Origin of the sequence: Pandoraea sp. XJJ-1 (assembly GCF_026802345.1) — a bacterium.
Lineage (GTDB): Bacteria > Pseudomonadota > Gammaproteobacteria > Burkholderiales > Burkholderiaceae > Pandoraea > Pandoraea cepalis.
The window spans coordinates 1,087,936-1,202,084 of sequence record NZ_CP113827.1 but is presented as its reverse complement, the minus strand read 5'-3'; the positions used below and the strand labels follow the sequence as shown (position 1 = coordinate 1,202,084).

At 64.4% G+C, this 114,149-nt stretch carries 106 protein-coding genes, 1 tRNA gene and 1 pseudogene (1 of these 108 running past the window's edge); 50 read left to right on the top strand and 58 right to left on the bottom strand.

Annotated features, from left to right (window positions below; all coding sequences use genetic code 11):
* Positions 1–427, bottom strand: the 5' portion of a protein-coding gene (locus OYT13_RS05545; RefSeq protein ID WP_130025188.1) for a hypothetical protein. The gene continues 362 nt to the left of window position 1, outside the view; the window shows 427 of its 789 coding nt (coding positions 1–427); its start codon is at positions 425–427; its stop codon lies off the left edge, out of view.
* Positions 428–713: 286 nt separating this feature from the next.
* On the opposite strand from OYT13_RS05545, the gene OYT13_RS05540 reads away from it, so the two are divergent.
* Together OYT13_RS05540 and OYT13_RS05535 are read left to right on the top strand one after the other, a co-directional pair.
* On the top strand, positions 714–1,184 hold the full coding sequence (locus tag OYT13_RS05540; RefSeq protein WP_268567391.1) for an EVE domain-containing protein: 471 nt from the start codon (positions 714–716) through the stop codon (positions 1,182–1,184).
* A gap of 186 nt (positions 1,185–1,370) precedes the next feature.
* Positions 1,371–2,078 carry an SIMPL domain-containing protein gene (locus tag OYT13_RS05535; RefSeq protein ID WP_261939040.1) on the top strand — a complete coding sequence of 236 codons (708 nt, stop codon included), beginning with the start codon at positions 1,371–1,373 and terminating at the stop codon, positions 2,076–2,078.
* Positions 2,079–2,185: 107 nt separating this feature from the next.
* Here OYT13_RS05535 and OYT13_RS05530 read toward each other — a convergent pair whose 3' ends face one another.
* From OYT13_RS05530 to dctP, 6 genes are all read right to left on the bottom strand, one after another.
* Positions 2,186–3,718 carry a malonate--CoA ligase gene (locus OYT13_RS05530; RefSeq protein ID WP_017232108.1) on the bottom strand — a complete coding sequence of 511 codons (1,533 nt, stop codon included), beginning with the start codon at positions 3,716–3,718 and terminating at the stop codon, positions 2,186–2,188.
* 67 nt (positions 3,719–3,785) lie between these two features.
* Complete coding sequence (locus tag OYT13_RS05525) at positions 3,786–4,586, bottom strand: enoyl-CoA hydratase/isomerase family protein (protein WP_017232109.1); 801 nt, start codon at positions 4,584–4,586, stop codon at positions 3,786–3,788.
* 49 nt (positions 4,587–4,635) lie between these two features.
* Positions 4,636–6,213, bottom strand: a complete 1,578-nt coding sequence (locus tag OYT13_RS05520) for a malonyl-CoA decarboxylase (protein ID WP_261939041.1) — start codon at positions 6,211–6,213, stop codon at positions 4,636–4,638.
* 113 nt (positions 6,214–6,326) lie between these two features.
* On the bottom strand, positions 6,327–7,670 hold the full coding sequence (locus OYT13_RS05515; protein ID WP_017235569.1) for a TRAP transporter large permease: 1,344 nt from the start codon (positions 7,668–7,670) through the stop codon (positions 6,327–6,329).
* Entirely contained in the window at positions 7,667–8,257 is a 591-nt protein-coding gene (locus OYT13_RS05510) for a TRAP transporter small permease (protein WP_017235570.1), read from the bottom strand. The genes OYT13_RS05515 and OYT13_RS05510 overlap by 4 nt, the downstream gene beginning before the upstream one ends.
* The gene (gene dctP / locus OYT13_RS05505; RefSeq protein ID WP_017235571.1) at positions 8,254–9,300 is read right to left on the bottom strand and encodes a TRAP transporter substrate-binding protein DctP; all 1,047 of its coding nucleotides are present in this window, start codon (positions 9,298–9,300) and stop codon (positions 8,254–8,256) included. Before dctP ends, OYT13_RS05510 begins: the two co-directional genes overlap by 4 nt.
* 340 nt (positions 9,301–9,640) lie before the next feature.
* Between dctP and OYT13_RS05500 the strand changes: the two genes are divergently transcribed.
* Positions 9,641–10,312 carry a GntR family transcriptional regulator gene (locus OYT13_RS05500; RefSeq protein WP_017235572.1) on the top strand — a complete coding sequence of 224 codons (672 nt, stop codon included), beginning with the start codon at positions 9,641–9,643 and terminating at the stop codon, positions 10,310–10,312.
* 89 nt (positions 10,313–10,401) lie between these two features.
* On the opposite strand, the gene lgt is transcribed toward OYT13_RS05500, so the two are convergent.
* Entirely contained in the window at positions 10,402–11,292 is an 891-nt protein-coding gene (gene lgt, locus OYT13_RS05495) for a prolipoprotein diacylglyceryl transferase (protein ID WP_130025181.1), read from the bottom strand.
* 201 nt (positions 11,293–11,493) lie between these two features.
* Entirely contained in the window at positions 11,494–12,441 is a 948-nt protein-coding gene (locus OYT13_RS05490) for a LysR family transcriptional regulator (protein ID WP_261939043.1), read from the bottom strand.
* Positions 12,442–12,661: 220 nt separating this feature from the next.
* Here OYT13_RS05490 and ilvD (OYT13_RS05485) point away from each other — a divergent pair, with 220 nt between their 5' ends.
* The 7 genes from ilvD (OYT13_RS05485) to OYT13_RS05455 all read left to right on the top strand — a co-directional run bounded on the left by ilvD (OYT13_RS05485) (position 12,662) and on the right by OYT13_RS05455 (position 22,053).
* Entirely contained in the window at positions 12,662–14,530 is a 1,869-nt protein-coding gene (gene ilvD / locus OYT13_RS05485) for a dihydroxy-acid dehydratase (RefSeq protein ID WP_268567390.1), read from the top strand.
* A gap of 257 nt (positions 14,531–14,787) precedes the next feature.
* The gene (ilvD, locus tag OYT13_RS05480) at positions 14,788–16,461 is read left to right on the top strand and encodes a dihydroxy-acid dehydratase (protein ID WP_268567389.1); all 1,674 of its coding nucleotides are present in this window, start codon (positions 14,788–14,790) and stop codon (positions 16,459–16,461) included.
* A gap of 296 nt (positions 16,462–16,757) precedes the next feature.
* On the top strand, positions 16,758–16,994 hold the full coding sequence (locus OYT13_RS05475) for a YtcA family lipoprotein (protein ID WP_268567388.1): 237 nt from the start codon (positions 16,758–16,760) through the stop codon (positions 16,992–16,994).
* The gene (mdtN, locus tag OYT13_RS05470) at positions 16,991–18,040 is read left to right on the top strand and encodes a multidrug transporter subunit MdtN (protein ID WP_268567387.1); all 1,050 of its coding nucleotides are present in this window, start codon (positions 16,991–16,993) and stop codon (positions 18,038–18,040) included. The genes OYT13_RS05475 and mdtN overlap by 4 nt, the downstream gene beginning before the upstream one ends.
* Positions 18,021–20,039, top strand: a complete 2,019-nt coding sequence (locus tag OYT13_RS05465; protein WP_268567386.1) for an FUSC family protein — start codon at positions 18,021–18,023, stop codon at positions 20,037–20,039. The genes mdtN and OYT13_RS05465 overlap by 20 nt, the downstream gene beginning before the upstream one ends.
* Positions 20,026–21,567: a TolC family protein gene (locus OYT13_RS05460; RefSeq protein ID WP_442796456.1), complete on the top strand. Its 1,542-nt coding sequence runs from the start codon at positions 20,026–20,028 to the stop codon at positions 21,565–21,567. The genes OYT13_RS05465 and OYT13_RS05460 overlap by 14 nt, the downstream gene beginning before the upstream one ends.
* A gap of 117 nt (positions 21,568–21,684) precedes the next feature.
* Complete coding sequence (locus tag OYT13_RS05455; protein ID WP_268567385.1) at positions 21,685–22,053, top strand: c-type cytochrome; 369 nt, start codon at positions 21,685–21,687, stop codon at positions 22,051–22,053.
* 89 nt (positions 22,054–22,142) lie between these two features.
* On the opposite strand, the gene OYT13_RS05450 is transcribed toward OYT13_RS05455, so the two are convergent.
* From OYT13_RS05450 to OYT13_RS05440, 3 genes are read right to left on the bottom strand one after another with little or no spacing between them, the layout of a single operon-like run.
* Complete coding sequence (locus tag OYT13_RS05450) at positions 22,143–22,496, bottom strand: DUF2486 family protein (protein ID WP_017235578.1); 354 nt, start codon at positions 22,494–22,496, stop codon at positions 22,143–22,145.
* A complete protein-coding gene (locus OYT13_RS05445) occupies positions 22,493–22,915 on the bottom strand; it encodes a DNA polymerase III subunit chi (protein ID WP_017235579.1) in 423 nt (140 codons plus the stop codon). Before OYT13_RS05445 ends, OYT13_RS05450 begins: the two co-directional genes overlap by 4 nt.
* A complete protein-coding gene (locus tag OYT13_RS05440) occupies positions 22,912–24,423 on the bottom strand; it encodes a leucyl aminopeptidase (RefSeq protein ID WP_268567384.1) in 1,512 nt (503 codons plus the stop codon). Before OYT13_RS05440 ends, OYT13_RS05445 begins: the two co-directional genes overlap by 4 nt.
* 91 nt (positions 24,424–24,514) lie before the next feature.
* Here OYT13_RS05440 and lptF point away from each other — a divergent pair, with 91 nt between their 5' ends.
* From lptF to OYT13_RS05425, 3 genes are read left to right on the top strand one after another with little or no spacing between them, the layout of a single operon-like run.
* Positions 24,515–25,642, top strand: coding sequence for an LPS export ABC transporter permease LptF (gene lptF, locus OYT13_RS05435; RefSeq protein WP_017235581.1), 1,128 nt, complete (start codon positions 24,515–24,517; stop codon positions 25,640–25,642).
* Positions 25,642–26,781, top strand: coding sequence for an LPS export ABC transporter permease LptG (gene lptG, locus OYT13_RS05430; protein ID WP_268567383.1), 1,140 nt, complete (start codon positions 25,642–25,644; stop codon positions 26,779–26,781). Before lptF ends, lptG begins: the two co-directional genes overlap by 1 nt.
* Before the next feature lie 10 nt (positions 26,782–26,791).
* Positions 26,792–27,172, top strand: coding sequence for a sirohydrochlorin chelatase (locus OYT13_RS05425; RefSeq protein WP_268567382.1), 381 nt, complete (start codon positions 26,792–26,794; stop codon positions 27,170–27,172).
* Between the two features lie 131 nt (positions 27,173–27,303).
* Here OYT13_RS05425 and cobA read toward each other — a convergent pair whose 3' ends face one another.
* The 5 genes from cobA to OYT13_RS05400 form a co-directional block, all read right to left on the bottom strand.
* The gene (gene cobA / locus OYT13_RS05420) at positions 27,304–28,092 is read right to left on the bottom strand and encodes a uroporphyrinogen-III C-methyltransferase (protein WP_268567381.1); all 789 of its coding nucleotides are present in this window, start codon (positions 28,090–28,092) and stop codon (positions 27,304–27,306) included.
* An 84-nt stretch (positions 28,093–28,176) separates the two neighbouring features.
* Positions 28,177–29,478 carry a sulfate adenylyltransferase subunit 1 gene (locus tag OYT13_RS05415; protein ID WP_261939049.1) on the bottom strand — a complete coding sequence of 434 codons (1,302 nt, stop codon included), beginning with the start codon at positions 29,476–29,478 and terminating at the stop codon, positions 28,177–28,179.
* Positions 29,479–29,577: 99 nt separating this feature from the next.
* On the bottom strand, positions 29,578–30,525 hold the full coding sequence (gene cysD / locus OYT13_RS05410) for a sulfate adenylyltransferase subunit CysD (protein ID WP_017235586.1): 948 nt from the start codon (positions 30,523–30,525) through the stop codon (positions 29,578–29,580).
* Positions 30,526–30,654: 129 nt separating this feature from the next.
* A complete protein-coding gene (locus tag OYT13_RS05405; RefSeq protein ID WP_268567852.1) occupies positions 30,655–31,371 on the bottom strand; it encodes a phosphoadenylyl-sulfate reductase in 717 nt (238 codons plus the stop codon).
* 103 nt (positions 31,372–31,474) lie between these two features.
* The gene (locus tag OYT13_RS05400; protein ID WP_017235588.1) at positions 31,475–32,251 is read right to left on the bottom strand and encodes a sulfite exporter TauE/SafE family protein; all 777 of its coding nucleotides are present in this window, start codon (positions 32,249–32,251) and stop codon (positions 31,475–31,477) included.
* Positions 32,252–32,383: 132 nt separating this feature from the next.
* Here OYT13_RS05400 and OYT13_RS05395 point away from each other — a divergent pair, with 132 nt between their 5' ends.
* The 4 genes from OYT13_RS05395 (at position 32,384) to OYT13_RS05380 (ending at position 35,747) form a co-directional block, all read left to right on the top strand.
* Positions 32,384–33,325, top strand: coding sequence for a CysB family HTH-type transcriptional regulator (locus tag OYT13_RS05395; protein WP_017235589.1), 942 nt, complete (start codon positions 32,384–32,386; stop codon positions 33,323–33,325).
* A 155-nt stretch (positions 33,326–33,480) separates the two neighbouring features.
* Entirely contained in the window at positions 33,481–34,650 is a 1,170-nt protein-coding gene (locus OYT13_RS05390; protein WP_017235590.1) for an ABC transporter substrate-binding protein, read from the top strand.
* 7 nt (positions 34,651–34,657) lie between these two features.
* Positions 34,658–35,542, top strand: coding sequence for an NAD(P)-dependent oxidoreductase (locus tag OYT13_RS05385; protein ID WP_268567380.1), 885 nt, complete (start codon positions 34,658–34,660; stop codon positions 35,540–35,542).
* Between the two features lie 120 nt (positions 35,543–35,662).
* Positions 35,663–35,747 (top strand) — tRNA-Leu (locus tag OYT13_RS05380).
* 429 nt (positions 35,748–36,176) lie between these two features.
* Here the strand turns inward: OYT13_RS05380 and OYT13_RS05375 are convergent.
* The gene (locus OYT13_RS05375) at positions 36,177–36,485 is read right to left on the bottom strand and encodes a hypothetical protein (RefSeq protein ID WP_150563156.1); all 309 of its coding nucleotides are present in this window, start codon (positions 36,483–36,485) and stop codon (positions 36,177–36,179) included.
* A 414-nt stretch (positions 36,486–36,899) separates the two neighbouring features.
* Between OYT13_RS05375 and OYT13_RS05370 the strand changes: the two genes are divergently transcribed.
* Positions 36,900–37,409 (top strand): DUF2726 domain-containing protein, encoded by a 510-nt coding sequence (locus tag OYT13_RS05370; RefSeq protein ID WP_268567379.1) that lies wholly within the window; start codon positions 36,900–36,902, stop codon positions 37,407–37,409.
* A 292-nt stretch (positions 37,410–37,701) separates the two neighbouring features.
* On the opposite strand, the gene OYT13_RS05365 is transcribed toward OYT13_RS05370, so the two are convergent.
* Positions 37,702–38,664 (bottom strand): 2-hydroxyacid dehydrogenase, encoded by a 963-nt coding sequence (locus OYT13_RS05365; RefSeq protein WP_017235348.1) that lies wholly within the window; start codon positions 38,662–38,664, stop codon positions 37,702–37,704.
* A gap of 274 nt (positions 38,665–38,938) precedes the next feature.
* Between OYT13_RS05365 and OYT13_RS05360 the strand changes: the two genes are divergently transcribed.
* From OYT13_RS05360 to OYT13_RS05340, 5 genes are all read left to right on the top strand, one after another.
* Positions 38,939–39,697: an SDR family oxidoreductase gene (locus OYT13_RS05360; RefSeq protein ID WP_026132238.1), complete on the top strand. Its 759-nt coding sequence runs from the start codon at positions 38,939–38,941 to the stop codon at positions 39,695–39,697.
* Positions 39,698–39,754: 57 nt separating this feature from the next.
* On the top strand, positions 39,755–41,077 hold the full coding sequence (locus OYT13_RS05355; RefSeq protein WP_017235346.1) for an MFS transporter: 1,323 nt from the start codon (positions 39,755–39,757) through the stop codon (positions 41,075–41,077).
* Positions 41,078–41,103: 26 nt separating this feature from the next.
* Positions 41,104–41,496: a VOC family protein gene (locus tag OYT13_RS05350; protein WP_026132237.1), complete on the top strand. Its 393-nt coding sequence runs from the start codon at positions 41,104–41,106 to the stop codon at positions 41,494–41,496.
* A 99-nt stretch (positions 41,497–41,595) separates the two neighbouring features.
* On the top strand, positions 41,596–42,840 hold the full coding sequence (locus OYT13_RS05345; RefSeq protein WP_017235344.1) for a citrate synthase: 1,245 nt from the start codon (positions 41,596–41,598) through the stop codon (positions 42,838–42,840).
* Between the two features lie 188 nt (positions 42,841–43,028).
* Complete coding sequence (locus OYT13_RS05340; protein ID WP_268567378.1) at positions 43,029–45,203, top strand: TonB-dependent siderophore receptor; 2,175 nt, start codon at positions 43,029–43,031, stop codon at positions 45,201–45,203.
* Positions 45,204–45,234: 31 nt separating this feature from the next.
* Here OYT13_RS05340 and OYT13_RS05335 read toward each other — a convergent pair whose 3' ends face one another.
* From OYT13_RS05335 to OYT13_RS05315, 5 genes are all read right to left on the bottom strand, one after another.
* Positions 45,235–46,632, bottom strand: a complete 1,398-nt coding sequence (locus OYT13_RS05335; RefSeq protein ID WP_268567377.1) for a sodium:solute symporter family protein — start codon at positions 46,630–46,632, stop codon at positions 45,235–45,237.
* Positions 46,633–46,768: 136 nt separating this feature from the next.
* Complete coding sequence (locus OYT13_RS05330) at positions 46,769–47,938, bottom strand: mandelate racemase/muconate lactonizing enzyme family protein (RefSeq protein WP_268567376.1); 1,170 nt, start codon at positions 47,936–47,938, stop codon at positions 46,769–46,771.
* A 77-nt stretch (positions 47,939–48,015) separates the two neighbouring features.
* Positions 48,016–48,699 (bottom strand): SDR family NAD(P)-dependent oxidoreductase, encoded by a 684-nt coding sequence (locus OYT13_RS05325; RefSeq protein ID WP_268567375.1) that lies wholly within the window; start codon positions 48,697–48,699, stop codon positions 48,016–48,018.
* 58 nt (positions 48,700–48,757) lie between these two features.
* Complete coding sequence (locus tag OYT13_RS05320; RefSeq protein ID WP_268567374.1) at positions 48,758–49,699, bottom strand: dihydrodipicolinate synthase family protein; 942 nt, start codon at positions 49,697–49,699, stop codon at positions 48,758–48,760.
* A 21-nt stretch (positions 49,700–49,720) separates the two neighbouring features.
* Positions 49,721–50,563, bottom strand: a complete 843-nt coding sequence (locus tag OYT13_RS05315; protein ID WP_268567373.1) for an IclR family transcriptional regulator — start codon at positions 50,561–50,563, stop codon at positions 49,721–49,723.
* Between the two features lie 410 nt (positions 50,564–50,973).
* Between OYT13_RS05315 and OYT13_RS05310 the strand changes: the two genes are divergently transcribed.
* Positions 50,974–51,294: a hypothetical protein gene (locus tag OYT13_RS05310; protein WP_268567372.1), complete on the top strand. Its 321-nt coding sequence runs from the start codon at positions 50,974–50,976 to the stop codon at positions 51,292–51,294.
* 108 nt (positions 51,295–51,402) lie between these two features.
* On the top strand, positions 51,403–52,266 hold the full coding sequence (locus tag OYT13_RS05305; protein WP_268567371.1) for an NAD(P)H-binding protein: 864 nt from the start codon (positions 51,403–51,405) through the stop codon (positions 52,264–52,266).
* Between the two features lie 34 nt (positions 52,267–52,300).
* Here OYT13_RS05305 and OYT13_RS05300 read toward each other — a convergent pair whose 3' ends face one another.
* The 4 genes and pseudogenes from OYT13_RS05300 to OYT13_RS05290 all read right to left on the bottom strand — a co-directional run bounded on the left by OYT13_RS05300 (position 52,301) and on the right by OYT13_RS05290 (position 58,171).
* Positions 52,301–53,170, bottom strand: coding sequence for an alpha/beta hydrolase (locus OYT13_RS05300; protein WP_268567370.1), 870 nt, complete (start codon positions 53,168–53,170; stop codon positions 52,301–52,303).
* Between the two features lie 22 nt (positions 53,171–53,192).
* Complete coding sequence (locus OYT13_RS25225; protein ID WP_410007577.1) at positions 53,193–54,353, bottom strand: tetratricopeptide repeat protein; 1,161 nt, start codon at positions 54,351–54,353, stop codon at positions 53,193–53,195.
* 312 nt (positions 54,354–54,665) lie between these two features.
* Positions 54,666–55,295 (bottom strand): annotated as a pseudogene (locus OYT13_RS25220) (tetratricopeptide repeat protein); the annotation flags it as partial.
* Positions 55,296–55,435: 140 nt separating this feature from the next.
* Positions 55,436–58,171 (bottom strand): autotransporter domain-containing protein, encoded by a 2,736-nt coding sequence (locus OYT13_RS05290; RefSeq protein WP_268567369.1) that lies wholly within the window; start codon positions 58,169–58,171, stop codon positions 55,436–55,438.
* Positions 58,172–58,606: 435 nt separating this feature from the next.
* Between OYT13_RS05290 and OYT13_RS05285 the strand changes: the two genes are divergently transcribed.
* Positions 58,607–59,152 carry a glutathione peroxidase gene (locus OYT13_RS05285; protein WP_017235338.1) on the top strand — a complete coding sequence of 182 codons (546 nt, stop codon included), beginning with the start codon at positions 58,607–58,609 and terminating at the stop codon, positions 59,150–59,152.
* 228 nt (positions 59,153–59,380) lie between these two features.
* On the opposite strand, the gene OYT13_RS05280 is transcribed toward OYT13_RS05285, so the two are convergent.
* The 18 genes from OYT13_RS05280 to OYT13_RS05195 form a co-directional block, all read right to left on the bottom strand.
* Entirely contained in the window at positions 59,381–60,352 is a 972-nt protein-coding gene (locus OYT13_RS05280; protein WP_017235337.1) for a VOC family protein, read from the bottom strand.
* A 34-nt stretch (positions 60,353–60,386) separates the two neighbouring features.
* Entirely contained in the window at positions 60,387–61,352 is a 966-nt protein-coding gene (locus tag OYT13_RS05275; RefSeq protein WP_150563168.1) for a PDR/VanB family oxidoreductase, read from the bottom strand.
* 44 nt (positions 61,353–61,396) lie between these two features.
* Positions 61,397–61,843, bottom strand: a complete 447-nt coding sequence (locus tag OYT13_RS05270; RefSeq protein WP_150563169.1) for a RidA family protein — start codon at positions 61,841–61,843, stop codon at positions 61,397–61,399.
* Positions 61,844–61,860: 17 nt separating this feature from the next.
* Positions 61,861–62,892 carry an aromatic ring-hydroxylating oxygenase subunit alpha gene (locus OYT13_RS05265; protein ID WP_017235334.1) on the bottom strand — a complete coding sequence of 344 codons (1,032 nt, stop codon included), beginning with the start codon at positions 62,890–62,892 and terminating at the stop codon, positions 61,861–61,863.
* A gap of 65 nt (positions 62,893–62,957) precedes the next feature.
* Positions 62,958–63,176, bottom strand: a complete 219-nt coding sequence (locus tag OYT13_RS05260; RefSeq protein WP_017235333.1) for a recombinase-like helix-turn-helix domain-containing protein — start codon at positions 63,174–63,176, stop codon at positions 62,958–62,960.
* Positions 63,176–63,529 (bottom strand): hypothetical protein, encoded by a 354-nt coding sequence (locus OYT13_RS05255; RefSeq protein WP_268567368.1) that lies wholly within the window; start codon positions 63,527–63,529, stop codon positions 63,176–63,178. Before OYT13_RS05255 ends, OYT13_RS05260 begins: the two co-directional genes overlap by 1 nt.
* A gap of 13 nt (positions 63,530–63,542) precedes the next feature.
* A complete protein-coding gene (locus OYT13_RS05250) occupies positions 63,543–64,553 on the bottom strand; it encodes an ABC transporter substrate-binding protein (protein WP_017235331.1) in 1,011 nt (336 codons plus the stop codon).
* A gap of 74 nt (positions 64,554–64,627) precedes the next feature.
* The gene (locus tag OYT13_RS05245; protein WP_017235330.1) at positions 64,628–66,124 is read right to left on the bottom strand and encodes an aldehyde dehydrogenase; all 1,497 of its coding nucleotides are present in this window, start codon (positions 66,122–66,124) and stop codon (positions 64,628–64,630) included.
* Between the two features lie 13 nt (positions 66,125–66,137).
* Positions 66,138–66,956, bottom strand: a complete 819-nt coding sequence (locus OYT13_RS05240; protein ID WP_017235329.1) for an aspartate dehydrogenase — start codon at positions 66,954–66,956, stop codon at positions 66,138–66,140.
* Complete coding sequence (locus OYT13_RS05235) at positions 66,949–68,601, bottom strand: thiamine pyrophosphate-binding protein (RefSeq protein WP_017235328.1); 1,653 nt, start codon at positions 68,599–68,601, stop codon at positions 66,949–66,951. The genes OYT13_RS05240 and OYT13_RS05235 overlap by 8 nt, the downstream gene beginning before the upstream one ends.
* Entirely contained in the window at positions 68,594–69,400 is an 807-nt protein-coding gene (locus OYT13_RS05230; RefSeq protein ID WP_268567367.1) for an SDR family oxidoreductase, read from the bottom strand. Before OYT13_RS05230 ends, OYT13_RS05235 begins: the two co-directional genes overlap by 8 nt.
* The gene (locus OYT13_RS05225; protein WP_026132232.1) at positions 69,397–70,266 is read right to left on the bottom strand and encodes an IclR family transcriptional regulator; all 870 of its coding nucleotides are present in this window, start codon (positions 70,264–70,266) and stop codon (positions 69,397–69,399) included. The genes OYT13_RS05230 and OYT13_RS05225 overlap by 4 nt, the downstream gene beginning before the upstream one ends.
* Positions 70,267–70,345: 79 nt before the next feature.
* Positions 70,346–71,254, bottom strand: coding sequence for an alpha/beta fold hydrolase (locus OYT13_RS05220; protein WP_268567366.1), 909 nt, complete (start codon positions 71,252–71,254; stop codon positions 70,346–70,348).
* 101 nt (positions 71,255–71,355) lie between these two features.
* Entirely contained in the window at positions 71,356–71,913 is a 558-nt protein-coding gene (locus tag OYT13_RS05215) for a cupin domain-containing protein (RefSeq protein WP_017235324.1), read from the bottom strand.
* A gap of 40 nt (positions 71,914–71,953) precedes the next feature.
* On the bottom strand, positions 71,954–72,745 hold the full coding sequence (locus OYT13_RS05210; RefSeq protein WP_268567365.1) for an SDR family oxidoreductase: 792 nt from the start codon (positions 72,743–72,745) through the stop codon (positions 71,954–71,956).
* 18 nt (positions 72,746–72,763) lie between these two features.
* Positions 72,764–73,546 (bottom strand): ABC transporter permease, encoded by a 783-nt coding sequence (locus OYT13_RS05205; RefSeq protein WP_017235322.1) that lies wholly within the window; start codon positions 73,544–73,546, stop codon positions 72,764–72,766.
* A gap of 39 nt (positions 73,547–73,585) precedes the next feature.
* Positions 73,586–74,455: an ABC transporter ATP-binding protein gene (locus OYT13_RS05200; protein ID WP_017235321.1), complete on the bottom strand. Its 870-nt coding sequence runs from the start codon at positions 74,453–74,455 to the stop codon at positions 73,586–73,588.
* 313 nt (positions 74,456–74,768) lie between these two features.
* A complete protein-coding gene (locus OYT13_RS05195; RefSeq protein ID WP_174975102.1) occupies positions 74,769–75,845 on the bottom strand; it encodes a porin in 1,077 nt (358 codons plus the stop codon).
* Positions 75,846–76,337: 492 nt separating this feature from the next.
* On the opposite strand from OYT13_RS05195, the gene OYT13_RS05190 reads away from it, so the two are divergent.
* Positions 76,338–77,495: an FAD-dependent monooxygenase gene (locus OYT13_RS05190; RefSeq protein WP_017235319.1), complete on the top strand. Its 1,158-nt coding sequence runs from the start codon at positions 76,338–76,340 to the stop codon at positions 77,493–77,495.
* A gap of 82 nt (positions 77,496–77,577) precedes the next feature.
* Positions 77,578–78,423, top strand: coding sequence for an IclR family transcriptional regulator (locus tag OYT13_RS05185; protein ID WP_261939127.1), 846 nt, complete (start codon positions 77,578–77,580; stop codon positions 78,421–78,423).
* A 31-nt stretch (positions 78,424–78,454) separates the two neighbouring features.
* Here OYT13_RS05185 and OYT13_RS05180 read toward each other — a convergent pair whose 3' ends face one another.
* Positions 78,455–79,087, bottom strand: a complete 633-nt coding sequence (locus OYT13_RS05180; protein WP_261939784.1) for an ArsR/SmtB family transcription factor — start codon at positions 79,085–79,087, stop codon at positions 78,455–78,457.
* Between the two features lie 213 nt (positions 79,088–79,300).
* Here OYT13_RS05180 and OYT13_RS05175 point away from each other — a divergent pair, with 213 nt between their 5' ends.
* The 3 genes from OYT13_RS05175 to OYT13_RS05165 all read left to right on the top strand — a co-directional run bounded on the left by OYT13_RS05175 (position 79,301) and on the right by OYT13_RS05165 (position 83,486).
* Positions 79,301–80,530 (top strand): cytochrome P450, encoded by a 1,230-nt coding sequence (locus OYT13_RS05175; RefSeq protein ID WP_261939128.1) that lies wholly within the window; start codon positions 79,301–79,303, stop codon positions 80,528–80,530.
* A gap of 213 nt (positions 80,531–80,743) precedes the next feature.
* Entirely contained in the window at positions 80,744–82,132 is a 1,389-nt protein-coding gene (locus OYT13_RS05170) for an MFS transporter (protein WP_130025141.1), read from the top strand.
* 100 nt (positions 82,133–82,232) lie between these two features.
* Positions 82,233–83,486: an Hsp70 family protein gene (locus OYT13_RS05165; RefSeq protein WP_017235314.1), complete on the top strand. Its 1,254-nt coding sequence runs from the start codon at positions 82,233–82,235 to the stop codon at positions 83,484–83,486.
* Between the two features lie 17 nt (positions 83,487–83,503).
* On the opposite strand, the gene OYT13_RS05160 is transcribed toward OYT13_RS05165, so the two are convergent.
* The 4 genes from OYT13_RS05160 to zwf all read right to left on the bottom strand — a co-directional run bounded on the left by OYT13_RS05160 (position 83,504) and on the right by zwf (position 89,131).
* Positions 83,504–85,003 (bottom strand): AMP nucleosidase, encoded by a 1,500-nt coding sequence (locus tag OYT13_RS05160; RefSeq protein ID WP_017235313.1) that lies wholly within the window; start codon positions 85,001–85,003, stop codon positions 83,504–83,506.
* Between the two features lie 22 nt (positions 85,004–85,025).
* Positions 85,026–86,924 carry a bifunctional transcriptional regulator/glucokinase gene (locus OYT13_RS05155; protein WP_268567364.1) on the bottom strand — a complete coding sequence of 633 codons (1,899 nt, stop codon included), beginning with the start codon at positions 86,922–86,924 and terminating at the stop codon, positions 85,026–85,028.
* The gene (gene pgl, locus OYT13_RS05150; RefSeq protein WP_017235311.1) at positions 86,902–87,579 is read right to left on the bottom strand and encodes a 6-phosphogluconolactonase; all 678 of its coding nucleotides are present in this window, start codon (positions 87,577–87,579) and stop codon (positions 86,902–86,904) included. The genes OYT13_RS05155 and pgl overlap by 23 nt, the downstream gene beginning before the upstream one ends.
* A 64-nt stretch (positions 87,580–87,643) precedes the next feature.
* The gene (gene zwf, locus OYT13_RS05145) at positions 87,644–89,131 is read right to left on the bottom strand and encodes a glucose-6-phosphate dehydrogenase (protein WP_268567363.1); all 1,488 of its coding nucleotides are present in this window, start codon (positions 89,129–89,131) and stop codon (positions 87,644–87,646) included.
* Positions 89,132–89,363: 232 nt separating this feature from the next.
* Between zwf and edd the strand changes: the two genes are divergently transcribed.
* Positions 89,364–91,211, top strand: a complete 1,848-nt coding sequence (gene edd, locus OYT13_RS05140) for a phosphogluconate dehydratase (protein WP_017235309.1) — start codon at positions 89,364–89,366, stop codon at positions 91,209–91,211.
* 22 nt (positions 91,212–91,233) lie between these two features.
* On the opposite strand, the gene OYT13_RS05135 is transcribed toward edd, so the two are convergent.
* Complete coding sequence (locus tag OYT13_RS05135; protein WP_026132227.1) at positions 91,234–91,446, bottom strand: DUF1059 domain-containing protein; 213 nt, start codon at positions 91,444–91,446, stop codon at positions 91,234–91,236.
* Positions 91,447–91,746: 300 nt separating this feature from the next.
* Here OYT13_RS05135 and OYT13_RS05130 point away from each other — a divergent pair, with 300 nt between their 5' ends.
* Genes OYT13_RS05130 through OYT13_RS05120 form a run of 3 tightly spaced genes read left to right on the top strand, consistent with a single transcriptional unit; the run spans position 91,747 to position 93,611 of the window.
* Complete coding sequence (locus OYT13_RS05130; protein ID WP_017235307.1) at positions 91,747–92,097, top strand: hypothetical protein; 351 nt, start codon at positions 91,747–91,749, stop codon at positions 92,095–92,097.
* Between the two features lie 55 nt (positions 92,098–92,152).
* Complete coding sequence (gene dapA, locus OYT13_RS05125) at positions 92,153–93,034, top strand: 4-hydroxy-tetrahydrodipicolinate synthase (protein WP_268567362.1); 882 nt, start codon at positions 92,153–92,155, stop codon at positions 93,032–93,034.
* Positions 93,035–93,083: 49 nt separating this feature from the next.
* Positions 93,084–93,611, top strand: a complete 528-nt coding sequence (locus OYT13_RS05120) for a hypothetical protein (RefSeq protein WP_017235305.1) — start codon at positions 93,084–93,086, stop codon at positions 93,609–93,611.
* 216 nt (positions 93,612–93,827) lie between these two features.
* Here the strand turns inward: OYT13_RS05120 and mgtA are convergent, their stop codons facing one another.
* Both mgtA and OYT13_RS05110 read right to left on the bottom strand, forming a co-directional pair.
* Positions 93,828–96,569, bottom strand: a complete 2,742-nt coding sequence (mgtA, locus tag OYT13_RS05115; protein WP_017235304.1) for a magnesium-translocating P-type ATPase — start codon at positions 96,567–96,569, stop codon at positions 93,828–93,830.
* Positions 96,570–96,648: 79 nt separating this feature from the next.
* Complete coding sequence (locus OYT13_RS05110) at positions 96,649–96,846, bottom strand: hypothetical protein (protein ID WP_157211540.1); 198 nt, start codon at positions 96,844–96,846, stop codon at positions 96,649–96,651.
* Between the two features lie 602 nt (positions 96,847–97,448).
* Between OYT13_RS05110 and OYT13_RS05105 the strand changes: the two genes are divergently transcribed.
* Positions 97,449–98,051: a phosphatase PAP2 family protein gene (locus OYT13_RS05105; RefSeq protein WP_017235302.1), complete on the top strand. Its 603-nt coding sequence runs from the start codon at positions 97,449–97,451 to the stop codon at positions 98,049–98,051.
* 147 nt (positions 98,052–98,198) lie between these two features.
* Here the strand turns inward: OYT13_RS05105 and rnk are convergent, their stop codons facing one another.
* Positions 98,199–98,624, bottom strand: coding sequence for a nucleoside diphosphate kinase regulator (gene rnk / locus OYT13_RS05100; RefSeq protein ID WP_017235301.1), 426 nt, complete (start codon positions 98,622–98,624; stop codon positions 98,199–98,201).
* Positions 98,625–98,755: 131 nt separating this feature from the next.
* Between rnk and hemL the strand changes: the two genes are divergently transcribed.
* The 5 genes from hemL (at position 98,756) to ribD (ending at position 103,393) form a co-directional block, all read left to right on the top strand.
* Positions 98,756–100,060: a glutamate-1-semialdehyde 2,1-aminomutase gene (hemL, locus tag OYT13_RS05095; protein WP_150563187.1), complete on the top strand. Its 1,305-nt coding sequence runs from the start codon at positions 98,756–98,758 to the stop codon at positions 100,058–100,060.
* Between the two features lie 84 nt (positions 100,061–100,144).
* On the top strand, positions 100,145–100,759 hold the full coding sequence (locus OYT13_RS05090) for a LemA family protein (RefSeq protein ID WP_017235299.1): 615 nt from the start codon (positions 100,145–100,147) through the stop codon (positions 100,757–100,759).
* A 139-nt stretch (positions 100,760–100,898) separates the two neighbouring features.
* Positions 100,899–101,744, top strand: a complete 846-nt coding sequence (locus OYT13_RS05085; RefSeq protein ID WP_261939785.1) for a TPM domain-containing protein — start codon at positions 100,899–100,901, stop codon at positions 101,742–101,744.
* Between the two features lie 5 nt (positions 101,745–101,749).
* Positions 101,750–102,289: a TPM domain-containing protein gene (locus OYT13_RS05080; RefSeq protein ID WP_174975088.1), complete on the top strand. Its 540-nt coding sequence runs from the start codon at positions 101,750–101,752 to the stop codon at positions 102,287–102,289.
* 6 nt (positions 102,290–102,295) lie between these two features.
* Positions 102,296–103,393, top strand: a complete 1,098-nt coding sequence (gene ribD, locus OYT13_RS05075; RefSeq protein ID WP_026132223.1) for a bifunctional diaminohydroxyphosphoribosylaminopyrimidine deaminase/5-amino-6-(5-phosphoribosylamino)uracil reductase RibD — start codon at positions 102,296–102,298, stop codon at positions 103,391–103,393.
* Positions 103,394–103,422: 29 nt separating this feature from the next.
* On the opposite strand, the gene OYT13_RS05070 is transcribed toward ribD, so the two are convergent.
* Genes OYT13_RS05070 through OYT13_RS05060 form a run of 3 tightly spaced genes read right to left on the bottom strand, consistent with a single transcriptional unit; the run spans position 103,423 to position 105,220 of the window.
* Positions 103,423–104,184, bottom strand: a complete 762-nt coding sequence (locus OYT13_RS05070; RefSeq protein ID WP_261939134.1) for a 2-keto-4-pentenoate hydratase — start codon at positions 104,182–104,184, stop codon at positions 103,423–103,425.
* Positions 104,181–105,011 (bottom strand): 2-keto-4-pentenoate hydratase, encoded by an 831-nt coding sequence (gene mhpD / locus OYT13_RS05065; protein ID WP_150563191.1) that lies wholly within the window; start codon positions 105,009–105,011, stop codon positions 104,181–104,183. Before mhpD ends, OYT13_RS05070 begins: the two co-directional genes overlap by 4 nt.
* Positions 105,008–105,220: a tautomerase family protein gene (locus OYT13_RS05060; protein ID WP_017235294.1), complete on the bottom strand. Its 213-nt coding sequence runs from the start codon at positions 105,218–105,220 to the stop codon at positions 105,008–105,010. The genes mhpD and OYT13_RS05060 overlap by 4 nt, the downstream gene beginning before the upstream one ends.
* Positions 105,221–105,362: 142 nt before the next feature.
* Here OYT13_RS05060 and OYT13_RS05055 point away from each other — a divergent pair, with 142 nt between their 5' ends.
* The 9 genes from OYT13_RS05055 (at position 105,363) to nusB (ending at position 114,053) form a co-directional block, all read left to right on the top strand.
* Positions 105,363–106,268, top strand: coding sequence for a LysR substrate-binding domain-containing protein (locus OYT13_RS05055; protein ID WP_268567361.1), 906 nt, complete (start codon positions 105,363–105,365; stop codon positions 106,266–106,268).
* A gap of 424 nt (positions 106,269–106,692) precedes the next feature.
* A complete protein-coding gene (locus tag OYT13_RS05050) occupies positions 106,693–107,805 on the top strand; it encodes a branched-chain amino acid ABC transporter substrate-binding protein (RefSeq protein ID WP_017235292.1) in 1,113 nt (370 codons plus the stop codon).
* 103 nt (positions 107,806–107,908) lie between these two features.
* Positions 107,909–108,832 (top strand): high-affinity branched-chain amino acid ABC transporter permease LivH, encoded by a 924-nt coding sequence (livH, locus tag OYT13_RS05045; RefSeq protein WP_017235291.1) that lies wholly within the window; start codon positions 107,909–107,911, stop codon positions 108,830–108,832.
* A gap of 8 nt (positions 108,833–108,840) precedes the next feature.
* Complete coding sequence (locus OYT13_RS05040; protein ID WP_017235290.1) at positions 108,841–110,115, top strand: high-affinity branched-chain amino acid ABC transporter permease LivM; 1,275 nt, start codon at positions 108,841–108,843, stop codon at positions 110,113–110,115.
* Positions 110,112–110,879: a high-affinity branched-chain amino acid ABC transporter ATP-binding protein LivG gene (gene livG / locus OYT13_RS05035; protein ID WP_261939137.1), complete on the top strand. Its 768-nt coding sequence runs from the start codon at positions 110,112–110,114 to the stop codon at positions 110,877–110,879. The genes OYT13_RS05040 and livG overlap by 4 nt, the downstream gene beginning before the upstream one ends.
* Entirely contained in the window at positions 110,879–111,580 is a 702-nt protein-coding gene (locus tag OYT13_RS05030; protein WP_150563194.1) for an ABC transporter ATP-binding protein, read from the top strand. The genes livG and OYT13_RS05030 overlap by 1 nt, the downstream gene beginning before the upstream one ends.
* A gap of 252 nt (positions 111,581–111,832) precedes the next feature.
* The gene (gene ribBA, locus OYT13_RS05025) at positions 111,833–112,954 is read left to right on the top strand and encodes a bifunctional 3,4-dihydroxy-2-butanone-4-phosphate synthase/GTP cyclohydrolase II (protein WP_017235287.1); all 1,122 of its coding nucleotides are present in this window, start codon (positions 111,833–111,835) and stop codon (positions 112,952–112,954) included.
* Positions 112,955–113,085: 131 nt separating this feature from the next.
* The gene (gene ribH, locus OYT13_RS05020) at positions 113,086–113,601 is read left to right on the top strand and encodes a 6,7-dimethyl-8-ribityllumazine synthase (RefSeq protein WP_130025116.1); all 516 of its coding nucleotides are present in this window, start codon (positions 113,086–113,088) and stop codon (positions 113,599–113,601) included.
* Positions 113,601–114,053 (top strand): transcription antitermination factor NusB, encoded by a 453-nt coding sequence (nusB, locus tag OYT13_RS05015; protein WP_017235285.1) that lies wholly within the window; start codon positions 113,601–113,603, stop codon positions 114,051–114,053. Before ribH ends, nusB begins: the two co-directional genes overlap by 1 nt.
* Positions 114,054–114,149 lie beyond the last annotated feature (96 nt).

Sequence of the window (114,149 nt, the reverse complement as noted above, 5' to 3'; positions counted from 1 at the left end):
CGACCTCCTCATTGCTCAACTTATGCATCATCTGCTTGAGTTCCTCGACCGGCATATAGGATTCCAGGCAGCGGTAGATCATGGCCGTTTGCGTCTCGGTCACGCAGCGTGAAAGCGCCTCGAGGGCCAGCGACGGCCGCATGTGCTGCACATCGCACCGCGGCTTATAGCGTTCCAGAAATGCGTCGTACGCCGGCGCCCAGTCGAACTCGGGCCAGACACGCGCGATGTAGTCCTTGGCGAGCCGCCCGTGCTCGACTTCCTCGGGCAGCCAGGTATCGCGCAGCCACGTTCTCATCTCGTCGTCGTCGCCATACATCTGGTTGAGCGTGGAGACGAACTCCGGCACGCTGGTCTCGATGAAAGACACCGTCGCGAGGGAATAAAAGATGAACGCATTGGTTCGAACAGACGGCTCTGCTGCCATGACACGCTCCTATCGGCATAGGGGGTTGAACATGTATCGCTCAAGCACGTACGCGCGACCTGTGTGAATGGCGGGTTGACAAGCGCATCGAGCACTGCCCGTTGCGAGATCGGACAGGGCACTCCGCCAACCGGTCACATCAATCGTCACACGAAGATCACAAACGCATAGTATAGGATTTGGCCAAGGATCGCAGCGCAGCAACCCATCCATCCAAAATGCGTCGATTTTTGGTCAATTTGAGCGATGTTTGCTACCGTTACAACAACTTTAACTCTGAAACGGCATGACACAACGTTACTGGTTGATGAAGTCCGAACCCGAGGAGGCGAGTATCGACGATCTCGCCAGCGCGAAGCACCAGACCCTGGCGTGGACGGGCGTGCGCAACTATCAGGCACGAAACTTCATGCGCGACGAGATGCGCGTGGGCGACGGCGTGCTCTTCTATCATTCGAGCTGTGCGGTGCCCGGTATCGCCGGACTCGCGACGGTGGCGTCGACGCCCTATCCCGACCCTACCCAGTTCGACTCCAAGAGTCCCTATTTCGATCCCAAGTCGGCGCCGGATTCGCCACGTTGGCTGCTGGTCGACGTCAAACTGGATCGCAAGACACGCCTCATGCCGCTCACGGAAATGCGTCAGACGCCGGAATTGGACGGCATGTTGGTCCTCGCCCGCGGCAACCGTCTCTCGATCACCCCCGTGGCGCCCAAACACTGGAAGTTCATCACCCGGCATCTGCTTGAAGACTGAAAGTGTCGGGGGAACCAACCCGGTTGCGATAGCGTCTGTATCAGGTTGCCGACACCGGCATAGCCTGTGGCCATGACCGCATGACACGCCATCATGTGGCGAGCGTCATGCCGCGAAGGCCGCGCGAGCGACCGGTCAACCGTTCGCCACGCCCAGGCGAACTCTCACTCGAAAAAGGACAATACGATGCGCAAATCTCTCGCTGCCGCGCTGCTGATCGCCACCGCCGCCAATGTCGCCTACGCCCAGTCGGGTGAAGATGCCAACCGTCAGGTCTCGGGTGTACTGGGCCTTGAAGCGCACGCCACGAAGGAAGTCGAGCAGGACACCGTTCACATCACGATGTCCGCGCAGGAGCAAGGCGCCGACGCCGCGACCGTGTCGCGCAATCTCACGCAGAAGGCCAACAGCGCGATGTCCGTGGCCAAGGGCCAGAATGCCGTGCAGGTTCAGACCGGTAACGTCTCGCTCTACCCGACGACCAACCGCGACGGCAAGATCACCGCATGGCGAGGCCGCACCGAACTGCAAATGACTTCGAAGGATTTCGGTGCCGCATCGCGTCTCGCCAGCCAGATCTCGAACCAGATGCAGATGGACGGCGTGTCGTTCTCGCTCTCGCGTGAAGCGCAGGAGAAGACCCAGGCCGAGCTGACGAATCAGGCCATCCAGGCGTTCCGCGATCAGGCGCAGAACAACACGAAGGCCTTCGGCTACAGCAGCTACACGATCCGTCAGGTGCAGGTCGGTGCGAACGCGCCGATGATGCCGCGTCCGTACGCGATGAAGGCAATGGCCATGAGTGCGGGCGCCGACGCCGCGCCGCCGATGCAGCTCGAAGGCGGCAAAACGCAGGTGACCGTGACGGTCTCGGGTACGGTGCAGATGAAGTAAGCCGCGCGGGCCCGCACGTTGTTAGGTGAGTTATCATGCCGCCCCGTCGAGGGCGGCATTCTTTTACGTTCAATATTGGATGACCGACGCGCGATGCTGCATCGCGCTTACTTGAAGCGCTCACGCAGCAAGTTCTTTTGCACCTTGCCCATCGTATTGCGCGGCAATTCGGCGACGACGTGCACACGCTTGGGCACCTTGAAGTTGGCGATACGCTGCTTGAGCGTGTCGATGACCGTTCGTTCGTCGGGTGCCTTTGCACCGTCGCGCGGCACGATGACGGCCACCACCGCCTCACCGAAGTCCGGGTGCGGAACGCCAATCACCGCCGACTCGGCCACGCCGTCCATCTCGTCGATGAAGCCCTCGATTTCCTTCGGATAAACGTTGTAGCCGCCCGAGATGATGAGATCCTTCGAGCGACCGACGATGTGCACATAGCCCTGCTCATCGAACTTTCCAACGTCGCCCGTCTTGAAGAAGCCGTCGTCGGTGAACTCTTCTGCGGTCTTCTCCGGCATGCGCCAGTAGCCGGCAAACACGTTCGGCCCCTTGACCTGGATGTGACCGATCTCGCCCGACCCGCATGGCTGTGCGTCGTCGCCGACCACGCGTACCGTCACCCCCGGCAGCGGCACGCCAACCGTACCCGCGCGGCGCACGCTCGCCGCATCGCCGCGATACGGGTTCGAGATGAGCATGACCGTCTCGGACATGCCGTAACGCTCCAGAATCGTATGGCCGGTGCGCTCGCGGAAGGCGTCGAACGTCTCGCTCAACAGCGGTGCCGAGCCAGAAATGAACAGCCGCATGTTGCGACACGCCTCGCGATCGAGCCCCGCCTCCGCCAGCAACCGGACGTAATACGTCGGCACGCCCATGAACACCGTGGCACGCGAAAGTTGATGCAGCACTTCACGTGCATCGAACTTCGTCATCCAGATCATCTTGCTGCCGGAATACAGCGCCGCATGGCTCGCGACGAACAACCCGTGCACGTGGAAAATCGGCAGCGCGTGCAGCAGCACGTCGCCGCCCTCGCGCTCGCCCCATCCCCAGAACTCGTGCAACACGCGCGCGTTGCTCGCGAGGTTGCCGTGAGAGAGCATGGCCCCCTTGCTGCGGCCCGTCGTGCCCGACGTGTACAGAATGGCGGCGAGATCATCTGGCGCACGCGGCACCGTCTCGAAGGAGTCGTCGAACCACGCCGCGCGCTCCAGCAGCGAACCCGTACGATCGTCGCCGAGCGTATAGACGTGCTTCGCACCGTTAGTGAACGCAACCTTCGACACCCAGCCGAAATTTGCCGGACTGCACACCACGACATCCGGCGCGGCGTTCTCGACGAAGTAAGCGATCTCGCCCTCGCGATATGCCGTATTCAGCGGCAGATACACGAACCCCGCGCGCAAGGTGGCGAGGTAGAGCAGCAGCGCCTCCGGCGACTTTTCGACCTGCACGGCAATACGTGCGCCAGGTGTCAGGTCGAGACTCGCGAGCAGGTTCGCCATGCGAGCGCTCGCGCGCTCGACGTCGTCCCAACTGTAATAGAGCCCTTCGGGCGTCTCGATCGCGCACGCCGATTTATCGGCGGGAAAACGCTCGGCAAAAAGTCGGTAGAGATTGGTGTCTTGCGTCATAAACAGAACCGGATTTGAAACAGTGGATGCGTTGACTGGAAAAAAAGCAGCGACGACGTGGCGTCGCTCACCGCCCCAAAAAGTCAGGCGGGCGCTTCTCGAGGAATGCCGCCACCCCTTCGCGGTGATCGTGCGAATCCCAATACGAAAACGCATTTTGCCATTCGGCCTCGGACAACGGCGGCACGGTCGGTGCCAACCGGGCGATCAGCCATTTGTTCAGTTGGGCGGCCAACGGCGCGCCGGCGGCGAGACGCCGCGCGCACGCATAGCCCTCGTGTTCCACCGCGTCGTCGGCCACCACGCGCGTAAGCAGTCCTTTCTCGCGCGCCTCCGCCGCGCCAAAGACGCGCCCCTCCAGCAAGATTTCGAGCGTTGTCGCGCGGCCTGCCAGGGCGAGCACGCCGCGCAGTTCGCCGGGCGCCATTGGAAAGCCGAGCTTGTTGATCGGCACGCCGAAACGAGCGCCCTCCCCGGCAATGCGCAAGTCGCAATGCGCCGCGATCTCCAGGCCGCCGCCCACGCACACCCCCTCGATCAGCGCGACGCTCGGATGCCGGCAATGTGCCAAGGCGTCGAGCGTCGGCCCGATGACCTCGCCGTGATAGCGCCGCAGCGCGTCGTAGCTGCCGCGCTCGAGCGGAAACTCTTCGATATCGGCGCCGGCCGCGAAGTGACCTTTCGCCCCGCGAATAACGATGGCGCGCACGCGCGCGTCCTCGTCGAGCGCTTGCAGATGCGCGCGCAGGGCACGCCACATGGCGACCGAAATCGCATTGAGCTTGCCGGGATTCGACAGCGTCAGCGTGACCCATCCGTCGTCAAGCGAACGATCATCGCGCAGGACTTCACTCACGCGTTCCTCCATGCGGTTGATGGGCGTAGATACTGGTTTGCATACCAAAGCGTCGTCATGTTCAGAGCAGCCTCGCCACGGCGCGTCCAAGGGCGGGTTCGCCGTCGATGAGACGTTGAAGGTTGGCGTCGAGTTCGTCGGGCTCGTAAAGATAATTGACCATCATGCCGCACGACTGCTTCGCGCCCTTCTTCGAAAGATCGGCATGCCAGTTGATGCGCTCCACGCGCGCGCCGTTGCCCAGATGGAACCGCGCAACCGGATCACGCGGCTGTCCCCGCACGGTTTCGCGCGCCAGATAGTACGCGGCCAGCGCTTCGCCAAGACTGCGCTGCGATGCTTGCGCGCCCTTGCGCTCGGCAGAGGCCTGCAACCACGCCACCATCTGCGCGCCGGAGACATCGGGCGCCGGCGCCCCCTCCTGCCCCAGCAGTTTCGCGCGCTTTGGGCCAAGCACTTGCACAAGCGCCAGGGTCGACAGCGACTTGAGCCAGTCGTTGAACCCCGGAATCGGCGAGAGCGTCGCGAAATTGCGCAGCTTCGGAAAATCGACTTGCAGTTCGTCGATCACGCGCTTGAGCAGGAAGTTGCCGAAGCTCACCCCGCGCAGGCCGGGCTGCGTGTTCGAGATCGAATAGAAGATCGCCCAGCGCACGCGACGCAGATCCTCGAGCGGCGCCTTCTCGTCGAGCAGCGAATGTACGTCGGCGGCCATCTCGGGCACAAACGCCACTTCAACGAAGATCAGCGGCTCGCGCGGCATGCGCGGATGAAAGAACGCATAGCAACGGCGATCAGAATCGAGCCGGTTGCGCAGATCCGCCCACGACGAAATCTCATGCACCGCTTCGTAGCGCATGAGCTTTTCGAGCAGCGACGCCGGCGAATCCCACGTGATCGGATGCAATTCCAGCAGTCCGACGTCGAACCATGTCGAAAAGAGACTGCCGAGATCCTCTTCGAGCGCCGCGAGTCCGGGCAACACCGCGCGGTGTTCCAGCATGTCGGCGCGCCAGCGCACGAGGAACGGCAGGCCATCGGGCAGCGCATTGAAGCGCTTGAGAAAGCGCACACGCGCACTGCCGAGCGCACCGGCCAACCCGCTGGCCGCGCGTCTGGCACTGGCACCGTCGCCGTCCCTGCCGACCTCGGCCCCCGGGGAGCCGTCGCTCGCACAAGCGTCGGCGACGACCGCGAGCAGCGCCAGTTGCGTGTCGGGCGACGCCGCTGTGTAGCGCGTCATGAAATCGCGCGCGGCGTCGTTGGCGGCGGAGTCCGTCAGCCGCGCCGCCAGGCACAGCGTCAACTGCCGCCGCAGCGCGCTCTGCGCACGCGGCGACAGCGTTGCCGGCGTGACCTTGGCGCTCCCTTTACCGTCCTTGCCGTCTTTCGGCCCGCCGCCGTGCCCCCCCGATTTACCGCCGCCGCGGCCGAACCACTGTCCCAGGCGCGCCCCGAGCGACGGCTTGGGCGACGGTACCGGCGCGCTCACGTCAGACACGGTCTCGGGCGTGCCCCGCCCCGGTTGGGAAGGCGACGACGCGGATGGCGAGGACGAGGCCATCGCGGTAGACGACGCGGCCATCGTTGAGTCCATCTCCGACGGACTCAACGAGACGGGAACGGACATGGCTGACATGATTGGCTCATCCTTCATGGCTTCCTGACATTGCGCCCGGGTAGGCAAGCACACCGGCTATACCGCGATGACGCACCCTCCAGCGAATATTGCCGCATTTCGTGAAAGCGCTCTCATCCCATCAGTCGATCCGGCAACCACAGCGACAAGCCGGGCAACGCACAAATGAGGACCACGGCCAGCACCATCAACACCACAAACGGCATCACGCCCCACACGATGTCGCGCAACGCAATGTCGGGCGCCGTATTCTTGATGACGAAGATGTTGAGTCCTACGGGCGGATGAATCAACCCCAATTCCATGACGATCGTCATCACCACGCCGAACCACACCAGGTCGAAGCCGGCGGCCCGCAGCGGCGGCAGAATGATCGGCGCGGTCATCAGGATGATGCTTACCGGCGGCAGGAAGAAGCCGAGCACGACCACCATCAGCAGAATGGCCGTGAGCAGCACCCAGCGCGACAAATGCAGCCCCACGATCCATTGCGCCGCCGACTGGCTGATGTGCAGATAGCTCATTACGTACGAATAAAGCAGCGACATGCCGATGATGAACATGAGCATGGTCGACTCGCGCAACGTGCCGGTCAGAATCGGCGCAAGCTGACGCGGGTTCCACATCCGATAAATCACGGCGATGAGCCCGATCGCGAGCAGGCCGCCGAGGCCAGCCGTCTCCGACGGCGTGGCATAGCCGCCGTAGAGCGCCGCCATCACGCCGATGAGCAGCGTCACGAACGGCAGCACGCGCGGCAACAGCGCCAGCTTCTCGCGCATCGTGGCCGGCGGCTCGCTCGGGAACGGCGACGGCGTGCCGTCGCGGGCGAGGGCCACTTGCGCGCGCGCATACTCGTGTCGGTAGCGCCACGCCGCGTAGCAAGAGAAAAGCCCCACCAGCAGCAGCGCGGGCACGATTCCGGCGAGGAACAGCCGCCCGAGCGACTGCTCTGCGGCCACCGCGTAGAGAATCATCGTGATCGACGGCGGAAGCAGAATGCCCAGCGTTCCGCCCGCCGCGATGATCCCCGCGGCGAATCCCGGCGAATAGCCGCGCTGGCGCATCTCCGGAATCCCTGCACTGCCGATCGCGGAGCACGTCGCCGGGCTCGATCCGGCCATCGCGGCGAACAGCCCGCAGGCGAACACATTGGCGATGCCCAGACCGCCCGGAATCCGGCGCATCCACGCGTGCAATGCCAGATAGAGGTCCTGGCCCGCGCGTGACTTGCCGATGGCGGCCCCCTTCAGAATGAACAGCGGAATCGAAAGCAGCGTAATGCTCGCCATCTCCTCATAGACGTTCTGCGTGATCGTATCGAGCGACGAGACCGGCATGAAGCCGAGCATGAACGCCACCGCCACGGCCCCCAGGGCAAATGCGATGGGCATGCCCGAGAACATGGCGACGAGCGTCGCGCCACCATAGAGCAATCCGATACCGAGTTCGCTCATGCATGCCCTCCCGTACGATCCGATCCGAGCGGTGCGTCATGGCCCGCAGGTTTTCCCATTTCGCCGGCGCCAATCGCCACTTGCAACAGCAATTGCACCGTGAGCAACGTCATGCCGAAGGCCATCAGGCCATACGGAATCGACAGGGGCGGCCCCCACGTCGAACTGCTCGTCTGGCCATCGACATAGGCTTCCCAGAACAGCGTCCACGACTTCCATGCGAAAAAGCCGCAGAAAGCGAACGAGACCATGTCCACGCACCAGCGCCGCACCCGGTTCACGCGCGGCGAGAGCAAGGTCGTGATCGCTTCGATGCCGATGTGCCCACGCAAATGCTGCACATGCGCGGCTGAGACGAAGGTCGCGCCGACCAGCAGGAACACAGCGGCTTCGTCCTGCCAGTCGGTGGCGAGCTTGAGCACGTGCCGCGCGAACACGCTGTAACTGAGCACGAGCGCGGCCCCGACCAGCGCCAACATGCACACGACCATGAGCAGACGACTCACGCCCTGTAACAGGGCGTCGAGCCGCCGCAGCAGGCGAGTGCGTGCCGCCGCCGGTTCCGCGCTCACGGCGGCCCCACTCATGCAGGCACCTGCTGGGCGAGCGCGAGCAGTTTCGCGCAGGTGTCGGATCGGCCCGCGTAGTCCTTCCACGCGGTGCGTCGTGCGATGTCGCGCCACTTCATCACCGTTGCCTCGTCGAGGTCGTAGACCTTCGCGCCGGCCTTGGTATAGACGCTGGCGATCTGCGCATCGTCGGCCTTGGCGGCTTCGGTGCCGAACGACTCAAGTTCCGCCCCCACTTGCAGGATCGCCTGCTGTTGGTCCTTGGGCAGCTTGTCGAAGACCTGCTTCGACATCAACAGCGGTTCGAGCATGAACCAATACGACTTGTTGCGCCCGGTGGTCAGATGCTTCGATACCTCTTCGAGACGGAACGACATCAGGCTCGTCGACGAAGTCATCGCCGCGTCCATCGCGCCCGTCTGCATGGCGGCGTAGAGTTCGTTCGACGGCAGCGAAATGACGGCCGCGCCGGCCTCTTTGAGCATCATGTCCATCTCGCGGCTGCCGCCGCGCACCTTGAGCCCCTTGGCGTCGTCAGGCGAAACGAGCGGCTTGGCGCGGCTCGCAACGCCGCCTGCCTGCCAGACCCAGCTCACGATCACGACGTTCTTCTCCGCCAGCACATCGGTGAGCACCTTGCCGATCTCGCCGTGGCGCCACGCAGCGCCCTGCGCATAGGACGTCACCAGCCCCGGCATCAGCCCGATGTTGAGTTCGCGGACTTCGCCCCCGGCATAGGGCAGCGGATAGAGCGAAAGATCAAGGGCTCCGCGACGCAGCGCCGAGAACTGCGCATTAGTCTTCATGAGCGAACTGCCCGGATAGACCTGAAACTTCAGCGCGCCGTGGGTGCGCTTCTCGACTTCCTGCGCGAACTTGCGGCAGAGCCGATCGCGGAAGTCGCCTTCGGTGAGCGTGCCGCCGGGGAATTGATGGGAAATCTTGAGCGGGCCGGACTGCGCGAATGCGTTGCCCCATGGGCTGGCCAAGCCGCCGGTGGCGAGTGCCGATGCGGCACCGAGCATGAGTTGCCGCCGCAGCGGGGAATGATTTGTCTCCATGGCGTCTCCTGTCACTTCTGTCAGTGGTGAACCAGCGAAGCCCGGTGCCTGACATCGCCCGCTGCGGGTTTTGCTTCCCGCCGCGGGTGCACCACCGGTTCGCCGGCACTGCATGTACGGATGACTGCTTTGATTTTTGGTATTTCGAGTGCGCGAGTTGCCGCTCTCGGGATGAAATCGTATAGTCAATCCAGCATGGTGTATACAAATTGACGATCAAAATAATACATTTTCGGCGTATACCCCGATCTTCAAGGCGGGCTTCAAGCGTTACTTTGACAACCATGAATCCGATTGAGCCCCGTGCGACGGGACCGAAACACAACCCAGCGAGAGCGTCATGACCGTAAAACCGAAGCGATCGGAAGCGCTACGCCAGGCGATCGAGGAGAAGATTGCCGTGGGCGAGTACCCGCCCGGCATGCGTCTCGACGAAGTTGAACTGGCGAGCGCGTTCGGCGTGTCGCGCACGCCCCTGCGCGAGGCATTGATTCAATTGGCGTCGTCGGGGGTCATCGAGATTCGTCCTCGCCGGGGCGCCGTGGTCGCGCAGATCGACCCGCAGCGCTTATGCGAGATGTTCGAAGTGATGGCGGAACTCGAATCGATGTGCGGGCGCCTCGCCGCGCGCCGCATCACCGAAGAGGAACTGGCCGAATTGCGCGAGACGCACGAGGCCAGCCGGGCGGCGGCCGAGGCGCGGGACATCGACACTTATTACGAAGTCAACGCGCATTTCCACGCGTTGATTTATCAGGCCAGTCACAACACCTATCTTCAGGAAACGGCGTTGCAGCTGCACCGACGACTGCGCGTGTACCGCCGCTTGCAACTGCGCGTACGCGACCGGCCGAACCAATCGTTCTCCGAACATGACGCCGTGTTCCGCGCCATTGAAGCGGGCGATGCTGACGCGGCATCGGAACGGCTTCGCGGCCACGTCACCGTGCAGGGCGAGCGCTTCGCTGATCTGATGGCCTCATTGCGCGCGCTCGAGCGCAAGGCGAGCTGAAGCTTGCCCCAAAAGCCAACGGGCCGCCGGAGGAAACGTCTCCGGCGGCCCGTTGGCTGATTCTCTATGGCGCAGCGCCTGCCGACGCCTTAGGCGCGAGACCGCGCTGGCCGGCGGCGATACGCCCATACGAGCATGATGACGCCCGCGACGATCATCGGCATCGACAGCCATTGGCCCATCGACAGCCCGAACGAGAGCAAGCCGAGGAACGCATCGGGCTCACGCGTGAATTCCGCGAGGAAGCGGAAGACGCCGTAGCCCACCAGGAACATGGCGGACACCGCGCCCACTGGCCGCGCGCGTCGCGCGAAGAACCACAACAGCAGGAACAGCGCCACGCCTTCGAGCGCGAATTCGAACAACTGCGACGGATAGCGGGGCAGCCCGTGGAATTGCGCGAACACCGCCGCCATCGCCTGATCGGCCATCGCCTGCGGATGCGCCATCGCCCACTGAACGTCTTCGCCCGCCGATTGCGGGAACAACATTGCGAAGCGCGAATCGGGTGACGTCACGCGTCCCCACAATTCCCCGTTGATGAAGTTGCCCAGACGACCGGCAGCGAGCCCCAGCGGGATCATCGGTGCGATGAGATCGGTGCCTTCAAGCAGCGAATGGCCACGACGGCGAGTGAACAGCCACATCGCGACGAGCACGCCAAGGAACCCGCCGTGGAACGACATGCCGCCTTCCCACACCTTGAAGATGTCGATCGGATTCGCCAGATAAAACGCCGGCTTATAGAAGAGCACGTAGCCGAGACGTCCGCCAAGAATCACCCCGAGCACGCCATAGAACAGCATGTCGTCGAGATCCTGCACCTTCCAGCCTTGCGCGGCGATGGACGGCTGGCGCACGCGCACGCGCCCCACGACCAGGAACAGAATGAAGCCGACCAGGTACATCAGGCCGTACCAGCGGATGGCGAGCGGGCCGAGATGAATCGCGACCGGGTCGAATTGAGGATGAATCAGCATGGATCAGAAGAATCGATTCGTGAACAAAAGTTCCGTCGGAGGGCGGATGCGCTGTCAAGGCAACCCATTGCTGCCGTCGAGTGGCACGCCAGCGACAGCTCGCCTGGGCAACTGAACCGGCAGGCGTTGGGATGGGCAGCACAATACCACGAGCGCCCCCTATCGCGGCGGCCTGGCGGGCACCGCCAATCACAGCGACCTTCAGTTCGTCAGCGTTGCCCCCGGTGGGGTATGGGCCACCGCGCGCGCCGTTTCGAGAAATCCTTCGAGGACAGGGGTGACTTCGGCCGTGCGCCAGAGCAGGCCCGTCTCGATGAGGGTGCTCGTCTCGCGCAGCGCGCGATAGTTCACGCCGGTGCGGCGCAGATGGCACAGCGATTGCGGCACCAGGGCCACGCCCATGCCCGCCGACACCAGGCTCACGATGGTCTGCATTTGAATGGCCTCCTGCCCCACGCGCGGCGTGAGGCCAAGTGCGGCGTAGCAGCCCATGATGATGTCGTAGAACGCCGGCGCCACGCGCCGTGGGAAGATGACGAGCGGCTCGTCGGCAAAGTCGGCAAGACTGACCGGGGCGCCCGGCTGGGCGTCGGCAGCGGTGTCGTCGCCGGCAGCCATGCCCCGCCCGGCCGGCAACGCCAGCATCAGCGGTTCGCGCACGATCGGCAGATAGGACAGTTCGTTGGCGTAACGGGCAGGCACCGGCGGGATGAAGAGGCCGGCGTCGATGCGTCCATCCATGAGCGCCTCGACTTGCACGTCGCTCGTCGCTTCGAGCAATTGCAGACGCACGCGCGGATAGCGCTCGCCGAACTCGCGCAGCAGCGGCGGCAGAATGCCATAGTCCGCCGTGGAGACGAAGCCTAGCGAGAGCGTGCCGACCTCCCCATGCGCCAGCCCCTGTGCGAACGCGGGCAGCGCGTCGGCGTCCGCCAGAATGCGCCGTACCTCGGGCAGTAGTTGCCGGCCCACGGCCGTCAGCTCCACCGACCGGTTGGTCCGCACGAAAAGCGGGGCCCCCAACGACGCCTCCAGCGCCCGGATCTGCTGCGAGAGCGGGGGCTGGGTCATCGACAGACGCTGGGCCGCACGGCCGAAATGCCGCTCTTCGGCCACCGCGACGAAGTACCTGAGTTGACGTAGATCCATGATATGTTTTTCGACTCAATCCGAGTCAAATAATATATTTGACAAGCATTCAAGGAAAGACGAATCTTGATGCCCGGCCGACGCTGACGTGCCGCGCGGCCATGGCAGCTTCGCCCAGCCACGCGCAAGTCCAGACCGAATCCAGAGCGAATTCAGACCGAATGTCGCCTGGCGGCCCCGTATTCGTTCATCCCACAAGCACAGCGTTCCAGAGACGACCATGCCTCAATACCGTTCCCGCACCTCGACCCACGGCCGCAACATGGCCGGCGCCCGCGCCCTGTGGCGCGCCACAGGCATGAAAGACGACGACTTCGGCAAGCCGATCATCGCCGTGGTCAACTCCTTCACGCAATTCGTGCCGGGTCACGTGCACCTGCGCGATCTGGGCGCTGTGGTCGCCAAGGAGATCGAAGCGGCCGGCGGTGTAGCCAAGGAATTCAATACCATCGCCGTGGACGACGGCATCGCCATGGGTCACGGCGGCATGCTGTACTCGCTGCCGTCGCGCGAGCTGATCGCCGACTCGGTGGAATACATGGTCAACGCGCACTGCGCCGATGCCATGGTCTGCATCTCGAACTGCGACAAGATCACCCCGGGCATGCTCATGGCCGCCATGCGCCTGAACATTCCGGTCGTGTTCGTCTCGGGCGGCCCGATGGAAGCGGGCAAGGTCAAGAATGGCGACGGCCAGGTCATCGCCAAGATCGACCTGATCGACGCCATGATCAAGGCAGCCGACCCGAAAGTGAGCGACGCCGAAGTCGCGGAAATCGAGCGCAGCGCCTGCCCGACGTGCGGTTCGTGCTCGGGCATGTTCACCGCCAACTCGATGAACTGCCTGACCGAAGCCATTGGTCTCGCGTTGCCGGGCAACGGCACCATCGTCGCCACGCACGCCTGGCGCCGCGGGCTGTTCGAACAGGCCGGCCGTCTCGTGGTCGATCTGTGCCGTCGCTATTACCAGGAAGACGACGCCTCGGTGCTGCCGCGCAACATCGCGACCAAGGCAGCGTTCGAAAACGCCATGGCGCTCGACGTGGCGATGGGCGGTTCGACCAACACGGTGCTGCACCTGCTCGCCGCCGCGCAGGAAGCCGGCGTCGACTTCAAGATGGCCGACATCGACCGCATCTCGCGCAAGGTTCCCTGCCTGTGCAAGGCGGCCCCGGCGACCGACAAATACCACATTGAAGACGTGCACCGTGCGGGCGGCATCATCGGCATTCTGGGTGAACTCGCGCGCGGCGGGCTGCTCGATACGTCTTGCGGCAACGTGCACAGCGGCACGCTCGGCAACGCCATCGCGCAGTGGGATGTGGCCGCCGACGCGGGCGACAAGGCGCACACGTTCTACAGCGCCGCCCCCGGCGGTGTGCCCACGACCATCGCCTTCAGCCAGTCGTCGGTCTATCCGTCGCTCGATCTGAACCGGGAAACCGGATGTATCCGCGACAAGGAACACGCCTATACGAAGGACGGCGGCCTGGCCGTGCTGTACGGCAACCTCGCCGAGAAGGGCTGTATCGTGAAGACGGCCGGCGTCGACGAATCGCAGTGGGTGTTCACGGGCCGTGCGCGCGTGTACGAAAGCCAGGACGATGCCGTCGACGGCATCCTGGGCGATCAGGTCCAGCCGGGTGACGTGGTCGTGATCCGCTACGAAGGCCCGAAAGGCGGCCCGGGCATGCAGGAAATGCTGTACCCGACCTCGTACCTGAAATCGAAGGGGCTGGGCAAGACGTGCGCGCTGTTCACGGACGGCCGGTTCTCGGGCGGTTCGTCGGGTCTGGTGATCGGCCACGCCTCGCCGGAAGCGGCCGAAGGCGGCATCATCGGTCTGGTGGAAGATGGCGACGTGATCGAAATCGACATCACCCAGCGCAAGATGCATCTGGCCGTGTCCGACGACGAACTGGCGCGCCGCCGCGCCGCCATGCAAGCCCGTGGCGACCAGGCATGGCAGCCGGCGAATCGCGAGCGTGTGGTGTCGCAAGCACTGCAAGCGTACGCCGCGCTGGCCACCTCAGCCGACCGCGGCGCGGTGCGCGACCTGTCGCAACTGAAGCTGGGCAAGCGCGGATAACGCAAAGAATGCGCAACGAAAGCGCCGATTGAAGTGGTCGGTGCGATCGATGCGATCGGCGTGAATCACGGGAGCCGTCGCGTGCGGCGGCTCCCGCGCAGGACTTGACGTAAAGTGACGCAGTAATGAAGCAGCAATGCCCTTGAGCGGCACACCCGGACGACGGGCGTACCGCCAGCATGACAGCGTGATACAACAACGCTTGTGCGCGACGCTGCGGTAGCGTGTGGCGTGGTGCATCCCCACAGGAGACCGTCATGACATTCAACCGTCGTTCGCGAAACGTCACGCAAGGCGTGGCCCGTTCGCCCAACCGCTCGATGTACTATGCGCTGGGCTACAAGGAAGAAGACTTCGACAATCCGATGATCGGCGTGGCCAACGGCCATTCGACGATCACCCCTTGCAACGCAGGGCTGCAGCGGCTGGCAGACGCCGCCGTCGACGCCATCAAGACCCATCAGGCCAATCCGCAGACGTTCGGCACTCCCACCATTTCCGACGGCATGTCGATGGGCACGGAGGGCATGAAGTACTCGCTCGTCTCGCGCGAAGTCATTGCCGACTGCATCGAGACCGCCGTGCAGGGGCAGTGGATGGACGGCGTGGTCGTGATCGGCGGCTGCGACAAGAACATGCCGGGCGGCATGATCGCGCTGGCGCGCATCAACGTGCCGGGCATCTATGTCTACGGCGGCACCATCAAGCCGGGCAACTGGAAGGGCAAGGATCTCACCATCGTCTCGTCGTTCGAGGCCGTGGGCGAATTCACCGCCGGGCGCATGACCGAGGCCGATTTCAAGGGCATCGAGAAGAATGCGTGTCCGTCGACCGGGTCGTGCGGGGGCATGTACACGGCCAACACGATGAGTTCGTCGTTTGAGGCGCTGGGCATGTCGTTGCTGTATTCGTCGACGATGGCCAACCCCGATCAGGAAAAGGTCGACTCGGCGGCCGAATCGGCGCGCGTGCTGATCGAAGCGGTCAAGAAAGATCTCAAGCCACGCGACATCATCACGCGCAAGTCCATCGAAAATGCAGTGGCGCTCATCATGGCCACGGGCGGTTCCACCAACGCAGTGCTGCACTATCTCGCTATCGCGCACGCTGCCGACATCAACTGGAGCATCGACGACTTCGAGCGCATTCGCGAGCGCGTGCCGGTCCTGTGCGACCTGAAGCCGTCGGGCAAGTACGTGGCGACCGACTTGCACAAGGCCGGTGGCATTCCGCAAGTGCTCAAGATCCTGCTCGACGCCGGCCTGCTGCACGGCGATTGCATGACGATCACCGGCCGGACCCTCGCGGAAGAACTCAAGGACGTGCCGTCGGTGCCGCGTGCCGACCAGCATGTGATCTTCCCCATCGACAAGGCACTCTACAAGGAAGGGCATCTCGCGATCCTCAAGGGCAATCTGACGGAAGATGGCGCCGTCGCGAAGATCACGGGCCTGAAGAATCCGGTCATCACCGGCCCGGCGCGCGTGTTCGACGACGAGCAAAGTGCGATGGACGCGATCCTCGCCGACAAGATCCAGGCGGGCGACGTGCTCGTGCTTCGCTACCTCGGTCCGAAGGGTGGGCCGGGTATGCCGGAAATGCTGGCCCCCACGTCGGCAATCATCGGCAAGGGACTCGGCGAGACGGTCGGCTTCATTACCGATGGCCGATTCTCGGGCGGTACGTGGGGCATGGTCGTCGGGCACGTGGCGCCCGAAGCGTTCGTGGGCGGCACGATTGCCCTCGTGCACGAAGGCGACTCGATCACCATCGACGCGCACAAGCTGCTGCTGCAACTGAATGTGCCGGACGATGAACTGGCAAGGCGTCGCGCCGCGTGGAAGGCGCCCGCGCCTCGTTATACCCGGGGCGTCATGGCAAAGTATGCCGCACTGGCACAACCGGCCAACAAGGGCGGCACGACGGGCTGATTCCGGTCGCGCCGCGCATGACGGCACGTCTGGCCTGCACAGCAGACGTGCCGTTTTCTTCACGCATGGCCCACGGACGAGGAACGCGCTACAATCCGCGCATCCAGGCGCGTGGTCAGCCGGGTGCCGGTCGCGTCTGTGACGTGGCTTTTGCGCCTGCGTGCCTTAGTGTCGTTTCGCCGCTTGACGCATTTTCACTGACGTGAAGTGTTCCTATGCCGCATAAGCCGACCACACCGCCCCGCCCGAGGCCGAGCAAAATCCGCGCGACATACGCCGTGGCGCTGGTCCTAGGCATGCCATTACAGGGATGCACACTGCATGGCGCGCCCTCCCACGAGATCTTGGGCGCGTACTTTCCCCTCTGGCTTCTGGCCGGCATCATCGGCCTGGTCGCCGCATTGCTGGCCCACCGCGTCAGCGTCGCCATGCGATGGTCGCAAATCCTGCCGCTCCAGCTCTCGGTCTTTCTGTCGATCGGTGTCACCGTGGCCGTACTCGTCTGGCTCCTGGGAGCGGGACAGTGGCTATGAAAATGGCCGGTAAAAGCAACGCTCCACTCCAAGGGCGCCTGATCGCGATGGCGATCATCCTGATCGGCGTCAGCGTCGCTTGCTACGCCATCTACCGCTCATCGCAATTCCCCTCGACCGACGACGCGACCATCGATGCCGACGTCGTCCACGTCGCGACACCCGTTGGCGGACGCATCGTCAAGCTTGCCGTACAGGAGAACCAACGCGTCGCCAAGGGCGACGTGCTCTACGAAATCGACCCCGTTCCCTATCGACTTGTGCTCGCCCAGGCCCGAGCCGATCTCGACCTGGCGCGAGCCTCGCTCGACACACGGCAGAAGACCCTCTACAACGAACGGGCCAACGCCTCGATTGCGGACGACCAGACCAGCAAGTCGATGCATAACTACGCGCTCACGACCCGCAACGTCGAGCGCCTTGCACCACTCGCGGCCAAGGGCTACGTATCGCAGCAACAGCTCGATCAGGCGCAAGTCGCCCAACGCGACGCCGAACTGTCAGTGAGGCAGGCAAAGGTGCAGAAGGCGGCCAGCGCACAGAGTGTCGGCGACGAGGCAGGCGCGCTGGCGACGGTTCGTGCACGCGAAGCCGCCACCGCTCTCGCGCAACACAACCTCGACGACACCGTCGTGCGTGCACCGCACAATGGCTACGTGACGGGACTTGCCGTACTCTCGGGAGAAACCGTCGCACCCGGCCAGTCGCTTTTCACGTTGGTGCACGCCGACGAGTGGTTTGCCGTCGCCAACTTCCGTGAAGGGGCCCTCTCGCATATTCAGGTTGGCGATTGCGCAACGGTCTACTCGATGATCGATCGAAGTCAGGCCATTTCCGGCAAGGTCGTTGGGATCGGCGCCGGCATCTCCGATGCCGGACGCATCAACCTGCCGCGCGCACTACCGATTGTGCAATCGTCGGTGAATTGGGTACGCGTGGCGCAGCGATTCCCGGTGCGCGTTGAACTGCATGAGCCAGCCGAACGGCTGGTCCGAATCGGTGCCAGCGCAGTCGTGGAGATCAGCCATGGCGCTGCCTGCCGGTGATCTGCGGCGTCCGGGGTTCGACGATCTGTTGAATTGGCTTGCCCCATTTCCGGGGCGCGCCGCAACGGCCACACGGGTCGCCATCATCTGCGTGCTGACGACACTCGTTGCGACGGCCTATGGCACGCCCGAAGCGGCGCTCTCGGCCTATGTGGTCTTTTTCCTGATACGGCCCGACCGTGTCACGAGCATTGTCACGAGCGTGGCGATGCTCGTGCTGGTGAGCATTGTCATTGGATTCGTGCTGCTCGTCGCCACGCTCGTGCTCGACAACCCGATGGCGCGGGTCGCATCCATCGCCGGGCTCTCGGCAGTCCTGCTTTTCATCACATCCGCCAGCAAGCTCCGCCCTGTCGGCGCGATTATCGCGATGATCGTCGGCTTCGCGCTCGACAAACTGGGGAGTGTGCCGCTTGGCGAAGTCGCCACGCGCGCGTTGCTGTATGCCTGGCTGATGGTTGCGATTCCGATGGGTGCCACGGTCTGCGTGCAACTTGCCATCGGTCCCTCGCCGCGCAAGCTCGCCGGCAATGAACTCGCGAGGCGACTGCGAATTGCCGCCCGCATGCTACGCGATCCCGATGCACCACGCGACGCGCTCGACGACTGTCTGAGCGCCGGCGACGAGCAGATCGGCAAGTGGCTTAAACTCTCGGTGCTCGAAGGCTCATCGGCACGCGCCGACGCCGCTGCGTTGCGACAGGCGACATCGGCCACGTTTGCCATTCTCGTCGCTGCCGATCTGGTCGGCCGTGAACCGGCGGCGCGACTGTCCGCAACGTTTACCGAGCCATTGGCGAGCTCACTCGAACGCATGGCGCGGATGCTCGAGGCAGGCGGCTATCCGGTCGACATTGCCCCCGCCGACCTGGCGCTGCCGCCATCCGATGTGCTCGCCCCGCTCGCACGCGTGGCCGTCGGCCATCTGAGCGACGCCATCAAGGACTTCACGACCGTGGTCGCGCCAGCGGCGACGCCCGAAGCCATGCCATCGACGCGCAGCCAATTCTTCCTGCCCGACGCGTTCTCCAATCCAGACCACATTCGATATGCGCTCAAAACCACGGTCGCCGCCATGTTCTGCTATTTGCTTTACTCGCTGCTGGACTGGCCCGGCATTCATACCTGCTTCATCACCGTCTATATTGTGTCACTCGGCACCACCGCCGAGACCGTCGAAAAACTGACACTGCGCATCGCCGGGTGTATCGTCGGCGCGCTGGCAGGTACCGCGATGATCGTATTCGTGATGCCTGGGCTCAGCACGATTGCGGGCCTGCTGAGCGTGGTTGCCATCGGTGCGTGGTTATCGGCGTGGATCGCGTTTGGCTCGCCGCGGATTGGGTATGCGGGCTTTCAGGTGGCGTTCGCCTTCTTCCTTTGCGTGGTACAGGGCCCGGCACCTGCGTTCGATCTGACGATCGCGCGGGATCGCACCATCGGCATCCTGCTTGGTAATGTCGTGGTCTGCCTGATCTTCACCCGCGTGTGGCCTGTGAGCGTCGCCGGGCGAGTCGATGCCGCCCTTGTCGAGTTGCGGCAACGTTGGCAAGCCTTGACGGCGATGTCATCCCCCCGCCTCCGGCGTGCGCAGGCCGCAAGCGCGATAGCCCGTCGAGGGGCGTTACAGAACGACGTTGCGTGGACGCACTACGAACCGTCGTGGGTAAGCCCTTCGCAAGATTGGACGATGGCACATCGACGCATGTTGGCCGAACTCGAGGTGCTCGAAGGTCCGATGACGCTGCTGAGTGAGCGGCATACCGCTGACACGGGCATCGGCGACTGGTTGAAACGGCTCGACCTCAACGTTGACCGGCCCGCCAGCATCGCGACACGCCATACGACTGCTGCGGCACCCAAGTCGCCGGCTTCATCGCCCGCCGATCAGGAGCGTCTATCGTTGCTGATGCTTGGCGACGCGCGCCTCATCCAACTCGACCCCACCGCGCACGAGGATGATGCGGCGAAGGAGCATGTTCCCCATGCGTCGGCTTGATCCGCCCACCTTGAACCCGATGCGGGCAGTCACCGCCGTGCTGGCGATGACTGTGCTTGCGGGATGCGCAACGTCGTCGCTCGACATGGCGCCTCAGCGTCCGGATCGTCCGTGGCAACCGAGCACCGACGCATCGGGCGCGATCCGGCCCGGCGCACCGGTACTGGCGAGCCATTATCCTGGCACTTACCGGCTGCCCGCCAACCCCGAACTGGCCACCGTCTCGCCACCGCCGCCACTTGAGCCGGACCACGCCTACACGCTGCCCGAACTCATCGATCTGGCGCAGACGTCGAACCCTGCGACACGCATCGCCTGGAACGACGCGCGCAACGCCGCGCTGGTGGCTGGCGTCGCGAAAAGCGCCTATCTGCCGCAATTGTCGCTGGCCGCGATGGGGCAATACGCCGCCGCCCACAATTCGACATCCAGCGTGCTGGGTGATTCGTCGGCCAGCGTGTCTACGCATGGATCGACGTCGGTGTTGGCGCTGCAATGGCTGCTGTTCGACTTCGGTGGACGGGCAGCTCGCGTTGAGGCCGCGTCGCAGGCAAGCGCGATGGCCAATATTGGGTTCACGGCGGCCCATCAGCAAGTGGTGTACGACGTCAGCGTCGCCTTTTACACCTATCAGGCGGTGCGAGCGCGAGTCGCGACGGCAAAGCAAGGGCTTCAAAATGCAGGCGCTGTGGTGGATGCCGCCAAGTCGCGATACCGGCGTGGCATCGGCACAGTGATCGAAGTGGCGCAAGCGAACCAGAACTATGCGCAGGCCAAGCTGGCCCTGGTGCAAGCGCAAGGCGCGCAGAGCAACACCTACCTGACACTGATCTCTGCGATGGGCATCTCGCCACTGTCGAAGCCGAAGATTGCCGACATGCCGGTGCACGCGCTCGCGCCCACGTTGCGTCAGCCGGTTGAACAGATCGTTGCGAGCGCGATTGCGCGTCGGCCGGACGTACTGAGCGCCTACGCCGCCGAGCGCGCGAACCTCGCGAAGATTCAGGCCGCGGAGTCGGAATTCAAGCCCAAGGTCTTTCTGTCAGCGTCCGGCGTCTACAACACCGGCAGTTCCTCCCTGTCGGCCGTGCCCGCCATCGGGCAGCAGTTGCCCACCGTCAACCTGAGCGGCGGCCGATACGGCGGCAGCGTGATCATCGGCGTCTCGATCCCCATCTACGACGGCGGCCTGCGCTCGGCAGCCCTCGCCCAGGCGAGAAACGACGCGGACAGCGCGAGCGCCCGCCTCGAGCGCAGTCGTGAGGAGGCGGTGCGACAGATCGTCGGCGCGCAGAATACGCTTCAGAACAGTCTGACGGCAAACGAGGCGGCGAAGGCGTTGCTGACGGCGGCGCAAACGACCTACGACGCCGCATTCGACGCCTATGAACACGGTGTGGGCTCGGTCACCGATGCGCTGCTCGCCCAGAATCAACTCTTGTTCGCCAGGAACGCGTACGCGGACAGTTACAGCAACGCACTGTCCGCTGCCGCGGCGCTCGCGCTTGCAACGGGGACTATCGACTAGTCCGTTGGCTTCGTCGCGTCGCGGCGGGTGGCGGCGGGTGGCGATGTCCGAGCGACGGGTAGACAAGTGCTATATTGCGACCAGACCTCCTAACCACTCTGCGAAAGCAAACGTCGAATGAAGGGATTTTCAGGCAAGTCCGCCAGGGTGACGATCGGTGCGTGGCTAATGGTTGCGGCAGGTGCCGCGCTCTCGCAGACGAGCGCATCGCCCGCCGACGCCTCGGACGCGCGCGCGCTTGAGAAGCTCGCGCGCGAGCGCAATTGCATGACCTGCCATGCCGTCGACCGGACGTTGCTCGCGCCGTCCTACCGGGACATTGCCAAACGTTACGAAGGTCAGCCTGGCGCCGCCGCCGATCTTGCACGAACCATTGCGGACGGCAGTCGCGGTAAATGGGGAAGTATTCCGATGCCCGCCAGCCCACAGCTCGCCCCGGGCGAGGCGAGCCGTCTGGCACGCTGGATTCTTGGCCTCGGACATTGAGGCGTCGGGCACTGAGGCCTCGGATGCACGGCCGTAAGCGTTGCTGCGCGTTACAGCAAGGCCCGTCGGCAACCACCGCCCCTCGAGCGCTACGAACGAACCTGCTTCGCGACCTCTTCGATCACCGCCTGCCGGATTCGGTCCGGCAATTGCGCTTGCAAAGCGTCGGCGACCTGCTTGCCGATCAGTTGCACCAGCCAGGACGTCTGATCGATCAGTGCGTCGTGACAGCGGCGCTCCACCATCGTCGTGATTTCATCGGCCAGTTGCAGCGTGAGCCGGGCACTCACGCGCTCGGCAAACACCGCGACATCGGCCGGCACACCCAGCTCGGCTGCCGGCGCGGCCGGGTCAGCATCCGGCACCGGCGTTGCCTCCCCGGGGGCGAGCACTTCGGTCAGCGTGGGAATGCCGGGGTCCGTGCGCTCGGGCTCATTCGTCACGATCCGCCTCTCTGGTCGTAATTGTTGAGGGTGTAGCCGCGATCGCGGTAGAAACGATAGCGTTCGCGCGCACCGGACAATTCGTCCGGCGTGTCGCCCACGATCTCAACCACGCGTTCGAAGCGTGCGAAGTGCGTCGGCACGCTGCCCGCCAGATTCAGCAGCACCTGATGATGCTGCACCTCTTCATCGAGGGCGGCCAGCACGACGGGTGTCTGCGGGGCAAGCGGGTCCTGGGTGAAGCAATGCGGCACGAATTCGAGCGGCGAGAACGTCCACAGCGTCTGGTCGAACGCGCGCAGCACGTCGGGCTCACCGACGACCACGAGCGTTTGTCCGGCGCCGTAGACCTTGCGCGCGAACCGGCACGCGTAATCGAGCCGGTTCGCCACGTGCGTGTGGAAGTCGACGCGCGTCACCGGGCTTCGCGATCGATCAGGAATTGCGTAAGCAACGGCACCGGACGCCCCGTCGCCCCCTTGGCCGCCCCGCTCTTCCATGCCGTGCCGGCGATGTCGAGGTGGGCCCATTCATACTTCTCGGTAAAGCGCGACAGGAAGCAGGCTGCCGTCACGCTGCCGGCCGGGCGCCCGCCGATGTTCGCCATGTCGGCGAAGTTCGACTTGAGCTGCTCCTGATACTCCTCCTCGACCGGCAAACGCCAAGCCGTGTCGCCCGCCGTGCGACCGGCCGCGAGCAGTTCGTCGGCGAGCGCGTCGCTCTTCGAGAAGAGACCCGTGTTCACGTGACCAAGCGCGATGATGCAGGCGCCCGTGAGCGTGGCGACGTCGATCACGGCGGCCGGCTTGAAACGCTCGGCATAGGTAAGCGCGTCGCACAGGATCAGGCGGCCTTCGGCATCGGTGTTGAGCACTTCGATCGTCTGGCCGGACATGCTGGTCACCACGTCGCCCGGCTTCGTCGCACGCCCGCCCGGCATGTTCTCCGTGGCCGGCACGATGGCGATGACGTTGAGCTTGAGGCCCATCTCGGCGACAGCACGCATCGTTCCGAGCACAGAGGCCGCGCCGCACATGTCGTACTTCATCTCGTCCATGCCCTCACCGGGCTTGATCGAGATGCCGCCCGAGTCGAACGTCACGCCCTTGCCGACCAGCACGATCGGAGCCTGCTTGGCGGCGCCGCCTTCGTACTTGAGCACGATGAACTGCGGCGGCTGCACCGACCCCCGGGCGACCGACAGGAACGAGCCCATCTTGAGCGCTTCGATCTGCTTCGGCCCGAGGATGTCGGCCTTGAGCTTGAACTCGCGCGCGAGCTTGCGGGCCGTATCGGCCAGATAGGTCGGCGTGCAGACGTTGCCCGGCAGGTTGCCCAGGTCCTTGGTGAGCGCCATGCCGTTGGCGATCGCCTCGCCGTGCCTGGCCGCGACCTTGGCCGCCTTCAGGTCCTCGGGCGCCACCGCGAAGAGCACCTTGCGCAGCGCCGTGTTGGCCGGCTCGGCCTTGCTCTTCATCTGTGTGAAACGGTAGGTCGCCTCGCGCAGGGCGAGGATCGAGGCGCACACGGCCCAGGCGGTGTCCCGCTTGGCCACCGCGGCTTGCGGCAGTGTCCAGATGGCATCGGACGCACGCGACGCCAGCACCGCGCGCGCGGCGGCGCGCGCGGCTTCGTTGAAGCCCTTGGGCGAGAACTGGTCTTCGCGGCCCAGACCGACGAACAGCACACGTGCCTGGCTCCATCCGGCGACCTCATGCAGCATCAGCGTGCTGCCGAGCTTGCCATCGAGTTCGCCACGCTTGACCATGCGGGCGAGCAGGCCCTTGCTGACGACGTCCAGCGCCTTGGCGAGCCCCGCGAGCGGCTGTTGCTCGAACACACCGACCACCAGACACTCCGTCTTGGCGTTGGCAAGGCCGGCCTGACCGGCCTTGGTCGAATCGAAGGCTTTTGTGCTAAAGTCCATCGCGCTTTCCTCGGGTAAAATTCGTACGATCCGCAATTATCCGCTTTTTTCCCCGCTCGCCCAACCGCGAGAGCACCCCAATCGCCATCACATGATTTTTCAGCGTTCCCTGCAGCGCGAGCTGAACTACACCGCCGGGGCCGTCTTCATGGTGCTGATCACCGTCATGCTCACCACGATGATGATCCGCATCCTGGGCTTCGCCGCGTCCGGGAAAGCCGACCCGCGCGACGTCCTCGTGCTCATCGGCCTGGCCGTGATCGGCTACCTGGCCATCATTCTGATCGTGACGCTGTTCGTCTCGATTCTGTTCGTGCTCACCCGCTGGTACCGCGACTCGGAAATGGTCGTGTGGTTCGCCTCGGGCCTGTCGATCACCCACTTCGTCAAGCCGGTGCTGCGCTTTGCCACGCCCTATCTGGCCGTGATCACATTCTGCGCACTCGTGGCCTGGCCGTGGGCGAACCAGCAGATCTCCGCGCTCGAAGCCCGCTTCGCCCAACGCGACGACGTCTCGATGATCGCGCCGGGCCAGTTCCGCGAAAGCGCCGCGAGCCACCGGGTGTTCTTTGTCGAGACCGTTTCGCCGGACGCGACCAAGGTGCACAACGTTTTCGTCTCCGGCACCGAGAACGGCAAGGTCAGCGTAGTCGTCTCGAAAGAGGGGCATATCGAAACGGCCAAGGACGGCAATCGCTACATCGTGCTGGAAAAGGGCCGTCGCTACGATGGCGTGCCCGGCCAGCCCGATTACCGTGTGATGGAGTTCGAGCGCTATGGCGTGAAGATCGACAACCCGGCAGCCGCGCCAACCGACAACACCCCGACCAAGGGGGTACCGACCCTGCGCCTGTTCCGTGAAATCCAGAACCCGATCTTCCGCGGCGAGATCGTCTGGCGTATCGGCCTGCCGCTGCTCGCGCTCGCGCTGGTGTTGCTCGCCGTGCCGCTGGCCTATCAAAACCCGCGCCACGGCCGCACCGTCAACCTGATCATGGCCGTGCTCATTTACCTCGCGTACACCAACCTGCTGAGCCTCTCGCAGGCGTGGGTGGCGCAAGAGCGCATGCCGCTCGCCATCGGCGTGTGGTTGTTGCACGCGCTCGCCATGGTTGTCATCGTGCTGCTTTACCTGCGCCGCGTGCGCTTCCGTGGGCTGTTCGGACGTCGTCGTCTCAGCCGGTCCGGCGGGATGCCTGCATCGGGAGGGATTCGCTGATGCGCATCTATGAGAAATACTTTGCTCGCCAGATCTATCTGGCGTTCCTGTTCGTGCTGCTCGCGTTCGTCGGTCTGTTCGTCTTCTTCGACCTGGTGAGCGAACTGGGCGACGTCGGCCGTGGGGGATACCGCTTCCAGCATGCCCTCGCCTACGTGCTGCTGTTCGCGCCGCAGCGCATGTACGAAATCATTCCGGTCGCCGCGCTCATTGCCGCCATCTATGTCTGCGCACAACTGGCGGGCAACTCGGAGTTCACGATCTTCCGCGTCTCGGGGCTCTCGACCGGTCAGGCGTTGCGCTCGTTGCTGAAAATCGGTTTCCCGATTGTGCTGATCACCTTCGTCATTGGCGAGTACGTCGCACCGAATGCCGAGCAACTCGCGCAGAAGATTCGTCTCGAAGCGCTGGGCAGTTCGGTCTCGGCAGGGTTTCGCTCGGGTGTCTGGGTCAAGGACACCGTCGATCAGGACGGCTCGCGCGTCACCCGCTTCATCAACGTCGGCACGCTCAATCCCGACAACACCATTGCCAACGTTCGCATTTACGAATTCGACGACAAGTTGCGTCTCGACAGCGTGCGACTGGCCAAGCTGGGGCAGTTCGAAGCGCCAAACTTCTGGAAGCTGACAGACGTGTCCGAAACGGTCTTCAGCGCAACGGACGATACCTCGGCCGGCACCGATCCGCTGCGCGCCCTGGTGCAGAGCAAACAGGTGCATATCGCCACGGTGCAGATGCGCTCGGAACTCACACCGCAGATCCTGTCCGTGCTGATGGTCTCGCCCGACAACATGGCCATCGGCAGTCTTTACAGCTACATCGGCCACTTGAAGGAAAACCAGCAGAACACCGACCGCTACAGCCTCGCGCTCTGGCAGAAGCTGCTGTATCCGTTCGCCGTCTTCGTGATGATGGCGCTGGCGCTGCCATTCGCCTATTTGCACGCGCGCGCCGGGGCCATCGGCCTGAAGGTGTTCGGCGGGATCATGCTCGGCATGAGCTTCCAGTTGATCAACAACCTGTTCTCACACCTGGGCTTGCTCAACACCTGGCCGGCGTGGTTCACCGCCGCGTTACCGTCGTTACTCTATCTGGTGCTCGCCATCGCGGCGTTGCGCTGGGTCGATAAACACTGAGCCGCCGATCATGTCCAGCAAACCCGGCATCGTCCTGTTCGCCCACGGATCCCGCGACCCGCGCTGGGCCGAACCGTTCGAGCGTCTGCGCGACAAGCTGAGCGCCCGGCGTCCCGACGCCGACGTTCGGCTAGCCTTTCTGGAACTGATGACACCGAACCTCGGAGACGCCGTGGCGACCATGACATCGCAGGGAACGTTCGATATCACGTTGGTGCCGGTCTTTTTGGGCCAGGGTGGCCACGTGAGGCGTGATCTTCCGGCGCTCGCCGACGCTTGCCGCGCCGCCCATCCCCAGCTCGACTTGCGCGTGAGCGCCGCCATCGGCGAGGACGACACAGTGCTCGACGCCCTCGCCGACTATTGCGGCAGGATGATGGACGGCAGCTGAGGGAAATCGCCTCATCTCGGCAGGGCATCGCCAGAATGAGAAAACGGCGTCACAGGGTGAACTGTGACGCCGTTTTGCGTAAACCGTGACCGGCACCAATGACGCTGACTGACGCTCGGGGGCGATCGCCGTCAGGCCGCCATCGCCGCCTGCGTCGCCCACTCGTGCAACGATGCGGCATCCGCATGTGCGAACGCCTCGCCGATGAGCAGGACACTCGGCTGCGACGCGTCGAACCACGACGCCGCCAACCCTTGGCGAACATCGTCCAGCGTAAGGCGCACACGTCGCTCGCGCGATGTCGTTGCGGCCTCCACGATCGCCACGGGTGTCGCTGCGGGCTTGCCGGCCGCGATCAATTCCACTGCAATGCGCTGGGCACTGTCTCGTCCCATGTAATAGACGAGCGAATCGGCCGACGCCTGCGCCGCGATCTTGGCCGACTCGGGCGCACGGCTTTGCGTGGCGAAGGCCACACTGCGGGACACGCCGCGCAGCGTCAGCGAACGCCCCAGCGCCGCCGCACTGGCCAGCGCCGCCGTAATGCCAGGCACGACTTCCACTGCAATGCCTGCCGCCTCCAGCGCGCGCAACTCCTCGTCGGCGCGACCGAACAGCATCGGATCGCCGCCCTTCAAGCGCACCACCAGCGCGTGGGTCCGCGCGTGATCAATCAACTGCTTGTTGATGAAGTGCTGCGCACTCGATTGCCTCCCGCAACGCTTCCCGACAGCAATGCGCTTGGCCTGCGGGCACAACGCCAGCATCTCGGGTTCGATCAGCGCGTCGTGCAGCACCACGTCGGCCTGAGCCAACAGTCGTGCGCCGCGCACCGTGATCAGATCGGCCGCGCCGGGGCCCGCCCCAACGAGATAGACCTTGCCCGGCGCCGTACCGGTTTGCGAGGAAGTCACCGTCATGATGTCGCCATGGTTCGTGAGGATTGGCGCCGGCCCCATCCGGGGGACCGTGCGCCGGGTAACGCAATATGCAATACGCAATAATTACGCCGCGAGGCTGCGGATCATGCCCGCTGCCACCGTGTGGTGCGTGGCTTCGTCGATCAACACGAACGCGCCCGTAGCCGGGTTCGCGTCATAGGTGTCGGCGGCCACCGGCTTCTGCAAGCTCAACTGCACACGGCCGATGTCGTTCATGGCGAGGGTCGCCTTGTCCGTGCCGTGCAAGAGCGTGCTGACGTCGAGCACCGTGTCCACGCTGCCGACCTTCACGTACACCGTGCTGGTCGCCTGCTTGAGCAGGTATTTGCGCTGCGGCGCGAGGGCATCCTCATCGAACCAGCACACGTCGGCAGCCAGTTTGCGCGACGGCGCCAGCGTGGAGGCGCTCGCCACCAACGTGTCGCCGCGCGACACATCCACGTCTTCCGTCAGACGAATCGTCACGCACTGCCCCGCAAACGCTTCCTCGAGCAAGCCGCGCGGCCCGATGATCTCTGCGACGCTCGCCGTGCGGCCTGCCGGCAACACGCGCAGCGCCTGACCGACACGCACCGAACCCGATTCCACGCGCCCCATGTAGCCGCGGAAGTCGTCGGCATGAGCGCCGTCCTGACGCGCCACCAGTTGCACCGGGAAGCGCAGTTCGCCGCCCGACTGCGCGACCGGCAGCGATTCGAGCATGTCGAGCAACGGTTCGTCCTGATACCACGGCATGCGCTCGCTCGCGTACACGATGTTGTCGCCCTTGAGCGCGGAGACGGGCACGAAGCGCACGTCCGCCAGCCCCAGGCGCTGCGCCAGATCCAGATAGGCGGCGCGAATGGCGTTGAACGCTGTCTCGCTGTAGTCGATCAGGTCCATCTTGTTGATGGCGACAATGACGTGCTGAAGGCCCAGTAGTTTGACGATGGCACTGTGGCGCTTCGTCTGCGCAAGCAACTCCGTGTGGCCGTCGACTTCGGTCACGCGCGTGGCGTCGACCAGAATGATCGCGGCATGCGCCGTCGATGCCCCCGTGACCATGTTGCGCGTGTACTGCTCGTGGCCCGGCGTGTCGGCGATGATGAACTTGCGACGCGCGGTCGTGAAGTAGCGATAGGCGACGTCGATGGTAATGCCCTGCTCGCGCTCGGCTTCAAGGCCGTCGGTGAGCAGCGAGAAGTCGATGTCTTCGCCGGCGGTACGTTTGTGCTTGGCGCGTGCGATGGCGGAGAGCTGGTCGGTCAACACCGACTTGCTGTCGTACAGCAGACGGCCGATCAACGTGCTTTTGCCGTCGTCGACGCTGCCTGCCGTGATGAAACGCAGCACGCCGAGGTCTTCCAGATGCGGGGTGAGGCTCATGATGTCTTGACTCGATTGCGTGGCCCCTGGCGCGGCGACTCTGCGCGCCCGGCGGGCCGATGTGTCTGTACTTAGGGCGGATGGCGGCGGTTCGGCGCCTTAGAAATAGCCCTGCTTTTTGCGCTGTTCCATCGCGGCTTCCGATGCCTGATCGTCCATGCGGGTGGCGCCGCGCTCGGTGATGTCGGTCACGGCCGTCTCGGCAATGATCTCCACCGGGCTGGCGGCAACGCTGGCAACCGGGCACGTGCAACTGATGTCTCCGACGGTACGGAAGCGCACCGACGCCAGTTCGCTCGACTCGTCGTCCTGCTTCGGCGTGAGCGGCGTGACCGGCACGAGCAACCCGTTGCGACGCACGATTTCGCGCTCATGCGCGTAGTAGATCGACGGCAGGTCGAGGTTCTCGCGGGCGATGTATTGCCACACGTCCAGTTCGGTCCAATTCGAGATCGGGAACACGCGCAGGTGCTCGCCTTTGTGCAGACGCGCATTGAACAGGTGCCACAGTTCCGGACGCTGCGCCTTCGGATCCCACTGACCGAATTCGTCGCGGAACGAGAAGATGCGCTCTTTTGCGCGAGCCTTCTCTTCGTCGCGGCGCGCACCGCCGATCATGGCGTCGTAGCCGTGTTCGGCAATGGTTTCGAGCAGCGTCACGGCCTGCGCCGCGTTGCGCGAATCGTTCTCGCGACGCAGGCGGACCGTGCCGCGCTCGATCGAATCTTCCACATGACCTACGACCAGTTCGGCACCGAGCGCCTTTGCGTGACGATCGCGGAACTCGATCACTTCCGGATAGTTGTGACCGGTGTCGATATGGACGAGCGGGAACGGCAGTACCGTCTTGCGGTTCGGGCCAAGACCAAAGGCCTTGAGCGCCAGGTGCAGCACCACGACCGAATCCTTGCCGCCCGAGAACAGCAGTGCGGGTTTGCGGCACTCCGCCACGACCTCGCGCAGGATGTACATCGATTCGGCTTCGAGCCAGTCCAGATGATCCATACGCGAGCCGTTGGCTTGCGCGACTTCGTGCATCGCACCCATAGTGTTCCCTTCCTTGATGATTCCGAAATTTCCGTGATTCGATTCGTCACGATGCGTCGCCGCTTGAGATCGTCACATCGTCATATGTCTTGCGGGTTCGCCTGATCCGCCTGCGCCGTGCCCGATGCCTCAGCTCGACTGCACGGACACCGGGATCTGGCTCAGGTTGCTTGCATGCAATCCGCATTCCTTGCTGTCGCGCGACTCCCACCACCAGCGCCCGGCGCGGCTGTCTTCCCCCGGGCGGATGGCACGCGTACACGGCTCGCAGCCGATGCTCGGGTAGCCGCGCGCATGCAGCGGGTTGACCGGCACGTCACGCGCCGTCAGATAGGCCCACACCTGCGCTTCGGTCCAGTCGAAGATCGGGTTGTACTTGGCGATGCCGCGGGCATCGTCGTGCTCGGCGAACGCCAGGTCCTCGCGCGTGACCGACTGCTCGCGTCGCTGGCCGGTGAGCCAGGCGTCGGCGTCGGCCAACGCGCGGCCCAGCGGCTCGACCTTGCGAATCTGGCAGCATGCCTTGCGCAGGTCCACACTTTCATAGAACGCATTCGCACCGTGCTCGGCCACATACGTCTCGACGGCATCGGCCTGCGGCGCGTACTGCGCGACGTCGTACCCATAGCGCGATTTGATCTGATCGAGCATGCCCAGCGTCTCGGCATGCAAACGCCCGGTATTGAGCGTGAAGACGGTGATCGGCAGTTGCTGGCGCAGAATCACATGCGTAACGAGCATGTCTTCAGCGGCCAGACTGCTGGCAAACTTCACATTGCGATGCGAACCCGCGATGCGGGCGAGGCGCTCGGCCAGCACGGCTTCCATCTCGTCGAGCAGCGCCATGTCCTGATGCTCGGCATCGGCCCCGTTCGACGGTGTAGTCGCTTGCGTGGGTTCCCGGCGGGATTCGTTTCGCATGTCGCGAACTCCTTGTTGTCTGTGTGGGTCAGCCGACCAGCTTCACTGCCGCGAGCGTGAGCGTTGCCGCCAACGCCCCGCGCACCACGCGCTCGGGCAGATGACGGGTGAGCTTTGCACCCAGCCAGATCCCGGGCAGCGAGCCGATCAACAGACTGCCGAGCAGTGCCCAGTGCACCGTCCCGAGCCAAATATGACCCAGCGCCGCAATGGCCGTCAGCGGCACCGCGTACGCGATATCGGTTCCGGCGACTTCGGCCGGTTCCAACTGTGGGTACAGCATCAGAATCAGCGTCGCGCCAACGGCACCGGCGCCAATCGAGGAAATCGTGACGAGCACGCCGATCACGGCGCCCACCAGCACGGTGGCCGCGACTTGCTTGCGGCCCGTCAACTGCCAGTTCGGGTGGGTGCGCAGCGCCGCCAGCAGCTTGGCGCGGAACAGCAGCGAGAGCACCGTGAGCAGCACCGAGGCCGCGATCGTCAGCTTGATGACATGCAGCGCCGCGTCGTCGATGCCGCCCAGGCGCTTCAGGACAACGATCGTCACCAGCGCCGCCGGCAAGGCGCCGAGCGTGAGCCTGCGCACGATGTGCCACTTCACGTGGCCGTGTGAGCGATGCGCGACCGTGCCGAAGCTCTTGGTCACCGCCGCAAACGCCAGATCGGTACCGACCGCGACCGGCGCCGCGTAGCCCAGCAGCAGCGTGAGCAGCGGCGTCATCAGCGAGCCCCCGCCGACGCCGGTCAGACCGACCAGCAGGCCGACGCCAAATCCGGAGAGGGGTTCGAGCCACAGCGACATGTATGACGTTCCTGTTGGTGCTTAATGCCTGGCGGGAATAACGTTATCGAAACAGTGGCACCCACTGTAATGAAAACGCTATATACTTCAAACGAATTAAAAATTGTTTGTATATTTTCGAAAGTTATACAAATGAACCTGCACCAGTTCCGCTTCGTGCGCGAAGCCGTTCGCCAGAATTTCAACCTGACCGCTGCCGCCAAGGCGCTGTTTACCTCCCAGCCGGGGGTTTCGAAGGCCATCATCGAGCTGGAAGAAGAGCTTGGGGTGGACATCTTTGCCCGGCATGGCAAGCGCATCCGCAATCTGACCGAGCCCGGGCGCATCATTTTCGAGTCCGTCGAGCGAATCCTGCTGGAGGTGGAGAGCCTCAAGCGGATCGGCAAGGACTACGCCGCGCAGGATCAGGGCAGTCTGGCGATCGCCACGACGCATACGCAGGCGCGATATTCGCTGCCGCACGCAGTGGCCGAGTTCAAGAAGCGGTATCCGAAGGTGCGGCTCTCGATCTTGCAGGGGAGCCCGACGCAGATCGCAGAAATGGTGCTGCACGATCAGGCGGATCTGGCCATCGCGACCGAAGCGATTGCCGGCTATAAGGATCTGGTGTCGCTGCCTTGCTATCAATGGCAGCACGTGGCCGTGGTGCCGCCGGATCACCCGCTGCTGCAACTCCCGTCCGTCGGCATCGAGGATCTGGCGAAATATCCGCTGATTACTTATGACCCCCAATTCGCCGGCCGCGCCAAGATCGATCAGGCCTTCGCGCTGCGCCATGTCCAACCGGACATCGTGCTCGAGGCGATCGACGCCGATGTCATCAAGACCTATGTCGAATTGGGTCTTGGCGTGGGGATTCTGGCGGGGGTGGCGTTCGATCCCGAGCGCGACCGTAACCTCCGGGCGCTCCAGGTCGGGCACCTCTTCGGCACGAACGTGACGCGCGTCGCCCTCAAACAGGGCGCCTATCTGCGCGGCTACGTGTTCACGATGGTCGAACTGCTCTCGCCGATCCTGACGCGCAAGCTGGTCGAGCAAGCCTTGCGCGGCGAACACGAAAGTTACGAGCTTTAAGCCCTCCAGGGGCGTTGGGGAAACATAGCGCGCCGACGCCCGGTCACCGGGCGTGCCGCCCCTCGCATTCCGAGGTGAGCCTGGCACTATTTTTCTTCGCTGGCCGAACGCAAGCGGTGCGGTATGCTTACGCGATTCGATCAACAGGAGACCCCATGCGCTCACCTCTTCGCGGCATCCGCCTGTCGGGCGTGCTGCTTGCCCTGACCCTTGCCGGTGTTGTGACGGCGGCTCGCGCCGATATCACCGTCGGTATCGATCTGTCGTCGACCGGCCCGGCGGCCGCCATCGGTATCGCCAGCAAGAATGCCATGCAGCTTTGGCCCGACCATATTGGGGGGCAGAAGGCGCACTACCTCTTTCTTGACGACGGCACCGACCCCGGTACGGCCGTGAAGAACGCGCGCAAATTCATCAGTGAGAACAAGGTCGACGTCATCGTTGGCCCGAACATTACGCCGAGCGCACTGGCCATGCTCGACCCGATTTCGGAGGCCGAGACGCCGATGATCACCCTGATCGGTTCGGCCGTCGCCGTGGAGCCGCAGGATGCCAAGCGCCGGTGGGCCTTCAAGATGGCCGCGAACGATTCGGCGATGGCCGACGTGATGACGCGCTACATGGCTAACCACGGGATCAAGACGGTAGGCTTTATCGGCTTTGCCGATGCCTACGGCGAGAGCTGGTGGAAAGAGTTCTCGAAGTTTGCCGAACTTCGCAAGCTCAAGGTCGTGGCCCAGGAGCGTTTCAACCGCACGGACACGAGTGTCACGGGCCAGATCCTGAAGCTGATGGCGGCCAAGCCTGACGCTGTCCTGGTAGCCGGATCGGGCACGCCGGCGGCGTTGCCGCAGCGCACGTTGCAGGAGCGCGGGTATGCCGGGAAGATCTACCAGACGCACGGCATCGCCACGTACGACTTCGTTCGCGTGGGGGGCAAGGACGTGGAAGGCACGCTGTTCCCGACTCAGCCGGGTGTGGTTGCCAAGACGTTGCCGGCCGGGCATCCGGCGCGCACGGCGGCGTTGGCGTTCACCAAGCAGTACGAGGCCAAATATGGCCCCGATACGGTCACGCAGTTCGCCGCCGACGCCTATGGCGTATGGGATCTGCTCAACGACGCCGTACCGCGCGCCGTGAAGGTGGCGGCACCGGGCACGCCGGCATTCCGTGTGGCGCTGCGCGATGCGCTCGAATCCACGCACAATCTCGCCATTCCGAACGGCATCATGAATCTCAGCCCGAAGGACCACGTGGGGCTCGATCAGCGTGCCAGCGTGATGGGGCAGATCAAGAACGGAAAATTCGTCTACGTCTCGAATTGATCCCGGCATGACGACATACACCATCGCGTTTATCGGGCTGGGCGCCATGGGCGGCCAGATGGTTCGTCATTTGATGGCCGCGGGGCATCGGTTGCACCTCTACGCGCGCCGGCCTGAGGCTGCGGCCCCGTTCGTCGCGCAAGGCGCAGAAGTGTTCGCAACGCCCGCGCAGGCCGCCGCCGATGCGGACTTCGTCGTGACCAACGTCACGACGACACAGGACGTGGAGGCGGTGCTGCTTGGGGCGGATGGCGTGGTGCATGGGGCGCGGGCGGGCGCGATCTGCGTGGATCACAGCACGATTTCGGCGGAGGCGACGCGGCGTATTGCCGCGCGCCTGGCGATTCACGAGATTGTGCTGGTGGATGCGCCGGTGTCTGGCGGGCCATCTCGCGCGGCCGACGCCTCGCTATCGATCATGGTCGGCGCGTCGAATGACGTCTTCGAGAAGGTCAAGCCCCTGTTGTCCGTGTTGGGCACGACGATCACGCATGTGGGCGACGTGGGGGCGGGTCAGGTGGCGAAGGCGTGCAATCAGATCGTGCAGGTGATCAATATCCAGGGCATTGCGGAGGCGATGCTGTTCGCGGCGCGCAACGGCGTGGATCAGGACAAGGTCATCGAAGCGATTTCGCAGGGGCTGGCGGGCAGTCGAATGCTCGACATGATGGGGCCGAAGATGGCCCATCGCGACTTTGCGGCGGGCATTGAAGCGCGCCTGCACGACAAGGATTTCGCGATGATCCTGGACGCCGTGGCCGACGCAGGGCTCTCGCTGCCGGCGCTGTCACTGGTGAAAGCCCAGCTGACGGCGCTGATGGAGCGCGGCTGGGGGCATGACGACACGTCGTCGCTGCTGCGCGTGCTCGAGAGTCAACAGCAAGTTCATTGAACACCCACGGGGCGGGCTTGTGGCCGGGAGAAATTTCGGTCATAATCTCGCCTTCGTCCGGTGAGCCGTTAGGTTCATTGAACGAGTCACGCTGCGACACCGCTCGGTGAACGCACACCTGCCCAGGTGGTGAAATTGGTAGACGCAGGGGACTCAAAATCCCCCGCCGCAAGGCGTGCCGGTTCGATTCCGGCCCTGGGCACCACAGTGATTTCAAGGCATTCGGCGATTCCGCCCTTTTCTGCCCTGCTCCACAATTCGTATTTGGCTCCGCAAAACCGGTTATTGGGTCGGTTCAACCTTGTCGCCCAGTCGGTCACGCACGTAGTGTTCGGTCATCGCAAGCGGCCTGTGCCCCAACTGCTTTTGCGCTTGACGAATGCCCCCGGTCGCCTCCGCTTTATCGGTTCCAGCCTTGGTGGAATGACCCAGCAGAACCTGCTCAGGTCAGGCGGCTAAAGCAAAGGCCTCGGCCGGGGTCATCATCTTCAGCGCGTGGCGCGGCCGCCGATGGTTGTAGAACTGGATCCGGTCGCCGATTACACGGCTGGCGTGCTGCGGCGTAGCAAGGCGCGAGGGTGAATCCAGAATTTGCCGATAACGGCCCACCGCATTGGATGGGCCGCAATCCAATCTATCTCACCAATCGCGGTTTCTCACCCCGCCTCGCCGCGTGAATAATGACGTGCGGGCCCATCAACGTATCCGTCGCCACCATCGCTTCTGCGAACGTCTCAAAGTAAATCGCGTGCTCGGGGTCGGACACATGCGCTCGCCTGATTTCTCCTGCTCGCTCGTCCCACGCGTAACCGAGGTACTTCTTGTATTCGTGGAACCAGACAACATGCCCCTCGCGCGTCAACGACTTGGGGAGGTCGAACCCGCCATCGCCTTGACCGCCGATTTCTTCGTCCTTCCCGCCGCTCTTGTTTGAATCACTCATCAAAATCTCCTGACATGTGAATAAATTTAGCCGCGCTAACGACTGACTTCATCATCGCAGGAGTGCCAAACCTTGCGTTTCAGCAACTTCCGAATATCCGAGCCTATACGTCGACACTCGAAAAGTTTCGACGCGCTGCGAAAACGTTTGTGACGTATAAGAGGCGAAACGAAGACGGGCTGACGGAATCACGGTGAACCCACGACCCTAAGGCACGAATTTCAACATCATTCGATGCCACAGTTGTGCCACTCACGTCGATGGAGGTGGCATATGCGCACTACTTGCGTAGGGCTGTAAGACTACAATGCGCGGGACAAGCTCGCCGTCCATCGATGGCATCCGGCGCAAAGGTTTCCCGCAGGAAAAATCAAAAAGTGCCCCCCACTTATCCGTGAACTTCGGAGGTTTCGTATGGGGTTGGCATTGCTTTCCCTTGCCCTGCTTGTTGTCATGGTGCTGATGTTGGAGACGGTTCGACCGCGCAAACGCAGGGCGGGCATCGCCATCGACTCGACCGCGTACTACGCCGTGAAACCGCTCACGAAAACCGAGCAAGCGTTCTATCGGCTGTTGGTCAACAGCTTGCCCGGACACATCGTTCTGGCACAGGTCGATATCAAGCGAATCGTCCGAACCAAGCGCGGCAAAAGCCATTCGCACTTCAACCGAATCGCGCAACTATCGGTGGACTTCCTCGTCTGCACCCCTGACTTTTCAATCGCTGCCGCAGTTGAGCTGGATGACCCGTCGCATGAGGGAAAGCAACAACGAGCGCGGGACGCAAAGAAGGAGCACGTGTTGAAGGCAGTCAATGTGCGCCTCGTGCGATTTGACGTCAGGCGCTATCCTTCAGAATCGGCCATTCGACAAGCGATTCTGGGAAGCACCAACGGCGCCGGCGATCTGAAATTCGCCGCATGACCCGCGACCCGAAAGGGGCGTCTAGATCCGCCCCGCCTTTGCCCACGGCATCCACGACTACGATCACGGCCGCATCAGGCTCGAGCCAGCCAGAAGGGCTAAGTTCCGTGCGGTACAGAACCCGGCCCTTACCGCCATCACTTCCCCGTCCAACTTTACGGGGTCAGTTCACCGTCACCGGCCTGCCGCGGCGTTGAAAATGCCAGGCGTCATCCCTGCTACGCCGCTACGCCGCTTCGCCGCCACACGTCGGGGCAAACGCCATATGAGCGTCTTGCGAAGGCAAACCCCATCAGACCGGGTTTAGTACGCTACGCCCCGCTAGCACAGCCGCCACATTGTCCAACGCGGTGAACCCCATCTGGTCGCGCGTCTCTTTCGTCGCGCTCGCCATGTGAGGCGTAAGAAATACGTTGTCCAGCGATGCGAAGCGGGCATCGACATTGGGCTCATTTCGATACACGTCGAGGCCCGCGCCGAAAAGGTGCCCCGACGTCAATGCGCCGTAAAGCGCATCTTCATCTACCAGATCGCCACGCGCCGCATTCACAAATACGGCCCCCTTCGGCATGAGATCGAACTGCGCCTTCGTCATGAGCGGCGATCCGCCACCGGGAACATGCAGCGAGAGCACCTGGCAATGCGGAAGCAGTTCCGTGAGGCTTGGATAAAACACCGCCCCGTTCTCCAGCGCCGGCGATGCCCGCTGAATGTCGGTGTAGGCCACCTTCATGCCAAACGCCTGCGCGCGCTTTGCGACCGCTCGCCCGATACGTCCGAAACCCACGATGCCAATCGTTTTCCCGTTGACGCGCGTGCCCAGCATGTCCGTCATGCCGAACGATTCCCCCCAACCGGCGCGCATGATTTTTTCGTATTCCGCCGCACGCCGACTGGCCGCCAGCACCAGCAACATCGCGAAGTCCGCCGTGCATTCGGTCAAGGCATCGGGCGCGTTCGTCACGACAATGCCTCGCTCGCGGGCGAACGCCACGTTCATGTGATCAACGCCCGCGCTGGCATTGGCAATGATCTTCACCGTGGATGGCAACGCCGCAATGTGCGCTTCCTGCAAGCCGGATTTCTTCCCGACCAGAACCGCTGGCACCTCGCGCGCCTTGCAGAATTCCACCACCGCCCATGCATCCATATCCGATTCGGTCACGTAGGCGTTGAATTCCGACACTGCGCGGCTCGCCACGGCTTGCGGCACTTTTCGCGCGATCAACAGTTGGGTGCGCGTGCTTTCCGACATGATCTTTTCTCCAAGTAGACGGTCGCACAAAGACTACGAAACCCGCCAGCCCAAGGTCAATGTTGATTGAATCAATCAACCTATGACCGCCGCCCACGCGCGCCCTTCGGTCGCATCCCACCATGGGATGCCCTCCACCTTTCGCTCATCAGGAAAACCCTGACACGCCACCGACTGGGTGCGCTTCCAGATGTTGATTGAACGAATCAAGATTGCCCGGCCGACGCGGCCGATGCCATTCTCGGTTCGTGACCCACTGAGAAAAGGTAATGTCATGTCGACTTCGAAGCAGTTCGCCGCCGTCACGGGTGCCGGTTCCGGCATCGGTCGAGCGGCCGCCATCGCGTTTGCCGCATCCGGATTCACCGTCGCGCTGATCGGACGCCGGGATGCGCCCCTTCAGGAAACCCAAGCGGCCATCGATGACGCAGGCGGCAACGCGTATGTCGTGGCGGCCGATGTCGCCGATGAACGCTCCGTGGACGCGGCATTTGCGCAAATCCTTCGCGAATTCGGACGTCTGGACGTCCTCTTCAACAACGCCGGACGCAACGCCGGCGCAGTGCCGCTGGACGAATACCCGCTCGACTTCTGGAACGACGTCGTCGCCACCAACCTGACGGGTGTGTTCCTGTGTGCGAGAGCGGCCTGGCGCATCATGAAGAACCAAACGCCGCAAGGCGGGCGAATCATCAACAACGGATCCATCTCGGCGCACTCCCCCCGCCCCAACACCATCGCCTACACCGCCACCAAGCACGCCGTGTCGGGCATCACCAAATCGTTGGCGCTGGACGGGCGCCCCTATCGCATCGCCTGCAGCCAGATCGATATCGGCAATGCGGCAACGTCGCTCACGGAGCGAATGACACGTGGCGTGCTTCAGGCCGACGGCAGCGTGGCCCCGGAAGCTCGAATCGACGTCGCTCATGTCGCGAACGCTGTCGTTCACATCGCCAGCCTCCCGCTCGAAGCCAACGTCCTCAACATGACCCTCATGGCCACCACCATGCCTTTCGTAGGCCGCGGATAACCCCCTCGCCCGCCCCACATAAAAAGCAACGGGCAGGCCACCGATCAGGAGACATCGATGAAATTTGCAGAGGAACAACACCTGTCAGCACTCGATACGGCATCACGCGATATCACGGCAAGACCATCGAAGGTCAGATACGTCGTGCTGTCGATGTTGCTGATCGCGACAATTCTTAACTACGTCGACCGATCCGCCCTCGGCATCGTCGCCCCAAGCCTTTCGAAAGACCTCGCATTGAACAAGATGCAGATGGGCGAGCTGTTCGCCGCATTCGGTCTCGCGTACTCCCTCGCCTTGCTGCCCAGCGGCATCCTTGCCGACGTGCTCGGCTCACGCATCGCCTATGCGCTGTCGCTGGTGGGATGGTCGCTCGCGACGCTCACGCAGGGGCTGGCCAATGGCTATCACATGTTGCTTGGCTCTCGCTTGACGATGGGTGCGCTCGAGGCCCCCGCGTTTCCATCGAATGCACGCGCGGTGACGCTTTGGTTTCCCACGCAGGAGCGCGGATTCGCGACCAGCGTCTACGTCATGGGACAGTACATCGGAACGCCCATTTTTACGGGCCTTCTGCTGTGGATATCGGCCGCCGCGGGATGGCGTTCCGTGTTCTTCGTGACGGGCGGCTTCGGCATTCTTTTCAGCGTGATCTGGTTCTGTGCCTACCGGGATCCCTCGCGACATCGCTGGGTGAACAAGGCCGAACTCGACTACATCAACGAATCGCGCACCCCGTCCGCGCAGAAGTCGCGGGAAAAATTCAACTGGCGCATGGCACTCAAACTGCTCGGGTATCGCCAGATCCTGGCCATTTGCCTCGGCAAGTTCTGCAACAACACGATTCTGGTCTTTTTCACCACGTGGTTCATGACGTATCTGGCCGAGGCGCGCCATATGTCGATGATCAAGGTTGGGATCTTTCAGGCACTCCCCTTCCTGGGCGCGACGCTCGGCATTCTCGTCGCCGGTTGTCTCTCGGACTTCTTCATTCGCCGTGGCGTCTCCCTCTCCGCCGCACGCAAAGCGCCGCTGGTCATCGGAACGCTGCTCGGCTCGTCCATCGTCCTGGTGAACTTTGTCGAATCCAACGCGATGGTCATCGCCATTCTGACCATCGCCTTCTTCGCGCAAGGTGTCGGCTCGATGTCCTGGGCCGCCGTCTCCGAGATCGCGCCGCGCCAGTATGTCGGTCTCACCAGCAGTATCACGAGCCTCGCCGCCAACATTGCTGCCGTGACGACGCCGCTGATGATCGGTTACGTCATACAACGCACGGGACAGTTTTACTGGGCACTGAATCTGATGGGCGCTATCTGCCTGCTCGGTACGTTCTCGTATTCCGTTCTCCTCGGCAAGCTCTCCAGAATCGAGCTTTGAACGCCCCCACCTATCGCACGAACGACATGATTGAATTCAAATGGGATCACCTTCAGCTACGCTCGGCAGACGCTGAAGCCACGGCAGCGTGGTTTGCCCGGTGCCTGAATGCGGAAGTCGTTCGACGTCCGGGGCGTGTGGATCTTCGCATCGGGTCCATCAACTTATTCATCACCCAACTGTCCGGCGCGCATACGACCGAAATCTCAGGTGGCACGCGCACGCAAGGCATCGATCATTTCGGCGTGACCGTCGATGATCTCGATGTCGCCTTCAATCACCTCAAGGCCTGCGAAGCCGACATCGTCGAGCCGATCAAGTCGGTCCGTGCCGGCGTCCGGGCACTTTTTGTGAAGTCCCCGGGCGAGATCCTCATTGAAGTCCTTGAGCGCAAGCCTAGCGAGATGACTTTTACTTGAAGAGACGTCAATATTGAGCCACCCGCTCGGGACTCACTCGAAACGAGTGAGTCCCGCTGCCCGTTTTGAGCGCCCTGCCCTATAGCGAACGCCTATTCCATGCGAACCTGGATCACGTTGACCGAAGCGGCCCGACAGTTGGGCGTGCAAGCGCAGACGATCTACGCGTACGTCAGCCGAGGCAACATCGCCGTCATGCCGGACCCCGCCGACCCGCGCAAGAGCTTGTATCGTGCAGAGGACGTCGCGATCCTTTGCCGAAAGAAGCAGGTCGGCCGCAAACGCGCCGCCCTTGCCGCAGGCACGATATTCGGCGCCGAGCCTTGCATCCACAGCGCAATCACTACGTTTTCCAAAGGGCGCGCGTACTACCGCGGGCGCGATAGCATTCGCCTGTCACAGGCATCGACGCTCGAAGACGTTGCCGCCATCCTGTGGAACGCACGATCGCCAATTGCCTTCGACATTGACCGAACCCCGCTGCAGTGGGAAGAGCGCGGCAGACAGTGCGCTTTCATGTCCTTGGCCGCGCTTGCCGCGAATGGTCACTCGACACACGGCCGAACCGACCGAGCACTACATACCGAGGCGGGCCACCTGGTCGCGCTCGTCTCCCAAGCGTTTGGTGCGAAATGCAGCGAAAAGGCGACGCTCACGCATGAACGACTGGCGCTTGGATGGGGGCAAGGAAGCGAAGGCACCGACCTCATTCGCAGAGCCCTGGTACTCGTTGCCGACCACGAGCTAACCAGTTCGGCCTTTGCCGCAAGAATCACGGCATCCACCGGCGCATCGCTGCCGGGATGCCTGCTCACCGGGCTGGCGGCCTTCTCAGGCCCGTTGCACGGCGACGCTTCAGGTCGTGTCCGTGCCGTGTTCGATCATGTAGAGCGAGTAGGGGCGGAAAGTGTGGTGGCCCATCACTTGCAGTCGGCCCTCCCGATCCCTGGGTTCAGCCATCATCTCTATCCCGAAGGCGACCCGCGCGCCCAGGCGTTGCTGGAACGCCTCGATCCCCCCGAAGAACTGGCATCATTTATCGGGGAGGTGACCCGTTTGACGGGGCTTCAACCGAACATCGATGTCGCGCTTGCCGTTCTGGCTTCTCAACTCAAGCTTCCTCGCGACGCCGCCTTCGCCCTATTCGCCACCGCACGAAGTGTCGGCCTGCTTGCGCATAGCATGGAGCAGCTCAAGGTCGGAAAGGTGATCCGCCCCCGCGGACGTTACACCGGCCCCGTTCTCGAGGATGTGGATTCGGTGCCCCCCAACGACGATGGCAATGGCCTGCCTGACGCGGCGACCGTCGACCGAAATCGCGTATTCAAGACGATCATCCGCTAGCTGAGATCCCGCTGGTTCCCCCTGTCGTATCGGCGGATACGGTCTCACACTCGGTTGGATGAACCCACCCCGCGCCAGCACTCGGGACATGGGCCATATTTCAGCGCGCATTGATTACCGAGGACGACCCGTAGTAGCATACGCAACTTAATTAATAATAATTCTCATTTCTATTTTCATTATCCTCGATGCGCCGCCTCCAGAATTACGCTGCACTGCCGCTGGTCTTCATCGCGGCGTCGCCGCTCGCCTTCGCGCAGGCCACGTCTACTGACGTGGCGAGTTCGGCTGCCGTGAGCGCAACGAACGCCGACACCGCCACGCCCGACGCCACGCCGATGAGTGCATCTGGCACCGTTGCGCTGCCCGCAGTGTCTGTCAGTGCGAGCGGCGCGCCCCGCACCGCGTTCGACGCGCCCGCCGCCGCTCAGGTCACGAAGTCGTCGGTGCCTTTGAGCGAGACGCCGCAATCGATCAGCGTCGTCACGCGCGATTTGATGGACGCGCAACAGGTCCAGACGCTCAACGACGCGCTGCACGACGTGCCCGGGGTGATCTCGGGCACGTACGGCAGACGGGGCTGGGACGACTTCATCATTCGCGGCCAAACGGCGTCGGATTCCGTGTATCTCGACGGCCTGCGCACGGCCATCAATAACCGCTTCGCCGAAGAAACCTTCGGTCTGCAACAGATCGAAGTGATCAAGGGACCGGCTACGTTACTTTCCGGACTCGTGCTGCCGGGCGGCATGGTCAACATGGTCAGCAAGCGGCCGGAGGCCGACACGTTCGCCAACGTCGATGCCACCGTGGGCAGTCACGGCTTCTACCAGAGCACCGTCGACATGGGTACGCCGCTCTCGGAGAACGGCAAGGCCGCATTTCGCATCAACGCGCTCGCGACGAACAGCCACGACGCCACCGACTATGTCTGGTCGCGCAATCGTTATATCGCGCCGTCGCTATCGCTTGATCTCGGCCCGCGCACGGAATTCACGATCCTGACGAGCTATCAGGAACGCAACTACCTCCGCCAGCAAGGCCTGCCGTGGTCCGGCACGCTGATCCCGAACAAGAACGGTAGCCTGTCGCGAAGTACCTTCACGGGCGAGCCCGGTGAGCGGCCCTACTCGGGGCACGAGGCACGTATCGGCTACCGCTTCGTCCACCATTTCGACTCGGGCTGGACCGTGAACCAGAATGCTCGCTGGCAACAGTTCGCACTGGGCGGTCAGCTTGTCGCCAATGGAAAGGTCGCCTCGAACGGCTACACGCTGAGCCGCACGGCCACCGATTCGCAATGGTCCGGCGACACGCTCTCGCTGGACAATAACGCGCAGAAGACCTTTGACACCGCGTTCGGCCGCCACGAGATCACCCTCGGCATGGACTACATGCGCGGGCGCGAAGACGTCACCACCACCACGTGCTCAGTCGGCTCGATCAACATGTACGCCCCGGTCTACACGGGTGCGATCACATGCCCATCCACACCACGAACGCGCGCGTACACTACGATCCGCGATCTGGGCGTCTACGCGCGCGATCAGATCGCACTCGGCCAACGCTGGCGCGTGCTGGCGGGCATGCGCTACGACAGTGCGTCGAGCAACGTACTCAACAAGCTGACCGACACCACGAGCGGCAACCCGTCGAACGCCACCACGGGCTCGCTTGCGCTGATGTACGAGCTGTTCCCCGGCGTGCGCCCTTATGTGAGCTACGCGACCTCGTTCTACCCGAACAGCGGCGCGGACGTGAGCGGCAACGCCTTCGATCCGGAAACCGGCAAGCAGTGGGAAGCGGGGGTGAAGTTCGACCTCCAGAAGGGCCACACGAGTGTGACGCTCGCGGCATTCGACCTGCGCCGCCGCAACGTGCTGGAGAGCGATCCGAACAACGACGGCTACAGCATTGCCGTGGGCGAAGAGCATTCGCGCGGCGTCGAAGTCAGCTTCAACACCGCGCCGACGAATCAGTTGAGCGTGACCGGCGGCTACGCCTACACGTCGGCCGTGATCGCCGACGATGGCGGCCAGGCACCGTCGACCAATGGCGTGCGCATCAACAACGTGCCACGGCACAGTTTTAACCTGTTCGCACGCTACCGGTTGCCGGGCGAACTGCGGCGCTGGGAGATCAACGGGGGTGTACGTGGTCAGAGCAACCTCTATGCGTATGGCTACACGATTCCGGGCTTCGTGGTCAGCGACGTGGGCGTGCGCTACACGGCACCGAGCTGGCACGCCGCGCTGAATCTGAAGAACATCTTCAACAAGCATTACTACACAGGAGGTCTGAGCAATGCCGTGGCGCTGGGAGACGATCGCTCCGTGATGCTCACGCTGGGATACCGCTATTGAGGCTTGCGAAGCGCCAACCGTCCGATCCCACTTATGCCTGACGCGTCTTCACCGAGGTTTCACGCCAGTGGAACAGCTTTTCCACGAAGATGATGATGGCCGGCGAAATCAGCGCGATGTACATGTTGTCGATGCCATAAGGATCGCCAGCCAGATACCATAACGTTGTCGAGACCGCTGCGCCTAGCAACCCCAGCGTTGCCCCACGGTTGCCGTTGAAGAACGGCAGATAGAAACCGATCACCGCCACCACGGAAATCGAAAGACGCAGCGCACGTGTGAAGAACGAAAGCTGCAAGAGCTGCGGCGCAAAGAACACGAAGATCAACGGGAGCAAGCCGATGAAGAACGAGAGCACGCGCGTCATCCGGAACTCCTGCTCTTTCGACGGGCGCTTCCACGGCACGTAAAAGTCCCGCATGACCAGCGAGGAAATCGCCAACGCGACGGTGCTGACCCCCACGAAAATCGACGCGACCAGCGACACGGTGACAAAGCCCGCAACGAGCACGTTCATGCTGTCCATGAACACCGGCAAGGCATAAAGTCCTTTCATCCCGGGGTAAAGGAATTTCGCCGCAACGCCAATCAAGCCAAGCGCCACACTGATGGGTAGGCAAAGCAACGCCGCATAGAACGACGCACGGCGCGCCGCTTCCGGACTCCGGGTGGAAGAGACCGCCTGGATAATGTACTGGGTCGAGAAGATCGCGCCAATATTGCCGATGAAGTACGCCACGATCGTGGATACGCCAACGTGACCGTCCCAAGTGAAATAGAACGACGGCATCGCCTTGACCATCGGGGCCACGCCCTTCGTCATGTAGAGCGCTACGCCAAGCACCACGAATACGCCAATGTATTTGATCCCGCTATGCAGGACCGACACATAGGCGACACTCTTCATGCCGCCGAACGCGAAGTAGAACGTGCTCACCACCGCAATGATGATGGCCGCCCACGGCAGGTTGACCTTGAGTACCGTTGCAAGCGCGGCCGCGCCGCTGACATAGTTGCCGACATTCACCAGCAAAAGCGCGTAAATCATGATCAGCGAGACTACGACCTCCGTCGATCGGCCATAGCGTTTCGAAATCGCGCCAGAGATCGTGAATTCGCCAGACAAGTAGAGCTTCCTGGCCATGAAGATGCCGAAGAACAGGAAGCCAAACGATGCGCTGATCACCGACCAGGACGCCGCCATCCCCACGGAGAAGGCCGCTTCGGAAGCCCCGATCGTCGACTTGGCGCCGATGAACTCCGACATCAGCAACACGCCGATGACGAACGCCGGCATGGCATGGCCGCCGTAGAGAAATTCGCCGGTGTCCTTGCTGCGAAGCCTGATGGTCAGCCAAGTCGTGAACAGGATGTACACCACGACCATCGCGATGATGATGCTCGTGTCAGTGAAATCAAATGACTGCATTTCGAAGTCTCCTTTTCCTCCAGGGTGGGCAAAACGCTCGCCCCAAGCGGTCTTTCGGCCGACGTTCCGGCCTGCCGCTTTGTCCATGTCGATACTGTTTGTGCGCCGCCCGGCAATGCCCGGACCGCGGGTACGATCAGCTCGCGAGTGCTTCCATTTCGCGATACAGGTCGCGCTTTCCTTCAAAGCCGATGCCGGGCAGTTCGGGCATCGTGATGTGCCCTTCGATGACCTTGACGCCATCGGGGAATCCGCCGTAAGGCTGGAAAAGGTCCGGATAGCTCTCGTTACCGCCCAAGCCGAGGCCGGCGGCAATGTTGAGCGACATCTGGTGACCGCCGTGCGGAATGCAGCGGCTCGGCGACCAGCCATGCGCCTTGAGCACGTCGAGCGTGCGCTCGTATTCCACCAGGCCATACGACAACGCGCAGTCGAACTGCAACCAGTCGCGGTCGGAACGCATGCCACCATGGCGAATCAGGTTGCGAGCGTCCTGATGACTGAAAAGGTTCTCGCCGGTCGCCATCGACCCCGGGTAGTACTCAGTCAAGGTCGCCTGGAGCTGATAGTCGAGTGGATCGCCCGCCTCTTCGTACCAGAACAGCGGATACTCGCGCAGCATCTTGGCGTAGGCGATGGCCGTATCGAGATCGAAGCGACCATTGGCGTCGACGGCCAGTTGACCTTCGTTGCCGATTTCTTGCAGCACCGCTTCAATGCGTGCGCGATCATCTTCAATAGAGGCCCCGCCGATCTTCATCTTGACGACGTTGTAGCCGCGACCAAGGTACGAGCGCATCTCGGCGCGCAGCGCGCTCAGATCCTTGCCCGGGTAGTAGTAGCCGCCCGCCGCATACACGAACACGCGCGGATTGGCCGTCACCCCATGGCGCTCGGCCAACAGTTGGAACAGCGGTTTGTCCGCGATCTTCGCGACGGCGTCCCAAATCGCCATGTCGAGCGTGCCGACGGCGACGGAGCGCTCGCCATGCCCACCCGGCTTCTCGTTGGTCATCATGGCCGCCCACACGCGATGCGGGTCGAGGTTCGTGCCTGCGTCGTCGATCAGGCTGGCCGGATCGGCCTCCAGAATACGCGAGGCGAAACGCTCGCGAATCAGGCCACCCTGGCCATACCGACCATTGGAATTGAAACCATAGCCGACGACGCGGCGACCGTTGCGCACAACGTCCGTCACCACCGCGACCAGGCTACTGGTCATTTTGCTGAAATCGATATAGGCATTGCGGATCGGCGACGAAATCGGCTTCGTCACTTCGCGCACTTCCAGAATGCGAATAGACATGGTGTCTCCTGAACTATTTGGGGGTGGGGTACCGCGTCATGACGCGATGCCCGCTTGCGTGGAACGTTCGGCGAGCGCTACAGCGAGCCGCCGCCACAAATCAATATTTGCTGGCCCGTGATGGCGCCCGCCTGCGGCCCCAGCAGGAACGCCGTCAATGCGGCGATTTCGTCGGGCCGGATGAAGCGCCCGATGGGCGGCGTCTTGGGCGGCGTGCCTGCGCGGGCCGGGTCATGCAACATCGGCGTCTCGGTCGCGCCGGGAGCGACGACGTTGACGGTAATGCCGCGCGGCGCGAGTTCCGCCGCCCACGAACGCGCCATGCCGACCACGGCCGCCTTCGTGGCCGCATATTGGCTGCGCCCCGGCGCGCCGGCGGCCGTGCGACTCCCGATCAGCACGATGCGCCCGCCGTCCGGCATGCGGGGCAGCATCGTATTGGCGAGCGCCGCGGCGGCGTCAACGTGGATTCGCCACATCGCCTGACCGTCTTCAGGCTTGAGCGCGCCCAGCTGCGCCGTGCGCATGAAACCGGCCGCATGCACGATGGCCGACGCTGCATTGAGCGCCGCCAAGGCAGCGCTCAGTGCAGCGACATCGGTCAAGTCGACCACTACCGATCGAAACGCCGGTGACAAGGGCTCGCCAGGGGTGCGATCCAGCCCAATGACGTGCCAGCCGTCGCTGAGCAGTTTGATGGCGATAGCCCGGCCAATGCCTGAGCTGGCGCCAGTGACGATGGCGGTGTCGTTAGCGGTCATGGCGATGGTCTCGTGAGGGAGGCTCGAAAAAATGGTGGACGCGGCGCGTTCGCTTTCATCAGGCCGCGTTGGCGGGCAACAGATCGGCGTGGGCCAGCGCGCGGCGAATTGCCTCGAGTTCTTCGGCGCTCGGCGCATGCGTCGGCGGACGCACGGTGCCGTTGCGCAGGATGCCGGCCAGGGCCATCGCGGCCTTCATGCGGCCATGTGCCTCGCCAGTCGGCTCACCCGCGCCGTAGACGGCGTCCTTGAGCGGGGTGATGAGATCCTGCACACGCATCGCTTCGTTGAGGTCGCCGGCCTTAACCGCCTTGAGCAGATCGTTGATGAGTCCCGGCACGAGCGACGCAAACCCGACCAGCGCGCCATCGATGCCTTGCACCATCGATGCCAGCAGGTATTCGTCGTGACAGGTCATGAGCACCTTGCTGGCATCGGCCTCGCGAATCCTGCGGATATCGCGCGCGTACTTGTTCATCTCGCGCTCGCCCATTTTGAACGCGGCAACGTACGGCAGTTTGGCCAGTTCTGCCAGCAGGTCAGACGAGTAAGAACCGCGCGTCCACGCCGGGTAGATGTGCACCACGAGCGGCAGGCCGCTGGCCTTGCCGATCGCCTCGAAATAGTCCAGGCAGTGCTCCGGCTTGAAGCCGAAGCGTAACCAATGGTGCGGGGGCATGATGTCGAGGCCTTGTGCGCCGGCCTCCTTCGCCCAACCCGCCTGCTCAACCGCGTCGTTGATGCCCTCGCAAACAATCGACGAGATCACCGGGCAAATGTCCTTGACAGCGTCGGCCGTGATCCGCGTGACTTCAGCTCGCTCGCGCGGCGTCAGCGAGAACACCTCGCCGGTATGACCGTTGGTCATCAGCGCGGTAATGCCTGCGCGCTTGCCGAGCCACTGCGCGAAGCGGCGCAGTTCGGGCGCGTCGATACTGTAGTCGTCGTTGAAAGGGACCGAAATGGCGGGAATGATCCCGCGGAAGTTGATGGCCGACACTGTCGTCTCCTGATGAATCACTTACGGGTGATGAGAGGGGGGAGCAATCCCCCCGATGGTTTGCAGCGCGCGCGATAACTGCTGCGCCGCATGGCAGACCGGGGCGGCGGTTGACGCCTCGAAGTCCTTTAATGTCGTCTGGAAAGCCGGCGCCGCCACACTCAGCGCCGCCATGGGCATTCCGTCGATGTCGAGCACCGGGGCCGCAATGGCGTACAAGCCGGAGACCGTCTCCTGGTCGGAAATCGCATACCCGGCCGCCTTGACGTTGGCGAACCGCGCGAGCAACGCGTCGAGATCGGTCAGCGTGGTATCGGTCAACGACTTGCGCGTGACCATTTGCAGAATTCGTTTTTGCGCCTCCAACGGAAGCCACGCCAGAATCGCGTGCCCAACCGCCGACGAGTAGGCCGGCACCCGGCTGCCAATGCGAATATCGACCCCGAGACGCGTCAGGCCGGCTTGAATACGCTCTGCGTAGAGCACTTCTCCGCCGTCGAGCACACCGACCGAGGCCGCCTCGTTGACGGCGCCGACCAGACTGCGAAGAATCGGCCGGGCGCGGGTGCGCAAATCGGAATGCGCAATCGCATTGAAGCCGAGATCGAGCACCTTGAGCGACAGACGGAACAGTCGCGTGCCCGGCACTCGCTCCACGTAGCCGATGTCGGCCAGCGTATTGAGGAAGCGAAACGCCGTGGCGTTATCGATACCGGCACGACGTGCCACTTCCGCCATCGCCAGCTCGGGCTCCTGTGCCGTAAAGGCCTCAAGGACACGAAAGCCCTTGGCCAACGATTGCACTGTGTTCTTGGATGGGTCGGCCGCCGTGCGCTTGGGCTTGTCTTCCGAATAGTCAGTCATCGCGTCGTTTCCTTTAGAGAGTTCGGATAGCGAATTATAATTCGGAAATTGCACGTAAACCTCCCTATCTCTGTCGCACCGACACGACCTCAAAAAATGAGGCGTGACGCCAAAAAATTCGGATAGCGAATATTTATTCGCGATGAAATAATGTTAGATGCCCTGTACTGCGATAGGCAAGGACATTTTCATCAGGGTTTACACGATGGGTATCGGCCGGCTCTGGTACCGATGGCTGTCGGCATTTTGGCAACGACTGGCAAGCGCGTCGATTCGGGTAATACGCCGGGCCTTTCGTAGGGTGACTTTTATCCCGCGTTATTCGGACGTTGCTGAAACGCAAGTGACTTCACGGCTGGGATGATGGAAGCGTCCCCCACATCGGTGGGGGCAACTTCTGGGAGCAACCCATGCGCGATTCGAACGATGAGAACGTGAAATCCCGAGGTGCAGGCATGACGAGGCGATTCGGGACGAGCGGAGCACCGGACCTGCCGAAACCGCTGTCGAGAAAGGGCTATGTCGTCTGGTTCCACGACCATGGCGAGTATCTGGGACTCGCATGGAACGCGTCGGCGGAAGAAATTGAACGAGCGCACGTGGCGAATTCCGACCACGCGATCTACTTCGAGACCTTTGCGCAGGCGGCCGTCGCCAGCGACAAGTTCATCAGCCCCTGTCGGGTGATCCATTCCCCCGGGCCCGGCAAACGACCCAAGCTTATGCCCTAGAACAACGTGACGGCCCGTCACCGTTGTCGGGCCGTCACGCCTGCGATTTATGCGCCGCCGGTTCCCGTGTTACTTTTACGGCAACGTTACTGCGTGTGAGGTGTGACCATGTACACCGTAATGGGCATCACGGGGCGAGTGGGCAGCGCGCTGGGACATGACCTTCTCAAGGCAGGTCTACCGTTGCGGGTCGTCGTCCCCGATGCCGTCAAATCGAGCCGATGGGCCGCACTGGGCGGTGAGATTGCCGTCGCGGAAAACGACGATGTCGACGCCCTCACCCACGCGTTTCGCGGCAGCGAAGCCGTGTTCGTGATGCTCCCACCGAACGCAGACCCCGAGCCGGACTTCTCGCATGCGCGGCGCCTGATCGACGCGATTCGGCAAGCGCTGGCCGCCACTCGCCCGAAACGCGTGGTGTGCCTGTCGAGCATCGGCGCCGACTGCGAAATGCCCAGCCTGCTCACCGCGCTGCGCTTGTTCGAGGCGGCGATGCTGTCGTTATCGCTGCCGGTGACGTTCCTGCGCCCGGCCTGGCTGATGGAGAACTTCGCGTGGGACATCGAGCCCGCTCGCGAACGCGGGGAGCTGCCGAGCTATTTGCAGCCGGTGGATCGGGCGCTTCCGATGGTCTCGGTGAGCGACGTCGCCCATTTCGCGGCGCGCGCCATGCAGGCGCCGTTCAGCGACAACCCAATCTGGGAAATCGAAGGCCCCGAGCGTTACTCGCCCGACGACATCGCCGCCGCACTCGCCCGTACGCTCGTTCGCGACGTCTGCGCCGAGGCGGTGCCCCGAGCGGGCTGGGATCCCCTTTTTCGCGCGCAAGGTATGCGCAACCCGCTGCCACGTATCCAGATGCTCGACGGATTCAACAACGGCGACTTCCGCTTCCGCGACGACGGCAAACACGCGCTGCGTGGCGGCGTCACACTCGTCGAGGCAATCGCCGCATTGGTGCGCGAAAGCTGACACCGGTGACGGGCGTCAGGCCATCCGCAACCCGCTAGCGGTCTCGGCAAACCGGCACTTGTGCGAGCAGTTCACGCCAATGTTGCGCCCAATCGCCATCGTGCGCGACCCCGCGCACCGTGACCGTCGTCACACAGGATCCCCCCGCCGCCGCCGCGAAGCGCCGCGCGACGTCCGGCGGCACGATCGTATCCTGCGCGCTGCTGAAATGGATCTGCGCAATGCCTGCGATTCGCCGCGCCACGTCGATAGGATTACGAGACGCCGGCATCGGCGAGACGTGATGCAGCCGATTGATGTACTCGGTGTCGAGGTTGCCCGCGACCGTGCGCAGCGCGGCGACGTCGTGGCGGCGCGCAGCGATCAGCACGGCAATGGCGCCACCGCCCGAGTAGCCGACAAGCTCCACGGGCTGCCCAGGGGTACGGGCCACGAGTTGATCGACTGCCGCGTTCATTGAATCGATCACTTCGGGGGCGAACCGCTTGCCGGTCCAATACGCGACGGCGCAACGGGGATTGTCCTGCATCGGCGTAAATTGGCAGGGTCGCGCCAGATAGGCGACGTTGTCGGCGGCCTTCGCGGACGAATCCGCGGCAGCGAGCGCCAGCCCCGTTGCCGCGACCGGCGTGGGGTCCAGCGATGGCTCACTGCGCGAAACCCAGGCCAATCCATCGCCTTCGATGTAGATGCGCAGAGGCTTGTCGGGGCGGGTAATGCGCGAGAACACGGTAAGGCGGAAATCGCCCGCCGTCAGCACTTCCCGGTGCAGTCCCGCCGGTCCGGCCAACGCATCGGCATGCGCGTCGCGATCCACACTGGCACACCCAGACGCCAGCGATAGGGCAGCCAGTGCGGCAACGTAACGCATCCCGCGCTGCCACCCTGCAAGCATGGCGTTCATGGCGCTGCGCCGCGCCCTTCGGTCAAATCGCGCCATCACGCCATTCCACCACGAAGTGCTTGAGTGCCTGCGCCATGCGTTCGACCACGGGTTGCCAGTGTGCGCGGGCCTCCTGGCGAAACAGACGCATCCCCGGATACCAGGGCGAGTCGTCGCGACCGAGCAGCCAGCGCCAATCGGGAACAAACGGCAACAGCACCCATACCGGACGTCCCATCGCGCCTGCCAGATGAACGGGCGACGAATCGACCGACACCAACAAATCCGCGAGATGCAAAATCGCCGCAGTGTCCTCGAAATCGCGGATCCCGTCGCTGAGCGACACCATCGACATGCCGTCGGGAGGCGTGCTTGCCTGCGAGGCCGCCGGCCCCTTCTGAATCGAAAGGAATGTCGCGCCACTCGCCCCCAACGGGCCGAGTTGTGCGAGCGACATGGACCGGTTGCCGTCGTTGACGTGTTCGGGGCGCCCCGCCCACACCATGGCGACCCACGGGCGCGGCAGGTCGGCCAATTTTTCGCGCCAATGGGCGACGCGCTCGGGGTCGGCGCTCAGGTACGATACGTCGCCGGGCAGATCGGCGAGCGTCAAGCCCATCGCCATTGGCAGGCTCATCAGTTCGCAATGCTGATCGAACGTCACCGGCAACGTACCGCGAGCGACGATATCGTCGTCGCCCCACATGCGCCTGGCGATCGACAATGCTTCCGGATTGATCTCCAGGATCACGCGCGCCTGACTGCGCTCACGCGCCCAGCGCGCCATGCGCAGGAACTGGAACGTGTCTCCGTAGCCCTGCTCGTCGTGGATGAGGAGCGTCTGGCCGGGAATCGGTCTGCCGTCCCAACGCGGGCGTTGCACCTTGCGCTCAATGGACTGCGTATGTTCGAGGCGGTAGCGGTGGCGATACTCGCGCCAACCACGCTCGAAGTCGCCGAGCAGGAGCAACGTCTCGGCGAGATCGAAGCGGTTGGACAGGTCGCCAGGCACCTGACGGGCAAGCCTGTCGAGTATGTCTCGTGCCTCGTGCGCCTTGCCTTGCGCGCGCAAGACCATCGCAAGCAACCGCCACATCGCCACGGGCGCGGTCTCGGCGCCCACGACCTCGCGCAGCATCGACTCAGCCCTTTCGTACGCCTGCGCACGGACACACGCCACGATGGCGTCGTGAACCGAGCTCATATCCGGCGGTGTGGCGGGCAATCGCGGCACCGACGGCGGGACACCGTCGACGAGTGCCGGGCGATTGCGCGTAACCCTCTGCGCCTCGACAAGCGCAAGCGCAGCCCGCGCATCGTGACTCTCCGGCTGGAGGGCGAGCGCATCGCGAGCACAATCGAGTGCCTCGTCCAACCGTCCCACCAGCGGCAGAATCCGGGCACGCGTCACGAGCGTGGAGAAATGCTGGGGGGCGAACGCCGACATGATCTCCACGACCTGCAACCCCGCCGCCACGTCTCCACTGGAAACTTCAATGTCGGCAAGATTACGGTAGGCGTCGACGAACGACGGATCCAACTCAATGGCGCGGCGCGCCAGAGTTCGCGCTTCGGTAATGCGCTGCTGTGCGCTCAGCAGCGACGCCAGATTGCTGTGCACGTCCGCGCGTAGCGGGTCGATTTCAAGGGCCCGCAGATAGTGCGTCTCGGCAGACTCCTGACGCCCCAGCAGACGCGCGGTATTCCCGAGATTGTTGTGCGCATCGGCCGACGCGGGCAGCAGTTCGCTCACGCGGGTGAGGCATGCCAAGCTCTGATCGAGCTGTCCGACCTCCTGCAACACTATTCCGAGGTTGTTCCACCCGGCAGCAAACGCCGGATCGATTTCGACGGACCGGCGCGCCGCCGCCAGCGCCTCATCGAGCCGGCCCGCCTGCCGGCACATCTCGGCCAGATCGGACCAACTGGACGCCAGCGCACCGGGCGCCCGGCAGGTGGTGCGCAGATGGTCGATCGCCATGTCGCGCTTGCCATAGGCATGGGCCATGAGGCCGAGGAGATAATGCGCGTCCGGGTGCTCGGGCGACGCGTCCAGCACGCGCCGGCACAGGACTTCGGCCTGGGGCGCCTGTCCCGCCTGCCAATGCGAATGGGCTAACGCAATCGCCTGAGCGAAGGTCAGCATTCCGGGAGTCGAAGCAGCGGCAGACATCGAGAGGCGGTCGGGAGACGGTAGGCACTGCGCGATACTTCCACGGCGGTCGCTGCCATGTCAATCGTTGCGACCGCCGGACGCGTACGAACGTTTCCGAACACGCGCGACGCTCAGAAGCGCTGTTGTACGCGCACAATCCCCGTGTGCGACACAAAGCCCGCTCCCGCTTGCAGGTCGTAGCGAATCGAGGCACTCAGATTGTTCGCTTTCATCAGGGTCAGGCCCAGCGAGATATCGGCCAGGTCCGACACCGGCGTAGCGCCCACGGTCGTGAACGCCGTCTGGCCGGACGGATCCGCAGCGAAGCTCGCGCCCGTCGTTTGACGCGTACGGTTGTACTCATGCAGCCAACGCACGCTCAGTTCGGGCACCCACATCCCCCTCGCCGTTTCGAATGGCAAGGCGACCTTCGCCCCCAGCGCGCTACGCAGCGAACTAGCGCCGACACTGCCGACCGTAAGCGCCGAGCCATTGCCACCCGTTTCGGTATAGCCGTTCTGGTTCAGATAGCCATATGTGACGCCCGCCAGCGGCGTGACGATGGCACGTCCCAGCGCCAGTGGCCAGCCGAATTCGGCGCCGAACACGAATTGTTGACCGTTGAAGTTGCCATGGGCCACGCCGTTGAATCCCGGCATCGACACCGATCGCGTCGTATCGTAGTGTTGCAGCACCGCCGAGCCTGACAGGTTCACGTACCACGGCTCGCCGGTGTACGCGGCGTACCCAATGAGGCCATACCCGTTCACGCCGGTCGTATTGCCCGACGTGCTACCGTCATTGTCGATCGCCGTGCGCGAGAACTGGACCGCTCCCCCCGCACGCCAGCGCTCGCCGAACGCTCTGTCAGCACCGACGACCAGTCCACCGTAGTTGGCGCTGTAGCCGTCGACGTCGTTACGCACCGACTGGCTGGCGTGACCGCCGAAGGCCTGTCCCCAGACGCCCCAGTTGGCTGCGCTGTCGCCCGTCGCAATCCCGGTGCCCCCGGCCTGCGCTACGCGCAGGCTGTTGACGTGCGCACCGACCACGCCCAGCGATTCGAAGGTGGCCGCGCCTGCGGCACGCGTATTCTGCGCCGGGGCGAGTTGCTTGCCGACCCGATTGGCCGAGTCCGTCGAACCGCCGCTCAGCGACCCGAGTGCCGCGTTGTACAGATTCAGCAGTTGGGCGTCGCTCACGCCGGTGTAGCCCAGCAAGCCCCGCAGCGACGACTGCGCGTTGGGTGCCGACGCAAGCAAGGCGTTGGTGCGAGGGTCGGCGGGCGGTGTCGTACCGGTGCCGCCGCCGTTGTCGGAACCGGCATTCGTATCCGAAATCAACGTCACGACCAGATCCTGCCGACTGCCGTTAGCGACCGTGGCGCCGGTCGCGCCGAGCGTCGACGAACCGTTGACGCGATAAACCAGCGAACCTTCGTTGTAGGTGGCCGAGCCTGCCGTGTCGATCACGACATAGCGCTGACCCGCCGCAAACGAATAGCCGAGCGACTGTAACGCGATACTCGAACCCGCTGCCAGTGTCGTGTTGCCGCTCACAACCAGCCGTCCGTAGCCGCTGTCGGTCGTCAAGTCGCCGGTCGTAACCGCATTGCCTGCAACACCGATCTGAAGCGTGGCGGCTGCCGCCTGCGCGTAATCGCCTGAGACCTGGATGGCATTGTTGACTTGCAATACCGACGCGTCGTTGAACGCCGTTCGTGTGCCAGCGAGGTTCAGGTCGTCGTTAAGTAGGAGATTGCCACCGTTGAAGTGTATATCGGCGAGCGAGCTGGAAAGGGTTCCGGGGATAGCACTGCCGAAACCCGTGAGGGTGCCCTGCGCTGCGCCTGACGCCCCCGCGATGGACAAGGCTTGCGTGCCGGAATGGGAAATGTTGCCCGCAATGGTGCCGGCGTTATTGATCTGTCCGATCGTGGCCGCTGCGGAGGCATTCGCGATGGCCGCGCCGGCGCTCGAAATGAGCCCGCCCGCGAGATTGTTGATGGTACCGATCGAGTCCTCGTTGTAAATGCCGTAGTTCCCGCCCGAAATCGTTCCAGCGTTGTTGATCGTGCCAATGATGCCGTGATAGGTCGTGCCACCGATCACGGTACCGCGGTTGTCGATGCCGGTGCCGGTGCCGAGCCCACTGGTGCCATCGATCAGGCCAAGGGGCAGGTTGTCGATCGTCGTGAGGGTCGCGCTTCGGTTCATCACCCCGCTTTGCGCGCCCGTAATGGTGCCGCTGTTCGTCAGCGTGCCCAACTGCGTCGATACACTGCCCATGAACGAGGCCACGCCATAACGGCCCGAGATAGTCCCCGTGTTGGTCAACTCGCCGAGATGCGACGTGTTCTCCACACCATACCCGTTGGCGGCGGAGATCGAGCCGGAATTGAATGCAGACGCCAGTGTGCCAGCGTTGTCGATGCCCGCGTTGCTCGGCGAGAAAATCAACCCGCTATTCTCGAGACGCGCCACCGTGCCCCGTGACGAAATCAGCAATGCGTTACCGCCGACCAGCGTGCCAGCGTTCGAAATTGTCCCGAACGTGTTCACGATTTGGGCGAAGGTCGCGCCCGTGATCGACAGGGTCGTACCGTCATAGCGCCAATTCGGCGACGAAGTGGTGTCGGCCTGACCGGCAACGAGAAACGTGCGACCATCCATGATGGCGGCCAGCGGGACTGCCCACACCGGTCCTGTGTTCAGCGAAGCCGCTGCAACGACGGCGGCGACCGCCGCTTTGCGCACACGGCGATGGTCCGCCGAGCGCGACGTTCCGCCATGACCGCCGGCCACTTCGGACGCGACCTGATGCATGCCCAGACTGGCGCTCCATACCACACGATAGATGCGATTCATTCGATTTCCCGGAATACGGCTTTCTTATTGCAACGCGTTGACTCGTGGATTCGGAACGGGCTCGCGCGCAGCGACCGACACGTAGGCGCAAGACCTCCGTCATGGCAGGGAAGTCCGGCCGTATCGGTCAGAAGGATTGGATGCGTGAGCGTCGCGGCACACGCTCGCTACGGCATGAGCGCGGTCTGATTCAAGGCGATGACGTGGCCTGCCTCTGGGGCAGAATCACCGATGGTGCGAGAAGCTGCACGAAACATTCGAACGACCCCGTGTTTGTTCACCTGTACGACGCGCTTGACAGCGCTCGTCATTTTTTTATTCCGCGAATCCTTCCATACCATTTACCGACTGTCAATCGGCATTTTTTTCGCCGGTCGGCAGGCGCCCACAGGCTTGCGCTACACTCGGCTGACCGAACCAAGAAAGGAAATACGCATGAGCACCCCTATCGAAAACATCGCGGTGACGCGCAACGACGGCGGCGCCGCAACCTTGGGCGACTATACGGGACGCGTGCGTCTGGTGGTCAACGTCGCGTCGAAGTGCGGCCTCACACCGCAATACGAGGGCCTTGAGCGCTTGTATGAAGAAAAGCGCGCCGCCGGCCTCGAAGTCCTCGCCTTCCCCGCCAATAACTTCAAGGGTCAGGAGCCCGGCACCGATGCCGAGATCCTCGACTTCTGCACCACGCAATACAACGTCACGTTCCCGCTGTTCGCCAAGCTCTCGGCACTGGGCGACGACCGTCACCCGCTCTACACGGCGCTTGTCGAAGCACAGCCCGCAGCGATCGGCGAAGGCCCGTTCCGCGAGCGTCTCAAAGGCTTCGGCGTAGTCCGCGAGAACCCGGCCGACGTGTTGTGGAATTTCGAGAAGTTTCTGATCGGACGCAACGGGCAGGTCGTGGCCCGCTTCTCACCGGACGTCAAGGCCGACGACCCGCGGCTGGTCGCCGCCATCGACGCGGAGTTGGCGAAGTAATCGCACCATGCAAAAAAGGGCAGCGCAAACGCGTGCCCCCTCGTGCCACAAGCGTCGGCAGGACGGTTGCCGGCGCGCCATGAACGCCTTCCGAAACGACCTCACGTCTGGCAAGGTCGATCCGGGCCTCATGACGCCACATCGCGCGCCGGTTCCCGCTTCTCGCGACAACTCGTGAAATGCGGCGCGTCATCCCCCCCGGGATTGACGCTTCCGCGATGACTCGACTCAGCGCTTGGCCGTGTCAGTCATGAACTTGCCGGTTGGCGCTTCGCTCCCCTTTTTCTGACGGCGCGTGTTGCCGTCGAGTCCGCCGTCCACCGCCCATTCGGCAAATACCGTCGGCCCCGGCTCGAAGTCGCGCGGCTGCCATTCCGGCGTAAGGATGTCCTCGTCGGCGTAATACTCGATGAGCGCGCCGCACGGATTCTTGAAGTACCAGAAATACGCCGACGAAATCGGGTGACGGCCCGGGCCCAACTGGGTTTCCCATCCGCAGCGGTCGATATGCATGCCGCCGCCGAATACTTCGTGGATATCTCGCACGGTGAACGCCACATGGTTCAGCCCGCGCTTGCCGTTCGGCAACGCCAGCAGGAACAGATCGTGATGCCCGCCGTGCGGCGCGCAGCGCATGAACGCGCCACGATCCGGATAGCGATCCGACAGCTCGAAGCCGAGCTTCGTTTCATAGAACGTCTGCGTGGCCGCGAGCGCGTTGGTGAAGAACACGACATGCCCCACTTCGATCGGCTGGGCACGCTCATACACCGGGCTCGGCGTGTTCACGCGCTGCGCCGCGATCCCCCACGGATTGCTCAATGCGCCCTTCACGTCCACGGCCCGCTTGGCAGTCACTTCCACTCGCACGGCCAGACCGTTGGGGTCAACGCAACCCGTCGCACCGTCCTTGAAGTAATAGCCCGGCTGGTCAGCGAAGCGGTCGGCGATGGCGGCCACTTCTTCGGCCGTCGTCACGCCCCACGTCACTTCGCGCAGCGTCGGTCCATCTTCCATCGCCGGCGGCAGCGACGGATCGTCGTGACGCACGGCCAGCACACGGCAACCGTTCAGCGTTTCGAAGCGCGCGCCGTTTGCGTCGACGGACACCTCGGTCAGGCCCCAGTCGCCCAGAAAGCGACGGCAGGTGTCGAGGTCGGTGACCCCGTAGGTAATTTGTTCGATGCCCAGAATCGTCATGACAGTCTCGGGTAGGGGTTCAAAGTGGGCGCGGTCACAGATCCAGCGTCAGACGGTCGCCCTTGCAACCGGACACGCAAATCATCATGACCTTGTTCCCGGCGCGCTCAGCCGCGCTCAGCACCGAATCACGGTGATCGGGACAGCCTTCGAGCACACGTGTCTCGCAAGCGCCGCAAACACCTTCCATGCAGCTATGCTCCGCGTCGATACCCGCGGCGAGCAACGTCTCGAGCAGCGTCGCCCCGGCCGGCACGCTCAGCTCCTTGCCGGACTTCGCGAGCTTCACGACATAGCCCTCGGACGTCGCGGGCGGCGGCGCATCCGGCGCCGCAGCGAAGCGCTCGATGTGCACGTTGGCGATGCCAGCCTCGGCGCACGCCGCTTCAAAGGCGTCGAGCATCACGCCGGGTCCGCAGCAGTATGCGTGCGTGCCCGCCGGCTGCCCGGACAGAAACGCCGTGAGCGACGCCGGCTTGCCGCCGTGCTGGTCGTCGAAGTGATAGGTAATGTCGCCGCCCAGCGCGTTCAGCTCGTCGACGAAAGCGGCTTGCGGCGCCGTGCGCGCGCAATACATCAGCTTGACGTGGCGACCGAGCGCACGCAGGCGTCGATACATGCAGAGAATCGGCGTCACGCCGATCCCGCCGGCGACGAGCACCGTGTGCTCGGCGGCGTCGTCAAGTTCGAAGTGATTGCGCGGCGCGGAAATCTCCAGCGTCATCCCCACGCGGAAATTGTCGTGGATGAAGCGCGAGCCGCCGCGGCTCTTCGGATCTGCAAGAATGCCGAGCACGTAGCGGTTCGGCTCGCCCGGCGCATTGACGAGCGAATAGCTGCGCACCAGCCCGCTCGGCAGATGCAGATCGATGTGCGCGCCCGGCGTGAAGTCGGGAAACGGGGTGCCGCTGCCCGCCACCGGCACGAGTTCGATGCTCATGATGCCCGCCGCTTCGAAGCGAAGCGTGCGCACCATGGCCGACAGAGTTGACTTGCTCATAACGCCGCTCTCAGATGTTGCTGATACTCTTGACGTCCGCCGGCTCAGCCCGCGGCGGACAAATCGATGTCGAGACGCGCGAACGCCTCGATCTCCACTCGCAGCTCCGGAAACACCAGGCCGCTCACTTCCACGAGCGTCGAACACGGATACGCCCCGCCGTTCGCCGCCACGTCCGCAAAAAACTCTCGCCGGGCCCGGCCGACCTCGTCCTTGTCGGCAATGTCGGTCACGTACACCACGAGCTTGTAGATGTTGGCCAGACGCCCGCCACCCGCCTCGACCAGCGCGCGGATCTTGCCCAGCACCACCCGCGTCTGCTCGTAAGTCGTGAGCGGCTCGACGGCGGCGCGCGTGGCTGGGTGCGCGGTCATGCCCGAGAGCACGATGTCGTTGCCGACGCGAATGCCGTTGCTCCAGGTCGCCGCGCCCAGATCGGGCACGGCCTGGGCACGGATCCGCTCGGCCTTGAGAGGTGGGTCGATGGGCATGAAGCGTCTCGCGCGGCTTACGCCTTGCCCTGCGCAATGCGCTCGAGTTCCGCCTTCGCCAGGTTCTTCAGATGGCGACGCAGACGCACGATACCCATGTCATGTTGATACAGATGCTCGCTCTGGTTGGCATCCGGCTCCATGTCTTCGAGCATGACGCGATCCTGTTCGAGCACCGCCCAGTGGCGCGCTTCTAGACGGTTGCGATACAGGAAGCGCCACGTATCGCGTTGCCAGCCGTCGAGCTTGCGGCAGCGCCAGTGGAACACGGCGGCCAGCGTCGGGGAGACCGGCGTGTAGCTGCCCACGATCACGAAGTTGCCGCCGGGGCCGCCCGTCTTCGGGTACGGAATCTCCAGACGCATCCAGTGCGTGCCGGTATCGGCCCACTCGGTCCAGTCGAAGTTCACGTCACGCTGGCCTTCCTTCTCGAAGACAAAGCCACGGTCGGTGTCGCGAATGCGGAAGGCCGCCGTGTTGTCACCCTCGGCCATCGAGTGCGACTGCTTGTGCAGATACGTGCCGTGCATCGGATCCATCACGTTGTCGAGCACGTACCGGTAGTCGCCCTTCCACTCGGTGTAGCACAGGAACGACGAGTACTCGCCGTCGGCATCGAGTTCCTCGGGCAACACGAGCGGCGGCGGCGTGTCGATGTTCTCAGTGGCGTTGTACAGCCAGATCGCGTCGTTGCGCTCGACAATGTGGTACGCCTGCGTCGGACGCGAACCTTCGAGCTTGCAGCCCGGGCTGCCCGGCACACGCATCACGGTGCCGTCGCAGCGCACTTGCACGCCGTGATAGCCGCAGGCGATGCGATCGCCCATCACGATGCCCTTGGACAGCGGGGCACCACGGTGCGGGCAATGATCATCGAGGGCATGCACCTGGTTGTCCTGGTCGCGCCAGAACACCAGCTTCTTGCCCAGGCGGCGCAGCGAGACCGGCTCGCGGCCAACCATGTGCGACGGGCAAATCGGATACCAGAGGTTCTTCAGGCCACGCTCGAGAATGGCGTCGGCAGTGAGGATAGGCTGTTGCGTAGTCATGGGGGACGTCTCCATCGCGATCGCCGCGCACCCGCGGCGCGCAGCGATCGAACTCTGTGATGTTGTTACTCTTCGGCCATTCGGGCGATCTGCGCGGTGTACACCGCTTCGGTCCACACGTCGCCCGCTTGCGGGCCGGGGCCCGTGCGATTCAGATAGGCCACCAGCCCAGCCAGATCGTGTGTGCCGGCGGCATAGGCGCGCTCGATGGCGTCGCCCAGCAGGCTTTCGTATTGCGTCGGCTCATGGCGACGCGCTTGATGCGGTTCGAGATAGCGGTCCATCATTTCCCTCCCTGGTGAACCCGTTCGCGAATGCGCGCGTGCACGGGTACAAAATCGTAAGTCGGATAGCATTCGGTGCGAAACACTCCCCAGGCCGAGCGCTCCAGCTCGACGTTGACCGCCGGCAGCAGGTGCGGTGGCAGTTCTAGCGTGACGATCTGGCCAAAGCCCATCGCCACCGTCCACGACACCACCCTCACACCGGCCGGCGGAAAACGCTCCCACCATTCGGCCGCCTTCAGGCGTTCCTGGAAATCGTCCAGATTGTTCGACTGATCGTGACGCAGGAACACCGTCAGCAACATCGTGTCGGGCTGGGTGACCGCAGCGGCGCCCGGGGCGTTTTCGTTCATGTGTCGTCTCGCGTTATTGCACGAACTGGTTGGTGAACAGGTCGGCCAGGTTCGACTTTTCGCGAATGATCTTCTCCTGCATATAGAAATCCTGCAGCTTCGTCACACGCGCCGGATCGAACGCACCGAGACGCTCCTGGCCCGGATACACGTTGCGGGCGTAATACGTCAGGATCTTCTCGATCTCGGCTTCCTTGCCCTTGTAGCCGGGCACGGTCGCGCAGTATTCCTTGGCCGCGGCCGCCGGGTCGCGCATGATCTCGGCCACCGACTTGATCGTGGCACGAACGAACTTGCGGACCATCTCCGGCTTCTCGGCAATGGTCTTGTCCGACGCCAGAACCGCTTGCGCCATGCCCGGGAAGTACTTGTCGGTCGAGGTCATCGTGACCTTCACGCCGGCATCTTCAATATTCTGCGCCCACTCCGGCGTGCCCACCATCGCGTCGGCCTTGCCCGTGGCGACCTGCTGCCACACGCCTGCCGGACCGGCGCCCTGGATGCGCGCGTCGGTCCGCGTGAGACCCGCGGAGGCGAGCAGGCCCAGCGTCGCGTAGAAGCCGGTGTCTTGATACGACAGCACCGTGATCGTCTTGCCCTTCAGGTCGGCGGGCGATTTGATGTTCGCATCGTTGCGCACGACCAACTGATGCAGCGTGCGCCCGCCCAGCAGCGCCACGCCCTTGATGGGAATGCCGTTCGGACGCAGCACGATCGGGGTGTCGCCCAGGCCGCCGCCCAGATCGCCATTACCGGAGGCGAGCTGCTTGCCGACGTCGGCACCGCCTTGCACGGTCAGCCAGCGCACCGACAACCCTTCCGCCGCGTAGTAGCCCTTCTTCTCGGCCAGCATCAGCGGCGCGAAGGCCGGCAGGTTGGCCGGCGCCGGGAGCAGATAGGTAATCTGCTGGGTAGCCGGCTGCGCCATTACCGGCGCCGCCAGGCTCGTGAGTCCCGCCACGGCGCACAGGCCAACAGCACGACGCGCACGGCGCGCCAACGATCCACGGAAAATCGACAACATATCTCTGCCTCGCTCAAGTATCGGATGACCGCAATACCCTGTGCATTGCGGCGTGTTCTGCCACTGACTGACGTTCAGACCTTGCCCGCCCACGCGAGCGGGCTGTCGTTGATGCCCCAATAGAGGCTCTTCTGGTTCGTGTACTCCAGCAACCCCAGACGCCCCTTCTCACGCCCCATGCCACTCTCTTTCCAGCCGCCGAACGGCGTCGAGATCGAAAACTGCTTGTAGGTGTTGATCCAGACTGTGCCGGTCTCGAGCGCACGCCCGATGCGCCAGGCGCGCTTGAAGTCGCGTGTCCAGATCCCGGCCGCAAGACCGTAGACGCTGTCGTTGGCCTCGGCCAGCAGGTCGTCTTCGTTCTCGAATGGCAAGACCGCCAGCACCGGGCCGAAGATTTCTTCCTGCACCATGCGTGCCTGGTTCGTCAGGCCCGCGATAATGGTCGGCTGATAGAAGTAGCCCTTCTCGCGGCCATCGCCCGCCGGACGCTCGCCGCCGCACAACAGGCGGCCGCCCTCTTCCAGCCCGATGGCGACATAGCGCTCGATCGACTCGCGATGCGACGACGTCACCAGCGGCCCCATCTGCGTGTCTTCGCGCAGCGGATCGCCCACGCGAAGTTGCTTCGCGCCGGCCACCAGCCGCTCGACGAAGGTGTCGAAGATGGCCTTGTGCACGAACAGACGCGAGCCCGCGATGCACGATTCGCCCGACGAACTGAAGATGCCGTAGAGCACACCGGCCACCGCATGATCGATGTCGGCGTCTTCGAACACGATGGTCGGCGACTTGCCGCCGAGTTCGAGCGAGACCGGCATGAGCTTTTCCGCCGCCAGCCGCGCAATGCCACGACCGACTTCGGTGCCGCCGGTGAAGGCGACTTTCTTGACCTTGGGATGGCGCACCAGGATGTCGCCGATGACCGAGCCCTTGCCCGGCAACACCGAGAGCACGCCGCGCGGCACACCGGCCGCTTCGCAGATGCGGCCCAGTTCGAGCGAGGCGAGCGGCGTCACTTCCGCCGGCTTGAGCACCACGGCGTTACCGGCGGCAAGCGCCGGGGCCAGCTTCTGCGCGTCCGAAGCGATCGGCGAATTCCACGGCGTGATGGCGGCCACGACGCCCAGCGGCTCGTGCACGCTCATCGTCAGGTAGTCGCCCCGCGACGGCGTCAGCGTTTCCTCCAGCGTCTCGAGGCACGAGGCGAAGTAGCGGAACGTGCTCGATGCGCTCGCGACGAGCGCGCGCGTCTCGCTGATCGGCTTGCCGTTGTCGCGCCGCTGCAGATGGGCCAGCGCTTCGGCGCGCTGCGTGATGCCGTCCGCCACGCGATGCAGCACTGCGGCGCGTTGATGCGGCTTCAAGCCCGCCCAGTCCGCGCGACGCCAGGCCGCATCGGCCGCCTCGACGGCGTCGATCGCATCTTCGGCGCCCGCCGCCGCGATCTCGGCATTCACGCTCTCGTCGGCCGGATACAGGCTCTGATAGCGCTTGCCGGTGCCGGCGCGCCATTCGCCGCCGACCAGAATGTCGCTCGAAAACCCTTGCAGCAAATCTTGATGGCTCATGATGCTCTTCCTGCTAAATCACACAGTTCGCAACGCGATTGCGTAGCGCGCGAATGGCCGAATACGCGGTCAGTGCCGACGTCTTGGGGTTGTCCGGCAGCGGCTTGCCGCACATCTCCAGCGACATCTCGCCGAACGCCCCGCGGGCGATGATGTGATGCACGTTGCGCGTGCTCGTCGGGTCAGCGATCAGGCGCACGCGCGTCGCGTCGAGCCCCAGACCGGCGATGGCCACGGTCGCCGCCACGTTCGCATTCTTCGGATACAGACGCGCCGCGTCGCGGGCGTTGCCCTCGAAGATCACCGTCGCGGTAGTGAGCGTTGCCAGATCGCAGACCTGCTCGGCCGGCGTGCCGAGCCAGCCCATCGGCGGCTTGCGACCGGTGTACAGCACTTCGTCCAGACCGCCTTCGCGCGCAGCGGAAATCGCATCGATACCGCCGATGGCACCCGAGAGCAACGTAACCGTCGACGCGCCGTCCTTGGCGGCTTGTTCCAGTGCAGCGAGCAGATCGGTGTCGGACAGCGCACCGATCGATGCCACCGCGCAATCCACCCCCGACTTGAGCAGCGGCACCACGTGCCCCGACAGCGCGCTGTGACCCGCGCACTCGAGCACGAAGTCCGGGCGGCTGGAGAGCGCCTGCGCCGAACACACCACTTCGGTGTCGGCGCGCACGCTCTCGCGCACGCGGGCGGCGGCGTCTTCCGGCACGATCACGTGGCCCACGCGCAGATACGGATCGCTCGCGCACGCCTCATAGACCTTCGAGCCGATCGCGCCGAAGCCGATCAGCGCGACGTCAACGGGACGGTGGTTCAATTCATGCATTCGCAGGCTCCCGGACCGGCGGACCGGCAAAGTGCGAAGCGAAGCTGCCGACCGACAGCATGTCCACTTCGAGCAGCACCGGGCCGTCGTGCGCCACGGCGCGTGCGACCGCCGCCTCCGCCTGATCGATGGCCGTGATGCGCTCGTGCTTGAGCTGCAGGCTCGCGCAGAACGCGGCGAAGTCCGGTTGGTGCAGTTGCACGTAGTGACGGCGACCGCCGTACTGCGCATCCTGAATGTTGCGGATCACGCCGTAGCACTGATCGTTCATCAGCAGGATCACGACCGGCGCCTTTTCCTGCACGGCGGTGGCAAGTTCGCCCACGTTGACCATCAGACCACCGTCGCCGCACAGCGCCACGGTCTTCTTCGCGTTGCCCGCGAGCGCCGCGCCGATACCCATCTGCATGCCCTGACCGATCCCGCCGCCCAGCGCGTGCACACCGGCGCGCGGCGAGAAGAGCTTCAGCAGACGGTTGCCCCACGTGCTGTTCGATATCGTGACGTCGCGCACCCAGTTGAAGTCGCGGCCCAGCGCACTTTGCAGTGCGGAGACGAGTTGACGGTACGGGCCGAGACCTTCCGCGACCTGCTTGACGGCCACCTCGCGAGCGGCCGCAAGATCGGCGTGGAACGCCGGATCGATCGACAGGCGCCCTTGCAGACGGTCAGCCAGCGCGTTCAGCACGCGTGCGGCGTCGCCCTGGATGAACAGGTCGTTGCGGTAGCCACGACCGTCCGCCAGGCCATCGGCGTCGACGCGATAGAGCGGGCGCGGCAGCGCGAGCTTGTACTTCAGCGTTTCGTTGCCACGCAGACGCGAGCCGACCACGAGCACGGCGTCGCACGACTTGTAGAACGTCTCGACCGTCGGGTGGATGTTGAACGCACCGAGCGTGGCGGCATGATCTTCCGGCACGATGCCGCGACCCTGCACACTGGTGACCACGCCGAAGCCCATGTCGACCAGACGCTTGACGGCGGCTTCCGCCCCGCGCGCCCCACCGCCCAGCCACAGCATCGGACGATGCGCGGCGGCCAGCTTGTCGGCGAGCTCGGCCACGCGGGCGTCGTCGTGCGTCGGCACCGTGATGTGCGGCGCGGCCAGATCGGCGGGCCATTCGATTTCCGCCGCCTGGATGTCGATGGGAATCTCCACGCTCACCGGGCCGGCCGGCGCCGTGAGCGCCGCGCGCACGGCTTCGCGCACGGTCGAGAGCGCAGTGTCGACGCAACGCACGCGATAGGCGGCCTTCGAGATCGCGTGCAGCATGCTGAGCTGATCGGGCGCTTCGTGGATATACGCGAGATCGCGATCGAGGAACTCGGTTTCGATCTGGCCGGTAATGTGCAGCACCGGCGTGCCGGCGGTGAGGGCTTCGACCATGGCGCCGGCCGCATTGCCCGCGGCGGTGCCCGTGCTCGTGAAGGCCACGCCGAGACCGCCCGAAACACGGGCAAGGCCATCGGCCATGTTCAGCGCACCGGCTTCGCCGCGCGCGCCGACATAACGGATCTTTTCGCGACGCGCGATGGCGTCGAGGATCGGCATGTTGTGAATCGAGATCACGCCGAATGCGGTCTTCACACCGCACTGCTCGAGAAACGCCGCGATGACTTCGCCGACGGTGGTTGTGTTAGACATGTCTTGCCAAGCCTCCGGAAACATCGATGTGGCTGCCCGTCGTATAGGACGACTGCGGGCTTGCCAGGAAAAAGATCGCTGCGGCCGCCTCTTCAGGCCTGCCCAGACGTTGCAACTGAATTTGCTTCTTGCGGGCCAACTCGCCGGTCCATTCCTCCCAGGTCTTGCCTTCGCCTTGCGCGGCAAAGCGACGGCGCCACTGGCCCGACTCCACCAGGCCGATCAGAATGCTGTTGACGCGCACGCCGTCGGGCGCGAATTCGCTCGCCATCGAGCGCACCAGGCTCTGGATCCCCGCGCGCGCCGACGACGTCGCCACCATGTGCGGCTCCGGTTGGAGCGCGAGCAGCGAGTTGACGCAGACGATGGCGGCATCCCCCGTCTCGCGGGCGGCTTCGCGCAGCATCGGCAGGCAGGCGCGCGAGGTGCGAATGACGCTGAAATACTTCAGCTCCAGCTCTTCGCGCCAGGCGTCGTCGGTCGTGTCGGCAAACGTCGACACACGACCTTGGCCCGCGTTGTTGACCAGCATGTCGAGACGCCCGAATTCGCCACAAATGCGCTCGGCCAGCGCGGCGACATCGTTGGCATCGAGCACGTCGCACTGTGCGGCAATCACGCGCGCCTCGGCATGACGCTCGCGCAGACGGGCTTCGGCTTGCGCCAAGCGCTCGGGGTTGCGGCCGCAGATCGCGACAGCGGCACCGGCGTCGAGCAGGCGTTCGGCCGTGGCGAGGCCGATGCCGGACGAGCCGCCTGTGACCAGCGCCGCGCGTTGGGTGAGGTCGATCTTGATCATTTCAATCCCAGTGACTTCATGTAGGGGGTGGCCCGGTCGTCGCTGCCCGGCCGGTAGTTCAGGCGGTGCGACAACGCGTCGGCCGCCTCGCGCACCTGTGCGATCAGCCCCGCGTCGAGCACCGACGCATCGAGCGTGGCGCGCGGAATGGTGACGGTGATCGCGGCGCAGATGCGTCCCGCGTCGTTGCGCACCGGCGCACTCACCACGCTGATGCCGCGCTCGAACGACGAGGCCGACACGGCGTAGCCGCGCTCGGCGTCTTCGCGCACGCGCTCGAACAGCTCGGTGATCGTTTCGGGTGTCTGCGGCGTGTATTTTTCGAGTGTCTTTTCGGGGTACAGCGCGCGAAGCTCGGCCAGCGTCAGGTCGCCCATCAGCACATGGCCGTGTACGGTCGCATGCGCCGGCAGGCGCGTGCCGACGTTGACCTTGATCGAGTTGAACACGCTCGCCACGCTCTGCGCCTTCGCCACGAACACGATGTCGCGCCCGTCGCGGATTACGATGTGCGACGTGAGCTGCGTGGCGTCGCGCAGCCGTTCGATGATCGGGATGCCCAGATCGGTCAGCTCCAGCGAGCTGAGGTATTCGAAGCCCAGACGCAGCACGGCCACGCCCAGACGAAAATTCTTTTCACCGCCTGCACGCTCCAGGAAACCCATCGCTTCGAGCGTTTGCAACAAGCGGAAGACCGTGGTGCGCGGAATCCCCAGTCGCTGCGAGAGCTCCGGTGCGCTGAACACGGGCTCGCGCGGCGAGAATTGCGTGAGAATGCGCAGGCCGCGCTCAAGGCCCGGTACCAGGTAGCGCGTCTCGGTGGCCGCGCCGTCGACGAGATCTTCGCTCTCGCCCTCGCCTTGCATCGCGGGCTCGCGCAGCGTGTCGTCTTCGGTGAGCGCCTCGGCCATTGCCGTCATGCGCTTGGGCGTTACGGATGCCATCTCAACGTTCTCCTGCCGCGATACGTTCGAGCCACGCGGCGAGCGCGGCATTCAGAACGTCTGGCGTTTCGATATATGACGCGTGCCCAGCGCCTTCGATGATTTGCAGCGGCACACCGGCCGCCTCGGCGATCGCCTGGCAAGCCGCCGGGGGCGTCACGGCATCCTGTGTGCCGACCGCCACCGCGACCGGGCCCGCATTCGCCGCCACGTATTGCGCTAGCGCGCCGGCGACGTCGCCATTCGAGAGCAGATGCGTTGCCTGACGATAGCCCGCGGGCAGCACGCGTGCCATGTTCCATTTCACCCACGCGCGCGGCAGGGCCGCGGCGTTCGGGGCGACGAGGTTGTCGCTGCGCTCGCGCGCCATGCCGGTCGGGCCGAGCTTGTCGAGCATCGCCAGACGACCGTCGCGCTTGCTCAGACGCACCTGCGCATCGGCCTTGCCGTAACCGCCGGCCGGCGAGCACAGAAAGAGCCCGCTAACGCGCTGCGGCGCACGGCTCGCGAACTGGGTTGCCATGATCGCGCCCAGCGAATGACCGACGAGCGCGACGCGTGTCAGCCCCAGCGCATCGAGCCACGCCGCGAGCGCTTCGGCATAGGCGTCGGCGTGCGGCTCGGCGTCGGCGACATTCGTCGTCTGCCCGTAACCCGGCGCGTCCCATGCGTAAAGCGCGGCATGCAGGTTCGTGGCTTCGAATTGCGCGAGCCATGACGCCGCACCGGACCCGATGCCGTGCAGCATCACGACCGGCATGGCACCTTCGGCTTGCGTTCCAGCGCTGCGATAGCCCACGGTGCCCACGCGCGTGGCGACGGTGCGGTACGGGAAGGCGTCCAGACGCGCGCATAGCGGCGCGACGGCGGCATCTTCGGGTACTTCGGACTGAAAGGCTTCGGCTTGCATGGCTTGGACTGAACGTCTTGCTTTGTGAATTCCTGCCGGTGTGGCGCTTGCGACGGGCAAGCCCCTCACCGGACTTTCCGGGACAACGGCCCCCGGCGGGCTTACTTCAGATCGCGCTTGATCTGCGCGAGCGGCGAATCCGGCGGGTACGTCGGCGTGACCGGCTTTTGCGAGCCGAGCATCACGCACATGAGCGCGTCTTCGTCACCAATGTTGATTTCCGTTCGATACACGCCAGGCGGCACCGAGATCAGGTCGCGCTCACCGAGAATGGCTTCCCAGGTTTCGCCATCGCGCTCGCAGATCACCTTCATCTTGCCGCGCATCACGAAGAAAATTTCTTCGACATCCATATGGATGTGGCTCGGGCCGATGTTGCCGGCCGGGATTACCATCGTCGAGAACGTGAAGTGACCGGCAGGGACCGTGTTGACGTCCTTGGCCACGCCCGTGCCGCCCGTGCCGACGTAGCGCATTTGCGCGCGGCGGTACTTCGGGTCGTAGTCGGCCTGGAACTTCAGCGCGTCCCAGTCGTACTTGCGCGTCGAGAAACGGGCTACGCGCGTGTCCAGCCAGTCGCCGAACGCCTGGCCTTCGGCCTGCGTCCAGCTCTCGACGGCCTGTGGCGTCGCGGTGTTTTTAGCGTCGGCTTGCGCCATGGTCTAACTCCTTGAAGGCGTTGCGAATAAGAACGGCTCGTCAGGGCATCACGAAGCCGCCGTTGACCGGCAGCACCTGCCCGGTCACGAAACGGGAAGCATCGGAGAGCAGGAACAGCACGGGGCCGATCACGTCGTCGGGCACCTGGGCGCGCGGCAGCGCACGTCCCTCCAGGTAATGACGATGACGCTCGGCAGGCACGTAGGCCGTGGCTTCCACCTCGACGAGTCCCGGCGCGATCGCGTTGACGGTGATGCCGTCCGGGCCGAGTTCGCGGGCGAGCGAACGTGTCATCGCCATGACGGCGCCCTTGCTGGCGGTGTAAGCGAGCAGGCGCGGCGCGCCCCACAGCGCGGTATCCGACGCGATGTTCACGACGCGCCCCTGCCCCGATGCACGCAGAAACGGCAGCGCCGCCATCGTCATGAGCCAGGTGCCACGCACGTTGACGTTCATGACCGCGTCCCACGTCTCGATGCTCAGCTCGGCGGCCAGCTTGTCGCCCGAGTTGGTGATCGCGCCGTTGTTGACCAGCCCGTCGATGCCGCCCATGCGCTCGGCAGCCCCCTTGGCGGCCGCGTCCACCGAGGCCGGATCGGACAGGTCGACACGCACGAACGACACGGCATGTCCCACACCGCTCAGTTCGGCCGCGAGGGCCTCGCCGGCCTGCGAGGCGATATCGGCAATCGTCACTTGCGCGCCGCGTGTCACGGCGGCACGGACGAACCCTTCGCCAAGGCCACGCGCGCCACCGGTGATCAGCAGCTTCTTGCCGTCGAGCGGCGCCAGCGTGTTGGCGTCGAGCGGGGGGATGGGCAGTTCGTTCACGGTGAAATTCCTCGTCGTTCAGGCGATGTTCATGGCGGCACGCGGCACGTAATGCAACGCGCGGCGTTCCAGCCAGACCACGGCGGCGTACGCCGCGATACCGATGACGGTGAGCCCGGCGATGGAGACGAACACCATCGCGGTGTTGCCCTGACCTTCGCCATACACCAGCAGATAGCCCAGGCCACGGTCGCCACCGACCAGCTCACCCACGGTCACGCCGATCACGGCCAGCGTCGACGCGATGCGCAAGCCCGCGAAGAGCGCCTGCATGGCCGACGGGAATTCAACGAAGCGGAAGATCTGCCAGCGGCGGCCGCACAGGGCGCGCACCAGATTGACCATGTCCGGGTCGACGGCGCGCACGGCGCCGAGCACATTGATCATCACGGGGAAGAAGACGATCAGTACAGCCACGAGAATCTTCGGGTAGATCGTGTAGCCCATCCACATGACGAACAGCGGCGCAAACGCGACCTTCGGCGCAATCTGCAGCGCGAGGATGTACGGTGAAAGCATGGCTTCGGTCGACGGCGACAAACCGAGGACCACGCCGATCACCACGCCCAGCGCCGAGCCGATCACGAAGCCCGCGATCACTTCGATGGCCGTCACGCCGATGTGTAGCCACAGGTTCTCGACCTGGAACATGCGGGCGCCTTCGATCACGGTCGACGACAGCTTGGGCAGCACGAACTCGGGTACGCCGAACGCCGTCGGGCCCCATTGCCAGATGGCCGCGAAGATCAGCAGCAACACGAAGCTGCCAACGGTCAGTTGCGTTTTGGAAAGGGATTTCATAGCGAGGATTCCAGTGTCTTGCAGTGTCGGGGACGAGGATCAACCAAGGTGGTCGTCGCGACCCACCTTGAGCAGTTCCATCAGATGGGCCACGTATTCGTTCATGCCCGCCTGCTTGCGGCGCTCGATCGGGTTGTCGCGATGCGGCAGATCGATCGTGATCTCCTCGATGATCGTGCCCGGGCGCTCACTCATCACGAACACGCGATCCGAGAGCGCAATGGCTTCGGCGAGGTCGTGGGTGATCATCAGCGCGGTCTTGCCCTCGTCGGCGAGCATCTGCGCGAGATCCTGCTGGAGCACCATCTTGGTCTGCGCATCGAGCGCCGAGAACGGCTCGTCCATGAGCAGAACGTCCGGCTCGACGGCCAGCGTGCGGGCCAGCGCCGCGCGCTGACGCATGCCGCCCGAGAGCTGGTGCGGGTAGTGGTTCTCGAAGCCCTTCAGGTGGCAACGCGCGAGCAGCGCCTTGGCCACTTCCGCCCGCTCGGCCTTGCTGCGCCCACGGATCTGCATGCCCAGCTCGACGTTCTTCTGAATCGAGCGCCACGGCATGAGCAGGTCTTTCTGCAACATGAACGCGACTTGCTGCGACGGGCCGCGCACCGGCTTGCCCGCGAGCGTCACCTGCCCTTCGCTCGGCGCGTAGAGACCGGCGCCCATGTTGAGCAGCGTGCTCTTGCCGCAGCCGCTCGGGCCGATCAGCGAGACGAACTCACCGGCCTTGATGCCGATGGAGACGTCCGAGACGGCCGTCATCTCGCCCTTGCCCTGGCGATTTTTGAACCGACGCGTGACGCCGCGGTATTCGATGGCGAACGGCAGGGGTGCCGCCGCCGGCTGCGCCTGACGTGCCTCGGCATTCGCCTCGGCTACGTTCGCGTCCTTCAATTGAATCGACCTGAGCATGGGAAACCACCGTGTTTCTGGATGTTCAACTTGCCTCGGGCAGCCTGCTGCGTCGTTTCGCCTGCATGGCTTGCCACCTGTCTTCCCTTGCGGGACACGTTTCATATGTGAAACGTTGATTTACTTATGGATCAATTATAGGGAGGGATTTGCCCGTTCAAAATTGTTTTTTGACTAGGGGAAACCCGCACCCGCAGGCGTTGCACAGCCAACACAACAGCCGAGACGAAAAAAACGCCGGCGGGCAAAGGCCGGCCGGCGTGGGAAGTGAGACCACAAGGGGCGTCTCGCAATGCGTTGGCGTTGCGAGGCGTCAGAACGAGTGATGCACGCCCGACAGGATGATGAACTGATTGCCCGTCGACGACGCGCCGATCGTGTTGATGGCCGTCACCGCCCCATTGCCGCTCGCGTGTTGATACACACCGCTCAGATACACCTGCGTGCGCTTGGAGAACGCGTAGACGTCGCCCAGGCTGACCTGCGTCCAGCGCTTGCCCGTCAGCGAAGTCGTGGCCGCGCCGAAGGTGATCGTGTTGGCCACGCCCGTCGCATAGTTGGCACCGCCGTCGAACGACTGGTAAGTGTCGCTGAAGCCCGGCGACTGCAGTTTCACGCGCGTGTACAACGCGTGCAGCAGCCACGGCCCGAAGCCATACGACACGCCGGCGCCCATGTTCTCGACGTTCGACGCCGCATAGCTGCCAACCGCCTGTCCCTGGAAAGTCGCGCCGCCGAGCACGGCAACGTTCGGCGTGCGGTTGTTCTCGTTCGAGTAGACTGCCGACGCCTTGAAGCCGCCGTTCGTATAGTTCGCGGCCACACTCCACTTGCGCCCGTTGGCGAAGTTCGTGTTGTTGCCGAACGAGATCATGCTGCCCGCCTTGAAGCCCGCAAAGTCCGGCGTGACGTAGCGCACGGAGTTGTCGACCTGCACGACGGACGTGTTCGCCAGCTCGTCGAGGTTACCCGGGTGGAACATGTACCAGTTCATGCCCAGGTAGGCCGTGCTCATCGGCCCGAGCCAGTCGAAGTTGAACGTGGTCATGTGACCGATGGTCAACGTGCCCATCTTGTCCGACTGCAGGCCAACCCACGACTGGCGGTTGAACATCGCGCCCGCCTTGACCGTGTTGCCCGAGAGCGTCGAGAAGCCGTTTTCCAGCTGGAAGATGGCACGATTGCCACCGCCCAGATCCTCGACCCCGCGAAAGCCCCAGCGATCCGGCTGCGTCGCGCCCTGCTGGGCGATCCAGTTCGCGTTGCCGCCCTGATTGTTCACGTACGCCATGCCGGCATCCAGGCTGCCGTAGATCGTGACGTTGCTCTGCGCCTGCGCAGCGACCGGCACCCCCGCCGCCAGCAGCATTGCCGCCGCCAGCGCCGTCATGCCAGGGATCCGCCCCATCGGAAACCGCTTCATCTGTGTACTCCTGTCGTTCGATGATTCGAGAACGGTGACGACGCCGGATGCGATGCGCGGCAACCCAAGCCAGTCGCCTCGTCCCGCATTTGCTTTTTCGACGTTCCACCTATGAAACGTTGGATTACTTATGAAACCAACTGAGCGAAGCTTAGGCCAGGTGACGCATGAGCCCCGCAGCGGAGATTCACGAATTGATAAGAATAAATTGGCGTGCTAACGCGCCGGTACAGCGACGAAGATCTCCGCCCCAGCTGCGCAGCGAGCGGCACCGTTCGTCCCGCGAGCGTTGCCGGGCGTCCTGGCTCGCCCCCCGTCAGGGCCTGTCCGTTTCCTCGGGATTTACCCGAGGATGCCTTGCCTTTGATCGAATCAAAAACAATAATATTTGAACATCATGTTCATATTTGAACTTATTATTTTTCTGGTTTGTCGTCACTTTCGTCAAAGGATGTTCCCATGCAAGCTCCTCTCATCGGCATCAACGGTGCCGGCATCGGCGGTCTGGCCGCCGCCATCGGCTTACTGCGCGCAGGTTTCCGTGTGCGCGTGTATGAGCAGGCAGCGCAGTTCGCCCGGGTCGGCGCGGACATCAACCTGACACCCAACGCCGTGCGCGCGCTCGACGGCCTCGGGGTCGGCGACGCCTTGCGCCAATCGGCCGCGCAACCGAGCCATCGCATCAGCCGCACCTGGGATTCGGGCGAGGAGACCTCGCGTCTGGAGATGGCCCGCACGGCGCAGACGAAATACGGCGCGCCGCAGCTCACGATGCATCGCGCCGACCTGTTGCAGGCGTTGGAGCAGGCCGTGCCCGCGACGTCGATTGCGCTGGGCAAGAAACTCGTATCGTTCGAAGCGCCGGGCAACGCGCAGCCCGGCCCCATTCGACTGGCGTTCGCGGACGGCACGCACGACGACGTCGATGTGCTCATCGGCGCGGACGGCATCCACTCGGTCGTGCGCACCGGCCTGTTCGGGCCGGAATCGCCGGAGTTCACTGGCGTGGTGGCGTATCGCGCGGTCGTGCCCGCGGACAAACTCGACGGCGTGCCGAATCTCGGCGCGTTCACGAAGTGGTGGGGACCGAACCCGTCGAGCCAGATCGTGACGTTCCCGCTCAATCTCGGCCGCGACATCTTTGTCTTCGCCACGACGCCCCAGGACAGCTGGACGCTGGAATCGTGGACGGCACCCGGCGACGTGCACGAGTTGCGCGCGATGTACGCCGACTATCACCCCGAAGCGCGCGCCCTGCTCGACGCGTGCGACAGCGTGCTGAAGTCGGCGCTGTATGTGCGCGATCCGTTACCGCAATGGTCGCGCGATCGGGTGTCGCTGCTGGGCGATGCGAGCCATCCGATGATGCCGTTCATGGCACAAGGCGCCGGCATGGCGATCGAAGATGCTGTGGTACTGTCTCGCCACTTGGCGGCCGTGGGCCCAAGCGCCGAGCTTTCCACGCTCGCCGCCGCGCTCGCGCGCTACGAGGTATCGCGACGCGAACGCACGGCACGCGTGCAGATCGGCTCGCGCGGCAACCAGTGGCTCAAGGAAGGCGGCAATGCCGACTGGGTCTACGAGTACGACGCGTGGCAAGTCCCGCTCGCGGCCTGAGTGACCTGCGGCGGCGCAAGTGCGATCGCTGCGCCGCCCTATACCGATGCTCCCGATGCCCCCGATGACTGGAATCGACCGCATGAACAAAGCTACGCAAGACATTGAGTCCACCACCGACGCGCAAGACACCGGACAAGCGGGCCTCGTGACGCCTGTCATGCGTGCGCTCAAGCTGCTGCGCTTCGTGGCGGACGGCGGGTCGACGGCCAATGTCAGCGACGTCGGCCGCCGCATTGGCGTGAATCGGGTGACGGTCATGCGTTTGATCGAGACGCTCCAATTCGAGGGCGTGCTGGAGCCGTTGCCGCAGGGTGGCCATCGGCTCGGATTGAATTTCCTGACACTGGCGGCCAGCGCACTCGCCGGCGAGGATCACCTGGCGACAGCGCGGCGCGTACTTACGCGCGTGACGACCGAGACCGGACTATCAAGCTATCTCACCGTGCTCGACGGCGCCCAGGTTCGCTATCTGCTGTGCGAAACGCCGGCGTTACCGCTCGTCAGCAATATCCGCGCGGGCAGCCGCGTCACGGCACATTTGACGGCACCGGGCCGGTCGCTGCTCGCGCATCTGAGCACCGAGCGCCGCCGTGCGTTGCTCGGGCCGGAACCGCTCGCTGCCGCCACGGCACAAAGCGCACGCACGCATGCTGCGCTCGACGCCCAGCTCGAACGTGATCGCGACGCCGGATGCGCCTGGAGTCAGGACGGCTTCGAAGCGGGCATCGACGCCTGCGCCGCCGCTGTGCTGGACGCTCACGGCAGACCGTTGGCAGCCCTGAGCGTTGCCGGTCCGCGCTCGCTGGTGGGCACTGATACATTGACGCGCGAGCGCACCGCGCGAGCGGTGAAGTCGGGCGCGGCCGATCTCGCCATCCTGCTGGCCGACGCACCCGCGTTTCTCGCCGCTGCCGAACGCGGCTGAGCCTTCGCGACTTCACCGCCATCGCCTCGCTTCAGAGGGCGATGGCCGCGAGCTTGCGTTCCCCGAGCGGCGTGACGCGCAACGCGCGCGGCGCCCGGGTGGGTTCGAGCCACTTGGCGTCGAGGCAGGTGCTGAGCAGCGCCGCCCCCAACGCCCCCCCCAGATGCGGCTTGCGCTCGCTCCAGTCGGGGCAGGTGCAGGCGAAGCGGCGTCGATGGGCGCGAGCCGTGGCGAGGTTGACGCCAACGGCCGTGAGTCCCTCCACGCCCATATCGGTGAGCGCCACGTCGCTACCGTCGATCCGAAGCCAACGGTGCGCATGCATCCGCGCGAAGAGATCGACCGCAACTTCCCCAGCGAGATGGTCATAACAGGTCCGCGCGTGGCGAAGCGGTATCGGCGTGGAACGACTGACAGGGACAGAGCGCGGCCGCAGATCGCGCGTGGCAAGCACGGCGCTGGCAAGCGCTTCGATGGCCGCGGCGGTCTCGGGCGTGGCGATGCGGAAATAACGATGGCGTCCGCGTGCTTCTTGCGCCAGCACGCCGCCGTCGACCAGTCGGGCAAGATGGCCGCTCGCACTGGACGGCGACAGCCCGGCCACCAACGCCAACTCCCCCGCCGGACGGGCTGAACCGTCCATCAACGCCCACAGCATGGTCATCCGCCCGGCATCGGCGAGCAACGCGGCGAGTGAACTGACGCCGGGGGCGTGATCTCTTGCGATGTCCACAGCAGGACTCCTGTAAGGATGATGAAGCACAGCATCGGCAGTATAGGCTGGGGGATGCGTTCAACACTTCAGGATGGGATGAAACGTGCCGGTCGGCCGATGCGCCATGATGAGTCCCGTTCCCCTCAAATCGAGATGCCCGCCATGTTTGCCGCCACCGCCGATCTCCTCACCGTGCCGCCGCCCGCCAGTGCGTTGGCCGCCGTCGTGCACCCCAACCCGTATCCGTACTACCAGTCGCTCGCCGCGCGACGCCCGTTCGATTTCGATGCCTCGCTCGGTATGTGGGTCGCCGCCAGCCCGCAAGCCATGGCCGCCGTGCTGCGTCATCCGGCGTGCGGTGTTCGGCCGGCTGGCGCGACCGTCCCCGCGGCATTGGCCAATGGCGCCGCCGGCGACTGGTTCGGCACACTCGTCAGGATGAACGACGGCGCCGCGCATGCGGCAATGAAGCCCTGGCTCAAGGCTCGACTCGCCACGCTGCATGCCGACGGCGCCACCCTCGACCGGCTGCGCAACGCCAGCCAGGCCGCCTGTGCAGACGCCTATCTCGCCCAAGGGGAGACACCCTGCGCGCGCCTCGACGACTTTGTCTTCCGTCAGCCGATCTATGCCCTCGCGGCGTGGCTGGGCGTTCCTCCCTCACAGTGGGTCGACGTGTACGACGACGTCCGCACGCTGGTCGCGGCGATGGCCGAGTCCACCCAGTCGTCTCCGCGCGCCGAGAGGCTCGCACGCGGACACAGCGCCACCACGACGCTTCGCCATCGTGCCATGCGCTGGCTCGACAACGACGCCGCCCCAGGAACTTGGTTGCGCGACACGGCCCGAAGCGCGGCACGCGACGAGGCCGTCGACTACGGGGCGCTCACGGCCAATGTCGTGGGCCTCTTTACGCAAACGCATGACGCCTGCGCCGGACTCGTGGCCAACAGCCTGCGCCGGCTCGCGCAGCAGGCGTCGCCCGGCGCTGTGCCCGCCGTCAACGGTGCTCAATCGCTAACGGCCAACCTTGCCGTCGCCATCACCGCCATCGGCGAGGTGATCCGTCAGGATCCCCCCGTGCAAAACACCCGTCGATTCCTGCACGCGCCCGCCATCATCCATGAACGAACGCTCGCACGCGGCGATGCCATCCTGGTGGTGCTTGCCGCCGCGCCCGCCGGCGCCGCACCGGACGACGTGGCCTGGACCTTCGGGCACGGCGCCCACACCTGCCCGGGACGCTCGCCGGCCAGCACGATCGCCGCCATCGGGGTCCAGACGATACTCGACAGCGATGCCGAGCTCGCCGCCATCGCGACCAGCTCGACGTATCACCCGCTCGGCAACATCCGGATCGCGCGTTTCCACGATGGCGCCACGGCGGCTTGAGGCAAATGACTGCTGTCGATGAACGCGTTTTAATCAACGGAACCTTGGTTCCATTCAACGAAACACAATGGAACAAATGAAACCCTTGTAAACATAAGGCTCTGCGCCAGGGCCCCGCGTGGTCCAGGAATTTCGGGCAGGATGACGCTTTCGTTGTGCGCACCGCCCGCTGTGGCGTCCCGGTGCGCGCCCGTCCCGTCTTCCGCTGCCCACATGTCCGACACACACACCGACGGTATGCCCATGCCCGCCCGGGTATGGGCCGTTGCGACCGTCATGCTCGCGATCTCGCTCGCGGTGCTCGATGGGGCGATTGCCAACGTCGCGCTCCCCACGATCGCGCGCGACCTCAACGCCAGTCCCGCCACGTCGATCTGGATCGTCAACGCTTATCAGCTCGCCATCACCATCTCGCTGCTGCCGCTCGCCGCACTCGGCGAGATTGTGAGTTACCGCCGCGTCTATACCGTCGGGCTCGCGCTGTTCACCGTCGCCTCGCTTGGCTGCGCGCTCTCGGATTCGCTCGTCACGCTCACGCTCGCACGCGTGGTGCAGGGCTTCGGGGCGGCAGGCATCATGAGTGTGAACACCGCGCTGGTGAAAGCCATCTACCCGTCGCGCTGGCTCGGGCGCGGCGTCTCGCTCAACGCGCTCATCGTTGCCATCTCATCCGCTGCGGGCCCGACGATTGCCGCCGGCGTGCTGTCCATCGCGCACTGGCCGTGGCTCTTTGCCATCAACGTGCCGCTCGGCGTCGTCGCCTTTGTCATCGCCGTGCGCTCGCTGCCCGACACGGCCCGCGCCTCGCACCCCTTCGACTGGACTGGGGCGCTGTTAAGTGCGCTCACCTTCGGCTTGCTCATCTCCGGCATCGACGCCTTCGGGCATGGTCAGGCGCGTTGGCTGGTGGCGCTCGAAGTCGCCGCAGCGATCGTCATCGGCACGGTCTTCGTGCGACGCCAACGCACCCAGCCGGTGCCGCTGTTGCCGCTGGACCTGCTGCGCATTCCGATTTTCGGGCTGTCGATCTGCACGTCGATGGCGTCGTTCTGCGCGCAAATGCTCGCGTATGTCGCGCTGCCCTTCTTCCTGCAGGATTCGCTGGGCTTTGATCGTGTGCAGACCGGCTTGCTGATGACGGCCTGGCCGCTCACCATCGTTGTCGTCGCGCCGCTGGCCGGGCGCCTGCTGGAGTATTACAAGCCCGGTCTGCTCGGTGCGATTGGTCTGGCGGCGTTCGCCCTCGGCCTGCTCGCGCTCGGCCTGCTGCCCGCGCACCCGCAATCGGCCGACATCGTCTGGCGCATGGCCCTGTGCGGCTTCGGCTTCGGACTGTTCCAGTCGCCCAACAACTACGCGATGCTCATGGCCGCGCCCGCCCATCGCAGCGGCGGCGCAAGTGGCATGCTGGGCACTGCGCGCCTGACCGGGCAGACGACGGGTGCGGCGCTCGTGGCCCTCATCTTCAGCGTCGCCCCGTCGGGCTTCGGCACGCGCGCCTCGCTCTATGTCGCGGCGGCGTTCGCTGCAGTCGCGGCCGTGGTGAGCAGCCTGCGTACGCTGCCCGCGGCCCAGCCCGACGCGAATTCGGCACGCGGATGAGCGTCGTGCAGCGCTCGCCCGAGCGCCTCCATCCGGCCGACCGTCCGGCCGTGCTACACTGCCGACCTTTTACGGCTCGCCTGTGCGGGCCGCAAATGCCATGAGCTTCTGCGCCATCGATTTCGGCACTTCGAATTCTGCCGTCGCCGTGCAAGACGGCGCCGCCATGCGTCTGGTCGAGCTGGAAGCCGGCTACGGCACGCTGCCGACCGCCGTATTCTTCAACGCCGATGAAGGTGGCCGCGTGTCGTTTGGCCGTCAAGCCGTCGCCGATTACGTCGATGGTTACGACGGGCGCCTAATGCGCTCGCTCAAAAGCCTGCTCGGCTCCTCCCTGATCGAAAGCACGACCGACCTCGGTAACGGGTCGGCGATGCGTTATATCGACATCATCGCCACGTTCCTGCGCCATCTGCGCACGCACGCGCTGAAGGCGAGCGGCGGCGACCTGCGTCATGTGGTCATGGGTCGCCCCGTGTTTTTCGTCGACGACGATCCGCGCGCCGACGCAGCCGCGCAACGCTCGCTCGAACAAAGCGCGCGCGACGTCGGGTTCCATGACGTGCATTTCCAGTTCGAGCCGATTGCAGCCGCGTTCGATTACGAATCGCGTCTGAGCGATGAACAGCAGGTGCTCGTCATCGATATTGGCGGCGGCACCTCGGACTTCTCGCTGGTGCGTGTCGGACCGGAACGGGCACGCCATCTCGATCGCAAGGACGACGTGCTCGCCCACCACGGCGTGCATATCGCCGGCACGGACTTCGACCGCCGCATCGAGTTGGCCACGATCTTGCGCGAACTCGGTTACAAGGCGCTCGGTCCCGACGGCAAGGAAGTACCGAACCGGATCTATTTCGATCTGGCAACCTGGCATCTGATCAACACGGTCTACACGCCGAAGCGCGTTGGCGAACTGGCGCTCACGGCGCATCTGTACGCCGACCCTGCCCATCACCGGCGCCTGATGCGCACGGTCGAGCAACGCCTTGGACACGCGCTCGTCGGTCATGCCGAAGACGCGAAGATCAACGTCGCCTCAGGCGGCGAGACGCGCATCGATCTGTCGGTGATCGAACGCGATCTCGCGGTCGCGTTCTCGGAAGCGGGCCTGGTGGAAGCGGTCAGCGACGAAATCGCGAGCATCACGGCAGGCGCCGTGCATACGGCGGCGCTGGCCGGACTGCGCGCCGAAGATGTCGATGCGCTCTACTTCACCGGCGGCTCCACGGGGCTGCGCAGCCTTTCCGGTGCCATGTGCGCGGCCTTTCCGAAAGCAACACCGGTATTCGGCGACCGTCTCGCCAGCGTGGCGCTGGGTCTGGGCATTCACGCCAGGCGCGTGTTTTCCTGAGCGGTCGCCGGCGTCCGTTACTGAAACGCGACTTCGTTGAAACTGCGCAGCTTGCGACTGTGCAGACGATCCAGACCGTTATTGCGCAGCAGCTCCATCGCCTTCACGCCGATCTTCAGATGCTGGTCGACGCGCTCGCGATAGAACCGGTCCGCCATGCCGGGCAACTTCAGCTCCCCGTGCAGCGGCTTGTCGCTCACGCAGAGCAAGGTGCCATACGGCACCCGGAAACGGAAGCCGTTCGCCGCAATCGTCGCACTCTCCATGTCGAGTGCAATCGCCCGGCTTTGACTCATGCGCTGCACCGGCTCGCGGTGATCGCGCAATTCCCAGTTGCGATTGTCGACCGTGACGACCGTGCCCGTGCGCATCACGCGCTTAAGTTCGAAGTCGTCGAGTTGCGTGACGTCGGCCACGGCACGCTCGAGCGCGACCTGCACCTCGGCCAGCGGCGGCACCGGCACCCATAGCGGCAGATCGTCGTCGAGCACGTGATCCTCACGCACGTACCCGTGCGCCAGGCAGTAGTCGCCCAAGCGCTGCGAGTTGCGCAGCCCTGCGCAGTGACCCAGCATGACCCAGGCATGCGGGCGCAGCACGGCGATGTGATCGGTGATGGTCTTCGCGTTGGAAGGCCCCACGCCGATATTGACCATCGTGATGCCCGTGTTGTCCGGGCGCACGAGGTGATATGCCGGCATCTGCGGCAGGCGCGGCGGCGGCGTGCCCCGCGCGTCGAGCGCGGCAATGTTCTGGTTCCAGTGCGTGACGTTGCCCGGTTCGACGAACGCCGTGTACTGACTGCGGTATTCGCGCAAGGCCGGATCGTCGGTCGCGCTCATCAGCTCGCGTCCCAGTTCGACGAACTCGTCGATATAGAACTGGTAGTTCGTGAAGAGCACGTAGTTCTGAAAATTTTCGGGCGAGGTCGCTGTGTAATGGCGCAGGCGATGCAGCGAATAATCCACGCGCGGCGCCGTGAACAGAGCGAGCGGCAAGATCTCGCCGGGCATGGGATCGCGCGTGCCGTTCACGATGCTGTCGTCCATCGTTGCCAGATCGGGCACGTCGAACGCGGTGCGCATGGCGCGCAGGTGTGTCTGATCGAGATCGCCTTCGAGGTACACGCCGTCCTGATAGGCGAAGTGCACAGGGATCGGCTCGTCGGAGACGCCCACTTCGAAGGCCACGCCGTGATTGTGCGCCAGACGGCGAAGCTGCTCGACGTAGTAGTTTTCGAACAGATCCGGTCGCGTGACCGTCGTCTGATAGCTGCCCGGCCCCGACACAAAGCCATAGGACAGACGCTTGTCCAGTTGGGTAATGTCTTCGGTGGTGATGCGAATGAACGGATAGTGCGCACTCACGCGCCGCGCCGCCTCCTTCTGCGTGGCGAAGCGGTCGAAAGCGGCGCGGAGGTACGCCGTGTTGGCATCGTAAATCGTCTTCAGGTAGGCGACGGCTTCCACCGGATCCGCGATCGATCGGGTGGCATGGACCGGTTCTTGTTCGGACATGCGCAAACCTCTTCTGTCTTAATCATGAGGGGGAGTATGCGCCCATTGTGACACGACCGGCAGGCGTCTCCGCGTCCCGTCCGCTGCCGTGGCCAAGCCAATCGAGCGCGCCCTCGCCGGCCGTCTCCGCCCCTGGCCCGGCGCGCCGAATCGCCACGCCCACGGCGAGCACGTCGATCGCCGCGAGGTGCAGAATTCTCGCGATCATCGTCACGTGAGCGCCCATCGTCTCGACGTGATCGTTGGGCAGCACGAGCGTCGCCTTGCGCGCCAGCGGCGAGTTGCGCGCCGTGAGCGCGATCACTTTCGCGCCGCGCGCCACGGCGATGTCGACCGCGCGGTTCAGATCCGCCGAGCGGCCCGACGCGGAAATGGCGACCACCACATCGCCGTCTCCCAACAGCGCTGCCGACGCCTGCAACAGATACGGGTCGCCGTACGCGATGGTCGGCATGCCGAAGCGGAAGAACTTGTAGTGCGCGTCCTGCGCGATCACGCCGGAGTTGCCCAGCCCGTAGAACTCGATGCGGCGGGCACCATCGAGCAAGGTGACGGCCGCCTCGAGCGTGCGCGCGTCGAGATGCTCGCGCATCTGCAGAATCGACGACACGGTGTTGTCGAGCACCTTGGCGCTGAATTCCGCCGCCGAGTCGCCCACGTGCACCTGTCCATGACGCACCGGCAGCGTGCCGGTCAGCGCACTCGCGAGTTTGAGTTTGAAGTCCGACAGTCCCTGACAGCCGAGCTTGCGGCAAAAGCGAATGACCGTGGGCTGGCTCACCCGCGCCAGACGCGCGATTTCCGACACCGGCTCCGCGAGCAGCGCACGCGGTTGCTTGAGCGCGAGTTCGGCCACGCGCTGCTCGGCCGGGCTCAACCGGTCGCGCAACCGATGCAGACGGTCGATCAGCGCGCCCGCGCCCGCCGCATGCGTGCCGAGCTGTTCGGCAAGGATGGCGGACGTGCCCAGGAACGCCGGATGATCGGCCGTAATGACGTAAGTCGGAATCGCCTTCAGATACGCCTCGAATCGCCCCTTTGCCTCGAAGCGCTGACGAAACGGTGAGTCCTCGAACAACGTGCCGAGCTTCGGAATCACGCCGCCCCCCAAGTACACGCCGCCCACCGCGCCCAGCGACACCGCGACATTGCCCGCGAGCGTGCCCAGCATCGCGCAAAAGCAATCGACGGTCTCACGCGCGAGCGCATCGCCCGCCTGGGCGAGCTTTACGATGGCGGGGGTCTCCAGCGATGGCGCCGAGCGGCCGTCTCGCGCCGCCAAGGCTTGATAGACGAGCGCCATGCCGGGACCGGCTACCAGACGCTCGAACGACACGTGCGGGAACTGCTTCCATGCGTAGCGCAGCACCTCGATTTCGCGCTCGTCCGCCGGCGCGAACGTCGTGTGCCCGCCTTCGCTGCCGAGCGCGATCCAGCGGTCTGCCGCCGGAATCAAGCCGGACACCCCAACGCCGGTGCCCGGACCGAGCAAGCCGATCACACCGCCCGGCTGCGGTTCGCCGCCGCCCACCTGACGCCGCTGTGCCTCGGACAGGTAAGGCAGCGCCATCGCCAGTGCGGTGAAATCGTTGACGACCAGCAGCGTCTCGAAGCGCAGCGCACGACGTGTCGCTTCAATCGAGAAGTGCCAGTCGCGATTCGTCATGCGCACCTCGTCACCGGCAATCGGATTCGCAATCGCGATCGCGGCATGCCGCACCGGCTCAGCGTGATCGGCCTCGTCAAGATACGCACGGATGACTTCGGGAACGCCGGAGAAATCGTCGCAAGCATAGTCGCGGATCTCGACGAGATCGCCGGGTGCGACTTCCAGCGCGAACCGGGCGTTAGTACCGCCGATGTCGGCCAGCAGTCGCGGACCGCTTACGTGCGGAGGATTATTCCTCACTCCAGAAGACATCGATGTTCACTCCTTCACAGTGGATCAGCCGGGAGATGGCGTTGTCCTGCACCTCGGCCTGCGCCGCTTCGAAGACGGCGCGTTTGGCCGGGCCTTGAATTTGCAGCAAGAGGCGCTCGCAGGACGCGAGCGCGGCGAGCGACCACGACACGCGCAGGTGCGGCGCGTGCTGCGGCTGCACAAGCACGAATTTGTCGTGTGTGGCGATGGCGTCGTGCCATTGCGCCGCGTCGGCGAAGAGCGACGCCGTATGGCCGTCCTCGCCCATGCCGAGCACGGCCACTTGCGGCACGCCGTGCCTCCACGTGTCGTTGAGCGTTCTCACCTGCAGCGCGGCGGACGTCGCGGTGTCCACCAGCGGCAACCAGTGCGCACCCGTCGCACCGGGCAGCAGTGTCTCGGCCACCAGCCGGGCATTGCTCTCGGCGTGCGTGGGCGGCAGCCAGCGATCGTCCACGAGCGTGATGTCAATGTCGCGCCACGCCACGGGAAGCCGGGCCAGTTGCAAGAGAAATGCCTTCGGACTCGTGCCGCCCGATACAGCCAGCAACGCGCGCGGACGAATCGTCAAGGCTTCGTCGAGCCGTGCAACGACGGCGTTGGCGAGCGCCAGCGCCTGTGTCTGCCGGGTGGGGAAGGTGCGCCAGTGGATCATGGGTGTTTGCCTCCGGTTGACATGACGTCGGACCGACGCGCCGGGCCTCGCCCGGCGATCCGCCTCAGTTGTCTTCTTCGACCCAGCTCGTACCGGACTGTGCCAGCAGCGCGCTTGCGGCGGGCGGCCCCCAGGTGCCGGCGGCGTAACGCTTTGGCCCTTTGTGCTGACGCGACCAGTACGCCTGGATCGGCGCGACCCAGCGCCAGGCCGCCTCTTGCTCGTCTCGACGGACAAAGAGCGCGAGACGCCCGTTGATGACATCGAGCAGCAGGCGCTCGTACGCATCCATCCGGTGTCCCTTGAAGAACTGGTCGAACGCCAGGTCGAGGTGAACGGTTTGCAGGGTCATGCCGTCGCCCGGCTGCTTCGCAAGACAGTAGAGGCGGATCGATTCGTTCGGTTGCAAACGGATGACGAGACGATTGGCGCCGGCCTGCGCCGTGGCTTCACCGAGCAACGGATAGGGCGTTGCGCGGTAGTTGACAACGATCTCCGCCACGCGCTCGCCCAGCCGCTTGCCCGTGCGCAGGTAGAACGGCACGCCGGCCCAGCGCCAGTTGTCGATCTCGGCCTTGAGGGCCACGAACGTCTCCGTCTGGCTGGACGGCGGCACGCCCGGCTCGTCGACATAGGCCGGCACCGCCGACTTGCCGATCGCGCCACCGCCGTATTGGCCCCGCACCACGTTGCGCGCGACCGTGTCGTCGTCGAGCTGACGCAGCGAGCGCAACACACGCAGCTTCTCGTCGCGCACGGCGTCGGCGTCCATCGACAGCGGCGGCTCCATCGCGACGATGGCGAGCAGTTGCAGCAGATGGTTTTGCACCATGTCGCGCAGCGCGCCGGTCTGTTCGTAGAACTCGCCGCGCCCTTCGACGCCGATTTCCTCGGCAATCGTAATCTGAATGCTGTCGATCAACTCGCGTCGCCACAACGGCTCGAAGATCGCGTTGCCGAAGCGCAGCGCCAGCAGGTTTTGTACCGCCTCTTTCCCGAGGTAGTGGTCGATGCGGTAAATCTGGTCTTCGCGAAAACTCGCGCCCACCGCATCGTTGATCGCCTCCGACGAGGCCAGATCGTGCCCGAGCGGCTTTTCCAGCACGATCCGACTGTTCTCGTTGAGCCTGGCGCTGCGCAGTCCTTCGCAGATGGGGATGAACAGCGACGGGCCGGTGGCCAGATAGAAGATGCGCACGCCCTGCCGTTGGGCGAGGCGCTCGGCCAGTACGCCGAATTCGGCTTCACGCCCGAGATCGAGCGGCATGTAGTCGATGGTGGCGAGAAACCGCGACCATGCGCCCTCGTCCCAGACATCGGACTTGATGTGCCCGCGCACGTGTTCCTCGCACCACTTGTGATACGCGGCGGCCTCCATCGGCTTGCGGGCAATCGCCAAAATGCGGCCGGTACTCGCACCGGCGCCAGCGTCGGCATCGGCGCCCAATTGCCCCGTGCGGAACGCCCGGAACAGCGCGGGCAGCACCTTGCGCAGTGACAAATCGCCGGTGGCGCCGAACAAGACAAAGGTATAGGGTGAAGGCGTGGTCATAGACAGCGTGGACTCCCGTGCGGCCGAACGCTTCTCCCGGGCTCCGCTCGGCGCGCCAACGGGCGAGCCAGCAAGCGGCGAATGGGCCGCCGGACACGGCAAATGTCCGAATGTCACCGAAGAAGCGCAACTTTGACACTGCATTGTAGTTTAACTACACTTTAAATCAACAAAGTTTCGTTCTTTGACTACATCACCCACGTCGAGCGACCTACAACGTTCCGGACACCCCATGACCCAGTCTTCGCAAAATGTACCGCTGCATCCGGTGGTTGAGCGTGTGACCCAGCGACTGATCGAGCGCAGCCGTTCAAGCCGTCAGGCCTATCTGGAGGGCGTGGCCCGCGCCACGCAGGGGCAGCCCGGTCGCGAGTCGATCGGCTGCGCCAATCTCGCGCACGCGCTGGCCGCCGCCCCCGCCGACGACCGCATCAAGATCCGCACCGAGCGCACGCCGAATATCGGCATCGTCACGGCCTACAACGACATGTTGTCGGCGCACGCCCCGTTCGTTGAGTTCCCCGACGTCATCAAGTCCGCAGCACGGGCGCATGGTGCCAGCGCACAGGTGGCCGGTGGCGTGCCCGCAATGTGCGATGGCGTCACGCAGGGTTATGCCGGCATGGAACTCTCGCTGTTCTCGCGCGATGTGATCGCGATGGCCTCGGTCGTGGCGCTCTCGCACCAGATGTTCGACGCCGCCATGTTCCTCGGCGTGTGTGACAAGATCGTGCCGGGGCTGGTCATCGCCGCCCAGGCGTTCGGCCATCTGCCCGCCGTTTTCACCCCGGCGGGCCCGATGCCCTCCGGGCTGCCCAACGACGAGAAGTCGCGCATCCGGCAGGAGTATGCTGCGGGCCGCGTCACGCGCGCGGCGCTGCTCGACTCCGAACTCGCCGCGTATCACACCGAAGGCACCTGCACGTTCTACGGTACCGCCAACAGCAATCAGATGCTCATGGAATTCATGGGGCTGCACTTGCCCGGCGCGTCATTCGTCAATCCGCATACGCCGCTGCGTCATGCGCTCACGCAGGCGGCCACGGCGCGCGCCGTGGCGCTGGCGAAGACCGGTATCAACACGTCGCATATCCTCGATGAGCGAGCGTTCATCAACGGCGTCGTCGGCCTGCTGTCCACGGGCGGCTCGACCAACCACACGCTGCATCTGGTGGCGATGGCGCATGCGGGCGGCATTCTGCTGGACTGGCAGGACTTCGCCGAGCTGTCGGACGTCACACCGCTGCTCGCTCACGTCTATCCGAACGGCAAGGCGGATGTGAACCAGTTCCATGCGGCGGGTGGCCTGAACTTCCTGATTCGCGAGTTGCTCGACGCCGGATTCCTGCACGATGACGTGACCACCGTCATGGGGCACGGTCTACGCCCATACACGCAGGAAGCCGTGCTGCACGACGACGTGCTCTCCTGGCAGGACGCCCCCAACAACAGTCTCGACGAGGGCATCGTGCGCCCGGCATCGCGCCCGTTTGCGCGCGAAGGCGGCTTGCGCATGCTCGCGGGCAACCTGGGGCGCGCGGTCATCAAGTCATCCGCCGTCAAGCCGGAACATCAGACGGTTCGCGCTCCGGCACGCGTGTTCTCTGATCAGGAGAGCGCGCAAGCGGCGTTCAAGGCGGGAGAACTGACGCGCGATGTCATCGTCGTGGTGCGTTTCCAGGGCCCGCAGGCCAACGGCATGCCGGAGTTGCACAAGCTCATGCCGATGCTCGGCCTCCTGCAGGACGAAGGCCATCATGTGGCGCTCGTGACTGACGGGCGAATGTCCGGTGCGTCGGGCAAGGTGCCCGCCGCCATTCACCTGTCGCCGGAGGCGGAGCAAGGCGGCATGCTCGCGCGCGTGCAGGATGGCGACATCATCACGATCGATTGCGAGAAGAACCTGCTGCACTGCGAAGTCGACGACGCCACGCTCGCCGCGCGTGCTCCGGCCCCGGAACCGCAACGGCCGTTCGACCCGTGGCGTAACGTATTCCGCCTATTCCGGCGCAACGTCGGCGCCGCACCGCATGGCGCGTGCGTGCTGTTCGACGACTCGGAGTATCCGAAGCACTCGTGACTGTCCGGCGAACGATGTGCGATTACGCGTGACGTGGTGCGTCGATCGGCGGTGTCCCGTCGTGAAATAGCGTACGCAGTTGCGAACGCAGCTCGGCGGAATCGGTATGTCCGTGAACCGTGATGGCGTGTTGCACGGCCGCTTCCATCAGTTCGTTTTCGGAATCTGCGGATAGCGCTACGGAACAGTTCATTGCGCTCGGGAATTCCCGGCAATCGATGAATTTGCGGGTCATGATGGTCTCCTCACACGAGAGCGTCGTCTTGGCTGGATGACCGCGCCGTATACCACGCGACGCCTGCGGGGCGCGATTTCACCTTCTGCGGATGGCAAACAAAATCATTCTGAAAGTATAGGTTGCGGGTGGCGATTGTCAGGTCACACGACGATGGGATTCATGCGGTCGGCCGAAGCCCGCCATGACCGTGGGGCTGCCGCCGCGTCGGGACGGCGTCAAGAAATCTTGACGCCTTTTTTATTCATGCATCCCTAGACTGGCTCCGTCGTCACCCCTGTCGTCAATCGACACGTTGCCATGCCTACCATCGCCCAACGCGCCCGTCTGGAACCTCCCGATGCAAGTGCCGTCTTGGCCGACGCTTTCTCCGCCGCGCGTGAGCGCCATCGGTGCCCCCCACGCGCACGTCTCGATGCAACGCTCGACATCACGCTCAGCCGCGCGGCCGTCTCCACGCTCGCCGTCACGCTGGCGATGAGCCTGCCGCTGCCGTGGCGCGTCGAGACAATTCGCCCGATCCGGCACGATACCGCCGCCGTGGTATCGATTGCGTTGCCGCGCGTCGAAGCCTCGCGGGCCATGCTCGCCGTCATGCAATCGCTGCCAGAAGCTGAATTTGGTGTGCTGCGTCTTCGCCCCGCCGCCTGAGCGTTCAACGTCCCCGGTGTTCCGCCCCCTTCGCCCCGCCAATCCGCCCCCCGCCATGAACCCAGCCATCTTCGAAGGCGTTTGGATTCCCCTCGTCACGCCCATGACAGGCGCGAACGGCGCACAGATCGATCGCAGCGCCTTCGCCCGTCTGGTCAACTTCTACCTTGCTGCCGGGGTCAGCGGTCTTGTCGTGGCCGGCACCACGGGCGAAGGTGCGCTGCTGGCCCCCGACGAACGCCGCTGGCTCGTCGAGACCGCGTGCCATCTCGCCCAAGACCATGCGCCCGTCGTGGCTGGCGTCGGCGCGGCCGACACGTCGGACGCCGCGCATCAGATTGGCAGCCTCGACGATCTGCCGCTCGCCGGTTACCTTGTGCCGCCGCCCTACTATCTGCGACCGTCGCAAGACGGCATCCTCTGGCACTACCGCACGCTGGCAGCCGTGACGCGCAAACCGCTCGTGCTCTATAACGTGCCGCTGCGTACTGGCGTGGCGCTCGGTGTGGAGACGATCCGAGCGTTGGCATCACACAGCGCCTTCGCGGCGATCAAGGAGTGCGACGAGCATTCGCTCACGCACCTGCCGTCGCAGGTCGCCATGCCCGTGCTGTGCGGCGACGATATGCAGTTGCTGCCCGCACTGCACGCCGGTGCGCGCGGATGCATTTCGGCGGCGGCACATGTGCGGCCGGATCTCTATCTGAAGCTGCTTCGCTACGCGCGCGAGGGCGACATGGTGCACGCCACAATGCTCTTCAACGGCATGAAGCCGCTCATCCGACGCCTGTTTTCCGAGCCCAATCCCGTGGCGATCAAAGTCGCGCTCGCGTCATTGGGCCTGTGCCCGGAGACGGTTCGTCGTCCGCTCATGCCGTGCTCGGACGCCCTTCGCAAAGCGATCGACGTCCAGCTCGAAGTGACGATGGCCTTCTGAGTCCGAACGGCGCGGCCTGTCCGCCCTTCCCCACGACACGAGACCCGATATGGACGACATCGAACAGCGTCACCGCACCATCGCCCGTCTGCTGATCAAGCTCTCGGGCACCCCGTTGGCCAGGCTCGCCTACGCGACCGGCATGACCGGCAACACGATTTCACGATGGGTTCACGGCGATCGCTGCGCGCTGGGTCCGCAGGGACGCGACAAGCTGCTCACCGCGCTTGGCGCCCGCAGCGATGGTGTCAACGTAAAACTCGCATTGCGCGCCACCGGCGCCACGCAACCTGTCTTCCAGATCAACGGCCTAGTGCAGGCCGACCGCTTCGCCACGCTCGCGGCTCTGACCTCGACGCAATTCGTTGCGGCGCGCGAGACCTGTCAGGGAAAAACGCTCGTGAGCGTCGTCACCGACATGAGCGGGCAAACGACGGCGCTGCTCGTCGGCACACGGGAAGCGCTCGACGAGCTGTATGCAGCACTGGACATCACCGTGTCACCCAAACGCCGTGTGGAGGTCGCGCACGGTCCTTGCGCTTCGACTGACGTCGCAATGCGAATACACTCAAGCTGACCGTAGTTCGCGAGCGCCACACGCGATAACGACGGCGCGCTCGACGTGACGCTGGAACTCGACGATGCGCGCGACGTCTTCGCCCCTCGCAGCCAACATTTCGACCGTCCGTCCGGGACCTGGGTAGATGACTGAGCGTCCCCGGAACCCATGAGGTGAACGCCAGCGGCGATCCTCTCGCCGCTGGCGTGGTGCGTCAGGCCGAGGCGCGTGCGCTCACTGCCACCCGAACCGTCGCGCGAACATGCCTTTCATCATTTGCGTGAGCACAGCGTAGGCGAGCAGGATGGCCGCGAGCATCGGGAAGTACGCGAGCGGCAATGCCTGCATCTTGAACGTGTCCGCGAACGGCGACATCGGCAGCATCACGCCGATCAGCATCACGGCGGCCGTCATCATCAGCAACGGCCATGCCGCGCGGCTCTGCACGAACGGAATGCGACGCGTGCGGATCAAGTGCACGATGAGCGTCTGCGACAGCAGCCCCTCGACGAACCAGGCGGACTGGAACAGCGTTTGATGCTCGGCGCTGTTCGCGCCGAACCAATGCCACATCGCCACGAACGTCAGCACGTCGAAAATCGAACTGATCGGGCCGAAGAACACCATGAAGCGCGACAGATCCGCCGGATTCCAGCGCTGCGGCTTCGTGAGCTGTTCGTCGTCGACGTTGTCGAACGGTATCGTCGTCTGCGACAAATCGTAGAGCAGGTTCTGCGTGAGCAGTTGCAACGGCAGCATCGGCAGGAACGGCAGGAACGCACTCGCGATCAGCACCGAGAAGACATTGCCGAAGTTCGAGCTGGCGGTCATCTTGATGTACTTGAGCATGTTCGCGAACGTGCGACGCCCCTCGATCACGCCCTGCTCCAGCACCATCAGACTCTTTTCCAGCAGGATCAGGTCGGCCGCTTCCTTGGCGATGTCCACCGCCGTGTCCACCGAAATGCCGATGTCGGCCGCGCGCAAGGCCGGTGCATCGTTGATGCCGTCGCCCATGAAGCCAACGACGTGGCCGTTCGCGCGCAACAGGCGCACCAGGCGCTCCTTGTGCGACGGCGTGAGCTTGGCGAATACGTTGGCGCGTTCGACCGTGTGCGCCAGTTCGGCGTCGCTCATCGCCTCGATGTCGTCGCCCAGCACGCAGCCGTTCACCGCCAGCCCCACTTCGCGGCACACCTTCGCCGTCACGAGATCGTTGTCGCCCGTGAGCACCTTGACCTGGACACCCGCCGCTGCGAGCGCCTTGAGCGCCGGCGCCGTCGACTCCTTGGGCGGATCGAGAAACGCGATATACCCGACGAGCACGAGTTCGCTCTCGTCCGCAATGCCATAACTGTCGCGCACCGGTGGCAAGTGGCGCGTTGCCACGGCCACCACGCGCAGACCTTCGGCGTTCAGGTCGGCCGTGACGCGACGCAGGCGGGCCAGCACATCGGGCGTGAGCGGCTCGACGTTCGCACCATGCTGCACGCGATTGCACACGGCCATCACCTCCTCCACCGCCCCCTTGCAGATCAGTTCGTGATGATCGCCGTTCTCGCTGACCACCACCGACATGCGACGGCGCTGGAAGTCGAACGGGATCTCATCGATCTTGCGATACCGGTTCACGATGTCGAGATGCTGGTGCAGCTCCCCATGATCGAGCACTGCCACGTCGAGCAGGTTCTTCAGGCCGGTCTGGTAGAAGCTGTTGAGATAGGCATACTCGAGCACATCTTCCGAGGCGTGGCCCCAGACATCGGTATGACGTTCGAGACAGATCTTGTCCTGCGTGAGCGTGCCGGTCTTGTCGGTGCACAGCACATCCATCGCGCCGAAGTTCTGGATCGCATCGAGCCGCTTGACGATCACCTTCTTGCGCGAGAGCACGACCGCGCCCTTGGCGAGCGTGGCCGTCACGATCATCGGCAGCATTTCGGGCGTAAGGCCCACCGCCACCGACAGCGCGAACAGCGACGCCTCGAGCCAGTCGTGCTTGGTGAAACCGTTGATGAGCAGCACGATGGGCGTCATGACCAGCATGAAGCGGATCAGCACCCACGACACACGATTCACGCCCTGTTGGAACGACGTCACCGTCGGTTGCTGCGCCGTGACGCGCTGCGCGAGCGAGCCGAAGAACGTGCGCGCCCCCGTCGCCACGACGACAGCCGTGGCCGACCCGCTCACGACGTTCGTCCCCATGAACGCGAGGTTGTCGTAGGCGAGCGGATTGCTGCCGCCGGACTCGCAAGCGTGCGCGAATTTCTCGACGGGCAGTGCCTCGCCGGTAAGCGCCGATTGCGAGACGAACAGATCCTTGGCCGCGAGAATGCGCACGTCCGCCGGAATCATGTCGCCCGCCGCGAGCAGCACGATGTCGCCCGGCACGAGTTCGGCCAACGCAATTTCACGGCCCATGCGACCCAGACGGCGCACGTGGTCGGCCTCTACGCCCTCATGGCCGAACACTTCGCGGCGCAGCACCGTCGCCGTGGTGCTCACCATGGCCTTGAGCTTTTCCGCCGCCTTGGAGGAGCGCGCCTCCTGCACGAATCGCAACACCGTGGAAATGATCACCATCGACGCGATGATGATCGTTCCCTCGGTGTCGTCGGTCGCGTACGACACAGCGGCCAGTGCCGAGAGCAGCAGGTTGAATGGATTGCGGTAGCAGTTGAACAGGTGCCGCCACCAGGGCAACGGTTTTTCGTGCTCGACTTCGTTGACGCCAACGTGTGCCCGCACGGTGGCGGCCTCGTCATCCGACAGACCGTCGCGCGTCGTGTGCAGACGGGCGAGCAGATCGGGGCCGGCGTCGCGGGCGGCGTCGAGCAAACCTGGCGGTGCCTCGTGGCCATGCGCTGGCGCATCGAGGGTTTCGAGCATGTCGCGGCGGCGGAAGAAGCGCAGGCCAAGGCGCGCGCCAAGCACCGCAATCAGTCGCTCGCTGAACGTGAGAGCTTGTTGCATCGGATACATCCTGAAAATACGGTTGATATCGCTGGGCACCGGCCAGTCGCCGATGCCTGGGGACCGTTATCGCGCAGGCTCAGCCCGCGCGTCCGGTCGGATCGTTGCGACGCACGAGCGCCAGCAGCCACTGTCCGAGTCGCGCACTCGCGCCCGGGCGCGCCGTGACAGCGGCGTCCTCGGCATGCGGGGCGACGTGATAGTGATGCAGGCACTCGGTGGGCAGCATCAGGGCTTGCGGATTGCCTCCGCGAAGGGTCATGGAGTAACGGAACACGATGATTCTCCCGGCCGCGCGGCAATCGGCCCGGCGCGCACGAGAGACTCGCATTTCATCACCGGCGCCCACGGCAAACGGCCTGAAAACGAACCCCTGCGCGCAACGGGACAGCCCGAACGGCAGACGTAAAGCAAATTAGGGAGCGTGCTACGAAAGACGGACGCTATCGGTATGGCCCAAGAAAACCCTTCGGCGCGGCGGCCAAGGGCATTGGACATTCGATGCGTACATCAGAGGTGCGCGCCAACCCGGCTATGCGAGTTAGCGGCAGGGAAGATCCCGGGGACTAACTCGCGGTGATGGTGTCGACCTGCGCCGACCGGCAACTACCACTAGAACTACTGTCCACGGAAGGACCTCCTGAGAGCTATGACGGCGCGATTTTACCCCCGAGTGCGTCGAAAGAAAAGTGACAATTCACCGTGTTACAAAATGATGACGAATGCAACTTTCCAGCGGGAAGCGGCTCAGTCAGAATCTGTCATGTTTTCGTCACAAACCGCCCACCGGCGGCCGTCGAGGCACCGGCACCGCACGCCGCCCGGTGGCGTACCGGGCAACCGGTCTGGCCTATTTCTGCTTCCCGCTCCCCGAATTTCATGGATTCAATCAACCGCGCCCTGTTCCTGGCCGTCAATGCCTCGCCCAATGTCAGTGAAGGAGAACTGGCCATCGCCGTTCTCCTCGCCAAATACCTGATCCTGCTGCTCCCGGTGGGCCTGACCCTCCTGTGGCTCGCTGGCGGTCGCGACCGCGAGGGGGCCGTGCACGGTCTGCTGGGCGTAGCGCTCGCGCTACTGGTCAACGGTGTGATCGGTCTGGCCTGGTTCGAACCGCGGCCGTTCGTCGTCGGTCTCGGCACGAACCTGCTCCCGCATGCGCCGACGAGTGCCTTCCCCAGCAATCACGCGTCGATCCTGTTCACGTCGGCGTTCGTCCTGATGGGCACGCTCGCGCGCTCGCCTCGCCTGCTCGGCCGGCTCCTGCTGCTATGCGCCGTGCCCGTGTGCTGGGCGCGCGTCTACCTTGGCGTGCACTGGCCGCTCGATATGGTCGGTGCGCTGGCGGTATCGATCGTAGTGGCGCTCATCATGCACACCGCGAGTGCGCGTGAGACGAGTCGTATCGTCGCGGCTATCCTCGAAGCCCTCTATCGCCGCCTGATGGCGTGGCCGATTGCGCGCGGCTGGCTGCGTCGCTGAGCCGGCGGACTTGGGAAACGACGGGAACTGCGGGTTTGCGGACCTGCGGGAAGCGGTGGAAGCTTCAGGAGGGGTTGACGAACAGGCAGGAACGGTAGGAAGACTCGGGAGAACCGAATCTCCCAGTACGGCGTCGGAGACGGGGGATCAGCGGTGGTATTCGCCGGCAGCTTCGGGCTGGTAATCGATGCCGAGCAATGTCAGCGCGATCTGGTGGCCGCCTGGCACTTGCCACTGAATCGACTGACCGACGCGCAAGCCGAGCAGCGCGCTACCCACCGGCGCGAGCACCGAAATGCCGCTCGGCGTGCTCGCCAGATGTTGCGGATACACAAGCGTGACGCGATGTTCCTGCTGCGCGGCGAGATCACGGTAGCGCACCACCGAGTTCATCGTGGCGATGTCGGCCGGCATCTGCTCCGGTTCGACGACGCTCGCCCGGGCAAGCTCTGTTTCGAGTGCCTCCACATACGGCAATGCCGCGCGGGGCGCCTGCGCCATGAGCGCTTCGAGGCGTTCAAGGTCGAGCGTGGAGACAGTGATCGAGGGGCGTTGCGAATGGACGGTGAACATGTCGGCGGGCCTGTTTTTCCTTGACGTTGAGGGAGTGACCTTCAATCTAACAGAAGCCCCGCGCGGCGAGAAGTCCCGGACTTGACCGCCATCCGCTAGAATCGACGCATTAGGCACACAAAGTCGAAGTCATGTCCGAACACACTACCAATGCCGCGCTCTTCGCGCGCGCCCAGCAGACCATCCCCGGCGGCGTGAACTCGCCGGTGCGCGCCTTCCGTTCGGTCGGCGGCACGCCGCGCTTCATCGCCCGCGCCCAAGGCCCTTATATGTGGGACGCCGAAGGCACGCGCTTCATCGACTACATCGGCTCGTGGGGCCCGATGATCGTCGGCCACCTGCATCCGGACGTCGTCGCCGCCGTGCACGCCGCGATGTCGCAAGGCTTCAGCTTCGGGGCGCCCACCGAAGCCGAAGTGGTGATGGCCGAGACCCTCTGCGGCCTCGTGCCGTCCATCGAGCAGGTGCGCCTGGTGTCCTCCGGCACCGAGGCGACGATGAGCGCACTGCGCCTGGCGCGCGGCTTTACCGGCCGCAACAAGATCGTCAAGTTCGAGGGCTGCTATCACGGCCACGCCGACAGCTTGCTCGTGAAGGCCGGCTCCGGCCTGCTCACGTTCGCCGATTCGACGCGCAACGCGCCGTCGTCGGCCGGCGTGCCGCCCGAAGTCACGCGCGACACGCTCGTGCTCGAGTACAACAACGTCGAACAGCTTCGCGAACTGTTCGCCGGCCAAGGCGGCGAGATCGCGGCCGTGATCGTCGAGCCGGTGGCCGGCAACATGAACCTCGTGCGCGGCTCGCGTCACTTCCTGCAGACGCTGCGCGAGCTGTGCACCGCCCATGGCGCCGTGCTTATCTTCGACGAGGTGATGTGCGGGTTCCGCGTCGGGTTGGGCGGCGCGCAAGCGCTGTACGGCATTACGGCCGACCTCACTTGCCTGGGCAAGGTCATCGGCGGCGGCATGCCGGCCGCCGCGTTCGGCGGACGTCGCGACATCATGTCGCACCTGGCACCGCTGGGCGGCGTCTACCAGGCCGGCACGCTCTCCGGGAATCCGCTGGCCGTGGCCGCCGGCCTCGCCACGCTCAAACTGATTCAGGCGCCGGGCTTCTACGAGGATCTGGCCAAACGCACATCGAAGCTCGTCACGGGGCTCGTCGAGGCCGCCCAGAGCGCTGGCGTGCCATTCTCGGGCGACAGCGTCGGCGGCATGTTCGGCCTGTACTTCCGTGCCAACGTGCCGCAGAGCTTCGCGGAAGTTACAACGTCCGACGTGGCCCGTTTCAACAAGTTTTTTCATGCGATGCTCGATCGCGGCGTGTATCTCGCGCCGAGCGCCTTCGAAGCGGGCTTCGTCTCGGCAACGCACGACGACACGATCATCGACGCCACGCTCGACGCTGCCCGCGACGCGTTTCGCGCCATTGCGTGATCGTTGCAGGTCACGTGGCTGTCTTCGGCCGGATTTCGCACACCTAGCGAGTCGGCCAGTCTGACCATCACAGGGAGAAACATCATGCAAGTGTCGTTGCCGACAAAGCTTCGCCAATCGTTCGTGCGCTGGTTGGCACTGGGGGTGCTCACCTCGTTGCTGTCCGCCTGCGGATACAACCAGATTCAGGTCAAGGACGAAGCGGTCAAGGCCGCCTGGAGTGAAGTCGTCAACCAGTACCAGCGACGTGCCGACCTGGTGCCGAATCTGGTGAACACGGTCAAGGGCTACGCCACGCACGAGCAAACGACGCTCACCGAGGTGATCAACGCGCGCGCGAAGGCCACGAGCATCACGGTCACGCCGGAGACGCTCAACGACCCCGAGGCGTTCAAGCGCTTCCAGCAAGCGCAGGGCGAACTGTCCGGCGCACTCTCACGCCTGATGGCCGTCTCGGAGAACTATCCGAACCTGAAGGCCGACGGTCTGTTCCGTGACCTGCAATCGCAGCTCGAAGGCACGGAAAACCGCATCACCGTGGCGCGCAATCGCTACATTCAGGCCGTGCAGGATTACAACGTGTATGTGCGCCAGTTCCCGAACAATCTGACGGCGAAGATGTTCGGCTACGGGCCGAAGCCGAACTTCACGGTCGAGAACGAGAAGGCCATTTCGACCGCGCCGGCCGTCAAATTCTGAGGATCGGATCATGGCTGCCATCTCCGCGGACTACAAGGTGTCGCCAAAGGGCCGTGGAATGCCGACGCGCCGTCCGGTGACGGATGACGCGCGCGGCGGGCACTCGCGCAGTTGGCATTGGGGACCGACGCTTTGGGCGATGCTGGCGCTGGCGTTGGCGTGCCTGGGCTCGCTGGCGTTGCCGGCCAGCGCAGAGGATCTCGTGGCCGTGCCCGCGCTCACCGCGCGGGTAACCGACCTGACCCGCACACTCACGCCCGAGCAGCGCAACGCGCTCGAGACACAGCTCGCACAATACGAGCAACAACGCGGCAGCCAGATTTTCGTTCTGATGGTGCCGAGCACGGCTCCCGAGACGATCGACCAGTACAGCATTCGCGTGGCCGATGCCTGGAAGGCCGGCCGCAAGGGCGTGGACGACGGCGTCATCGTGCTCATCGCGAAGAACAATCCGAACGACCTGCGCAAGATGCGCATTGAAGTCGGACGCGGGGTACAAGGCTCGCTGACCGATGCCATCTCCGGGCGAATCCTGCGCGACGTGATGGCCCCCCATTTCCGCAGCGGTGACTTCTTCGGCGGGTTGGCCGCCGGCGTCGCGGCGGTCGAGGCGGCGATGAACAACGAGGCGCTGCCCGCCCCGAATTTGCCGTCGACGCGCGCGCCGCACTCGGATCTGTCCGATTTCCTGCCGCTGCTCTTCATCGTCTTCATCATCGGGATGGTGGTCCTGATGGAAAGCCGCCGGCGGTTTCAAGGGCCCGGTCTGCCGGGCGTGGGTCCCACCGACCCGCGCTCGCGGGTGCTCACCGGCCAACGCGGGCGCATCGGTGCCGGCGGCTTCGGCGCCGGGCTGGGTGGCGGCCTGGGCGGTCTGGGCGGCTGGGGACGCAACGACGGCGGCGGATTCGATGGCGGCGGCGGAGGTTTCGGCGGCGGCGGCGGTGGCGGATTCGACGGCGGCGGTTCGTCGGGGAACTGGTGATGGCGATGGCAAACGAAGCAATCGCAACGCAACACAAGACGCACGATGTCTCGCGCTGGCTGCGGCATTTGGGCACCTGGCGAGCGCACGCCCGGTGGCTCTTCCCGGACAAGGCGCTCGATGCGCTCGAAGCCGCCATCCGCGATTCCGAAAAGGAGCACCGCTGCGAGATTCGCCTAGTGATCGAAGCTGCCATGCCGCTTGCTGCGGTATGGCACGGGCATACCTGCCGTCAACGCGCCGTTCACTTGTTTCGCCAGCTCGGCGTGGCGCATACGGGCGAGCGCACGGGCATTCTCCTGTACATCAACATCGCCGATCACGATATCGAGCTGATCGCCGACAAGGGCGTCGACGCGCTGGTATCCCCCCGCACGTGGGACACCGTCGTTGCGCAGATGAGCGCCGGCTTTCGTGACGAACGTTATGTCCAGAGCGTGCTCGACGCGCTGAACACCCTGCGCGGCATTGCGCGCGAATTCCTGCCGGCCCATGCCGGCGCGGCGCCGGACAATGCGTTGACCGACCGGCCGCTGATGCTCTGACGCCTCATGTTCTCCGAACAGGATTTCTCTTATATGCGTCGCGCGCTGGCGCTCGCCGAGCGCGCGATGTTCACCACCACGCCGAATCCTCGCGTTGGCTGCGTAATCGTGCAGGACGGACGGATCATCGGCGAAGGCTTCACGCAGCCGGCCGGCCAGGATCACGCCGAAGTGCAGGCCATGAAAGACGCGCGCACGCGGGGCGAGTCGGTGCGTGGCGCCACGGCCTATGTCACGCTCGAACCGTGCAGCCATTACGGCCGCACCCCACCGTGCGCGAAGGGGCTCATCGACGCGGGCGTGAAACGCGTGATCGCCGCGATGGAAGATCCGAACCCGCTCGTGGCCGGGCGCGGCCTGAGCCTGCTGCGCGACGCGGGCATCGAAGTGCGCTGCGGACTGCTGGAGCATGAGGCGCGCGAAATGAACATCGGGTTCGTCGCCCGCATGACGCGCGGCACGCCGTGGGTCCGCATGAAGGTGGCGGCCAGCCTCGACGGCAAGACGGCCCTGCACAACGGCGTGAGCCAATGGCTGACCGGCCCGGCCGCGCGCGCCGACGGCCACGCGTGGCGGGCGCGCGCGTGCGCCATTCTCACCGGCATCGGCACGGTGCGCGAGGACGATCCGTCGCTCACCGTGCGAGAGGTGGAAACGACACGCCAGCCACTGCGCATCGTCGTCGATTCGCGTCTCGAGATTTCCCCGACCGCCAAGGTGCTCGCGAACGGCAACGCGCTCGTAATCTGCGCCAACGGCGATCACGAGCGCGCGTCTCGTCTGCGCGACCTGGGCGTGGAGGTGCTCGACCTGCCCAATACGACCGGCAAGGTCGACCTCTCGGCGCTGCTGCGCACGCTCGGCGAGCGCCAGCTCAACGAACTCCACGTGGAGGCGGGCTACAAGCTCAACGGTTCACTGCTGCGCGAGCGCTGCGTGGACGAACTGCTCACCTACCTCGCGCCGTGCATCGTCGGCGACGCGCAAGGCATGTTCCACCTGCCTGCGCTCACGTCGCTCGACGACAGGCTCGCGCTCAGTTTCACGGACGTGCGCATGATCGAGAGCGATCTACGGGTGATGGCCCGCGTCAAGCGCGACTGAATCCCCGTCGCCGGGTGCGCCGCGTGCGCTTAAACGTGGAAGCCCACGCGACCGAGCGCCTCCATTTCGACCGACACATACTGGCCCGGCTGGATATATTCGGCGGGTGTCGCACCGCCAGCCATCACGATCCAGCCGGCTTGGAGCGGCTCGCCCGCGGCGGCTGACAGACGCGCCGCTGCGACCAGCGAACGCAGCGGATGGCCGAGCAGCGCCGCCGTCGATCCCACCTGCACGGTGCGGCCGTTGATCGTCATGGCCAATCCCAGATTCGAGAAATCGACATGCGGATCGTGCCAGGCCCCAATCACGAAGCCGCTCGACGACGCGTTGTCGGCAATCACTTCCGGCAACGTGAACTTGAAGTCCTTGTAGCGCGAATCGATGATCTCGATGGCCGGCGCAATCGCTTCGACCGCCGCGAGCGCCTGCGGGCCCGTGACATGGCCTTCCAGCGGTTGCTTCAGGATGAAGGCGATTTCCGGCTCGACGCGTGGATGCACGTACCGCTTGAAGTCGATGGCCGTCCCCTCCTCGATCTGCATGCCGGACGTGAGGCGCCCCCAGATCACGTCGGACAGTCCCATCTGCATCATCTTCGCGCGGCTGGTAAAGCCCATCTTCACGCCGACACGCGTTTCGCCGCGCGCGGCGCGGCGGGCGAGCGATGCGGCCTGAATGGCGTAGGCATCGTCGAGCGACAGACGACTGTCGGTATCGAACTGCTCGACCTCATGCGCGAAATGGGCCGCGTCGTCGAGCAGCGTTGCGTAGTCTTGAATGTGGCTCATCGTGCCGCCTCGCTGGCAGATTCGAACACGGCGCGGACCGAGCCCAGGCCGTTGATACGGGTCTCGAAAATATCGCCGGGGGTCACGGCGACCATCGGGCCAAGCGCGCCCGAAAGTACCAGGTCGCCCGCCTTGAGCGGCGTGCCCACCGCCGCCATCGTGCGGGCTAACCACACCACGGCGTTGATCGGGCTGCCCAGGCAGGCCGCGCCCGCGCCGACGGACACCGGCTCGCCGCGACGCTCCATGACCATGCCGCACAGGCGCACGTCGAATTCGGCGAGCGTCTTCGGCGTATTGCCGATCACGTAGGCCGACGACGATGCGTTATCGGCAATCGTGTCGGTGATGCGGATGTTCCAGTCGGCCACGCGGCTGCCGACGATCTCCAGCGCGGGCAACGCGTACTCGATGGCGTTGATGACGTCGAGTTGGCCCGGGTTGTCGACACTCAAATCCCGGCCGATGACGAACGCGATCTCGGCTTCGATCTTCGGCTGCGTGAGGATCGAGGCGGGAATCGGCTCGCCGTCGCCATAGCCCATGTCGTCGAACAGCAAGCCGAAATCGGGCTGATCGACGCCAAGCTGCTTCTGCACGGCGACCGACGTCAAGCCGATCTTGCAGCCGACGACGCGGCGCCCGGCCGCCAGATGCCGCTCGGTGTTGATACGCTGAATGGCGTAGGCGTCATCGATGGTGAGCGGCGCGTACGTGTCGCGCAGCGGGGCGATGAAGCGGTGCGAGCGCCCGGCGTCGTGCAGTGCGTCGGCCGCCTGCTGCAGGCGCGCCTGTGTGGCGGCGTCGCGCGGCGAGGTCGCGCTCATCGGGCGTCCGCCCTGGCCGGCGCCGCCGGCTCATCCTTGGTGTGCTCGCCCACCGCCCAGTGCGCGGCCGGTACTTGCGTCGCATACACGCGGATCGATTCGAGCGGTGCGCCGAGTGTCTCGTGGACGGTGCGTGCCACGGCCTTGACGCAGGCCTTCACGGTGGCGTCGTCGCGACCTTCCACCAAATGGATTTGTACGATTGGCATGAGGCTGTCCCCCTGAAAATGCCGAAAAGAAAGCTTTCGGAGGAAGCCATCATGCGCGCGCCGAGAGATACCGTCCAATACCTATTTTCCAGATTCCGATACTATTTCGGTATCACGTTATCCCGCCGGAACGGAGCCGTCCATGGACATCAAGCAAATGCGCTACTTTCTTGCCGTCGCGCAGGAAGGCCATTTCGGGCGGGCGGCACAGCGGCTGAACATGGCGCAGCCACCGCTCACCCGCCACATTCACGCGCTCGAAGCCCAGCTGGGCACACCGCTATTCGTGCGTACCCCCAAGGGCGCCACGCTGACCGCCGCGGGGCAGACGCTGCTTGCCGAAGTGCCAAACATCCTGGCGCTCGCACGCCGCGCCGAGGAGCAGACGCGCCTCGCCGGCGAAGGCTATATCGGACGGCTCGACGTCGGCATCTTCAGCTCGGGCATTCTCAACGCGATTCCGCGCTTGCTGGCGAGCTTTCATACCGAGCGCCCCGAAGTGAAGATCGGCCTGCACAACCTGTCGAAGACCGACCAGATCGCGGCGCTGCGCGAGCGGCGCATCGCCATTGGCTTCAATCGGCTGATTCCGGACGAGCCGGATCTCGTCGTCGACTGGATTCATCGCGAGCCGTTTCTCGTCGCGCTCTACGAAGGTCATCCGCTATGCGAGCGCGCGTTGCTGACCCTGGCGGATCTCGATAACGAGCGAATGATCCTGTATCCGAACGCCCCGGTGCCGGGACTCGCAGAGGAAGTCGCCGCCGCGTTTCGGGCCGAGGGCGTGACGTTGCGCGTGGAGCAGGAAGTGGAGGATGTCGTGACGTCGATCGCGCTCGTCGCGAGCCGCTTCGGCGTTTGCGTGACGACGGAGTCGGCGGCGAACCTGCGGCTACCCGGCGTGGTGTACCGACCGCTGAAATCACGACATCTGAGCGCCATCGAACTGAACTGCATGTACCGGCGCGACGACGATTCCCCGATTCTCAACGCCTTTCTCGCGCTCATCCGGCGCTCGCGCAATCGGCGTCACACCTTGGCGATGTAGCGCGTCGATCGATCCGGCGCTTCCGAGATCGGATGCAAACCGCCTGAATTGGATATCAATGAATGGCGGATTGTATCCAAAATGTCCTGTTCGACAATCCATCCCGTCTTCTCCCTTGCCGCCGACTCGCCCCTCGATTTGTCGATTCATCGCCGATTTTTTTAAATTTCAATCTGCGTAGTACTACGCATCATCGTTGTGACGACTCTTATTTTTTCTTTTCAACGTCTTGAAACGCTTTATTCATGCGGGTTTTACGGCATCTCTGGATAGCTATTCCAATTTAACGGCGGATTACGCTACTATGGCGCATCGTTTCTGTCGCCTGCGGCAGGAGTGAGCCAATACCGACCGGGTTCCGCCGTCGATCAAGCGCACCGCACGACCGGGTGCTCAAAAAATACAAATCAAGGAGATGTCCACGATGCAGTTCCGTCACAAATCCCTGTTCGTCGCCGCTGCGCTTGCCGTTCTCGGCACGGGCGCCAACGCCGAGACCGTCAAGATCGCCATCGCCGGCCCGTTCAGCGGCTCGGTCGCCCAATATGGCGACATGGTGAAGGCGGGTGCGCTGACCGCCATCGACGAAATCAATGCGGCAGGCGGGGCGAACGGCAACAAGCTGGAAGCCGTGATGATGGACGACGCGTGCGAGCCGAAGCAGGCCGTCGCCGTCGCCAACAAGATCGTCAGCCAGAAGATCAAGTACGTGATCGGTCACGTTTGCTCGGGCTCGACGATCCCGGCATCGGACATCTATGAGAACGAAGGCGTGGTGATGATTACGCCGTCGGCGACTGCACCGCAACTGACCGAAGGCAAGAAGCGTCACTTCATCTTCCGCACCATCGGCCGTGACGACCAGCAAGGTCCGGCGGCCGCGCAGTACATCATCAACAAGGTCAAGCCGAAGAAGGTGGCCGTGCTGCACGACAAGCAGTCGTACGGCCAGGGTATCGCCACGTCGGTGAAGAAGGACCTCGACGCCGCCAAGATCCCGGTTGTGCTGTTCGAAGGCATCAACGCCGGCGACTCCGACTACTCGGCCGTCATCACCAAGCTCAAGGCACAGGGCGTGGACTTCGTGTACTTCGGCGGCTATCACCCGGAAATGGGGCTGCTGCTGCGCCAGGCACGCGAACAAGGTGTGAAGGCCACGTTCATGGGTCCGGAAGGCGTGGGCAACAAGGACGTGACGGCGATCGCCGGCCCGGCCTCGGAAGGCATGCTCGTGACGCTGCCCGCCGACTTCGCGGCCGACCCGGCCAACGCCAAGCTGGTGAAGGCCTTCGCGAGCGCCAAGCGCGATCCGAACGGTCCGTTCCAGATGCCGGCCTACACGGCGGTGCAACTGATCGCCAAGAGCATTGCCGGCGCGAAGAGCACCGACTCGGAGAAGGTGGCCAAGTACCTGCACGCGAACACGTTCGACACGCCGATCGGCAAGGTGGCGTATGACGCGGCAGGCGATCTGAAGTCGTTCAAGTTCGTGGTCTACACCTGGCACAAAGACGCCACCAAGACCGCCGCCAACTGATTTCCTGACGCTTTACCGGCCAGCGAATCCCCCCAGCCGCCCGCCGTTCCCGGCGGGCGGCGTGCATTCGCGCTCGGCCACCGCTCGTCGCGAGGCTTCCCGCATGAACGAATTTTTCCCGCAGTTTGCCCAGCAACTGGTCAACGGCCTGACGCTGGGCGCGATTTACGCGTTGATTGCCATCGGCTACACGATGGTCTACGGCATCATCGGCATGATCAACTTTGCCCACGGCGAGATCTACATGATCGGCGCCTACGTCGGTCTCGTCACACTGACGGCCATCGGCACCGCAGCGGGTTACCCGTTGCCGCTCGTTTTGGGCGCGGCGCTGCTGGTCTCGGTGCTGATCACCGGCCTGTATGGCTTTGCGATCGAGCGGGTGGCGTATCGCCCGCTGCGCGGCGGCCCGCGTCTCGGACCGCTGATCTCCGCCATCGGCATGTCCATCTTCCTGCAAAACTACGTGCAGATCGGCCAGGGAGCGCGCGACGTGTCCGTGCCGATGCTGATCTCCGGCGCCATCGATATCCCGATGGGTGACTTCACGGTGACCATTCCCTACGCGCGCATGCTGATCGTAGGCGTGACCGTCGCGCTGATGATTCTGCTCACGCTGTTCATCGCCAACTCGCGCATGGGCCGCGCCTGCCGTGCCTGCGCCGAGGACATGCGCATGGCCAACCTGCTCGGCATCGATACGAACCGCGTGATCTCGTTCACCTTCGTGCTCGGCGCCATGCTCGCGGCCGTCGGCGGCGTGCTGATCGGCCTGACCATCGGCAAGCTCAATCCGTACATCGGCTTCATCGCCGGTATCAAGGCCTTCACGGCAGCGGTACTGGGCGGCATCGGCAGCGTTCCCGGCGCCATGCTGGGCGGTGTATTGCTGGGGCTGGCGGAAACGCTCGCCTCCGGCTACATGCCTTCCGAGTACAAGGACATCGTGGCGTTCTGCCTGCTGGTGCTGGTGCTGCTGTTCCGCCCCACCGGCCTGCTGGGCAAGCCCGACGTCGAGAAAGTCTGAGGTCGACCATGACACAACCCCTCACGCTCAAGTCCGGCGCCGCCCAACGCGCACCGGCCGGCGACACCCTCAAGGGTGCGGTCATCTCCGCACTCGTGACGATCGTGCTCACCGCCCCCATCCTCGGCCTGCAACTGAAGCTCGACGGCTACCGCGTCGTGATCGAGCAGCACTGGCGTCCGGTCTGGATCGCCGCGGCCGTCGTCTTCGTGTTCCAGATGCTCAAGCCGTTCCTGCTGCGCTCGACGCGTGCCATCACGCTGCCGGCCATCCCCACGCTGGGACGCCGTCAGCAACTTAGCGCCATGTGGGTGCTGCTCGCCATCGGGCTCGCGTGGCCGTTCGTCGGCTCGCGCGGCGCGGTGGATGTGGCGACGCTGGCCCTCATCTACTGCGTGCTCGGCCTGGGCCTGAACATCGTCGTGGGATTCGCCGGTCTGCTCGATCTGGGCTACGTCGGCTTCTACGCGGTCGGCGGCTATACATATGCCCTGCTCAACCAGTACTTCGGCCTGACCTTTTGGGAATGCCTGCCGATTGCCGCACTCATGTCCGCCACCTTCGGGTTCCTGCTCGGCTTCCCGGTGCTGCGCCTGCGGGGCGACTATCTGGCCATCGTGACGCTCGGCTTCGGGGAAATCATCCGCCTGCTGCTGAACAACCTGACGAGCCTGACCGGTGGACCGGACGGTGTCTCGGGCATTCCGAAGCCCAGTGTCTTCGGCATCGAGATGGCGCGATCATCGAGTGTCGATGGCGTGAAGACGTTCCACGAACTGATCGGCTTGCCGTACGACGGCTCGCACATGGTGATCTACCTCTACCTGCTGGCGTTTGCGTTAGTGGGCTTCACGCTGTTTGTCACTAGCCGCCTGATCCGCATGCCGATTGGCCGCGCCTGGGAAGCGTTGCGCGAAGATGAAATCGCGTGCCGCTCGCTCGGCCTGAACCCCACGCGCATCAAGCTCTCCGCGTTCACACTGGGGGCATCGTTCGCCGGGCTCGCCGGCGCATTCTTTGCCGCACGTCAGGGGCTGGTCACGCCCGAATCGTTCACATTCATCGAATCGGCGCTGATCCTCGCCGTGGTCGTGCTCGGTGGCATGGGCTCGCAAATCGGCGTGATTCTCGCGGCGATTCTGCTGACCGTCCTGCCGGAAGTCGCGCGCGACTTTGCCGAATACCGCATGCTGATTTTCGGCCTGGTGATGGTACTGATGATGATGTGGCGTCCGCAGGGCCTGTTGCCCGCCACCCGCCCGCACGTGGAGTTGCCGCAATGAGTGCAGCACTGTTGAAACTCTCCGGCCTGCAGATGCGCTTCGGCGGTCTGCTGGCCGTCGATGGCGTCGATTTCGACGTCCGCCCGCACGAAGTCTTCGCCATCATCGGCCCGAACGGCGCCGGCAAGACGACCGTCTTCAATTGCGTTGGCGGCTTCTATCGCCCCACGGGCGGCTCGATCACGCTCGACGGCGACAACATCACCGGCCTGCCGAGCCATAGCGTGGCGCGACGTGGCCTCGTACGCACGTTCCAGAACATCCGCCTGTTCCGCCAGTTGACGGTGGTGGAGAACCTGCTCGTTGCACAGCACATGCGCGTGCATAGCGGCTTTCTGCAAGGGCTGTTCTCGACGAGCGCGTTCCGTCGCGCCGAACGCGCGGCGCTCGAGCGCGCCAAGGCGTGGCTCGACCGGTTGGGCCTGACGGCCGTCGCCAACCGCGAGGCCGGCACGCTGTCGTACGGACACCAGCGACGTCTCGAAATTGCACGCTGCATGATCACGGAACCGCGTCTGCTCATGCTCGACGAACCGGCCGCCGGCCTCAATCCGCAAGAGAAGGTCGAGTTGCAGCAACTCGTCGACAACCTGCGTCACGAGTTCGGCATTTCAGTGCTGCTGATCGAGCACGACATGAGCCTCGTCATGGGCGTGTCGGACCGGATTCTCGTGATGGAACACGGCAAGCCGATCATGACCGGCAAGCCCGACGAGGTGCGGCGCGACCCGCGCGTCATCAAGGCCTACCTCGGGGAGGAATAATGCTCAAGCTGGAACAAATCCATACCCATTACGGGGCCGTCGAGGCGCTCTCGGGCGTGTCGATCGAAGTGAACAAGGGCGAGATCGTCACGCTCATCGGCAGTAACGGCGCGGGCAAGACGACGTTGATGATGACCGTGTGCGGCACGCCGCGCGCATCGAGCGGACGTGTCATGTTCGAAGGTCGCGACATCACGGGATGCGCCACGCACGACATCATGCGCATGGGGCTGGCGATTTCACCGGAAGGCCGCCGGGTATTTCCGAGTCTGACGGTCATCGAGAACCTGAAGATGGGCGGCTTTTTCGCCTCCAAGGATCAGATCGACGCCGGGATGGACCACGTGTTCAAACTGTTCCCGCGGCTCGCGCAGCGCGGCAAGCAGCGCGCGGGCACGATGTCGGGCGGCGAACAGCAGATGCTGGCCATCGGGCGGGCGCTGATGAGCCGTCCGCGCCTGCTGTTGCTCGACGAACCGACGCTCGGCCTGGCACCGCTCGTGATCGCGCAGATCTTCGACATCATTCGCGCGATTCGCGAAGAAGGCGTCACCGTGTTTCTGGTGGAGCAAAACGCGAACAAGGCGTTGAACGTGGCCGATCGCGGCTATGTGCTCGAGACCGGTCGCGTCGTGCTCGCCGACTCGGCCGAGAACCTGCTCGCGAACGACGACATCAAACGCGCGTATCTCGGCGCGTGACGTAGCGCGCCGCGGCCCAGCGCACGGACGTTCGGCGTCAAAATGAGACATGGGGACGCACCCTTCGGTGGCGTCCTCATGTTCTCATGCGGCAAGGCGCACCCGCGGCCCACACGTCGCCCGGATTGGCACGTCACGCGGTTCACTGGCCCCACCCGATCCGGATTCGCGCACTTGCGAGATTCGGACGCAGACGGACACCCGCTTGGCGTAGAATAGAGCCTTTCCAAATTCCGCCCCGCGTTGTCCGCTATGCCGTTGGCCACTACAGAAGAAATCATTGCCGAGCTGAAGGCCGGCCGCATGGTTGTCCTCGTCGACGAGGAAGACCGCGAAAACGAAGGCGACCTGGTCATGGCGGCCGAGTTCGCGACGCCTGAAGCCATCAACTTCATGGCCAAATACGGCCGCGGCCTGATTTGCCTCACGCTCACGCAGGCGCGTTGCAAGCAGCTCAACCTGCCGCTGATGACCTACCGCAACGGGACCCAGTACGGCACCGCGTTCACGCTGTCGATCGAAGCGGCCGAAGGCGTCACCACGGGCATCTCGGCAGCGGATCGCGCCCACACGGTGCAGACGGCCATTGGCCGCGACGCGCGTCCGGAGGACATCGTCCAGCCGGGTCATGTGTTCCCGATCATGGCGCAGCCCGGCGGCGTGTTGGTGCGCGCCGGTCACACCGAAGCCGGTTGCGACCTGACGGCCATGGCCGGCCTCACGCCCGCCGCCGTCATCTGCGAAATCATGAACGACGACGGCACGATGGCACGCCTGCCGCAGTTGCTGGAGTTCGCCGAGCAGCACAACATCAAGATCGGTACGATCGTCGATCTGATCCACTACCGCAGCCGCACCGAATCGATGATCGAGACGGTCGCCACGCGCGAAATGCAAACGGCCTGGGGCCCGTTCCAGGCCACGCTTTACCGCGACAAGCCGAGCGGCAATCCGCACCTCGCGCTGGTGCGCGGGGTTCCGAACCCAGCCGACGAAACGCTCGTGCGCGTGCACGAACCGCTCTCGGTGCTCGACCTGCTCGAGACCGGCGTGTCGACCCACTCCTGGACCCTCGCGGGCGCGATGCAAGCGATTGCCGAGGCGGACAAAGGGGTTGTCGTGCTGCTGAACTGCGTGGAGACGCCCGAGCATCTGTTCAATCAGTTCGAAGCGCTCGACGAAACCGAGCAGGCGGCGCGCGCCAAGCGCCGCCCTGTGGACTTCCGCACGCACGGCGTTGGCGCGCAAATCTTGCGCGAGCTGGGCGTCGGTAAAATGCGGGTGCTCTCGAGCCCGCGCAAAATCCCCAACATGGCAGGTTATGGCCTGGAGGTCACCGGCTTCCAGCCGATGCCCGGCGCACCGGGCGCCTGAATAGTCTTGTATCGATGGCCCGCCCGCCAGTGGCAGCGGGGCATCACCTTGCCGAGCCATGCCTGTCTCGGGCATGCCGGCACAACGTTGGCCGCACCGCCTGGACGGTACTTTTTTAGAGGAAGCCCATTATGGACATCGGACAATATCAGCCCGAACTCGACGGTGAAGGCCTGCGCATAGGCATTGTGCAAGCACGATTCAACGACGCCGTTTGCACGGCACTTCGCGCCGCTGCCGTGGCCGAACTCGACCGCCTCGGCGTCGATGGCGACGACGTGCTGCTCGTCACGGTGCCCGGCGCATTGGAAATTCCGCTGGCATTGCAGAAGATGGCCGAATGCGGCCAGTTCGACGCGCTGATCGCGCTCGGCGCAGTCATTCGCGGCGAGACATATCACTTCGAACTGGTCTCGAACGAGAGCGGTGCCGGCATTTCGCGTATTGGCCTCGATTTCGGCATTCCCATCGCCAACGCGGTGCTCACGACCGAGAACGACGAACAGGCTGAAGCGCGCGCCGCCGAAAAGGGCCGCGATGCCGCCCGCGTGGCGGTAGAAATGGCCAATCTGCTCGAAGCGATCGACATGCTCGGTGGCGACGACGGATTGGACGAAGACGAAGACGAAGAAGAGGAAGATCGGTAATGAAGAGTGCTCGCCGCCGCGCGCGCGAATTTGCGCTGCAAGGGTTGTATCAATGGCTGCTCTCGCGCGACCACGCGGGTGAGATCGATGCGCACCTGCGCACCACCCCCGGCTACGACAAGGCCGACCGCACGCACCTGGATGCCCTGTTGCACGGCAGCATCCGTGAGGCGGACGCCTTGTCGCAGCAACTCCAGCCCTACCTCGACCGCCCGGCCGCCGAACTGTCGCCGGTCGAGCATGGCGTGCTGGTCATTGGTGCCTACGAACTGATTCACCACCTGGACATTCCGTACCGCGTGGTCATCAACGAGGCGGTCGAACTCGCCAAGACCTTTGGCGGTGTCGAAGGCTTTCGCTACGTGAATGGCGTCCTCGACAAGTTGGCCGCGGAAGTGCGGCCAGACGAAGTCGCCGCGAATCGCAATGGCGGTCGCGGCAAAAGCGCATAGCCCTACGCGAGGGCTGCGCAAGGTATCGCAGGCCGGCCGGCCTGACGATTCCTCCCGCGTCGCGTGCACGCCGAACGGGGCAATCGCCCCGTAGCG

Bases quoted from the DNA above. Each gene is read 5' to 3' on its own strand.
- OYT13_RS05540 (WP_268567391.1), top strand. From the start codon at position 714: ATGACACAACGTTACTGGTTGATGAAGTCCGAACCCGAGGAGGCGAGT.
- OYT13_RS05535 (WP_261939040.1), top strand. From the start codon at position 1,371: ATGCGCAAATCTCTCGCTGCCGCGCTGCTGATCGCCACCGCCGCCAAT.
- OYT13_RS05530 (WP_017232108.1), bottom strand. From the start codon at position 3,718: ATGACGCAAGACACCAATCTCTACCGACTTTTTGCCGAGCGTTTTCCC.
- OYT13_RS05525 (WP_017232109.1), bottom strand. From the start codon at position 4,586: ATGGAGGAACGCGTGAGTGAAGTCCTGCGCGATGATCGTTCGCTTGAC.
- OYT13_RS05520 (WP_261939041.1), bottom strand. From the start codon at position 6,213: ATGTCAGCCATGTCCGTTCCCGTCTCGTTGAGTCCGTCGGAGATGGAC.
- OYT13_RS05515 (WP_017235569.1), bottom strand. From the start codon at position 7,670: ATGAGCGAACTCGGTATCGGATTGCTCTATGGTGGCGCGACGCTCGTC.
- OYT13_RS05510 (WP_017235570.1), bottom strand. From the start codon at position 8,257: ATGAGTGGGGCCGCCGTGAGCGCGGAACCGGCGGCGGCACGCACTCGC.
- dctP (WP_017235571.1), bottom strand. From the start codon at position 9,300: ATGGAGACAAATCATTCCCCGCTGCGGCGGCAACTCATGCTCGGTGCC.
- OYT13_RS05500 (WP_017235572.1), top strand. From the start codon at position 9,641: ATGACCGTAAAACCGAAGCGATCGGAAGCGCTACGCCAGGCGATCGAG.
- lgt (WP_130025181.1), bottom strand. From the start codon at position 11,292: ATGCTGATTCATCCTCAATTCGACCCGGTCGCGATTCATCTCGGCCCG.
- OYT13_RS05490 (WP_261939043.1), bottom strand. From the start codon at position 12,441: ATGGATCTACGTCAACTCAGGTACTTCGTCGCGGTGGCCGAAGAGCGG.
- ilvD (WP_268567390.1), top strand. From the start codon at position 12,662: ATGCCTCAATACCGTTCCCGCACCTCGACCCACGGCCGCAACATGGCC.
- ilvD (WP_268567389.1), top strand. From the start codon at position 14,788: ATGACATTCAACCGTCGTTCGCGAAACGTCACGCAAGGCGTGGCCCGT.
- OYT13_RS05475 (WP_268567388.1), top strand. From the start codon at position 16,758: ATGCCATTACAGGGATGCACACTGCATGGCGCGCCCTCCCACGAGATC.
- mdtN (WP_268567387.1), top strand. From the start codon at position 16,991: ATGAAAATGGCCGGTAAAAGCAACGCTCCACTCCAAGGGCGCCTGATC.
- OYT13_RS05465 (WP_268567386.1), top strand. From the start codon at position 18,021: ATGGCGCTGCCTGCCGGTGATCTGCGGCGTCCGGGGTTCGACGATCTG.
- OYT13_RS05460 (WP_442796456.1), top strand. From the start codon at position 20,026: ATGCGTCGGCTTGATCCGCCCACCTTGAACCCGATGCGGGCAGTCACC.
- OYT13_RS05455 (WP_268567385.1), top strand. From the start codon at position 21,685: ATGAAGGGATTTTCAGGCAAGTCCGCCAGGGTGACGATCGGTGCGTGG.
- OYT13_RS05440 (WP_268567384.1), bottom strand. From the start codon at position 24,423: ATGGACTTTAGCACAAAAGCCTTCGATTCGACCAAGGCCGGTCAGGCC.
- lptF (WP_017235581.1), top strand. From the start codon at position 24,515: ATGATTTTTCAGCGTTCCCTGCAGCGCGAGCTGAACTACACCGCCGGG.
- lptG (WP_268567383.1), top strand. From the start codon at position 25,642: ATGCGCATCTATGAGAAATACTTTGCTCGCCAGATCTATCTGGCGTTC.
- OYT13_RS05425 (WP_268567382.1), top strand. From the start codon at position 26,792: ATGTCCAGCAAACCCGGCATCGTCCTGTTCGCCCACGGATCCCGCGAC.
- cobA (WP_268567381.1), bottom strand. From the start codon at position 28,092: ATGACGGTGACTTCCTCGCAAACCGGTACGGCGCCGGGCAAGGTCTAT.
- OYT13_RS05415 (WP_261939049.1), bottom strand. From the start codon at position 29,478: ATGAGCCTCACCCCGCATCTGGAAGACCTCGGCGTGCTGCGTTTCATC.
- cysD (WP_017235586.1), bottom strand. From the start codon at position 30,525: ATGGGTGCGATGCACGAAGTCGCGCAAGCCAACGGCTCGCGTATGGAT.
- OYT13_RS05405 (WP_268567852.1), bottom strand. From the start codon at position 31,371: ATGGCGCTGCTCGACGAGATGGAAGCCGTGCTGGCCGAGCGCCTCGCC.
- OYT13_RS05400 (WP_017235588.1), bottom strand. From the start codon at position 32,251: ATGTCGCTGTGGCTCGAACCCCTCTCCGGATTTGGCGTCGGCCTGCTG.
- OYT13_RS05395 (WP_017235589.1), top strand. From the start codon at position 32,384: ATGAACCTGCACCAGTTCCGCTTCGTGCGCGAAGCCGTTCGCCAGAAT.
- OYT13_RS05390 (WP_017235590.1), top strand. From the start codon at position 33,481: ATGCGCTCACCTCTTCGCGGCATCCGCCTGTCGGGCGTGCTGCTTGCC.
- OYT13_RS05385 (WP_268567380.1), top strand. From the start codon at position 34,658: ATGACGACATACACCATCGCGTTTATCGGGCTGGGCGCCATGGGCGGC.
- OYT13_RS05375 (WP_150563156.1), bottom strand. From the start codon at position 36,485: ATGAGTGATTCAAACAAGAGCGGCGGGAAGGACGAAGAAATCGGCGGT.
- OYT13_RS05370 (WP_268567379.1), top strand. From the start codon at position 36,900: ATGGGGTTGGCATTGCTTTCCCTTGCCCTGCTTGTTGTCATGGTGCTG.
- OYT13_RS05365 (WP_017235348.1), bottom strand. From the start codon at position 38,664: ATGTCGGAAAGCACGCGCACCCAACTGTTGATCGCGCGAAAAGTGCCG.
- OYT13_RS05360 (WP_026132238.1), top strand. From the start codon at position 38,939: ATGTCGACTTCGAAGCAGTTCGCCGCCGTCACGGGTGCCGGTTCCGGC.
- OYT13_RS05355 (WP_017235346.1), top strand. From the start codon at position 39,755: ATGAAATTTGCAGAGGAACAACACCTGTCAGCACTCGATACGGCATCA.
- OYT13_RS05350 (WP_026132237.1), top strand. From the start codon at position 41,104: ATGATTGAATTCAAATGGGATCACCTTCAGCTACGCTCGGCAGACGCT.
- OYT13_RS05345 (WP_017235344.1), top strand. From the start codon at position 41,596: ATGCGAACCTGGATCACGTTGACCGAAGCGGCCCGACAGTTGGGCGTG.
- OYT13_RS05340 (WP_268567378.1), top strand. From the start codon at position 43,029: ATGCGCCGCCTCCAGAATTACGCTGCACTGCCGCTGGTCTTCATCGCG.
- OYT13_RS05335 (WP_268567377.1), bottom strand. From the start codon at position 46,632: ATGCAGTCATTTGATTTCACTGACACGAGCATCATCATCGCGATGGTC.
- OYT13_RS05330 (WP_268567376.1), bottom strand. From the start codon at position 47,938: ATGTCTATTCGCATTCTGGAAGTGCGCGAAGTGACGAAGCCGATTTCG.
- OYT13_RS05325 (WP_268567375.1), bottom strand. From the start codon at position 48,699: ATGACCGCTAACGACACCGCCATCGTCACTGGCGCCAGCTCAGGCATT.
- OYT13_RS05315 (WP_268567373.1), bottom strand. From the start codon at position 50,563: ATGACTGACTATTCGGAAGACAAGCCCAAGCGCACGGCGGCCGACCCA.
- OYT13_RS05310 (WP_268567372.1), top strand. From the start codon at position 50,974: ATGCGCGATTCGAACGATGAGAACGTGAAATCCCGAGGTGCAGGCATG.
- OYT13_RS05305 (WP_268567371.1), top strand. From the start codon at position 51,403: ATGTACACCGTAATGGGCATCACGGGGCGAGTGGGCAGCGCGCTGGGA.
- OYT13_RS05300 (WP_268567370.1), bottom strand. From the start codon at position 53,170: ATGAACGCCATGCTTGCAGGGTGGCAGCGCGGGATGCGTTACGTTGCC.
- OYT13_RS25225 (WP_410007577.1), bottom strand. From the start codon at position 54,353: ATGAGCTCGGTTCACGACGCCATCGTGGCGTGTGTCCGTGCGCAGGCG.
- OYT13_RS05290 (WP_268567369.1), bottom strand. From the start codon at position 58,171: ATGAATCGCATCTATCGTGTGGTATGGAGCGCCAGTCTGGGCATGCAT.
- OYT13_RS05285 (WP_017235338.1), top strand. From the start codon at position 58,607: ATGAGCACCCCTATCGAAAACATCGCGGTGACGCGCAACGACGGCGGC.
- OYT13_RS05280 (WP_017235337.1), bottom strand. From the start codon at position 60,352: ATGACGATTCTGGGCATCGAACAAATTACCTACGGGGTCACCGACCTC.
- OYT13_RS05275 (WP_150563168.1), bottom strand. From the start codon at position 61,352: ATGAGCAAGTCAACTCTGTCGGCCATGGTGCGCACGCTTCGCTTCGAA.
- OYT13_RS05270 (WP_150563169.1), bottom strand. From the start codon at position 61,843: ATGCCCATCGACCCACCTCTCAAGGCCGAGCGGATCCGTGCCCAGGCC.
- OYT13_RS05265 (WP_017235334.1), bottom strand. From the start codon at position 62,892: ATGACTACGCAACAGCCTATCCTCACTGCCGACGCCATTCTCGAGCGT.
- OYT13_RS05260 (WP_017235333.1), bottom strand. From the start codon at position 63,176: ATGGACCGCTATCTCGAACCGCATCAAGCGCGTCGCCATGAGCCGACG.
- OYT13_RS05255 (WP_268567368.1), bottom strand. From the start codon at position 63,529: ATGAACGAAAACGCCCCGGGCGCCGCTGCGGTCACCCAGCCCGACACG.
- OYT13_RS05250 (WP_017235331.1), bottom strand. From the start codon at position 64,553: ATGTTGTCGATTTTCCGTGGATCGTTGGCGCGCCGTGCGCGTCGTGCT.
- OYT13_RS05245 (WP_017235330.1), bottom strand. From the start codon at position 66,124: ATGAGCCATCAAGATTTGCTGCAAGGGTTTTCGAGCGACATTCTGGTC.
- OYT13_RS05240 (WP_017235329.1), bottom strand. From the start codon at position 66,956: ATGCATGAATTGAACCACCGTCCCGTTGACGTCGCGCTGATCGGCTTC.
- OYT13_RS05235 (WP_017235328.1), bottom strand. From the start codon at position 68,601: ATGTCTAACACAACCACCGTCGGCGAAGTCATCGCGGCGTTTCTCGAG.
- OYT13_RS05230 (WP_268567367.1), bottom strand. From the start codon at position 69,400: ATGATCAAGATCGACCTCACCCAACGCGCGGCGCTGGTCACAGGCGGC.
- OYT13_RS05225 (WP_026132232.1), bottom strand. From the start codon at position 70,266: ATGCAAGGCGAGGGCGAGAGCGAAGATCTCGTCGACGGCGCGGCCACC.
- OYT13_RS05220 (WP_268567366.1), bottom strand. From the start codon at position 71,254: ATGCAAGCCGAAGCCTTTCAGTCCGAAGTACCCGAAGATGCCGCCGTC.
- OYT13_RS05215 (WP_017235324.1), bottom strand. From the start codon at position 71,913: ATGGCGCAAGCCGACGCTAAAAACACCGCGACGCCACAGGCCGTCGAG.
- OYT13_RS05205 (WP_017235322.1), bottom strand. From the start codon at position 73,546: ATGAAATCCCTTTCCAAAACGCAACTGACCGTTGGCAGCTTCGTGTTG.
- OYT13_RS05200 (WP_017235321.1), bottom strand. From the start codon at position 74,455: ATGCTCAGGTCGATTCAATTGAAGGACGCGAACGTAGCCGAGGCGAAT.
- OYT13_RS05195 (WP_174975102.1), bottom strand. From the start codon at position 75,845: ATGACGGCGCTGGCGGCGGCAATGCTGCTGGCGGCGGGGGTGCCGGTC.
- OYT13_RS05190 (WP_017235319.1), top strand. From the start codon at position 76,338: ATGCAAGCTCCTCTCATCGGCATCAACGGTGCCGGCATCGGCGGTCTG.
- OYT13_RS05185 (WP_261939127.1), top strand. From the start codon at position 77,578: ATGAACAAAGCTACGCAAGACATTGAGTCCACCACCGACGCGCAAGAC.
- OYT13_RS05180 (WP_261939784.1), bottom strand. From the start codon at position 79,087: ATGACCATGCTGTGGGCGTTGATGGACGGTTCAGCCCGTCCGGCGGGG.
- OYT13_RS05175 (WP_261939128.1), top strand. From the start codon at position 79,301: ATGTTTGCCGCCACCGCCGATCTCCTCACCGTGCCGCCGCCCGCCAGT.
- OYT13_RS05170 (WP_130025141.1), top strand. From the start codon at position 80,744: ATGTCCGACACACACACCGACGGTATGCCCATGCCCGCCCGGGTATGG.
- OYT13_RS05165 (WP_017235314.1), top strand. From the start codon at position 82,233: ATGAGCTTCTGCGCCATCGATTTCGGCACTTCGAATTCTGCCGTCGCC.
- OYT13_RS05160 (WP_017235313.1), bottom strand. From the start codon at position 85,003: ATGTCCGAACAAGAACCGGTCCATGCCACCCGATCGATCGCGGATCCG.
- OYT13_RS05155 (WP_268567364.1), bottom strand. From the start codon at position 86,924: ATGTCTTCTGGAGTGAGGAATAATCCTCCGCACGTAAGCGGTCCGCGA.
- pgl (WP_017235311.1), bottom strand. From the start codon at position 87,579: ATGATCCACTGGCGCACCTTCCCCACCCGGCAGACACAGGCGCTGGCG.
- zwf (WP_268567363.1), bottom strand. From the start codon at position 89,131: ATGACCACGCCTTCACCCTATACCTTTGTCTTGTTCGGCGCCACCGGC.
- edd (WP_017235309.1), top strand. From the start codon at position 89,364: ATGACCCAGTCTTCGCAAAATGTACCGCTGCATCCGGTGGTTGAGCGT.
- OYT13_RS05135 (WP_026132227.1), bottom strand. From the start codon at position 91,446: ATGACCCGCAAATTCATCGATTGCCGGGAATTCCCGAGCGCAATGAAC.
- OYT13_RS05130 (WP_017235307.1), top strand. From the start codon at position 91,747: ATGCCTACCATCGCCCAACGCGCCCGTCTGGAACCTCCCGATGCAAGT.
- dapA (WP_268567362.1), top strand. From the start codon at position 92,153: ATGAACCCAGCCATCTTCGAAGGCGTTTGGATTCCCCTCGTCACGCCC.
- OYT13_RS05120 (WP_017235305.1), top strand. From the start codon at position 93,084: ATGGACGACATCGAACAGCGTCACCGCACCATCGCCCGTCTGCTGATC.
- mgtA (WP_017235304.1), bottom strand. From the start codon at position 96,569: ATGCAACAAGCTCTCACGTTCAGCGAGCGACTGATTGCGGTGCTTGGC.
- OYT13_RS05105 (WP_017235302.1), top strand. From the start codon at position 97,449: ATGGATTCAATCAACCGCGCCCTGTTCCTGGCCGTCAATGCCTCGCCC.
- rnk (WP_017235301.1), bottom strand. From the start codon at position 98,624: ATGTTCACCGTCCATTCGCAACGCCCCTCGATCACTGTCTCCACGCTC.
- hemL (WP_150563187.1), top strand. From the start codon at position 98,756: ATGTCCGAACACACTACCAATGCCGCGCTCTTCGCGCGCGCCCAGCAG.
- OYT13_RS05090 (WP_017235299.1), top strand. From the start codon at position 100,145: ATGCAAGTGTCGTTGCCGACAAAGCTTCGCCAATCGTTCGTGCGCTGG.
- OYT13_RS05085 (WP_261939785.1), top strand. From the start codon at position 100,899: ATGCTGGCGCTGGCGTTGGCGTGCCTGGGCTCGCTGGCGTTGCCGGCC.
- OYT13_RS05080 (WP_174975088.1), top strand. From the start codon at position 101,750: ATGGCAAACGAAGCAATCGCAACGCAACACAAGACGCACGATGTCTCG.
- ribD (WP_026132223.1), top strand. From the start codon at position 102,296: ATGTTCTCCGAACAGGATTTCTCTTATATGCGTCGCGCGCTGGCGCTC.
- OYT13_RS05070 (WP_261939134.1), bottom strand. From the start codon at position 104,184: ATGAGCCACATTCAAGACTACGCAACGCTGCTCGACGACGCGGCCCAT.
- mhpD (WP_150563191.1), bottom strand. From the start codon at position 105,011: ATGAGCGCGACCTCGCCGCGCGACGCCGCCACACAGGCGCGCCTGCAG.
- OYT13_RS05060 (WP_017235294.1), bottom strand. From the start codon at position 105,220: ATGCCAATCGTACAAATCCATTTGGTGGAAGGTCGCGACGACGCCACC.
- OYT13_RS05055 (WP_268567361.1), top strand. From the start codon at position 105,363: ATGGACATCAAGCAAATGCGCTACTTTCTTGCCGTCGCGCAGGAAGGC.
- OYT13_RS05050 (WP_017235292.1), top strand. From the start codon at position 106,693: ATGCAGTTCCGTCACAAATCCCTGTTCGTCGCCGCTGCGCTTGCCGTT.
- livH (WP_017235291.1), top strand. From the start codon at position 107,909: ATGAACGAATTTTTCCCGCAGTTTGCCCAGCAACTGGTCAACGGCCTG.
- OYT13_RS05040 (WP_017235290.1), top strand. From the start codon at position 108,841: ATGACACAACCCCTCACGCTCAAGTCCGGCGCCGCCCAACGCGCACCG.
- livG (WP_261939137.1), top strand. From the start codon at position 110,112: ATGAGTGCAGCACTGTTGAAACTCTCCGGCCTGCAGATGCGCTTCGGC.
- OYT13_RS05030 (WP_150563194.1), top strand. From the start codon at position 110,879: ATGCTCAAGCTGGAACAAATCCATACCCATTACGGGGCCGTCGAGGCG.
- ribBA (WP_017235287.1), top strand. From the start codon at position 111,833: ATGCCGTTGGCCACTACAGAAGAAATCATTGCCGAGCTGAAGGCCGGC.
- ribH (WP_130025116.1), top strand. From the start codon at position 113,086: ATGGACATCGGACAATATCAGCCCGAACTCGACGGTGAAGGCCTGCGC.
- nusB (WP_017235285.1), top strand. From the start codon at position 113,601: ATGAAGAGTGCTCGCCGCCGCGCGCGCGAATTTGCGCTGCAAGGGTTG.